We start from the raw sequence: 113,372 nt of genomic DNA on the forward strand, positions 1-113,372 counted from the left end.
GGCGGAATGGATAGAAGCCTGAGCCGATGGACCACCGCGTCAACCACGAACTCAGCCCGATGGCCTGCCCGCACACGCTGGCCGACGTCGACCTGTTCGGCCCCGGGGCGGCCGAGCACTGGTACGAGGCCTATCCGATCCTGCACGACGCCGCGCCGGTCGCGCGCCTGCCGGGCCAAGGTCTCACACCCGATCGCGACGCCTTCATCCTGACCAAATACGCCGACATCGCGCGAGTGGTGCGCGATTGGGAGCGGTTCCCGCCGACGCTGTCGCTGCTCGTCGCCCAAATCCAGCAGTCCGGAAAGATGGCGCGCGAGATGCCCGATATCGACGCGATGGTGCAGTCGATCGTCGCGCTGCGGCCCACTCCCGAGCTGTGGCGCGCGCACCGCCAGCAACTGACCGATCCGTGGGTCGGCCCCGGTGCGAAGCGGCACGAGGCGATGATCCGCGGCCACGTCGATGATTTGATCGCGGGCTTCGCGGACCGCGCAACGATCGATTTCGTCGCCGATTTCGCGCGCCCCCTGCCCCAGCGGACGATGGCCAGCGTGCTCGGCTTCCCGCTGGAGGACGTCACCCAGCTTGCCATCTGGGGCAACGCGCAGGTCATGTCCTACGTCCACGGCTGCGGGCACAACAACGTCCTGACCGCCGAACAGACCGCCGAGAAATTCCGCCTGCTCGCGGGTTTTTCGGACTACGTCCGCGACAAGGTGCGGGAAAAGCGCGCCGCGCCGCGCGACGACATGATCAGCTTTTTGACGCAGGTCCGCTACGAGGCGCTGGACCGCAAGCTGAGCGACGACGAGATCAACGGAATCGTCTACGCGATGGTGATCGGCGGGCTGGAGACCACGCAGTACGCATTGGCCGAGCAGGCGCAGATCGTTTGCGAGACGCCTGGCCTGTTCGACCGCCTCAAGGCCGACCGCGCATCGATCCGCCCGTTCATCGAAGAGGGGATGCGGCTGCGTTCGCCGACGCAGGGCCTCTCGACCCGGATCACCTCGCGCGACGAGGTGTTCCAGGGTGTGGAAGTGCCTGCTGGATCGACGCTTCACTTGCGCTGGGCCGCAGCGAACATCGATCCCGAGGAATTCGAGGACCCGCTGACGCTCAAGCTCGATCGCAAGGCGGTGACCCGGCACCTGGCCTTCTCCGCGGGGCCGCGGGTCTGCCCCGGGGCCGGGCTTTCGCGGCTAGAGCAGACGATCGCCTGGAACCGGCTGTGCGACGGCCTGGACGGGATCGCCTACGCGCCGGGCAACACTTTCCTTCACCAGCCCGGGATCATGCTCGGCACGATGGAACTGAAACTCGAACTGGAGCCGGCCGCATGACCACCTTGCTCGCGCACATCAAGATCAAGCCCGGCAAGGAAGCCAAGTGGGAGGCGATCATGCACGACATGGTCGCGCAGACGTTCGCCAACGAGGACGGCGTCGTCCGCTACGAATACTGGAAGGGCCAGGCGGTGAACGCCTATTATTGCCTGCTATCGTTCACCGACAAATGGGCGTTCTATGCGCACCAGATGTCCGATCACCACGAAGGCCACGACTTCGCCGACGTGCTTGCGGGGATCGAGCTCGAATACGTCGGTCCGGTGCAGGGAGCGGGCGGCGATCTTGCGCCGACGCTCGATCCGCCGCTGCCCGCCGACGCCAGCGAGGCGATGCGCACCGCGCAGGCCCGCTTCCCGCTGGCGATCCCGGCCTGGTGGAGCGGACGGCAATGACCCGCGATCCCGCGCTGCAGGAACTGCTCGACAAGCAGGCCATCGCCGAAGTGATCCAGCGCTATTCGCGCACGCTCGACTGGCTCGACGACGAAGGCCAGGCGAGCTGCTATTGGCCGGAGGCGGCGATCGACTATGCCTTCTTCACCGGCACGGCGGCGGAGTTCGTGCCGGTGGTGATGAAGATCGAGCGCTCAAGCCAGCGCCGCTGGCACATGCTCTCGAGTCTGGCGATCCGGCTGCATTCCCCAACGCGCGCCAGCACCGAATGCTATGGCCAGGCGACCGGGGTGCGCGAGAACGACGGGGTGTGGACCGGCAACCTCTTCGGCGGCCGCTATCTCGACGAATTCGAGAAGCGCGGCGATGAATGGCGGATCATCAAGCGCGACTACGTGATGGACTGGTCGATGCCGCTGGGCGTTCAGAACGACGGGACGCCCGACCCGGTGTTTCCGCTGCCGGTGCTGCGAATCGTGGAATCGGGGCATCCGAAGTACCGGGCGATGTAACTACCGCTTCGTGAACCCTGCGATGCGTTTCTCCATGTCCGGCCCGCGACCCTCGCCGTCCATCCATTCGGCGATCAGGGCGGCGTCTGCAGGCACGCCGTCGGCGCGTTCGAGCAGGCGCTTGTTGGCGGCATGACTGAAGTGCGATTGCGCGGCGACCTGCGCCGCCAGCCGTTCGATCTCGGTAGCGAACCCGTCATCCGGGATCGCATATTCGGCCAACCCGATCCGCACCGCTTCGGCCGCATCGATCATCTGCGCGGTGAACATCAGCCGCTTGGCGGTGGCGATGCCGACGCGGCGCGGCAGCCGCACGCTCATCCCCCACACCGGTGTCAGCGCAAACTTGGCATGGGTATCGCCGAACCGTGCGCCCTCGGCGGCGACGATGAAGTCCGCCGCCAATGCGACTTCGAGCGCGCCGGTGTAGCAATGTCCGTGAACCGCCGCGATCACCGGGATCGGCAGTTTTTCGAGCATCCGCAGCGTTTCCGAATGCCATCCGCGAGAAGGCGGACGCTCGCCCGCCGCGATATCGGCCAAGTCATGCCCCGCGGAGAAGCACTTGCCCGCGCCGCGCAGCACGATGCAACCTATGCCCTCGGCCGTCGCCAGATCGGCGATGTGGGCGCGCAATTCGCCAAATATGGCGACGGTCAGCGCGTTGAGCTTGTCGGGCCGGTTGAGGGTGAGTTGCACCCAGCCGTCGTGGTCTTCGCGCAAAACCTCGTCAGGCACCCGGTTCCTCCGGTTCGCTCGGGTCGCTATAGTCGCGGTAATACGTGAGCTTGCCGTCCGCCACCTTGTAAATCCCGCAGCCACCGCGCGTTCCCGCGGGCGAGTGCATCGTCCAGCGAGACCAACAGGAATGATCGTCGCCGCAGATCTCGTCGATGGTGAAGTGGATCTTCCGCTCGCCCATTTCCTTCACCATCGTGGTCATGAACGCCATGATCTCGTCGCGCCCGCGTCGCGTCCCCCAGACCACGTCCTCGACCACCGCATCTTCGGCGAACAGATCGACCAGTTTTGTGTAATCGCCGCCATCCTGGATTTGCCAGAACCGCTCGATCACGTCCTGCGCCTGTCCCGGCATCGTCCGTCTCCCGCTGATGTCCTGAGCGGTGCCACAGGGGGTGGGCCGCGTCCCCTGCGAAATCTGACAAGCCCGCGAGCGGCGCCGATGTGGTAAGAGCGGGTTCGAGGAGTTGCCAACGATGTCGACCGTGCCCCGTGTTTCATCGGCCATCCCGGGCGCGCCCGCCCATTTCGGATCGGTCCTCGCCCACCAACCGGCGCTCGCCGACCGCTTCGCCGATTTGTACGGCGCATTCTGGGCCAGCGACGTCCTTTCGGCGCGGGTCAAGGAGATCTGCCGGATGCGCAACGCGCGGATCACCGCCTGCGCGTTCTGCCGGCAGGTTCGCTTTGCCAAGCCGATCGCCGCCGGGCTCGACGAAACGGTGATAGACGACGTCACCGACGACTACCCCAACTCAGGCTCGTTGACCGAGGCCGAAAAGGCCGCGCTGCGCTTCACCGACGCGCTGATCTTCGATCCCGCGCTGTTCGACGAAGCGGCGTCGCGCGCCATCGACCGCCACTTCACGCGCGCGCAGTTCGCCGAGCTGACGCTGGGCGTAATGCTGTTCCTGGCGCTCGCCAAGGTGCTGATCACGCTCGGCTTGGAACCCGAACACCTCGACCGGACCGAACTGCCGACGCCGGCCCGGCGCACCTGGGGCGCATCCGCCACCGATGGGCCGCACGTCGCCATCGATCCCGCGGTCGAGCGCGTGCTCGGGGCCAGTCCGGAGCTGCTCGCCCGGTTCCGGCGGTTCTATGGAGAACTGTGGCGTGACGGCACCCTCGGCGCGGACCTGCTCGCCGCGGTCCAACAGCGGATCGCGCGAGTTCACGCGAACGGCGCGCCCGAGGCGCAGGCGCCACGGGACCCAAGCCGCGAAGCCTTGCTCGCCTATGCCGCGCAGATCCCGTTCGAGCACCACGCGATCACCGATGCCGCGGCGGCGCAGGTTCGCGAAACGCTGGGCGAGGACGGGTTCGTCGCGTTCACGGTCGCCGCCGCGCTATCCGATGCGCTGTGCCGGGCGCGCATGGTGCTCGAAAGCGCCACGGTCGACGCCGGCACGGCCTAGCCGAGTTCGCGTAACAGATTTCCGCCGGTCCAGCCGCGCGCGGCATCGGCGACCATCGCATAGAACCCGGTCAGCCCCGGCGTAGGTTCGTAGAGTTCGATCATGTGGCCGTGCGTGGCGGCGGCATCGACGAAGGCATAGCGCGTGCCGCCCGCGGTCTCGCTGAGCTGGGCCAGCGGCATTCCGGCGTCCTCGAAATGGCTCAGCGCCTCGTCCAGCCGATCGACCCAGACCGCGAGGTGGTGCAGCCCGAGGCGCCCCGAATCGACGGGATAGAGATCATGGAACGCGCTCGGGTCGGTGCCGTGCTGCTGGACGAATTCGACCATCACCTCGCCCCACTGGCCATAGGCGCTCGAGTGATCGTGCTGCACACGCACGCCGCGATGCTCGCTCCACGACAGCGGGACGTGGCGGCCGAGAAAGAACGGCCCCGAACCGAACGAGGCACTGTGCGCCCGCGCGGAGGCTTCGATGTCGGCGCAGAAATAGGCGATCTGGCGGACGGGCAGCGCCATCTCAATTGATCGCCCGTTCCCGCCCTTCCCAATACGGCACGCGCAGCTCTCGCCGGAGGATCTTGCCCGATGGATTGCGCGGCAGGGCGGCGATGAAATCGACCGACTTGGGGCACTTGTAGCCCGCGATGTGCTGGCGGGCGTGCGCGATCACCTCGGCCTCGCTCAACGTCTCGCCCGGCTTGACCACCACGCAGGCCTTGACCGCCTCGCCCCACTTGGCGTCTGGCACGCCGATGACGGCGACATCGGCCACTTTGGGGTGCGAATAGACGGCGTTTTCGACCTCGGCGGGATAGACGTTCTCGCCCCCGCTGATGATCATGTCCTTCACCCGGTCGTGGATGTAGAGATACCCGTCATCGTCGAAGTACCCCGCGTCGCCGGTGCGCAGCCAGCCTTCGGTGTCGATCGTCGCGGCGGTGGCATCGGGCAGGTTCCAGTAGCCGCGCATGTTCTTGGGGCTGCGCGTCGCGATCTCTCCGACCGTGTTGGCGGGAACCTCGTTGCCCTCGCCGTCGATGATCTTGACCTCGACGCCAGGCAACGGCTTGCCCACCGAGCGCATCCGCGGGCTGCCCTCGGGCACGTGATCCTCGGGATCGAGCGTGACGATGGTCCCGCTGGTCTCGGTCATCCCGTACATCTGGACGAAGCCGCAGCCGAACCGCTCCATCGCCGCGCGCATCAGCTCGAGCGGGATCGGCGAGGCGCCATAGGTGATGAACTTCAGCCGGCTGAAATCGACCTCGCCCACGCGCGGGTGGTTGAGCATGATCTGGATCGCGGCGGGGACGAGGAAGATTTTCGAGATGTTGTAGCGCGCGATCAGGTCGAGCGCCTGGGTGGGATCGTATTCGGGCAGCACGATCGAGCAGGTTCCCGCGGCGATCGTTCCGATCCCGGTGCCCGTGCCGCTGATGTGGAAGCACGGCATGGCCAGCAGCGTGACCTCGCCGGGGATCGGCTTCTGCCAGTCCTTGAGATCGGCCTCGTCGCGATGCCGCGAGGAGATGATCGAGCCGTGGGTCATCACCGCGCCCTTGGGCCGTCCGGTCGTTCCCGAGGTGTAGAGCTGGAGCGCGTCGTCCTCGGGCGCCACGGGAACTAGGGGGTCGGTGGCCGGAAACCCATCGCGCCACCGGCGATAATCGGTGAAGGCCGCGTCTCCCGCGTCGATCCCGATCACCGAGGCGACGTGCGCGAAATCGCCGCGCACCTTGTCCAGCATCTCGGCGAAGCCTTCGCCGACGAACAGCACTTTCGCCTGGCAATCGTTGACGATGTAGGCGACCTCGGGCGGGGCCAGCCGCCAGTTGACCGGGGTCATCACCGCGCCGAGCTTGGCCGCGGCGATCAGGACCTCGAAATAGAGCGGATGGTTCTTGCCCAGGTAGGCGATGCGGTCGCCCTTGCCGACACCGAGCGCGGCCAGGCCCTGCGCCGCGCGGTTGCTACCGGCGTCGAGCTCGCCGAAAGTAAGATTCTCGTCGCCAAAGCTGAAGGCCGCGGTATCCGGCTGGGTTCGCGCGTGCTCGCGCACCAGATCGCCCAAGGCCTGAGGCAACGCGGTCGCCGCTTCGGTCATCACCTCATCCTGTCCCATGGTCACCGGTTTACCCGCGCCCGGTCGCGCGGCCATTGGCACAATTCATAGCACCGGTTCGCCGCTCGCCGGGCTACAACGCTGGCGTGAGCGAGCAAGATCCACCGGCAGGGTTCGAGCCCGCCAATTTCTCGCCGGGCTTTCTGGACCGCGGTGGGCCATACTGGCTGGGCAAAGCGGATGGCCGGACGATCGTCGGCCTGCGCATCGGCGAAGGCCACCTCAACTATCAGGATGCCGCGCATGGCGGAGTGCTGACGACGTTTGCCGACGTCGCGCTGTCCTTCGCATTGTTCGCCAGCGAGCAACCACCGCTGCCCGTCGCCACCGCGACGCTGACGGTCAACTTCCTCGGCGCCGCCAGGCTCGGCGACTGGCTCGAGGCCGAGGCGCGGATCGACCGGATCGGCAAGCGGATCGGCTATGCCAGCGGCGCAATCCGCTGCGGGCATGAGACGATCGCCACGATGTCCGGGGTGTTCAGCATTCTGCGCCGCTAGAGCCAGTCCGTGACCACCGCGGTCGAGGGATCGCGCCCATCATGATAGCCGCAGGCGCCCTCGGGCATACCCGCCAAGTCCGCCTCGCCGATCACGCGGTATTCCCGCCAGTCGTAAAGCCCCTGACGGCTGGCGATCCGCCATAGGCGGCCCCGCCGCTCGAACCGGTCGACATAGCGCCCGGCGATGATCGCAGCGTAGGTTTCGCCGCGATCGGGAAATACCTCGGGGCGTGGGTAACCGGCTGGGACAATGTGCATCGCGGTCAGATAGGTTTCGCAGTGTGCAGTATCGGCGTCCGCGAACCCGATCAGCGTCTGGCCGAGCTGGTGCTGGGTGGCGGTGCAGGGATCGATGATCGCGCGCGCCTGTTCGACAAAACCGCGCCAGTCGCCGACCACCGGACCGAAGCCGAAAGTCGCGTCGGGGTGGAACAATCGCTCCATCATGCCCCACCGCCGCCGGTCGATGGCGTGGGCGTAGAGAGCGACGATCTCGCGGATCGCCTCGCGGTCTTCCAGGCGCATGGTCATGTCACAAGCTCCACGATGGCTTTGCCCAGGCTCGCCCCCGTCAGCATCCGGCGATAGCCGACGAGGACGTTTTCCAGGCCGGAGACGCTGTCGTATGGCAGGCGCAGCCGTCCCGCATCGTACCATGTCCGCAACCGCGCGGTGAGCTCCGGGCCCTTGTCCATGAAATCGGGCGAGAAGAACCCTTCGATCCGCAGCCGCCGCATCAGAACCTGGTCGTACTCGCGCGGGGCGGTGCGCTGGCCGGTCGTGTAGTCGGAAACCAGCCCGCACACGGCGACACGCCCGTAATGGTTCATCTTGGGCAGGACCTCGTCGAGCAGCGGCCCGCCGACATTATCGAAATAGACGTCGATCCCGCCGGTTTCGGCCAGCCTGGCCGCGACGTCGCCGGCCTTGTAGTCGATCGCCCCCGCCAGCCCGAATTCTTCGACCAATGCGCGGCGCTTGGCCGCCCCGCCCGCGATGCCCCAGACGGTGCAGCCCAGCGCGGCGGCGACCTGGCAGGCGAGCAGTCCGGTCGCGCCCGCCGCCGCAGAGACCAGCACGGTCTCGCCGGGCTTGGCGGCGCCGGTGCGCTCGATCCCCCACAGCGCGGTCCACCCGTTCATCCCCAGCTCGCCGACCCAGGCACGCTTGTCGGCGACACTCTCGTCGAGCTCGACCGCGCCGGCCAAGACTGGATCGATCGTGCTGTAGTCCGCCCACTGGCCGAACGCCCGCACCAGCGTGCCTTCGGCGAAGTCCTTGTGCCGGGTCGCGACCACTCGTCCGATGACCAGCCCGACCATCGTCGAGCCCAGCGGCAGCGGCGGCTGATAGCCGTCGGTGCGGTCGCTCATCCACATCCGCGTGCCCGCATCCATCGAGAGCAGTTCGTTGCGCAACACGATCTGCCCGTCGCCGGGCGCGGCGAGCGGTGATTCGGCGAGCGTCAGCGCGTCTTCGAACGCATCGCCTTGCGGGCGCGCGTCGAGCCGCCAGTGGCGGTTCACTATGGTCATCTTTGGGGATGTCCTCCCGCGAACCGCCATCGCCAACCAGCGAAATGGCTAGGCCGCTATCAAATTCGCCCGGTGCGGCTGGCGGGGTGCGACCATAGGCTGGCGGCAAGAACCAAACTCATCGGGAGAATTCGCACATGGCCCTCATCACCGTCGTCGGCGCATCGGGTCGCCAGGGCATGGCGCAAGTCCGCCAGGCGCTCGCCGCCGGGTACGATGTCCGTGCCCTGTCGCGCCATGAGGACCCGTTCGCCGGGGCGCGGATCGACGGGGTCGAGCGCGTCGAAGTCCGACCGATCGATCTTTACGAGCCCGAGACCTATACCGCCGCGTTCGAGGGCAGCGACTACATCTTCTACACCCACCCCCTCCAGGCCCGCGCCGACCGGGCGGTGCTGGTCGGCGAGGTCGGCAAGGCCGGTGCCGCCGCCGGGGTCAAGCGGGTGGTGTGGAACACGTCTAGCTGGATTCCCGACAAGCCCGGCGATGCGCATACTTACGCCGGCAACACCGCCGGGATCAACGCGCTGTGGCGCTCGGGCGCGCCGGGCACGGTGTTCGGATCGGTGCTGTTCATGGACAATTTGCTGACCAACTGGGCGCGTCCGTTCATCGTCAACGAGGATCGCTACGTCTATCCGCACAACCCCAGTCTGGAGGCCAACTGGATCAGCCTGGACGACGTCGCGAAATTCATGCTCGCCTCGATCGAGCGGCCCGACATGGAGGGCGCGTGGCTCAACATAGGCGGACCGGAGCGGCTCGTGGGCAAGCAGGTGACCGAGGTACTCTCGAAGACCTTCAAGAAGCCGATCAAGTACGATCCGTGCACCCCACAGGAATTCGGCGACTATCTGGTCCGGGCGGCCGGCGACGAAATGCCGCCGGAGAACCGCAAGGACTTCGCCGCCGGGATCGCCGCGTTCTACGAATACAACAACACCGCCCCGACCAAGCCGTTCAGCGTCGACATGGACCACGTCTACGAGCGGTTCCCGGAGCTCGAAGGCAAGCTTGAACCGCTGCAGGAGTGGGCCGACCGCCAGGACTGGAGCGAAAGCAACCACCGCCCCGCGTTCGGGTGAGGCGGTTGGGGTTCAGGGTGCCAGCCAGCCGCCATCGACGGGCAGCGTTGCGCCACTGATGTAGGAAGCGGCATCGGAAGCCAGCCACAGCGCCGCCGCCGCCACTTCCTCGACCTCGCCCACCCGGCCGAGCGGCACCTGCGCGACGATCGGCGGAGGCCATTCGCCGCCCGTGCCGCGCAGCATTGGAGTGTCGATCGGACCGGGCGCGATAGCCACCGCGCGGATGCCAAACTGGCCATTCTCGAGCGCGGCCGAACGGGTTAGCGAGACCACCGCCGCCTTGCTCGCCGCATAGAACGCCGCGCCGGGGTAGGCGACGCGGAAGCTCTGCACCGAGGCGAGGTTGACGATCACGCCGCTGCGCGCGGGGATCATGTGGCGCAACGCCTGCTTGATGCCGAGCACCGTGCCCTTCAGGTTGACGTCGATCACCAGATCGAGCGTGGCGCGCTCCTGCTCCGCGATCGGGACCCACGCGCCCAGCACCGCGGCATTGTTGACCATCACGTCGAGCCGTCCGGCACGCGCCACCGCGGCATCGACCAGCGCCGCCATCGCCGCCTCGTCGCGCACATCCACGCGCATCGTTTCCAGCGTTCCAGCGGCCCCGCCGAACAGGCCGCGGGTATCGGCCAGCCCCGCTTCATCGACGTCGCCCGCGACCACGTGCGCCCCGGCGTGCGCGAAAGCGAGCGCGATGGCGCGGCCCATACCGCCACCGGCTCCGGTGACGACGACACCCTTGCCGTGATGCGCGTCGCTCAGCGGACTTCTCCCGTGAAGAACGGATCGCCCGCGGCGTGACACCCGGCGAGGAAGCCGAACACCATCCCCGGCGCGATCGTGCCGCCCGGTCCGCCGTAGGTCATCCCCATCGCGCTCGCCATGACGTTGCCCGCAGCGTAAAGGCCGGCAATCGCCGCTCCATCGACGTCGAGCACGCGCGCGTTGCAATCGGTCTTGGGACCACCCTTGGTGCCGAGCGCGCCGCTCTTGATCTCGATCGCGTAGTACGGGCCATGCTCGAGCGGCCCGAGCGTCGCCGCCACGCTGCCACGCTGCGCGGGATCGCCCCACCAGATGTCATGTGCCGCCTCGCCGCGCGAGAAGTCTTCGTCGCGGCCCTTCGCGACCATCGAGTTCCAGCGCTCGACTGTCGCCTCCAGCGCACCTTGGGGCAACCCGAGCCGCCGCGCGAGTTCGGCCAGGCCGTCCGCGCGCATGACCCATTGCGGCGGCGGCTCGCCCGGCACCCCGCCCATCATCCCGAAGCCGTAATCGTCGATATAGCCTTGGTCGAACACCAGCCAGCACGGCAGGTTGGCATAGTCGAACGCGCTCACGTCGTGCTCATGAAAAGCCGCGCCGAAGGCGTTGTAGTTGGCCGCCTCGTTGACGAAGCGGCGGCCCTTGCGGTTGACCATGATCGAGCGTGGCAGCGCGCGCGACCCGGCGACGAGGACCACCCCGGTCGAAACGTCCTCGCGCGGGACCTCGTGAACCGGCATCCACCACGCTTCGCGCATGTTGCCGAGCTGGGCGCCGATCCGCATCGCCATGCGCAGGCCATCGCCGGTGTTGGTGGGGATCGATACCGGATGGGTCATCGGCCCACGCAGAAACGCGCGCTTGAGGTCCTCGTCCCATTCGAACCCGCCGGTGGCGAGAATGACCGCGTCGGCCTCGACCGTGATTTCCTGTCCGGCAATCTCTATAACCACGCCGCGGACCGCACCGTCCCTTAGGACCAGTTGCAAAGCGCGCGCGCCGGTCACCGGCTCGATCCCGCGATCGAGGCAGGCGCGCAGCAGCCGTCCGATCAACGCCTGACCGCTCCCGCGTTCGTCGTGTTGCGCCCGGCGCTCAAGTTCCGCTGCAGCGACCGGCTCGGGCCGCGCCTGACCCAGGGGTGAATCAAAGATCGAATAGCGAGGGTCCGGATAATAGGGCGAGCGGGTCACCCGGTCGCGCCACTCGCCGAGTTCCTCGAACGGATACAGCGGGCAATCGAGCGAGCGTCCACCGCGCGGCATCCCGCCGGCATGCTCGGCGTGATAATCGGGGAATTCCGGGATCGGGCGGAACTGCACCGGGCCGTTGGCTTCGAGATGGCCGACCATCGCCGGGCCCGCATCGAGGAACGCCTCGGCCAGATCTTGCGGAATCATGTCGTGCGAGAGCGCCATCAGATAGGTCAGCGCCTTCTCGCGGCTGTCCTCGACATCGAGCTTTGCTTCGTGCGGGTTGCCGGGAATCCAGATCATCCCGCCCGACCACGCGGTGGTGCCACCGACCAGGTCGTGCTTTTCGTAAACCGTAACCTGCGCGCCCGCGTCGTGAGCGGCGATGGCGGCTGTCAGCCCCGACCCGCCCGAGCCGAGGACGACGACGCGCTTGGCTACGTCAGTCACTCCGCCGCTTCAGCCACCCGCTCGGCGGCGAATATCCGCTTCAGCTCGTCATCGCTTGCCGCGACCAAGCGCTCCGCCCAGCCGTGGAAGGCCTGGCCACCGCCCTCGTTTCGCCCGAACAGCACGTGATCGGTCAACCCCGACATCAGCGCTTCGTGCTGGCGCTTGCCGGTGGCGTAGTCCTCGCCCTCGACGACGGTTTTGAGGAAATCGAACTGCTGGTGGGCACCTTCGATTGTCGCGGCGTCGGTCGGCTCGCGCTCCATCAGGTAATACTGGTTGGTCACGCTTTCGCCCACGCTGTCGCCTGGGAACAGTTGCGAGATCAGCACCGCGCGCGCGTTGCCGCCATAGAAGCTGGCGATCGAGATGTGCGGGAAGATCGTCCACACCCCCGCCATGAGCGCATCGATCGGCCAGTCCTTTTCGTCCATCGCCGCGAGATCGATCGATTGGTCGGTCCCCAGCTTGGTGTAGGTTCCGGTCGGATTGGTCAGCCGCTGGTGCGGACCCCACGCAAAGAAGTTGGCGCGGTTGAAGAAATCGGAGCCGAAGGTGCTCGCGTGGAGCACCGGCAGGTGGTAGAAATCGAGATAGCCGTCGTACGCGGTCTTCCAGTTCGGACCGCTGATCGTCCGCTTGGCGAAGACGTGCCAGCCATCGAAGCCGAAGTTGGCCAGCATGTCGTCATACCCGCACAGGTAGTCCTCGATGCTCAGCGTCGAGGCCGGATCGAGGATCGCCCAGACCAGCCCCGCGCGCTCGAGCACCGGAAAGCGCTTCAGGCAGTGAGCGGCCTTGTCGATCGCGCCGAAGTCGTCGGACGAGGCGACGCCGAGCAGCGTGCCGTCGTTCTTAAACGTCCAGCCGTGATAGCCGCAGACGAACCGGCTGGCCTTGCCCTCGCCCTGCGCCACCGGATTGCCGCGATGGGTGCACATGTTGAGGAACGCAGCCACGCTGCCGTCCTTCTGGCGGGTGAGCAACACGGGGACGCCGACGACGGTCATCGCCTTGTAGCTGCCGGGTTCCGGCAATTCGCTCGACGGCGCCAGCATCAGCGGCAAGCGTCGGAAAATGCGCTTCTTTTCCAGCTCGAAAAGCGCCGGATCGGTATAAGCGGAAACGGGAATACGGGCCACCGCAGGGGCCTGATCGATGGTGCCGGCCTTGGCATGCGCGATCAGCGACCGGGTCATTTCAACGAGTTGAGCGCGTGACACTGTGCAATCCCGAATCGTTTCTATGCGACGATCTCGCGCCGGGCGGGGGAAACGACAATTGGTATTTTAGGTGGGAAGGTCTTTCACGACAGCGAGAGCGCCATCTGCCCCGGCGCGCCGATCCAGCTGCCCTCGATGCCCCAAGTTTGCGCTAGGCGCTCTGCCGAGAGTGCAATTTGCGGTAGCCCATCGGCGACGATCCGGCCGCCTTCGAGCACGATCGCGCGATCCGCGCCGTTTATCGCGCGGGCGAGGTCGTGGAGGACGAGGACCACACCAACGCCCTCGTTCGCCAGCGCGCGAAACGTCCGCAGCAGCGCTGCCTGGTGCGCCAGATCGAGCGCGGCGAGCGGCTCGTCGGCGAGGATCCAACGCGGCTCGCCTGCCAGCACCCGCGCCAGCAGGGCGCGGGCACGCTCACCGCCGGAGAGTTGAGAAACGGAGCGATGGGCGAGCGCGACGAGATCGGTGGCGGCCAGTGCCGCATCGATCGCCGCGTGGTCTTCGGCTTGGGAGGCGCGCCATGGCAGCCGGCCCAGCCCGGCGAGCGTCTTGACATCGACGTCCCAGGCGACTTCGGCGTTCTGGGGAAGATACCCGATCGCCTGCGCGCGCGACCGGGCGGGCAGCGTGGCGAGCGGCGAACCGTCGCAGGTGGCGGTGCCTGGTTCGGGCCTAAGCAAGCCGGCCATGACCGAAAGCAGCGTCGATTTGCCCGCGCCGTTGGGGCCGCAGATCGCGGTGATCTCGCCTGCTTTCAGATCGAGCGAGGCCTCGTCGAGCCGCCCGGGCACAGTCGCCTTGTGCAGCGCCAGGGTCATGCCAGCCCCCGGCGCATCCGCAGCAGGAGACCGAGGAAGAACGGCGCGCCGAGTAGCGAAAGGCCGATACCCAGGCGCAACTCACCCCCGGCCAGCGGCATGATCCGGCACAATATGTCGGCAACCAGCACCAGCAGCGCGCCCGCCAGCGCACTCGGCAGGATCAGCCGCGATGGCCGCCGGTCGGTGAAGCGGCGGACGAGGTGCGGCACCATCAGCCCAACGAAACCGATGATCCCCGCGACCGCGACCCCGGCACCTACGGTCAACCCGACGCCGACGATCATCAGCCCCTGCAAACGGCGCGGATCGACGCCGAGCGAGCGAGCGGCTGGTTCGCCCAGAGTCAGCGCATCGAGGTCGCGTCCGGCGCGCGCGAGCACCAGCAATCCCAGGACCGTGGGAGGCGCGGCGATCCATACGTCGGGCCAGCCGCGATCGGTCAGTGCGCCCATCAGCCAGGTCACGATCTCGCTCAGCGCAAAGGGATTGGGGGCGAGGCTGATCGCCAGACTGGTCAGAGCCCCCGCCAGGCTGGCGATCATCATCCCCGCGAGCGTGAACAGCGTGACTCCCGCGGTCCGCCCGGCGATCAGCGCGAGCAAGGCCATTGCAGACCCCGCGCCAATCAGCGCCGCCACGGGCAGCGCAAAGGCTGCGCTCGCCCCCGCCAGCAACGCGAGCACCGCGCCAAGCGCCGCGCCTGGCGCGATCCCGAACAGACCGGGGTCGGCGAGCGGATTGCGCAGATAGCCTTGCATCGCCGCGCCCGCACCGCCCAGCCCGGCGCCGAGTACCAGCGCCAGCATTCCGCGCGGCAGGCGCAATTCCAGCAGGATCGCGGGCGCGGCGGCGAAAGGTGGATGAAACGGGTCGATCCACACCCGCCCGGCGAGCAGCGACAGCGGCAGGGCTAGCGTGATTGCGGCCAGAAGGACGAGGACCGGGCGACTCATTACCGGTGCGCCAGATCGCGACGAATCGCCGCCAGTCGCGCCATGGCCCGGGGTATGCTCGGCCCGCCGCAATAGAACAGCCTGGGGGCGAGCCGGGCGCTGGCGGTTCGGTGCAATCGCGCCAGCACCGGGTGGCGCAGCAAGCGATCCTGCTCGGCGCGGGGGTCGCCCGCGGCCAGGATCACCCGTGGCGGATCGGCAAGCATCGCTTCGAGCGGCAGGATCGCCCCCTGCCCCAGCCCGCGCGTCGCCGCGGCGGAGCGGAATCCCGCGCGCGCCATCAGTTCGGCGATCAAAGTCTCATCGCCCGCGACCAGCCCGCCGCCCTGCCAGACGATCGTCCGTGGCGGGGTCCAGTCCGGCGGCGGAGCGGCATCGGCCAGGCTCTGCTCGATACGGGCGATCAGCGGGTCGCCAGCCGCAGGCCGCCCAGTCAGGCGCGCGACGAAGCGAATTTGCGCCTCGCTCGCGGCGACGGTGGGGGCGATCGGCAGTTCAGCGAAGCCCACCCCCAACCGGCGCAGCGCGGCGCGCGTGGCGGGAGCGGTGAAGCTGTCGCCGACGACAATATCGGGCGCGAGCGCGGCGATCTCCTCGACCGTGCCGCCGGTGGCCGGAAGGCGCCGCGCCTGCGCCAGCGGCATCGAGCTGCCGCGCGGATCATGGCTGTAGTGCGAGATTGCCAGCACCTGCCCCGGCGCCGCGACTTGGGCGAGGATCGCGTCGGCGCAGGGGTTGAGGCTGACGATGGTGGGATGCGCCGCGGGTGCGGGTGGCGCATCGCGCCCGCACCCGCCGATGGCCAGGACGAAACCCGCGAGGAACGCCCGCCCGATCAAAACCGCGCGCGCGCGCCAACGTAAGTGCTGCGACCGTAGGTGCCGTAGCCGGCGACGGTCTGGTACTGCGCGTCGGTCAGGTTCTCGACCCGCGCGAACAGCTCGAGTTGCTCGCCAAGGGGCAGGCTCGCGCGCACGGTCGCCAGCGCGTACCCATCGAGGCGGGAAAAATTGCCCGCGTCGTCGAAGCTGTCGCCCACCAGCCGCAAGTCGCCGCCCAGTGCCAGACCGCCCAACGGCGTCGCCCAATCGGCCGACACCATGACCGCATGGCGTGGGCGGCGCGCGAGATCGAGGCCCGTCGCACGGTTGCGGCTGCGAGTATAGCTGTAGGCGGCCTGCGCGGTGAAGCGGCCTGACAGCTTAGCGCCCAGTTCCAGTTCGATCCCTTCGGCGCGCGCGCGCTTGACGTTGTCGTAAGTCCCGAATGGGCGGTTGGTGCAGATTCCCCCACTGATCCCAAAGCACGAAACGAAGTCGATCAGGTCGCGGCTGTCGCGGCGGAACGCGGTCAGCGCCAGATGCAGGGCTGCGTTGCGGTCGCCGCGCTCGATGCCGATGTCGTAGGCGCGGCTGCGCTCGGGGCTGAGCGCGGCGTTGCCGAAGTCGGAGAGGAGCTGGAACAGCGTCGGTGCCTTGAACCCCTCGCCGTAGCTCGCCCGTACCCGCCAGCCGCCGCCCATATCGGCACTTCCGTTGGCGCCCAGCGTCACTTCGCTGCCGAAGCGGCTGTGATCGTCAATCCGCGCGCCTGCGGCGAGGTTGATCCGGTTGGCATGGTATCCGAGCAGGGCATGTCCGCTGGAAAGGCGCGCCGTGTGCTTGGCGTCGAACGTGGTCGAATAGCGCGTCCATTCGCTGTCCGCGCCGAAGTCTAGCGAGAGGCTGGCCGGTAGATCGAGGTGTCCGGTCAGGTCGGCACGCTCACTGCGGCCCTTCGATGCGAAATTGGGCGAAGCGCCGAATGTCGGGTCGAAATTCGCGCGACGAATGTCGGAGATGGCATAGCCAGCCGCGAGGCGAAGCGACCCGGCCTCGTAGTTCAGCCCGGCGCGGCCGGAGGCTTCCGTGGTGGTCTGGTATTCGGGGGTGTCGATGAAACCGAACGGAAAGACGAACTGGAAGCCATCGAGGTCAAGCTTACCATCCACGTAGCGCCCGGTCAGCGTCGCGCTAAGACCGCTGGCGATCTCCACCCGTCCGCGTCCACCCACGCGCCATTGGCGAAAGCCGTCTGGCTCAGTGCCGGTCGCGGCGGCGGAGACGCCATCGGTGCGATTGTAGCCGCCGTTCAGCGTGATCGCGTAGCTGTCGCCGGCAAGGCCAGCGGCGACTGAGCCATCGAAACTGTCGTGCGCGCCGTATTCGGCGGAAGCGTCCGCCCCATCGAGTTCGCGGCTGGTGATTGCCAGCACCCCCCCGACCGCCTGGCTGCCCCAGACCACCGAGTTCGAGCCACGCAGCAGTTCCAACTTGTCGATGCCACCCGCCAGTAGGTTGCCGAAATCGAACCCACCCCCGGGTGATGCCACGTCTGCCACGCGGACCCCATCGATCAGCACCAGCAATTGTTCGGCATCGGCACCGCGCACACGCACTCCGGTGAACCCGCCGACCCCGCCATTGCGGGTGATCGTCACCCCCGGCGCGCGTTCGAGAACACGGATGAGATCGGCGCCCTGGATGCGGTCGATCTCGTCGCGCGCGATCACGCTGACCGGCTGTCCGGCCCGATCGACCGCGATCGGATCACCGGTTGCGACGACCGTGATCGACTCGTCGCGCACGCTGTCGGCGGCGGCGATCGCATCTTCGGCGTACGCGGGAGCTGCCCCGGCAAGAGCGGCAACAGGGAGAATCAGATACTTCATGGGCAAACCTCCGGCCTTGAACGAACGCCGTTCATGGCGGAGGTCCGGGCGGGATTGCCTGGGCCTCGCTGCATTCCGGTACACCCCGCCCGGCTGCGGAACGACCGTCGCTGGCAGGTCTCCTGGCTCCCGGATCGTCATGCCGCCCCGCCTTCCCGGCGTTGTCCGAAGACGCGGCCAGTGGCATTCGGGAGCGGCACTCCCCGGTCACAGTTGCGGGGGCAGCGGGGGCATCGAACCCCCTTCCCTCTTCGGCCCTTGCTCCACCCGAAGGTGATACGCGGACAACCGGTGACGTCGCCGCGGCGCTTACGCCGCGCGCATCGAAACGGCAAGCCGCGCCATGCGAGCTTAACCCTTTCACGTTACGACTGGTCGGTGTGCCGCCGTGGCACGCGGGGCAATCGGCTGCTGTGGGAAGCGGCGCGGTCGGTTAGTCGAGCCTGCCAGGAATTTCTCGAACCGATGCCGCTCGTTATCGAATACCGCCCGTTCGCTTTACCCGAGGCGCCACCTCCAGGTGCGCGCGCGGTGACGCCTGGCGAACTGGCGAAGATCGCGGGGGCGCACCAGTCCCGCGCAGTCGTCCGGCCTACCGGTCCTCGGGTCGCGCGCCCGGCGGCGCTGGCCGCGATCGCCGCGCTGGCCGTTCTCAGCCCGTTCGGCTGGGACGGCTCGGCGCTGCAGCCCTCCGCGGCGCAAGCGAACGCGCCGCGGCTCCAGCCGTTCGAGGCCGCGGGCGAGAACTTTCCCGGATCGGCGTTCTATTACCTCGACAGCGACAGCGGCGTGGTTGCGCCCGAACGCGCGGCGCGCTCCAGCGAACGCCCCGCCCCGCTCGACGCTCGTTTAGGTGACGCCATTGCCCGTCCGACCTTCCTGGCAGGAACGGCGCGGGACCGCTCTCGTGCACTCAGTTGCCTGACCACCGCCATCTACCATGAAGCCGCGGCCGAGCCCGACGCTGGCCAGCGTGCGGTGGCGCAAGTCGTGCTAAACCGCATCGCGCATCCGCAGTGGCCGAACAGCGTCTGCGGCGTCGTCTTTCAAGGGTCCGAGCGGCCCGGCTGCCAGTTCAGTTTTGCTTGCGATGGTTCGCTGGCACGCGCGCCCGTGCGGATGTGGTGGGATCGTGCGCGCCGGGTGGCCGAACGTGCGCTGGCGGGCGAGGTCTATGCCCCGGTGGGACTCGCAACGTACTACCATACCGCCGCGGTTCATCCCGCTTGGGCGGAGCGGCAGACATTCATCGGCGCGATCGGCGCGCACCTATTCTATCGCCTGCCTGGCGGCGCGGGGACGGCGGGGGCCTTTACCGACCGCTATCGGGGCGGCGAGCCCGTCGCGGCACCGAACCCGCGCCCGTTCTTGCCGCCGCCGCTGCTTCAGGCGGATCCGCTGGCGGTGGCTCAGACTTGGGCGGCTGCGTGGGACAGCACGGCCGGTTCGCTGGCAAGACCGGCTCTTCCTTTTGGCGATGCGCACCCCGCACTTGCCCATACCCCGGTGGCGGGCGACGCCCTGTCCGCTTCCGGCCAGATCCGCCCGGAATATCGCGACAGTGGGCGGTGGATTGCCTCGCCCAAGGGCTGAACCGAGCGCAAGCTAGACACGTTAACGCGACGAAACCATTCCCGCGCACCGAACGTTAGCGGGTCCCTGCGACAACGGTCGTCCCCCCGATCGATACCGGAGTCGCTCCCATGTCATCCCTCAACCGCGCCGCGCGGTTCCCCACAAACGCCGTTCGCTTCAGCCCTTTCAATCCCGTAGCCGGGCTTTGCGCAGCGGTGAACGACAATGGAAGCGATGCCCAAGGCGACGCCTTGCTGCGTGCAGCGCTGCGCCTGTTCGCCGACCATGGCCTGGGCGCCGGGCATCGTGCGCAGAGCGAGGCGGAAGCCGCATTCTTCCATGGTGATCGCGAACGCTATCGCTGGTGGATGGCAATCACCCGCACGCTCGACCGCAAGCTGGCGGTGGAGTTGGCCGGCCGGATGGGAAGCGAAGACTTCGGCACCCGGTCGGCTCCCGCACGCTGACCCGAATGCCGGCTCGGCCGGAACCGATCAGACGTTTTCCTGATTGCTGAGTGCGGCCTGCTGCCGCGCCGCGATTTCGCGCTCAGAGCGATAGATAGCGCCCGGCGAGGCGGGTTCGGCCTGCTCGGGAAGATGCTCGCCTACCGGCGGTGCGGCGCGCATCGCGCCGCGCTCAAGCGGGAGCGCCGTGACCTCGCCGTCGAAATCCATCCAGGCGTGCGCGTCGTAGTCGTAGAGGCGGCAGCGGGTGACGACGTCGCGCAGATTGGCTGCGGTGAAACGCATGAAGATCACCGGTGGCGAGGCGATCCCCGCCAGCACGGCCTGCGCCTCTTTCAGCCGGTAGTGTGGAATGATCGCCGATACGTGGTGCACCGGATGTTCGAGCCCATAGTGCGACATGTGGTTGATCCAGTGGGGAATGCCGACATGGACCGACAGCGCTTCGGGCGGAGAGCTTGCTGCGTCCCGGTACCAGCGCACCTGCGGATTCGTGTGCTGAAGGAACACGGTCATCGAAAACGTCGCGAACCAGATCGTGTAAGGCAGGACGAAACCGCACAGCACCGAAGCGGCGACGCTGGCGCCGGTCGCCAACGGGACGCTTATCAGCACGCCGATCAGAGCCGCCGCGAACCCGGCCTGCAGCGCGGCATATCCAAGCGCCGAGCGGCGAAACCGCTGCGGCAGCCACGAACCCGGGTAAAAATGCACGGTCGGCCAGCGCTCGATCAGGAAGTAGAGCAGGATGCCTGCGCCCGACGGCGAGTGATAGGCGCGATAGAGCGCACGGCGCAGGCTGGACATCGCGCGATACTCGGGAAAGGTGATCGGCGATAGAAAGTTGTTGCCCTTCACGTTCGTGCGGGCGTGATGCAACACGTGGTGATCGTAAATCCACAGCCGGTAGTTGAACAGGCACAAGGTCATGCTGATGACCGCGATCACCTTGTTGCCCCGCCGCGACTTTACCACCGCACGGTGCGCAGCCTCGTGCAGGAGCGCGCCCAGATTCACCAGAGCGGCGCCGGCGACGAGCCCTCCGGCGATTTTCCCAGCTAGGTTGTCGAAGAATAGCACAGCGACGATACCGAACGCGTATAGCGCCAGATCGACCGCAAACGACTTGTAACCCTGAACCGAGTTGGCCTTCGCAAACGGCGCGATCAGCGCGTGGATTTGCGCACGCGACTGCCCTTCTCCATCGCCTGTCCGCGTTGCGGCAGGCGGCGCGGCCAAAGCTACGGCCATTTGCTGTCGGCCCCCGCAAAGCGAATGAATTACGCAGTTTACGGGCCTCTTTAACGAAAGTTTGGCGATGCCGCAAGCGCGGCTGGCGTTCCAATGGTGCTTCGCGAAGTACTCATCATTCCCTGAGTCGCCGCACATGAGCCCTGCGGCGGGGGTCAGGCGAGGGAAAACTCGGGATCAAGGTGCGCTTCCGCGACGAGCAAGGGCGCGCCGCCGATCGTACCCGTTGCCCCGCAAAATGGAGACGCTTTCACTCCCCGCTCCCGGTTCAGAGTCTGCGGGCTTGGCTATCGACCCAGATCGAGCTGCCCTGCGTTCGTTAACGATTGCTTGATGATAAATCTCTAGGCGACAAGCAACCTAGGAGCCGAAAGATCGCGCGTTTCCGCCCCAGTTTGCAGTGGCTGTTTCCGACCAGCGCGACGGACGAACACGTCCGGAGGCTTCTGATCGAGAGACTGTACCAGCAACCGAGCAACATGCTCATCGGTGCGCTGTGTGGCATTGTCATGGCATGGTGCGCGGCCGTCGAGGTGGGCGACCCGAGGCTGAGGAACAGTGCGGTACTCCTGACTGCCATCGCAACCGTGCGCATGGTCATGGCCTATCTGCTGCCCCGGCTCCAGTCGCTCAAGAAATCGCTGCTGGAATTGTTGTTCGAAGTCGGGGCGTTCGCTTACGCCGGTGTATGCGGCCTGATCGCCGCGCAGTGTATGGTGCTCAACGCGCCGTCGAGCGTCCAAACACTGACGGTCGCGAACGCGATGAGCTATGGCGCCGCGATGGCGTCGCGCAATGCCGGGCGCCCAGCCATTGCGATCGGCCAACTGGTCCTCGCGGCCGGACCCGTGATCATTGCCGGCGCGATCTCGCCCGATCTCGCGCATCGCGTCCTCGCGGGGATCACAGCGCTATTCCTGCCCGCGATGATCTCCATCTCGGTATCGATCTTCGAAGTGATGCGTACCTCGATCGCCGCCGCCGAGACGAGCACCCGCCTCGCAGAAAAGATGCAGCTCCTTGCCCGGACCGACGTGGTCACCGGGCTGTACAACCGCGCGGGTCTCAACCACCACCTAGTCGAGCGGCTGATGCGGCTTCAGGGCAACCGCAAATTTGCGCTGTTCTGGCTCGATCTCGACCGCTTCAAGGAGGTCAACGACACGCTCGGCCACCCGGTAGGCGACCGGGTGCTGTCTGAAATCGCGACCCGGCTGCGCAAGCAGTGCCCGCCCGACGCCACGATCGCGCGGTTCGGCGGCGACGAGTTCATTATCGCCTGCGAGACCGACAGCCGCGGCGAGCTAGAGACGCTCGCGGCCAGCCTGCTCGAGGCGATCACCCAGCCGATCAGGATCGATGGAGATCGGCTACAGATCCATTCGTCGATGGGCATTGCCATGATGCCCGACGACGGCAACGACATTGACAGCCTGATGCAGGGCGCGGACCTCGCGCTATATCATTCCAAGGTCAACGGGCGGAACCAGTTCAGCTTCTTCGACCCGTCGATGACCCGCGACCTGGTCCGTCGCCGCGAGATCGAATCCGAACTGCGGCTTGCGATCCAGCGCGAAGAGCTCTCGATCTATTTCCAGCCGATCGTCGATCTCGGCACGGGCCGCATTCGCAGTTTCGAAGCCTTGGTCCGCTGGTTCCACCCGGAAAAGGGCGAGCTCAAACCCGACGAATTCATCCCCGTCGCCGAAGAGACCGGGGTCATCATCACGCTGGGCAACTGGATCACTGCGCAGGCCGCCAAGACCGCGGCGCAGTGGCCCGAGGACGTGACCCTATGCGTCAACCTCTCGCCGCTGCAACTGCGCGCGCCGGGTGCGGCGCTGGGCATTCTTGGCGCGATCCGCGAGGCCGGACTGAAGCCTTCTCGGCTAGAACTCGAAATCACCGAGAGCGTGTTCCTCGAGGCCGACGAGACAACGGACAACTTTATCCGCCAGCTCGCCGCCGAAGGGGTCCGCTTCGCGCTCGACGACTTCGGCACCGGCTATTCGTCACTCGGCTATCTCGACAAATATCCCTTCAGCAAGATCAAGATCGACCGCAGCTTCGTTTCGGGGCTCGACGTTGGCCGCAAGAGCGACGCGATCATCCGCGCCGTGGCCGAGATGGCCAATACCCTGGAGATGGAGATCGTCGCCGAAGGGCTCGAGACGGTCGAGCAAGTCCGCGCGGTGCGAGCGGCGGGCTGTACCCTTGGCCAGGGCTATTATTTCAGTCGCGCGGTGCCCGATTATCTCGCCGCGCTGCTGCTGGTGCAAGAACACGAAGGTGCGCGACGGTTGACCGCTTGAGCCGCAAATAGACCTTTCTGCTACTGCGAACCGTTATCAGAAATAAATCCAGTGGTCGGGGTTTTCCCGGTTGCCTTGTCTTTCCCCTACGTCTAGGCCGCTCGTGTTTCGCCGGGTGCCGATCCTCTTGCGGGTAGGAATGGCTGTCCCATAGCGCGTCTGACCCGCGGGATTCCGGGAAGGGGCATGGCATGGCACGCAAGAAGATCGCGCTGATCGGCGCAGGCAATATCGGCGGGACACTGGCGCATCTCGCGGCACAGAAGGAGCTGGGCGACATCGTCCTGTTCGACGTCGTTGAGGGCGTGCCCCAAGGCAAGGCGCTCGATCTGTCGCAGTGCGGCCCGGTCGAAGGCTTCGACGCCAAGATCACCGGCACCAACGATTACGCCGACATCGCCGGGGCCGACGCCATCATCGTCACCGCAGGCGTCCCGCGCAAACCGGGGATGAGCCGCGACGACCTGCTCGGGATCAATCTCAAGGTGATGAAGGCGGTCGGCGAGGGCATCAAGAACCACGCCCCCGGCGCGTTCGTAATCTGCATCACCAACCCGCTCGATGCGATGGTCTGGGCGCTGCGTGAATTCTCCGGCCTGCCGCACAACATGGTGGTCGGGATGGCTGGCGTGCTCGACAGTGCACGATTCAGTCACTTCATCGCCGACGAGTTCAAGGTCTCGGTGCGCGACGTGAACACCTTCGTGCTCGGCGGCCACGGCGACACGATGGTCCCGGTCCCCGCCTATTCGACCGTCAACGGCATCCCCGTGCCAGACCTGATCAAGATGGGCTTGTCGACCAAGGAGCGGATCGACGCGATCGTCCAGCGCACTCGTAGCGGCGGCGGCGAAATCGTCGCGCTGCTCAAGACCGGCTCGGCGTTCTATGCGCCCGCCGCCAGCGGTATCGCCATGGCCGAAGCCTTCCTCAACGACCAGAAGCGCATCCTCCCCAGCGCCGCCTGGGTCCAAGGCGAATACGGCCTCAAGGACCTGTATGTCGGCGTGCCAGTGATGATCGGCGCCGGCGGGGTCGAGAAGGTCATCGAAATCGACCTCGACGACGAAGCCAAGGGCTATCTTCAGGTCAGCGTCGATGCGGTCAATGAGTTGCTGGTGGCGTGCAAGGCAATCGATTCGAGCTTGAACTAGTCCATCCGTGAGGGCCCGCGCACGCGCGGGCCTCAGGCGAGGTCGCGCCGGTCCGACCGAGGTCCCCACCTACTCGGGGACTCACAGCGAGTGTCTTCTCCCCATGAGTATCCTCGTCGACAAGAACACCAAGGTCATCACCCAGGGAATGACCGGGGCGACCGGCACGTTCCACACCGAGCAGGCGCTCGCCTATGGCACGCAGATGGTCGCCGGGGTCACTCCCGGCAAGGGCGGCTCCACCCATATCGGACTGCCGATCTACGACACCGTCCACGACGCCAAGGCCGCCACTGGCGCCACCGCTTCGTGCGTTTATGTGCCGCCGCCGTTCGCCGCCGATTCGATCATGGAGGCGATTGACGCCGGGATCGAGCTGATCGTGTGCATCACCGAAGGCATCCCGGTGCTCGACATGGTCCGGGTCAAGCGCGCGCTGTCGGGGAGCAAATCGCGGCTGATCGGGCCGAATTGCCCCGGCGTGCTGACACCCAACGAGTGCAAGATCGGGATCATGCCCGGATCGATCTTCCACAAGGGCTCGGTCGGCGTGGTCAGCCGCTCGGGTACGCTGACCTATGAGGCGGTCCACCAGACGACGATGGCGGGCCTTGGCCAGACCACCGCGGTGGGCATCGGCGGCGATCCGGTCAACGGCACCAACTTCATCGACGTGCTCGAGCTGTTCATGGCCGACGAGGCGACCAAGTCGATCATCATGATCGGCGAAATCGGCGGCGATGCCGAGGAACAGGCCGCGCAGTTCATCAAGGACGAGGCGAGAGCCGGGCGCAAGAAGCCGATGGTCGGCTTCATCGCCGGGCTCACCGCGCCTCCCGGCCGCCGCATGGGCCACGCCGGGGCGATCGTCTCGGGCGGCAAGGGCGGCGCGGGCGACAAGATCGCGGCAATGGAAGAAGCGGGCATCCGCGTCTCCCCCTCGCCCGCCGAACTTGGAACCACTCTGGCGGCGATGCTTAAGGAAACGGTTTAAGCCGCCGTCCTTCGCGCTGACGCGCGCAACCGGACAACGACAATGGGTCAAGAACTTCACGATTTCCTCCCCGCGATGGAGCCGGGCGAGGCGCAGCCCGGCCCCAGCTGGGCGCGCGGCAACTGGCGGGACGGCACGACCGAGGACGACCTGACCGCGGCGCTCGATCCGCTGGCGATGCAGGTCGCGATCAAGAAGGCAGCGGAGAAGGCGGGAACGGCAACCGACGCCGCCTCGGTCGAGCAGGCCGCGGGCGACAGCATCCGCGCAATGATGCTGATCCGCACCTATCGTGTGCGCGGCCACCTTGCCGCGCAGCTCGATCCGCTCGGCCTTACCAAGCAGGACTTGCCGCCCGACCTGACCCCCGAGTACCACGGCTTCAGCGGTGCGGCGCTCGACCGTCCCGTCTATCTCGGCGGCGCGCTCAACCTCGAATGGTGCAGTGTGCGCCAGCTCGTCGACATCCTGCGCGCCAACTATTGCGGCAAGGTCGGCCTCGAATACATGCACATCGCGGATGTCGAAGAGCGGCGGTTCCTGCAAGAGCGGTTCGAGGGCGCGGACAAGTCGATCGACTTCACGCCGGAGGGCAAGAAGGCAATCCTGGGCGCGGTAATCCGCGGCGAGCAGTACGAGAAGTTCCTCGGCAAGAAATACGTCGGGACCAAGCGCTTCGGGCTCGACGGCGGCGAATCGATGATTCCCGCGCTCGAAGCGGTGATCAAGCAGGGCGGCCAGCTCGGCATCAAGGAAATAGTCTACGGCATGGCCCACCGGGGCCGCCTCAACGTGCTCGCCAACGTGATGGCCAAGCCCTACCGCGTGATCTTCCACGAATTCTCTGGCGGCTCCTCCAACCCCGACGACGTCGGTGGGTCGGGCGACGTCAAATACCACCTCGGCACCTCGACCGACCGCGAGTTCGACGGGATCAAGGTCCACATGAGCCTCGTCCCCAACCCCAGCCACCTCGAGGCGGTCGATCCGGTCGTGCTCGGCAAGGTCCGCGCGACGCAGGTGCTGCGCGACGATGCGATCAAGCACGACCAGGTTCTGCCCGTATTGATCCACGGCGACGCGGCGTTCGCCGGACAGGGGATCGTATGGGAGTGCTTCGGATTTTCGGGCATTCGCGGCTACAACACCGGCGGCGCGATCCACTTCGTCATCAACAACCAGATCGGCTTCACCACCAGCCCGCAGTTCGCGCGCTCCTCGCCCTACCCCTCGGACGTCGCCAAGGGCGTGCAGGCGCCGATCCTCCACGTCAACGGCGATGATCCCGAGGCGGTCACCTTCGCCTGCAAGCTGGCGATGGAGTTCCGCCAGAAATTCAAACGCGACGTGGTGATCGACATGTGGTGCTATCGCCGCTTCGGCCACAACGAGGGCGACGAACCGAGCTTCACCCAGCCGCTGATGTATGCGCAGATCCGCCAGCATCCACCCGTCAGCGCGCTCTACGCCGCGCGGCTGGTCGAGCAGAAGGTGATCGGCGAGGGCTTTGCGGACGAGACCGCGGCGGCGTTCGTCGCGCATCTCGAGGAAGAGTTTGCCGGGTCGAAAAGCTACAAGCCAAACGAGGCCGACTGGTTTGCGGGGCGCTGGAGCGGCCTGAATAAGCCCGCCGACCCGGTCGGCGCGCGGCGCAACGTGCCCACCGGTATCGATCGCAAACTGTTCGATAGCCTCGGCCGCACCCTGACCACCGTCCCTGCCAGCCTGACGATCCACAAGACGCTCGCCCGGGTCATCGACGCCAAGCGCGAGATGTTCGCCAACGGCAGCGGCTTCGATTGGGCAACCGCCGAGGCGCTGGCGTTCGGCTCGCTGATCTCCGAAGGTTTCGGGGTGCGCCTGTCGGGTCAGGATTCGGGCCGCGGCACGTTTAGCCAGCGCCACGCGGTGTGGGTCGATCAAACCGACGAGCACCGCTTTGTCCCGCTGTGGTCGGTTCCGCACGGGCGTTTCGAGGTGCTCGACAGCACGTTGTCCGAATTCGGCGTGCTCGGCTTTGAATACGGCTATGCGCTCGCCGATCCCAAGACGCTGGTGCTGTGGGAGGCGCAGTTCGGCGATTTCGCCAACGGGGCGCAGACGATCATCGACCAGTTCATCGCCGCTGGCGAGGCCAAGTGGCTGCGCGCCAACGGCTTGGTGATGCTGCTGCCGCACGGCTACGAAGGCCAGGGGCCGGAGCACTCCTCCGCGCGGCTCGAGCGGTTTCTCCAGCTCTGCGCGCAGGACAACATCCAGGTCTGCAACATCACCTCGCCGGCCAACTATTTCCACGTCCTGCGCCGCCAGATGCACCGCGGCTTCCGCAAGCCGCTGGTGATCATGGCGCCCAAGTCGCTGCTACGGCATCCATTGGCCAAATCGGCGACGGAGGACTTCGTCGGCGAAGGCCACTTCCGCCGGATCCTGTCCGATCCCAATGGAGCCGACGACGCGAAGACCAAACGCTTGGTCCTGTGCTCGGGCAAGGTCGCCTACGACCTGATGGAAGCGCGCGACGCGGCGGCACGCGACGATATCCAGATCGTGCGGATCGAGCAGCTCTATCCCTTCCCCGAGGAGGCGCTGGAGATCCGCCTGGCCAGGATGACCGCGCTGGAAGACGTGGTCTGGTGCCAGGAAGAGCCGCGCAACAACGGCGGCTGGTTCTTCGTCGAAGGCTGCATCGAACAGGCGCTCAAGGGTGCGGGGGTCAAACCGCAGCGCCCGCGCTATGCCGGGCGCTCCGCCAGCGCCTCACCCGCCACCGGACTCGCCAGCCGCCACACGATGGAACAGGGCGCGCTCGTCGCCGATGCGCTCGGGCTGTCGGTCCGCACCGAAATTCGCCGCCGCAAGAAGGCCTGAGGGAATACCATGTCCAGCCAAGTCAAAGTCCCCACGCTCGGCGAGAGCGTTGCCGAGGCGACCATCGGCCAGTGGCTCAAGCAACCCGGCGACGCGGTCAATCTCGACGAGCCGATCGCCAGCCTTGAAACCGACAAGGTCGCGGTCGAGGTTCCTGCGCCTGCTTCGGGTGTGATGGGCGCGCTCCAGGCCAAGGAAGGTGACACCGTGCTGGTCGGTGCGATCATCGCGACCATCGAGGATTCGGCCCCCGCCGCGGGTGCCGAGCCGGTCGCCGCGCGCGAGGAGAAGGCCCAGCCCCCCGCGTCCGACACGATGCCGCCCAAGGCCGATCCGGCGTCGACTCCGCCTCCGGCCGCCGCGCTCGATGCTGCCACGCTCTCGCCCGCGGTGCGCCGCGCGGTGCTTGAGCACGGGATCGACCCCAGCCGGGTCAAGGGTTCGGGCCGAGACGGCCGGTTGACGAAGGAGGACGTGCTGGCGGCGGCGCAGGCCAAGTCGGCTCCGTCCGCCCCAAGTGCCCCTGCCCAGCCTGCCCCAGTCGAAGGCCTCGCGCCCTCAACCGCGCCGTCCGGCGAGCGCAAGACCGAACGGGTCAAGATGACCCGGATGCGCCAGACGATCGCCAAGCGGCTGAAGAGCGCGCAAGACACCGCCGCGCTGCTCACGACCTTCAACGATTGCGACATGTCCGCAGTGATGGCCGCGCGCGACAAGTACAAAGACAGCTTCGAGAAGAAGCACGGGGTCAAGCTCGGCTTCATGAGCTTCTTCGCCAAAGCGGCGTGCCTGGCGATCCGCGATATCCCATCGGTCAATGCTCAGATCGAAGGCGATGAGATCGTCTACTTCGACTACGTCGATCTGTCGGTGGCGGTCTCGGCACCCAATGGGCTGGTCGTCCCAGTGGTGCGCAATGCCGATGCGTTGTCGTTCGCCGGAATTGAAAAGGCCATCGGCGACCTTGGGCGCCGCGCCAAGGACGGCAGCCTGACGATGGAGGACATGGCCGGGGGCACCTTCACCATCTCCAACGGCGGGATTTTCGGCGGGCTGATGAGCACACCGATCATCAACCCTCCGCAGTCGGCGGTGCTCGGCCTCCACCGCATCGAAGACCGCCCGGTGGTCCGCGACGGCGAGATCGTGATCCGTCCGATGATGTATCTGGCGCTTAGCTACGACCATCGTCTGATCGACGGCCGCGAGGCGGTGACGGCCTTGAAGACGATCAAGGAAGCGATCGAGGATCCCACGCGCCTGCTGATCGATTTGTGAGACCCCGGATGGCTGACCAAACCTACGACTACGACGTTCTCGTCATCGGCGCCGGTCCGGGCGGTTACGTCGCCGCGATCCGCGCGGCGCAATTGGGGCTGAAGACCGCCTGCGCCGAGAGCCGCGCGACATTGGGCGGGACCTGCCTCAACGTCGGCTGCATTCCGTCCAAGGCGCTGCTCCACGGCAGCGAGTTCTTCGAGGAAGCGCACGACGGGACGCTGGCGAAATTCGGGGTCAAGATGTCGGGTGTCGAACTCGACCTGCCTGCGCTCCAGGCCGAGAAGGACAAGGCGGTCAAGGAGCTGACCGGGGGAATCGCGTTCCTGTTCAAAAAGAACAAGGTCGATTGGCTCAACGGGCGCGCGACGTTCGTCGACGCGCGTACGGTGAGCATCGACGGCAAGGCGGTAACGGCGAAGAATATCGTCATCGCGACCGGCTCATCGGTCACCCCGCTGCCTGGCGTGGAAGTCGACAATGTCCAAGGACTGATTGTCGATTCCACCGGCGGGCTCGCGCTCGACCGGGTGCCCAAACACATGGTGGTCATCGGCGGCGGGGTGATCGGGCTCGAGCTGGGCAGCGTTTGGCGGCGGCTCGGAGCCAAGGTCACGGTGGTCGAATTCCTCGACCAGCTTCTCCCCGGCATGGACGGCGAGGTCCGCAAGGAATCAGCCAAGTTGTTCAAGAAGCAGGGCATGGAGTTGCGCCTTTCGACCAAGGTTACCGGCGCGACGGTGAAGGGCAAGACCGTGACGCTAACCCTCGAGCCTTCGTCGGGCGGCGCTTCCGAATCGCTTGAGGCCGATTGCGTTCTCGTCTCGATCGGACGGCGACCCAACACCGAAGGGCTAGGCCTGGAAGCGCTCGGGCTGGAACTCAACAAGCGCGGGCAGATCGAGACCGACGACGATTTCCGTACCAAGATCGATGGCGTGTGGGCGATCGGCGACGTCATCCCTGGCCCCATGCTTGCGCACAAGGCCGAGGACGAGGGCATTGCCGTCGCCGAAAACATTGCGGGGCAGACCGGGATCGTCAATCACGCGGTGATCCCAAGCGTGGTCTACACGATGCCCGAGATCGCCGGGGTCGGACTAACCGAAGAGGACGCCAAGGCGAACGGCCCGATCAAGGTCGGAAAATTCCCGATGACGGCCAACAGCCGCGCCAAGACCAACCGCGAGCCCGACGGCTTCGTCAAGGTCATCGCCGATGCCCAAACCGACCGCGTTGTCGGAGTATGGATCGTCGCTAGCCTTGCGGGCACGATGATCGCCGAGGCCGCACTAGCGATGGAGTTCGGCGCCACGTCAGAGGACATCGCGTACACCTGCCACGCCCACCCGACCCACGCCGAGGCGCTCAAGGAAGCGGCAATGGCGGTTACCGGCAAGCCGATTCACATCTGACCGCGCGGGCTTCGCCATGAACCCTCGGCGCTGGCGGCGAACACTGCTTCGCTACCACCTTTGGCTCGGCTGGCTGATCGCAGTGCCACTGCTGTTGTGGACCATTTCGGGGCTGGTGATGGTCGCCAGGCCCATCGAGACAGTGCGCGGGAGCGACTTGCGCGCCGAACTGCCGCCGCTCCCGGCGACGACGGTTTATCCGCCGACAATTCACAGCACGGCGGATTCGCTGACGCTCAAGCAGACCGCGCTGGGTCCACGCTGGATCGTTGCGCTGGGCGAAGACCGCTACGCCGCCGACCCACGCGACGGGCGCAAGCTACCCGCCCTCGACCGGGCGCAGGCGATCGCGGCGGCACTCGGCTATCGCAAGCCAGCCACGCGCGTGACCTCGGCCCGCTGGACCGATGCCCAACATGCGCCACTCGACCTGCGTCAGCCGCGCCCTGCGTGGGCGGTGCGCTTCACGGACGGAGCACGGTTTTACATCGATGCGGATACCGGCGAGTTGCTCGCCGTTCGCACAGATTTCTGGCGGTTCTACGACGTCATGTGGGGTTTGCACATCATGGACCTGCAAGCACGCGAGGACGCCCATCACCCGGTGCTGATCGCGTTTGCGGCGCTGGCGGCGGCGGCAACCTTGCTGGCGATACTCTTGATGATCGTGCGCTATGTTCCGCGCCGGCTCGCTAGGCCCGTCGATTGATCGACGCCGCGCTGCCCGCTTTGCCCCCGGCGCTCGATCTGGCGGGCACCGCCGTGTTCGCGCTGACCGGCGCATTGCTTGCCGCCCGACTGCGCCAGACGTTCGTGACGATGGCGTTTTTCGCGCTAATCACCGGCGTCGGGGGCGGTACTGTGCGTGATCTGCTGATCGGCGCGCCGGTGTTCTGGGTCCGCGATCCCTGGGTTGCGCCGATCTGCCTGGGCGTGGCGCTTGTCGCCTGGTTCGCGCCGCAAGTCTGGTGGCAGAACCGGCTCCTCGAATGGCTAGATGCTGCAGGACTCGCCGCCTACGCGACGCTAGGCGCGGCCAAGGCGCTGGTGTTCGGCATCGCACCGGTTCCGGCGGTGGTGATGGGGGTAGTCACCGGCTGCGTCGGCGGGATCGTCCGCGATGTGCTGGCCGGACGCCCCTCGATCCTCATGCGGCCCGAACTGTACGTCACCGCCGCCGCGCTTTCCGCCAGCCTGTGCGTGCTCGGCCGGCTCGCGAACCTGCCCAATGCCATGACCTGGGCACTCGCCGTGCTCGGCGGCTTCGCCTTGCGCGGTGCCGCGCTTACCTGGGGGTTGGCCCTACCCGGCCATCGCGGCTGAGTTCAGCGGCCGCGCGGGTCGGGGAAATCGGGGGTGCGGCCGGTGGCGTAGCGATCGTCGTCGCCGCTCGGCGGCACCGGGGCGTCGGCGGCAGCATGATCGCCCAGCCCAACATAGACCTTGCCATTGCCATCGACCGAGCAGGTGAATTCGCGGCCGTTGCGGTAGTCGCCCTTGACCCGCCATTCGCCGTCGACCTTATCGACATCGAAAATTTCGTCGATTTCGCCCGAACGCGCCGCCTCTGCCGAGCAGGCATTCACCGCCCGGTCGGTTTCGCGGCTGTCGAGCCCTCCGGAATCACGCCCTTCAACGCGGCTGTCGTTGTAGTCGTATGGTCGATCCGGACCATCTGTGTCGGCAGGACGGCCGTAGGCTTGCTCGGGCGCGCGCGTGCCATCGCTGCGGTAGCCATACGATTGGTCCGAATATTCGCCCCCAGTATAGTCGCGCCCGGCGGTGCGATCGTCGCTGCGTTCTTCCTTGTCCTTGTCGATTGCGGCGGCGACCGCGGCGATGCCGCCGCCGATCAAAAGCACGCCCAGCAGGTCGCCACCATCAAACCCGTCATGGTGACGGCGATAGCGGCCCCAGCGATGGTCATTGAACGTCTCGTCGGCGCTGCTCCAGGCAGGAGCCTCAGCCGGGCGAGCGCTGAGCGGCACGGTAATCGGGACGGTCCGCGTGGCGGCCACAACCGGCGAGACGATCATCGTGAGGCTGGCCAGCACAGCGGCGGCTCGAAGAATGGTCATGGCTCGCGACTCCCCCTAAACGCGCCGACCAAAGTCGTTGCGTGCAAAAAGCTAGGCGGCCCAGGCTTACCAAAGCCTGAACCGCCCAGCTCGTTTCATCGCGTTTTGCGGGACTTAGCGGAGTCCGCGGATCCCGTCGAAGTCGAGATCGACCACCCGACCGTATTCGACCCGGCACTTGAAGCTGCCCGCGTCATAGCCGCGCAGGTTGTCGTTCCAGCCGCGATAGTCGTTGTTCCAGCCGTTGCCGTAATAGCTGTCCCCACGGCGCCAGCCACGGTTCTGGCTGTTCACTGCGATCCGGCCGCGTACGGTGTAGCCGCGGCTATTGCGGTCGACCGCGCGGATATCGGTAACGTCGGCGCGGCCGTAGCTGTAGCGGCTCGCCTGGTTCTCGGCAGTGGCGACGCACTGTTCGATCGCCTGACGCGGGTTGCCGTTGCGATAGCCGTAACGATCGTAGCGGTTGTTGTAGCCATAGCGGTCGTCGTAACGATAGCTGTCGTTATAGCCGCCGGTCGGATAGCCGTAGCTGTAGCCACGATCGCGATCGTTGCCAATCGCACCTGCAACCGCGGCGATCCCGCCGAGCACCACCGCACCGGCGATCACGTCGCCGACATCGATGCCGTCATGGCGGTCACGCGCCAGTGCGGGACTGGCGGTGGAGACCAGAGCCGCAGCCGCGGCACCGGTTCCGAGGAGAGCTTTGGTCATGATATTCATGGCTCGAAATCCTTCTTCGTCCCGGACCTTTTCCGGGGTCGAGTGGGGATTTAGCGATTAGCCAATGAGGCAAGGCTGAATTGGCACGACAGCCATCGTTAATATTATTTCGGAGAACTATGAACGAGTGATGCGGGAGTGGACTGGGACCCGGCACGCGTCAACCCGGTCCAGTAAGCCATAAACGCCAAGACATCCGCCCCGCTTTCAATCACCTTGTCGGTCGGCTTGCCCGACCCATGGCCCGCTCGCGTTTCGACCCGGATCAGCCGGGGTTTGTTCCCAAGCTCAGCAGCCTGGAGCGCGGCCACGTATTTGAAGCTGTGCGCGGGAACGACCCGGTCGTCGGTATCGGCCGTGGTCACCAGCACCGCCGGATAGTCCGCCTTTCGAATATTGTGATAGGGAGAATAGGCGCGCAGCACGCGCCAGTCCGCCTCGCGTGCGGGGCTGCCGTAGTCTTCGGTCCAATACCGTCCGGCGGTGAAGCGGTCGAACCGGAGCATGTCCATCACCCCGACGTCGGGATTAGCCGCGGCGAAGAGGCCGGGCCGCTGGTTGATCACCGCGCCGACCAGCAAGCCGCCGTTCGACCCGCCCTGAATCGCCAGGCCATCGCGGGGCGTGATCCCCTGCGCGATAAGGTACTCGCCCGCGGCGATGAAATCGTCGAAAGTGTTCTGCTTGTTCGCCCCGCTTCCCGCCGCGTGCCATTCGCGCCCGTATTCGCCGCCGCCGCGCACGTTGGCGATGGCGAAGGCGCCGCCGGCCTCGAGCCACGCCATCCGTACCGCTGAAAAGCCGGGCACGAGCGAAACGTCGAACCCGCCGTAGCCATAGAGGATCGTCGGCAACGGCTGTTTCGCCGCCGCAGCTCGCCGGTTGCGGATCACGAACAGCGGTACGCGGGTACCGTCCTTCGACTCGTAGAAGCGCTGCTCGATCGCGTAATCGACGGGATCGAAGCCCAGCCGGGGCACTGCGAACGGGGTGGTGCGCCCGCTCGCCATGTCCAGCCGGTAGACCGACGCGGGCCGGTTGAAGCTGGAGAACGAATAGAACGATTCCGGATCTCCCGGGCGCCCGTCGAAGCCCGCAGCGGTGCCGATGCCGTTGAGCACGATCGCCCGCGCTGGTCGTCCGTGGAGGTCGAGGATCACCGCTCGGGTCGCGGCGTCCTTGAGGTAGGACAGGATCAGCCGGTCGCCCACGACGTTGGCCGCCTCCAGCTTGTCGAGGGTTTGCGGCACGACTTCACGCCACTGCGGCGAGGGCTGCGCCAGATCGATCGACACCAGGCGATAGCGCGGGGCCGCTGCGTCGGTGACGAACCAAAGCCGCGTGCCCAGCCCGTCGACCAGTCGCCAATCATGCGTGAAATCCCCGACCAGCTCGCGCGATTGCCATCCGCGATCCGCGCGCCGACGCAAGTCGATGACGTGGATGTCGCGGCGCAGGGCGGTGCCTTCCGACGTGGAGATCACCGCCCAGCGTCCGTCGGCGGTGACTTGGGCAAAGTGGTTGCGTTCGGGATGATCGGCGCTGGCGTAGACTAGCTGATCGGCCGATTGAGGCGTACCGAGGCGATGAAACCACACCGCATGACCGCTGTTGGGCGAGAGATAGTCCGGGTCGGTCTCGCCCTGGGGAAAGCGCGAGTAAAGCAGGCCTTCGTCGCCAAGCCACGCCAGTCCTGAATACTTCACCCCGCGCAACTCGTCCGGCAGGGTCAGCCCGCCGGCAACATCGGCAAAGCGCACCGTGCGCCAGTCGCTGCCGCCGTCCTGCACCGAGAACGCCAGGTAGGTCCCCTTGCGCGACGGTTCCCACTGATCGAGCGCCGCCGTCCCATCCTGCGACCACAGATTGGGATCGAGCAACAGCTTCGAGACGCCGTCGAAGCCCTTGCGCCAATAGAGCACGAACTGATTCTGCAAGCCCGAATTGCGGGTGAAAAAATAGCGCCCCCCGGCCTTCTTGGGGATACCGAAACGCTCGTAGTCGAGCAGTCGGCGAATGCTGGCGGCGAATCCGTCGCGACCGGGCAGGCGGTCGAGATAGTCACGGGAAACCGCGTTCTGGCGCCGCACCCAGTCCGCTACGGCGGGATCGCGGCGGACGTCGTTCTCGAGCCAGCGATACGGATCGGCGACCCGTTCACCGAATGCGGTTTCGATCACATTGTCGCGGCGCGTCGAAGGGTAGTTCGGCCGGGGCACCGCCACACCCTGCGGCAAGGTGTCCGCGCTCAGCGGCACAGCGACCAGCGTCGCGGCCGCAACCGCGCCGGCGAGCCACCGCACAAGCTGAAACATCGATCTCTCCGCGGCCTCGACGGCCCGCGGGCAATCTAGCACCGGCTGCGGGAGCTGCCTATCGCGGCAGCAGCGCCGAAGCAGAAATCACGCCTCGGCGAAATCTTCGTCGGTCTGCACCGGGCCCGAATCCTGGCCCTTGGCCGAAACGTCGCGATCGACCAGCTCGATGATCGCGATGGGAGCGGCGTCCGAGGCGCGGATGCCAGCCTTAATCACCCGCGTGTAGCCGCCGCTGCGGCCTTCGTAGCGCGCGGCCAGCACGTCGAACAGCTTGGTCAGTTGGGTCTCGTCGAGCAACCGGGCGTGGGCCAGGCGGCGGTTGGAGAGACCACCGTGCTTGCCCAGCGTGATCAGCTTTTCGACATAGGGACGCAGCTCGCGCGCCTTGGGCAGCGTGGTGGTGATCTGCTCGTGCTTGATCAGCGAGGCGGCCATGTTGCGCAGCATCGCGATGCGGTGGGCGCCGGTACGCTGCAGCTTACGCTGCCCCATCTTGTGACGCATGTTCGTTACTCCGTTCGTAGCGGGGCCGTATCAGGTACCCCGGTCCTGGTCGGTAAGGCCGACCGCCTGCTCTCTCTCTTGAGGGGAGAGAGCTAAGTCATCAGCCCAGCAGTTCCTGCTCGAGCTTCTTGGCCATTTCCTCGATGTTCTCGGGCGGCCAGCCGGGGATGTCCATGCCCAGGCGCAGGCCCATCGAGCTGAGGACTTCCTTGATCTCGTTGAGCGACTTGCGGCCGAAGTTCGGGGTGCGCAGCATCTCGGCCTCGGTCTTCTGAACCAGATCGCCGATGTAGATGATGTTGTCGTTCTTGAGGCAGTTGGCCGAACGCACCGACAGCTCCAGCTCGTCGACCTTCTTGAGCAGGTAACGGTTGAGCTGGTTGGTGTCGCTCTCGTCCGCGGTGTGCGCGGGAAGGCCGGCCATCGACGGGACGTGGGTGCCCGAAGGCATGCTGTCGTCGAAGTGGACGAAGAGCGCGAGCTGGTCCTGAAGAATCCGCGCGGCGTAGGCCACGGCATCTTCCGGAGTCACGGTGCCATCGGTCTCGATCGTCAGGCTCAGCTTGTCGAAATCGAGTTCCTGCCCGACGCGAGCGTTATCGACCTTGTAGCTCACCTGGCGCACCGGAGAGTACAGCGAATCGACCGGAATCAGCCCGATCGGGGCATCGACCGGGCGGTTGCCCACGGCGGGAACGTAGCCCTTGCCGGTATCGGCGGTCAGCTCCATGTTGAGCGTCGCGCCTTCATCGAGGTGGCAGATCACAAGATCCTTGTTCATGATCTCGATGTCGCCCGACACGGCGATGTCGCCGGCCTTGACCTCGGCGGGGCCGGTCACCGCAAGCTGGAGCCGCTTGGGCCCCTCGCCCTGCATCCGGATCGCGATCTGCTTGACGTTGAGGACGATGTCGGTGACGTCCTCGCGCACGCCGGCCAGCGACGAGAACTCGTGGAGCACGTTCTCGATCTTGATCGAGGTGATCGAGGCGCCCTGCAGGCTCGAGAGCAGCACGCGGCGCAGCGCGTTGCCCAGGGTCAGGCCAAACCCGCGCTCGAGCGGCTCGGCGACGAAGGTCGCGCGGCGCTTGTCCGAACCGGTCTTGACCTCGAGGTTGTTGGGCTTCTTGAGTTCCTGCCAGTTCTTGATGTTGACAGTCATGGACTTCCCCTAGGGTGGTTCAGGGCGCTCTGCCGCGGGCCCGCGGCGAAGCAGAATAACGGCCGGGGCGCCTAAGCGCTCCGGCGGGCAGATTCAGACGCGGCGGCGCTTCGACGGGCGGACGCCGTTGTGCGGGATCGCGGTCACATCTCTGATCGAGGTGATCGTGAAGCCCACCGCCTGCAACGCCCGCAGCGCGCTCTCGCGGCCCGAGCCGGGGCCCTTGACCTCGACCTCGAGCGTGCGGACGCCGTGTTCGGCGGCCTTCTTGCCGGCGTCGTCGGCCGCGACCTGCGCGGCATACGGCGTCGACTTGCGGCTACCCTTGAACCCCATCGCCCCCGCGCTCGACCACGAAATGGCGTTGCCCTGGGCGTCGGTGATGGTGATCATGGTGTTGTTGAAGCTGGCGTTGACGTGCGCCACGCCGCTGGAGATGTTCTTGCGCTCGCGCTTTTTGATGCGCTGGGGTTCGCGTGCCATTGGTTCGGTCCTCGTAGCTGGAAAAAGGGAAAAGCGTCTGGGGTCACCCCCCGCGGCTTACTTCTTCTTCCCGGCGATCGGCTTGGCCTTGCCCTTGCGGGTGCGGGCGTTGGTGTGAGTGCGCTGGCCGCGGACCGGCAGGCCCTTGCGATGACGCAACCCGCGATAGCAGGCCAGATCCATCAGCCGCTTGATGTTCATCGCGGTTTCGCGCCGCAGATCGCCCTCGACGGTGTGATCGCTGTCGATCGCCTCGCGGATGTGGAGGACTTCCTGGTCGGTCAGGTCCTGGACCCGGCGGCCTTCGTCGATCCCTACCTTGGCGGCGATCGCCTTGGCCTTGGCGGGACCGATCCCGTGAATGTAGGTGAGCGCGATGATCACGCGCTTGTTCGAGGGGATGTTCACCCCGGCAATACGAGCCAATTAACTTCTCCATGCTCCACGAAGGCGGCTGACGCGGCCTCCATCTCATCGCGATAAATCACTGGTCCCGAACGGCAAAAAGCCCGGTCGGCGCACAACCGTGCCGCCTGCCGGACATCCCGTCGGTTTCAAGTGAAGGGCGCGCTTAAGACGATTCGAGCGGGCTGTCAATCGCACGCAAAAGCGGGCGGCGCGAAATTCCCGAGCCGTCCACTTGTGTGGCAACAGCCATACCCCATCGTCCGGCGCTGGTCAAAGTCATCGCCGCCAAGCCTCCCCGCCGGCAGATGACAGCCGCGCGATTCTTGCCTAGACGCCCGCTCCGTGAAGGCGCTGCGAAGGACCCTGCACGGCCACGCCCGCCTGACCGCGGCGCTGATCGCGCTCGCCCTGATCCTGCGGGCGATCGTCCCGGCCGGATACATGGTCTCGGCCGACGCGTTGACGCTGACCATCGAGATCTGCGCCGATACTTCGGGGCAGCACCTGACCCGCCAGATTGTCGTCCCGCGGAACGACGCGCCGGATCAGCCCAAGCACGATTCCGCGAAAGGCACCGCCGGTTGCCCCTTCGCATCCCTGTGGGCGGCGGGACTCGACAGCACGACGCCGCCAGCACTCGCCGTACTGGCGCTGGCGTGCATCCTGATTCTCGGACTGGCGCCGCGGCGCCCGCCCGTTGCGCGAAGGCAGCCGTTCCTGCGGCCACCGCTGCGCGCGCCTCCCGTTCTCGCCTGAACCCCTGATTCGACCGACCGGTCCAGCGACGGCGATTCGCCGCGCGACCCGGCGACCACTCCCGATCGGCGCGGCGCTTGCCTCGGCGGCCCGGCCCCACCTGCGAGATCGACCATGAATATCCGAACCATGACCGCCACAGCCTGTGGCGGTGCTGCCTTGCTCTTTGCCTCAGCTGCCTCCGCCGATCACGGCGCCACAGGAGCCGGGCCCGCGACCTCGGGTCCGATCGTCGGATCGTCGGCGCGAACCCTGGCCAAGGGCCGGCTTGCACTGAGCCTCGAAGCCGTGGTCGCCGAGCCCGACAACCGCAGCGACGCCACGCTTGCCGCCCTCGCGGGACGGCACATCCATGCGCACGACCTGGCCAGCAGCGAAATCTATACCCTGGGAGTATCGGCCGGAATCGGCGACGACCTGACGCTGTCTTTGGTGCTGCCGTTCGTGAGACGCGTGGCCATTCGCGAGGGCGAACATGCCCATACTCCCGGTGGAACGATCAACAGCGTGGTTGCGCGCGGCGGCTCTACCGGCTTTGGCGATGCCACCGTCGTAGGCAAATGGCGCTTCACCGGAGAAAACCACCACGGCTGGGAGGCGGCGGCGATCGCCGGCCTGTCGATGCCGACGGGCGCAACCCACGAGATCGACGACGCGGGCGAACGCTTCGAAACCGAGCATCAACCCGGTAACGGCAGCTGGAACCCCTTGATCGGCCTGGCCCTGACGCGGCCCCCTGCCGCGCGGCGGGCTGAACGCCAGCGTGGTCTATCAACGCTCGACCCGCGGCAGCCAGCAAACCCGCCTCGGCGACCGCGCCCAGGCGTCGGTCGGGCTGGTCCGCCGCCTGATCGGGCAGAAGATCGATTACCACCCCGGCGAGCACGATCACGGCCTCCAGGCCGACGCAGAACGCCACGACGCAACGCTCGACGGTGTGCTCGAGCTGAGCGGAGAGTGGGAAGGCCGCGAGCGTGAAAGCGGCAGAACCGACCGCTTCAGCGGGGGCCGGGCGCTGTACCTGTCGCCGGGGCTACGCTTCAACGCCGCGAACTGGTCGCTGACCCTCGGCGTAAGCGTGCCGCTGGCGCAAGACATCCGCCTGTCGCACTCAAGCACCAGCCATCGCCTGCGCTTGGGAGTAGTCCGGGGATTTTAAAGCAGGGTGCAGATCAACTGATCCGCTCGTGTCGCGCGAACTGGCGGGGGCGTCGATATCGACGCCCCCGGATTCGGCATCAACCCGCGATCACACCACCCCGAACGCCAGCATCGCATCGGCCACCTTCTTGAAGCCGGCGATGTTCGCGCCCTTGACGTAATCGATGTAGCCGCCGCCTTGGTCGCCATAGGTCAGGCAAGACTGGTGGATGCCCAGCATGATGTCCTTGAGCATCTGCTGGAGCTCGTCTTCCTTCCACGAGCGGCGCTCGGAATTCTGGCTCATCTCCAGACCCGAGACCGCGACGCCACCGGCGTTGGACGCCTTGCCCGGGGCGTAGAGGATCTTGTGGTGCTTGAAGACGTGCACGCCGTCGAGGTCGGTCGGCATGTTGGCGCCTTCGGACACCGCGGTGCAGCCGTTGGCAACCAGCGTCTTGGCGTCTTCGCCCAACAGCTCGTTCTGCGTCGCGCATGGCAGCGCGACGTCGCACGGTACGCCCCACGGGGTCTTGCCCTTGGTGAAGCTGGCGCTCTTGAACTCGTCGCAGTATTCCTCGATCCGGCCGCGGCGGTGGGTCTTGTGTTCCTTGACCCAGTCGATCTTCTCCTGGGTGATCCCGTCGGGATCGTGGATGAAGCCGCCCGAATCCGATAGCGTCAGCACTTTACCTCCCAGCTGGACGATCTTTTCCGCGGCGTGGGTGGCGACGTTGCCCGATCCCGAAATGACCGCGGTCTTGCCGACCAGATCCTGGTTCTTCACCGCCAGCATGTTCTGGAGGAAGTAGACCGCACCATAGCCGGTCGCCTCGGTGCGGATCAGCGAGCCGCCCCATTCGAGACCCTTGCCGGTCAGCACCCCGGTGAACTCGTTGGTGATCCGCTTGTACTGGCCGAACATGAAGCCGATTTCGCGGCCGCCCACACCGATGTCGCCCGCGGGCACGTCGATGTCGGCGCCGATGTGACGGTACAGCTCGGTCATGAACGATTGGCAGAAGCGCATGATCTCGCGCACGCTCTTGCCCTTGGGATTGAAGTTCGAGCCGCCCTTGCCCCCGCCCATCGGCAGGCCGGTGAGCGCGTTCTTGAAGGTCTGCTCGAAAGCGAGGAACTTCAGCACGCTTTCGGTGACGCTGGGGTGAAAGCGGATGCCGCCCTTGTAGGGTCCGATCGCGTTGTTGTTCTGCACCCGCCAGCCGCGCTGGACGCGGACGTTGCCATTGTCGTCTTCCCAGCAGACGCGGAAACTGACCACGCGATCCGGCTCTGCGATGCGGCGCAGGATCTGTTGCGAGTGGTACTGTTCCTTGTCCTGCATGAAGTCGAAGATGTCTTCGGCGACTTCCTGGACCGCCTGGCAGAATTCGGGTTGCCCCTGGTTGCGCTTCTTCACGCCCTCCATGAAGGTCGGCAGGTCGACATGATCGGATACGGCCACTGGTAACTCCCCCGTTGGCAAGGCGGGGCCGCTATCGGTCCCCGCAAATCTCGACGAAGCGACCCGTCCGGACGCGGCGACTTCTGTTGCGAGTCGTCTGCATCAGTCGTGGCGGACTGTAGCCGCTTTTGCGCCATGCAAAAGCGCGGATTGCAAGGACGATTCCGGGTCTTGGTTAGGGTTTCGGCTTCGCCTTCGGCTTGGGTTTCGGCTTCGCTTCGGGACCGGCGGCGTCGGGGACCGATCCCAGCGCGGCGGCAAGCGATGCGAGTTGCTCGGCGAGCACGTTGTCCACCGCGGGGGCGATCTCGGCGGTCTTGTAGCGCATGTAACCGCCGACGATGTATTCCATGACGATCCGGGTGCCCGTCCCGCCCGGCTTCAGCGTGATCGTGAGCGTTCCGGTGAGCGCCTCTGACTGCAGCGGGCCAAGCGAGCCGACCATCCGCAGCGCCTTGCCCGGTTCGGCATAGACCACCCGCATGTGGGCGACGCTGCCTGCCCGGGCGCCGGGAGCGCCGTCCTTGAGCGGCAGCTTTTCGCAGAAGCAACCGCCCCCCTGGGCATCGAGATAGAGGTTGGCCGAATCGCCCGAAAAGGTGTGCGCCCTATTCCACCAGGTCTGCGGCGCGATCAGCTTCTGCCAGGTTGCGCCCGGGTCGGCGGGGACTTCGGCGGTGGCGCGGGTGACGAACCCGGCTTCGCTGGAGGCGACGACTTCGGCGGCGGCGGGCTGGGCGGCGAGCGCGAGTGCAATACCGGCAGCAACTTTGAAATACACCGAACCCTCCCCCAAGGACCGCTCATCCCGAGCGAAGTCGAGGGATCGTGCGCCAAGCTCGGTGGTTGCGCAACGTGTCTCGACTTGGCTCGACACGAGCGGGGTTGGATTCAGGAGCCCAGAACCGCCTCGATCGCCGCTGTCACATCGTCCATGTCGCCCATGCCATCGACCCGGCTGACGATCCCGCGGGCCTCGTAGATCGGCAGGATCGGCGCGGTCTTGGCGCGGTATTCGGCCATGCGGGTGCGCACGGTCGCCTCGTTGTCGTCGGGCCGGCGCTTGAAGTCGTGGCCGCCGCATTTGTCGCAGGTTTGCGCGACCTTGGGTTGCTCGAACTTGTCGTGGTAGCCCTTGCCGCACGTGGCGCAGGTGAAGCGCCCGGTGATCCGCTCGACCAGCGCATCCTCGTCGACGTCGAGTTCGATCACGTGTTCGAGGGTTTGGCCTCGCTCCTCGAGGATCGCGTCGAGCGAGGCGGCCTGCGCGGCGGTGCGGGGATACCCGTCGAAGATCGCACCCTGGCCCGGCGCCAGCGCGTCGAGCTCGTCGCCGATCAGCGCCGAGACGATCTCATCCGAGACCAGCTCGCCCGCGTCCATCACCGCCTTGGCCTGGAGGCCGACCGGGGTTCCCGCCTTCACCGCGGCGCGGAGCATGTCTCCGGTCGATAGCTGCTTCATGCCGTGGGCTTCGACCAGGCGTTGCGCCTGGGTGCCCTTGCCCGCACCCGGCGGTCCCAACAGGATGATGTTCACTGGTGTCCCCTAACCCGTCGGCGTGCGCCTAGCGCAAGCGACCCTTCAGCTTGGCCTTCTTGATCAAGTCGCCGTACTGGTGCGCCAGCAGGTGCGACTGGATCTGGGTGATCGTATCGACCGTGACGTTGACCACGATCAGCAGGCTGGTGCCGCCGGCGAAGAACAGCCGCATCCCGGTCTGCGCGATCACGTATTCGGGGATCACGCAGACGATGGTGATATACGCCGCGCCGATCACGGTGATCCGGGTCAGCACGTAATCGAGATAGGTCGCGGTGTTCTTGCCCGGGCGGATGCCGGGGATGAAGCCGCCGTTGCGCTTGAGGTTGTCGGCGGTCTCTTCCGGGTTGAACACCACCGCGGTGTAGAAGAAGCAGAAGAAGATGATCCCGATCGCATAAAGCGCCATGTACAGCGGCGCGCCGTGACGCAGATACTGGTTGAGCGCGACCAGCACCGTCCCCGCGGTCGATTCCGGCGCCACCGACTTGCCCGCGAATTGGGTCACGGTCAGCGGCAGCAGCAACAGCGAGCTGGCGAAGATCGGCGGGATCACGCCGGCGGTGTTGATCTTGAGCGGCAGGTGGCTGCGATCCGCCTGCATCATGCCTTTCTGGCTGGCGCGCTTGGGATACTGGATCAGCAGGCGCCGCTGGGCGCGCTCCATGAAGCAGATGAACAGCACCAGCACGACGACGGCGCCGACCATCGCGAACACGGTGAATGCACCGATCGATCCGGTGCTGTACTGCGTGCCGAGATTGCCGATGAACGATGGCATCGACGCGACGATCCCGGCCATGATGATCAGCGAAGTGCCGTTGCCGATCCCGCGCGCGGTGATCTGCTCGCCGATCCACAGCAGGAACATGGTTCCCCCGACCAAGCTGATGACCGCACCGATGCGGAACAGCATACCGGGCATGACCACGGCCTGCAGCGCGCTCTGCGCGGCGTAGCTTTCGAGGCCGACGGCGAGGAAATAGCCCTGCAGCGCGGTAAGGAAGACCGTGCCGTATCGGGTGTACTGGTTGAGCTTCTTGCGCCCGCTCTCGCCTTCCTTCTTCAGCGCCATCAGCGCGGGATGGAGCGAGGCGGCGAGTTGGACCACGATCGAGGCGGTGATGTAGGGCATGATCCCCAGCGCAATCAGGCTCATCCGCTGAAGCGAACCGCCCGAAAACGTGTTGAACATGTCGAGGATGCCGCCACGCGTCTGGTCGTACAGCGTTTCCAGGATCAGCGGATTGACGCCGGGCAGCGGCACGAAGCTGAGGAAACGGAACACGATCAGCGCGCCGATCGTGAACCAGATGCGCTGCTTGAGGTCGCTCGCCTTGGAAAAGTTGGCGAGCGTGAAGTTGCTGACGATGTTGTCGGCGCGTGATGCCATGGGGACGGATGCCTCGATCGGGGCCGGTCGCGACCGGCGTGCCAGCCCCATATAGTGCGGGTTCGCGAATGTCGAACCCCCGCCATCCCGGCACCGGCCGGGACGGCGGATGGCGCGTTACTTCTTGGTGAGCGCGGCCTTGGCGGTCTTGTTGACCTCGCGCCGCGCGGTCTTCTTGTCGTGCTCGCTGGGTTGGGCCTCGGGCAGTTCGATCTTGCCACCGGCCTTCTCGACCGCTTCGCGCGCGCCCTTGCTTACCCCCGCCACCGCGAAGGTGGCCTTGGCGGAGAACGCGCCCTTGCCGAGCAGGCGAACGCCGTCCTTGCCGCCGCGGGCGAGACCGGCAGCCTTGAGCGCGGCGTGATCGATCGGCTTGGCCGCGTCGAGCTTGCCGTTGTCGATCGCCTTCTGGATCAGCCCGAGGTTCACCTCGGCGAAGTCCTTGGCGAAGATGTTGTTGAAGCCGCGCTTCGGGATTCGCATGTGGAGCGGCATCTGGCCGCCCTCGAACCCGGCGACGCTGACGCCCGAACGCGCCTTGGCGCCCTTCTGGCCGCGGCCCGCGGTCTTGCCCTTGCCCGAGCCGATGCCGCGTCCGACGCGCATCCGGCCCTTGCGGGCACCATCGTTGTCACGAAGATCGTTGAGTTTCATGTCGTTGCACTCGCTTTCGCTTTAGTCGCGCTTTGGACTCTCGCCCCTTCAGGGGAGAGATAAGAAGGCTTGGCGCGGAGCGCCTAGCCGAAGTTGAGAGGGGTTTGCGCCATGACGCTACCCCTCTCCCAACCCTCTCCCCTGACGGAGGGAGGGTTATGTTCTCAGTCGACCACCGCCACCATGTGGGGCAGCTTGGCGATCGCGCCGCGGACCTCGGGGGTATCCTCGAGTTCGACCACGCGATGCATCTTGCCGAGGCCGAGGCCGACGAGCATCTGCTTCTGCTTTTCCGGGCGGCGGATCGGCGAACCGATCTGCTTGAGCTTGATGGTCTTCTTGTCAGTCTTGGGGGCCATCGGGTTTACTCCACCACCGCCAAGGCGTCGGCTTCCGCCTCGGCCTGGGTGCCACCGCCGCGGCCGAGCAGATCGGCGACCTTCTTGCCGCGCCGCTGAGCGACCGACTTCGGCGAAGTCTGGTCGGTCAGCGCGTCGAACGTGGCGCGGATCATGTTGTAGGGGTTGGACGAGCCGACCGACTTGGTCACCACGTCGGCCACGCCCAGGCTTTCGAAAACGGCGCGCATAGGGCCGCCGGCGATGATGCCGGTTCCCGCCGGAGCGGTCCGCACGTTGACTTTGCCCGCGCCGAACCGGCCCTTGCCGTCGTGATGCAAGGTGCGGCCCTCCTTGAGCGGAACGCGGACCATCGCCTTCTTGGCGGCCGACGTCGCCTTGGTGATCGCCTCGGGCACTTCGCGGGCCTTGCCCTTGCCGAAGCCCGCGCGGCCCTTGCCGTCGCCGACCACGACCAGCGCGGCGAACCCGAAGCGCTTGCCGCCCTTCACCGTCTTGGAGACCCGGTTGATGTGGACCAGCTTCTCGATCAGTTCCTCGCCGCCATCGTCGTCGCCGCCGCGGCCGCGGTTGCGGTCGTTGCCGCCGCGCCCGCCACGGTTGCGATCGTTTCCGCCGCGGTTGCCGCCGCCGGGGCCGCGGTTGCCGCCACGGTTGCCGCCGCCGGGGCCACGACCCTCGCGCGCAGGAGCCGCGACTTCGACGGCTTCGCCGGGCGTCGCGGAATCAGGGATGGTGTTTTCGTCAGCCATATCAGAACTCCAGCCCGCCTTCGCGGGCGGCATCGGCCAGCGCCTTGACGCGACCGTGGAACAGGAAACCGCCGCGATCGAACACGACGCTGGTCACGCCCGCCTTGGTCGCAGCCTCGGCCAGCGCCTTGCCGACGTCCGCAGCCGCCGCGATGTTCGCGCCGGACTTGTCCGACCCGGCCTTGCCGACCGTCGATGCTGCGGCCAGGGTGTGGCCTTTCGCGTCGTCGATGATCTGGGCGTAGATGTGACGGCCCGAACGGTGCACGGACAGCCGCGGACGGCCCCCGGCGCGCGCCTTGAGCGTGGTGCGGACCCGCCGCCGGCGGCGGTCGAAAACGGTGAGCTTGCCCATTACTTCTTCTTCCCTTCCTTGCGGAAGATGTACTCGCCGCGATAGCGGATACCCTTGCCCTTATAGGGTTCGGGCTTGCGCCAGCGGCGGATCTCGGCGGCAACCTGGCCGACCTTCTGCTTGTCGATCCCGCTGATCTCGACCGTGGTGTTGTCCGGGGTCTTGATCTCGATGCCCTCGGGCACGGCGTAGTTCACGTCGTGGCTGTAGCCGAGCTGGAGCTTCAGGGTCTTGCCCTGCGACTGCGCGCGATAGCCGACGCCGGTGATGTCGAGCGTCTTGGTGAACCCGTTGGTCACGCCTTCGATCAGGTTCGAGACGAGCGTGCGCTGCATCCCCCAGAACGCGCGAGCGGTCTTGCCGTCGTTGGCGGGCTTGACCGAGATCTGGCCGTCCTCGACGGCATAGGCGATCTCGTCGCGCAGACCGAGGGTCAGCGTGCCCTTGGGGCCCTTCACCGAAAGCGTCTTGCCTTCGATCGAAGCGGTGACGCCGCTGGGGATCGCCACCGGCTTTTTACCGATGCGGCTCATCAGAATACCTCCGCGAGCACTTCGCCGCCGACGTTCTGGGCGCGCGCTTCGGCATCCGAAAGCACGCCGCGCGGGGTCGAGACGATGGTGATGCCCAGGCCGTTGCGGACCACCGGAAGTTCCTTGGAACCCGAGTAGACGCGGCGCCCGGGCTTGGAGACGCGAGCCACGTGCTTGATCGCGGGCTGGCCCTCGAAATACTTCAGCTCGATGCGCAGCGCCGGGTGGGTGCCGGTCGCGTCTTCGCTGAAGCCACGGATATAACCCTCGCGCTGGAGCACTTCGAGCACGCGGGCGCGCAGCTTCGAAGCCGGCGAAAGGACGCTGTCCTTCTTCGCCTGCTGGCCGTTGCGGATACGGGTGAGCATATCGCCCAGGGGATCGGTCAAAGCCATCTTGTGATCCTCACCAGCTCGACTTGGTCAGACCGGGGATCATGCCCTTGTTGCCAAGGTTCCTGATCTCGATCCGGTTGAGGCCGAACTTGCGGTAGACGCCGCGGGGGCGGCCGGTGGTGGCGCAGCGGTTGCGCACGCGGGTGGGATTCCCGTTGCGGGGAATTTCCGCCAGCTTCAGGCGCGCCATCAGCCGCTCGGTCTCGTCGAGCGACTTGTCGTCGGCCTTGGCCTTCAGCGAAGCATACCGCGCTGCGTACTTCTTCACGAGCTTCTTGCGCCGCTCGTTCTTGTTGATGGAACTCAGTTTCGCCATGGACTTAAGCTCTCTTCTTCGATTCTATCAGGCGGCCTGCTTCTCTTCAGAAGCCTCCGGCGGGAATGGGAAACCAAACAGGCGGAGCAGTTCGCGCGCCTCGTCGTCGGTCTTGGCGGTGGTGGTCACGATGATGTCCATGCCCCGCACCTTCTCGATCTGGTCATAGCTGATCTCGGGGAACACGATCTGTTCCTTGAGACCCATCGCATAGTTGCCGCGGCCGTCGAACGACTTGGGGTTGAGCCCGCGGAAATCGCGGATGCGGGGCATCGCGACGGTGATCAGGCGGTCGAGAAACTCGTACATCCGCTCGCGCCGCAGGGTCACCTTGCAACCGATCGCCATGCCTTCGCGCAGCTTGAACTGGGCGACCGACTTCTTGGCGATGGTCACGACCGGCTTCTGCCCGGCGATCAAACCCATCTCGGTGGCCGCGGTGGTCACCTTCTTCTTGTCCTGGGTGCCTTCGCCCACGCCCATGTTGAGCGTGACCTTCTCGATCCGGGGCACTTCCATCGCGTTCTTGTAGCCGAAGCGCTCGGTCATCGCCTTGACGATTTCCTGGTCGTACTTCGTCCGCATCCGCGGCGTGTATTTATCAGCCATCGATCGTCTCCCCGCTCTTGACCGCGACGCGCAGCTTCTTGCCGTCCTTGGTCTCGAAACGGACTCGCGTGGGCTTGCCGTCCTTGGGATCGGCGAGCGCAACCTTGGAAATGTGCAGCGGCGCGGGCAGCCGGTCGATCCCGCCCTGTGGGTTCGCCTGGCTCGGCTTGCGGTGGCGGGCGGCGACATTGACGCCTTCGACCAGCACCTTGCCGTCCTTGGGCATCACTTGCAGGACGGTGCCGGTGCGGCCCTTGTCCTTGCCCGAGCGGACGACGATGCTGTCGCCCTTCTTGATCTTGGCGGCACCCATCACAGCACCTCCGGCGCAAGACTGATGATCTTCATGAACCCGCGGCCGCGCAGTTCGCGCACCACCGGGCCAAAGATACGGGTGCCGATCGGCTCCTCGTTCTTGTTGATCAGCACCGCGGCGTTGGTGTCGAAGCGGATCACGCTGCCATCGGCGCGGCGCACGTCCTTGCGGGTCCGCACGATCACCGCGCGGTGAACGTCGCCCTTCTTGACGCGGGCGCGCGGCTGCGCCTCCTTGACGGAGACGACGATCACGTCGCCGACGCCGGCCACCCGCCGCTTGGATCCGCCCAGCACTTTGATGCACTGGACGCGCTTGGCGCCGCTGTTATCCGCGACGTCGAGCTGGGACTGCATCTGGATCATCGATCCGCTTCCTTCTCAACGGCTTGCCGGGACAAGTCCCGGTAGTTCCAAAAACTTGTTGCTAACTGCTCAGACGTCGGCTTCGACGGCGGCGGCCTTGCCGGCCTGCACGCGGTCGACGACCTTCCACGTCTTCAGCTTGGAAATCGGCGCGGTCTCTTCGATCCGCACGGTCTCACCCGCCTTGAACGCGTTGTCTTCGTCGTGCGCATGGTACTTCTTCGAGCGGCGGATGATCTTCGCATAGAGCGGGTGCTTCACCTTGCGCTCGACCTTGACCACCACGGTTTTGTCGGGCTTGTCGGAAACCACGGTCCCGACCAGAATTCGCTTGGGCATCGTGCTGTCCTTACTTCGCCGCCGAGGCGCGAGCGCGCTCGGTCTGCAGCGTCTTGATCCGGGCGATGTCGCGACGGACTTCCTTGATCCGCGCCGGACGCTCGAGCTGGTTGGTCGCGGCCTGGAAGCGCAGGTTGAACGCCTCGCGCTTCAGCTCGTGGAGCGACTCCGAGAGCTGGTCCTCGGTCTTGGTCCGCATGTCTTCGAACTTTCCGGAATTCTTGCCCGGCATCATTCCGCTCCCAGGTGCGAAGTGTCGCCAAGGCGGGCGACCACCTTGACCTTGATTGGCAGCTTCATCGCCGCGCGGCTGAACGCCTCGGCCGCGAGCGGGCCGGCAACGCCGTCGAGCTCGAACAGGATGCGGCCCGGCTTGACCCGCGCCGCCCAGTATTCGACCGCGCCCTTGCCCTTGCCCTGGCGGACTTCGGCGGGCTTCTTCGACACCGGCACATCGGGGAAGATGCGGATCCACAACCGCCCCTGGCGCTTGATGTGACGCGTGATGGCGCGGCGGGCCGCTTCGATCTGACGCGCGGTGATCCGCTCCGGCTCCAGCGCCTTGAGGCCGTACGAGCCGAAGTTCAGATCGGTGCCGCCCTTGGCGTCGCCCTTGATCCGACCCTTGAAAGCCTTGCGGAACTTATGTTTTTTCGGTTGCAGCATGTTCTTGTTACCTTAACCGCGGCGGTCGGCGGCAGGCCGCACGCCAGAGGTCTGGGCTTCCATCATCAGGCGGTCCTGCGACATCGGATCGTGGCCGAGGATCTCGCCCTTGAAGATCCACACCTTGATCCCGATGATGCCGTAGGCGGTCAGCGCCTCGGCCTCGGCATAATCGATGTGCGCGCGCAGGGTGTGCGCTGGAACCCGGCCTTCGCGATACGATTCGACGCGCGCGATCTCCGCGCCGCCCAAACGCCCGCCGCAGGTGATCTTGATCCCCTCTGCGCCCAGCCGCATCGCCGACTGCATCGCGCGCTTCATCGCGCGGCGGAAGGCGATCCGGCGGATCAGCTGATCGGCGATGCCCTGCGCGACGAGCTTGCTGTCGATCTCGGGCTTGCGGATTTCGACGATGTTGAGCTTGACGTCGCTCGGCGTCATCTTGGCGAGCTGCGAGCGCAGCTTTTCGATGTCCGCGCCCTTCTTGCCGATGATCACCCCGGGACGGGCTGCGTAGATCGAGACCCGGCAGTTCTTGGCCGGCCGTTCGATCACCACCTTGGAGATCGCCGCCTGGGGCAGCGATTCGACGATGAACTTGCGGATCGCCAGGTCTTCCTTGAGCATCTGCTGGTAGTTGCGCCCTTCGGCGTACCAGCGGCTGTCCCAGGTGCGGTTAATCTGCAGGCGCAGGCCGATTGGATTGCTCTTGTGACCCATGGCTCAGGCCTCCCCGGCTTCGGTGTGTTCGCGCACGACGATTCTCAGGCGGCTAAACGGCTTGAGAATCCGCGTCGACTTGCCACGACCGCGGGTGTGGAAACGCTTCATCGTGATCGACTTGCCGACGCTGGCCTCGGCGACAATCAGCGCGTCGACATCGAGGTTGTGGTTGTTCTCGGCGTTGGCGATCGCCGAGGCGAGCACCTTGCGCGCATCCACGGCCATCCCTTTGGTCGAGAATGACAGGATGTTCATCGCGTCCTCGGCCTTGCGGCCACGGATCAGCGCCGCAACCAGGCCGAGCTTCTGCGCCGACCCACGGATCGTGGTACCGACCGCCAGGGCCTCGTTGTCCGCGACGCGGCGGGGGGATTTGGGCTTGCTCATCAGCGCTTGCCCTTCTTGTCCGCCGCGTGGCCGGGGAAAGTGCGCGTCGGGGCGAACTCGCCCAGCTTGTGCCCGACCATGTCCTCGCTCACCGACACCGGGATGAACTTGCGCCCGTTGTGGACGTTGAAGCTCAGCCCGACGAACTGCGGGAGGATGGTCGACCGGCGCGACCAGGTCTTGATCGGCGTACGCTGATTGGCGTCCTGCGCGGTCTCGGCCTTTTTCAGGAGGTGGAGGTCCACGAACGGACCTTTCCAGACGGAACGAGCCATGTCTCGCTTACCTCTTCTTCTTGGCGTGACGCGAACGGATAATCATCTTGTCCGTCTGCTTGTTGTTGCGGGTGCGGGCGCCCTTGGTCGGCTTACCCCACGGGGTGACCGGATGACGGCCGCCCGAGGTACGGCCTTCGCCGCCGCCATGGGGGTGATCGACCGGGTTCTTGGCGACGCCTCGGGTCAGCGGGCGACGGCCTTGCCAGCGCGTGCGCCCGGCCTTGCCGAAGTTCTGGTTCTGGTTGTCGGGGTTCGAGACCGCGCCGACCGTGCCCATGCAATCACCGCGCAAGTAGCGCTGTTCGCCCGAGTTGAGACGGACGATTACAAGACCGCGGTCGCGCCCGACGACTTGGACATAAGTCCCCGCCGAGCGCGCGATCTGACCGCCCTTTTCGGGCTTCATCTCGACATTGTGACAGATTGTGCCGACGGGCATCTGACTGAGCAGCATCGCGTTGCCTGGCTTCACGTCGGTCTTCTCGGCCGCAACGACGGTATCACCTTCGGCCAGACGCTGCGGCGCAAGGATGTAGGCCAGCTCGCCATCGGCATACTTGATCAGCGCGATGAACGCGGTGCGGTTGGGATCGTACTCGAGCCGCTCGACCGTGGCCGGGGCATCCCACTTGCGCCGCTTGAAATCGATCGTGCGATACTTCTGCTTGTGGCCGCCGGCGATTCCGCGCGAGGTCACGTGGCCCTTGTTGTTGCGGCCGCCGGTCTTGCGCTTGCCTTCGGTCAGCGCCTTGACGGGCTTGCCCTTCCACAGCGCCGACTTGTCGACGAGGATCAGCGCGCGCCGGGCGGGGCTGGTCGGGTTGTAGTTTTTCAGTGCCATCGGATCAGCCCCGTACGCCTTCGGTGACGTCGATCGACTGGCCCTCGGCCAGACGGACCACCGCCTTCTTGATGTCCGAGCGCGTGTAGGGCTTACCCTTCCAACGCTTGGTCTTGCCCTTCTGGACGAGCGTGTTGACGCCCACCACGCTGACCGAGAACAGCGCCTCGACCGCGGCCTTGATCTCCGGCTTGGTCGCCTTGGGGGCGACCTTGAAGACTACGGCGTTGTTTTCGGACATCATTGTCGATTTTTCGGTGATGTGCGGGCCGACGATCACGTCGTAGTGACGCGTGTCGATGGCGCCGCCCGTCTTGGTTGGCTTCTTAGCCATTGAACCGCGCCTCCAGCTTTTCGACAGCGGCGCGGGTCAGCACCAGCGTGTCATGCTTCAGGATGTCGTAAACGTTGGCGCCAGCGGCCGACATCGCGTTGACCCCGACGATGTTGCGCGAAGCCAGCGCGAAAGTCTCGTTGACCGCATCACCGTCCATAACCAACACCTTGCGGCCCCAGTTGGCCTTGGCCAGCTGTTCGGACAGCGCCTTGGTCTTGGCGCCCTTCACGTCGAGACTGTCAACGATGACGAGACCGTCCTTGGCCTTCGACGACAGCGCCATCTTCAGGCCGAGCGCGCGGATCTTCTTGTTCAACGAAGGGTCGAAGTCACGGACGCGAGGCCCGTGCGCCTTGCCGCCGCCAATGAAGATCGGGGCCGCGCGATCGCCGTGACGGGCGGTGCCGCCACCCTTCTGGTTGCCGAACTTCTTGCCGGTGCGGGCCACGTCGCTGCGCTCGCGCGCGCCGCGGGCGGTGCCGCGACGGTTTTCGAGCTGCCAGGTGACGACCCGGTGCAGGATGTCGGCGCGCGGTTCGATGCCGAACACCGCATCCGACAGTTCGACGTCGCCCTTCGCGGCGGAGCCGTCGAGGTTGAGGACCTTGACCTTCATGTTCAGCCCTCCTTACCGTCAGTGTCGGTGGCAGCATCGCCGTCAGGTGCCTGTTCGGCTTCGATCTCGGTGTCGGTCGGCGCACCGGCAGATTGCTCGGCGAGCAGCGCGGCGGCTTCCTCAGTGGTCGGGCCGGTATCGACCTCGTGCTCGGCGGCAGCTTCGACCATCCCGGCCGGCGCTTCCTCGTGCTCGGGGTGCGAAGATTTCTTCTCGAGTATCGCGCCGGGAAACGGCAGCCCCTCGGGAGCGGGCAGCTTGACCGCGTCACGGACCAGCAGCCAGCCGTTCTTCGCGCCCGGGACCGAACCCTTCACGAAGAGAAGTCCCCGCGGCACGTCTGTGCGGACGATCTCGAGGTTCTGCTGGGTGCGCTGCTTGTCGCCCATGTGACCGGCCATCTTCTTGTTCTTGAAGACCTTGCCCGGATCTTGGCGCTGCCCGGTCGAGCCGAGCGCGCGGTGGCTGATCGAAACGCCGTGGGTGGCGCGCATGCCGCCAAAGCCCCAACGCTTCATGCCGCCCTGGAAGCCCTTGCCCTGGGTGTGGCCGCTGACGTCGACGAACTGGCCGGCGAGGAAGTGATCGGCGGTGATCGTCGCGCCGACCGGGAGCAGCGCCGCCTCATCGTCGAGGCGGAACTCGGCGACGCGCGCCTTGAGCTCGACTTCGGCCTTAGCGAAATGCTCGCGCTGCGGCTTGGCGACGTTCTTCTGCTTGGCGGAACCCGCACCGAGTTGGACCGCGACGTATCCGTCACGCGTCGTGGTGCGGTGCGAAACCACCTGGCAATCTTCCAGCGAAAGCACGGTAACCGGCACGTGCCGCCCGTCTTCCTGGAACAGGCGGGTCATCCCCACCTTCTTCGCGATCACGCCAGTGCGCATGATCAATCTCCTACAGAGGCCTGGCGGACCATCCGCCAGGCGTGTTCAACCCATTTGTGAGCGAGCCCCGTCCGGGCTGAGTGCTTCTCCCGCCCTGTTCGGGTTGGGAGAGGCGAGACGGGGGACGCTTGCCCGGCAAACCGTTCCGAAGAACCGCCGGAGGTATCCCTATGTCCGCGCGATCTGCATCGCGAAGCCCCGGCCGAAGCCGGGAGGTATTGGTCTAATCGGCTTACGCCAACTTGATCTCGACGTTCACGCCAGCGGCCAGATCGAGCTTCATCAGCGCGTCTACGGTCTGGGCGTTGGGCTGCACGATATCGAGCAGCCGCTTGTAGGTGCGGACCTCGAACTGCTCACGCGACTTCTTGTCGATGTGCGGTCCGCGGTTCACGGTGAATTTCTCGATCCTCGTCGGCAGCGGAATGGGGCCCCGGATCATTGCGCCGGTGCGGCGCGCGGTGTCCGCGATTTCGCCAGTCGCCTGGTCGAGCACGCGGTGATCGAACGCCTTGAGGCGAATGCGGATATTCTGGGCTTCCATGTCCAACTACCGATGAGAAAGAGCAAACTAACGTCCCCATATCTCTTTCGAGAATTGGGCACTCCACAAAAAACGACCGCCGGGGGCCAGAACGAATCTGGTTATCCCCCGGCGGAGCGCGGCCTATATTACTTCGAGATCGAGCTGACAACCCCCGAACCGACGGTCCGGCCACCTTCGCGGATGGCGAAGCGCAAGCCAGGGTCCATCGCGATCGGCGCGATCAGCTTGACGCCGATCGTGACGTTGTCGCCCGGCATCACCATCTCGGTGCCCTCGGGGAGGATGACCTCGCCGGTGACGTCCGTGGTGCGGAAGTAGAACTGCGGCCGATAGTTGGCGAAGAACGGCGTGTGACGGCCGCCTTCGTCCTTCGACAGGACGTAGACCTCGGCGTTGAATTCGGTGTGCGGAGTGACCGAGCCGGGCTTGCAGAGAACCTGCCCGCGCTCGACCTCTTCACGGCCCACGCCGCGAACCAGCGCACCGATGTTGTCGCCGGCCATGCCCTGGTCGAGCAGCTTGCGGAACATTTCGACGCCGGTGACGACGGTCTTGCGCGTGTCCTTGAGGCCGACGATCTCGACTTCCTCGCCCACCTTGACGATCCCGGTCTCGACACGGCCGGTCACGACGGTGCCGCGGCCGGAGATCGAGAACACGTCTTCCACCGGCATCAGGAACGGCTTGTCGGTCGGACGCGGCGGCTGCGGGATGAACTCGTCGACGGCCTTCATCAGCGCGTAGATCGATTCCTTGCCGATGTTGTCGTCGCGGCCTTCGAGCGCGGCGAGAGCCGAACCCGGGATGACGGGGATGTTGTCACCATCGAAGCCGTACGAGCTGAGCAGCTCGCGGATTTCCAGCTCGACCAGCTCGAGGATCTCGGCGTCGTCGACCTGGTCGACCTTGTTCATGTACACGACCAGCTGCGGCACGCCGACCTGACGCGCGAGCAGGATGTGCTCACGGGTCTGCGGCATCGGGCCGTCGGCGGCGTTCACGACCAGGATCGCGCCATCCATCTGGGCGGCACCGGTGATCATGTTCTTCACGTAGTCGGCGTGACCCGGGCAGTCGACGTGTGCGTAGTGGCGGTTGGCGGTCTCGTACTCGACGTGAGCGGTCGAGATGGTGATGCCGCGCTCGCGCTCTTCGGGCGCCTTGTCGATGTCGGCATAGCCGGTGAAGGTTGCGCCGCCGGTTTCGGCGAGGACCTTGGTGATCGCCGCGGTCAACGTGGTCTTGCCATGATCGACGTGACCAATCGTGCCGATGTTGCAGTGCGGCTTCGTCCGCTCGAATTTAGCCTTAGCCATTGTCCAAACCTTCTTTTCGCTTGATGTGATTTTTCGGAAGGAGACGGCGCCCCACCTGAATCAGGCGCCGCCCCTAGAACGATGCCTGCGCTTAGGCAAGCTTCTCCTTGAACCCTGCTCTCCGTCAGGCGAGCTTTTCCTTGACCTCGGCGGCCACATTCGCGGGCACCTCGTCGTAGTGGGAGAAGAACATCGAGTAGTTCGCCCGGCCTTGCGTGAACGAGCGCAATTGGTTGACGTAACCAAACATATTGGCCAGCGGCACCAGCGCTTCGACCACCTGGGCGTTGCCGCGGGTATCGGTGCCCTGGATCTGGCCGCGACGGCTGTTCATGTCGCCGATGACGTCGCCCAGGTACTCCTCGGGACTGACGACTTCCACCTTCATGATCGGCTCGAGCAGCTTGATGCCAGACTTCTGCGCAGCCTCGCGCATGCCTGCCCGGCCCGCGATCTCGAACGCCAAGGCGGATGAGTCGACGTCATGGTAGGCGCCATCGTACAGCTCGATCCCGAAATCGATGATCGGAAAACCGATCAGCGATCCGGATTCGGCGGTCTCGCGCATCCCCTTCTCGACCGAGGGGATATACTCCTTGGGAATATTGCCGCCCTTGATGTTGTCGGTGAAGACGATGCCAGAGCCGCGCTCGCCCGGGGTCAGCTTGAACTTGATCCGCGCGAACTGGCCCGAACCACCCGACTGTTTCTTGTGGGTGTAGTCGACGTCCACCGGCTTCGCGAGATACTCGCGATAGGCCACCTGCGGCGCGCCGACGTTGGCCTCGACCTTGAACTCGCGACGCATGCGATCCACGATGATGTCGAGGTGGAGCTCGCCCATCCCCTTGATGATCGTCTGACCGGATTCGTGGTCAGTCGAGACGCGGAAGCTGGGATCTTCGGCCGACAGGCGATTGAGCGCGACGCCCATCTTCTCCTGGTCGGCCTTGGTCTTGGGCTCCACCGACAGCTCGATCACCGGATCGGGGAATTCCATCCGCTCCAGCACGATCGGCTGGCGCTCGGCGCACAGCGTGTCTCCGGTGGTGGTTTCCTTCATGCCGGCCAGCGCGATGATGTCGCCGGCGAACGCCTCGTCGACATCTTTGCGCTCGTTCGCATGCATTTCAAGCATGCGACCGACCTTCTCCTTCTTGTCCTTCACCGAGTTCAGGTAGGTGCCCTTGGTGAGCGTGCCCGAATAGATGCGGATGAAGGTCAGGCTGCCAACGAACGGATCGTTCATCACCTTGAACGCGAGCGCGCTGAACGGCGCGTCGTCGGTCGGTGGGCGGCTGTCCTTCTCGTCGCTGTCCATCTTGACGCCCTGGACGTCGGGGATGTCGAGCGGCGACGGCAAGTAATCGACGACCGCGTCGAGCAGCGGCTGGACGCCCTTGTTCTTGAACGCCGAGCCGCAGCACACCGGCACGAAGGACTGGTTGAGCGTGCCCTTGCGGATCATCGCCTTGAGCGTCGCCACATCGGGCTCGTTGCCATCGAGGTACTGCTCCATGACGTCGTCGTCCTGTTCGACGACGAGCTCGATCAGCGCGTTGCGGTACTCGGCAGCTTCATCAGCCATGTCCGCGGGGATGTCTTCGTAAAAGAACTCGGCACCCAGCGCTTCATCCTTCCAGATGATCGCGCGGTTCTCGACCAGGTCGACCAAGCCCTTGAGATCGGCTTCGAGACCGATCGGGAGATAGAGCACCGCGGGCTTGGCGCCGAGACGGTCGATGATCGACTGAACGCAGTACTTGAAGTTGGCGCCGGTGCGGTCAAGCTTGTTGATGAAGCACATCCGCGGCACGCCGTACTTGTCGGCCTGGCGCCAGACGGTTTCCGACTGGGGCTCGACCCCGGCGACGCCGTCAAAGCAGGCCACCGCGCCATCGAGCACGCGCAGCGAGCGTTCGACTTCGATGGTGAAGTCGACGTGGCCGGGAGTGTCGATGATGTTGATCCGGTGATCTTTCCAGAAGCAAGTGGTTGCCGCGCTGGTGATCGTGATCCCGCGCTCCTGCTCCTGCTCCATCCAGTCCATCGTCGCGGCGCCGTCGTGGACCTCGCCGATCTTGTAGGACTTGCCGGTGTAATAGAGGATGCGCTCGGTGGTCGTGGTCTTGCCGGCGTCGATGTGCGCCATGATCCCGATATTGCGATACATGCTGAGCGGGTGGCCGCGTGCCATGTCGAATTCCTTGATGTGCGGAGAGGCCGGGATCGCGCCGGCCCTCCCCTAGATAGTTGCAGGCGTAACGATTACCAGCGGTAGTGGCTGAACGCCCGGTTGGCGTCGGCCATGCGGTGGGTATCTTCGCGCTTCTTGACCGCGTTGCCGCGGTTGTTGGCGGCGTCCATCAGCTCGCCCGAGAGGCGCGCCGCCATCGTCGTTTCCGAACGGTTGCGCGCCGCGGTGATCAGCCAACGGATCGCCAGCGCCTGCGCGCGCTCGGGCCGCACTTCGACCGGAACCTGATAGGTCGCCCCGCCGACGCGGCGCGAACGGACCTCGATCTGCGGCTTCACGTTGTTTAAGGCATCGTGGAACAACTGGATCGGATCGGCCTTGGCGCGGGTCTCCATGGTGCTCATCGCGCCATAGACGATCCCCTCGGCGACCGACTTCTTGCCGTCCATCATGAGGTTGTTCATGAACTTGGACAGGATCTGATCCTTGAACTTGGGATCGGGCAGGATTTCCCGCTTCTCGGGACGACGACGACGTGACATGGCACGAACTTCCTTTGCTTGAATTTGCCCCGTCACCCTGAACTTGTTTCAGGGTCCATCGGGCGGCAAACTCCGATTACTCCGGCGAAACCTGGGCTTGCGGCGCCATGGATCCTGAAACGATTTCAGGATGACCCAGCACCTTCGGCTGCCAGGTCACTTCGGCCGTTTGGCCCCGTACTTCGAGCGCGACTGCTTGCGGTCCTTGACCCCCTGCGTGTCGAGCACCCCGCGCAGCACGTGATAGCGCACGCCGGGAAGATCGCGGACGCGGCCGCCGCGGATCAGCACGACGCTGTGCTCCTGCAGGTTGTGGCCCTCGCCGGGGATGTAGGAGATGACCTCGCGCTGGTTGGTCAGGCGGATCTTCGCGACCTTGCGCAGCGCCGAGTTCGGCTTCTTCGGGGTCGTGGTATAGACGCGGGTGCAGACGCCGCGCTTCTGCGGGTTCTGCTCCATGGCCGGAACCTTGGACTTGACCTTCTGGGGCACGCGGCCCTTACGGACCAGCTGGTTAATCGTCGGCATGAAAGCCCTTCACCTTGTTCGAGGCGCGTGGCGCAAGGTGAAGAAGTTCGCGGTTCGCAACCGACGTCCCGGCCCGGAGGCGAGACGGACGGCCGCCGGGCAGAGCGCCGGGAGGCCAGGGCAGCGAACTGAAACGCTCCACCCCGCGCCGCGGCGCCGGGTTACTCTGACGGATTATGCAAAGGGTGGACCCGGCACCGGTTAGGGTGAGGTCCGTCCAATAGAAAAAGACCCTATGGAATGCAGCAACCGCCGCCCCCAGGGCCCTCCACACGCACCGGCAATGTTCAGCTCTATCTATCCGATTCGAGGCGAACCCCGGTTCGGATAAGCGGGCCGTTAGGCGCATTTGCCGGTGAGGTCAAGTAGTGCAGCAGCGCTTGCCCCGTCAGCGAAACGTCCGGCCGCGCCAACTCGAGCCATTCGGCCCCTAGGCCCTTAGGCCCTTAGGCCCTTAGGCTATCAGTCGCCGCGCGCAGTTCAGAACATCAAGCGGGCGCGGTTGGTTTTGTGGAGGTGCTCGACCACCGCGGGATAGAGTGGGCGTGCGAATTCTAGCCCCGCTTTGTGGTCTCCAACCCAGCAAACCCGGGCCTGCAGCCCTTCGAGCGTATCGGGTTGGATTATTATGTTCTGGCCTACCTCGACATAGTGACTGGCAATCGCGATGCAGCAGCCGGCGGCAGAAATGTCGGACAGCGCGACATCCCGGATCTTCATGCCACGGGTGCGGACGCGCGACTTCAGGTCGACCGGCAGGCGGACTTCCTGGCGTGGCACGGGCGGCGTATCGCGCATGATCCGCCCATAACATTTGTTTGCTTAACGAAACGTTCGCGCCAGACCGGGCCTCCCCCTCGCGCGTTACCCTGTCTGAGCGCCCGGGATCGTGAGCTCAGAACTCCGCTTTGATCGTCAGCCCGTACGTGCGCGGATCGCCCGGGTTGCCGGCGATCAGGCCGGTGCTGCCCGGCGCGACCTGGAGCAGTTCGAAGTAGTGCGTGTCGAACGCGTTGCGGACCCAGCCGAACACGTTGAATCCGCTGTCGTCGCGGAAGCCGAGACGCAAGTTGGTCAGCGCATAGCCCTTGATGTTCGTATAGGCCGAAGGGCTCGGGTTCGACGAGAACCGCGTCCGGTAGTTGCCGTCGAGACCGAGATAGACCTGGCCGTCCTTGCCGAACAGCGTGGCCGGTACGTTGCCCTCCGCGCCGTAGGACAGGCTGAGCTTCGACACGCCGGGCAGGCGCTGGCCCGAGATGTCGCAACTGGCGGGGCTGATGCCGCCGGGGGTGCCCGGCGCGCTGGGGGTCTGCCCCGCGGCAATCCGCGCTGCCGCCAGACAGCTCGGGCGGGCACGGGGCGCCGGTGAACTTGACGTACTTGGCGTCGGTGTAGGCGGCGCTGAGGTAGGTGTTGAAGCGTTCGCTCGGGCGCAGCGATCCCTCGAGTTCGATCCCCTGGGTGCGGACCTCCTGCGCGTTGGCGAGATAGCCGCGGGTGGTGCTGACCGCGCCGCTGTTCACCAGCGCCTGGAAGTTGCGGATGTCGGTGCGGAACGCGGCGAGGTTGAGGATCGCGCGGCGATCCCAGAACGACGACTTGATCCCGACTTCGTAGTGATTGACCGATTCGGGCTTGATCGCGGCGACCTGGACCTGCGGGTTCCCGGCGGCGTCGTTGGGTACGCCGTTGAGGTTGATCCCGCCCGGCTTGAAGCTTTTCGCATAGGTCGCGTAGGCGAGCACATCCGGCGCGATCTTGTAGCTGAGGTTGAGGTCGTAGCTGAAGTTCCAGTCGCTGAACTTCGGCTCGATCCGCTGCGGCGTGAGGTTGTCGCGCCGCGCGGCGGTGCGGATGTCGGTGATCGGCAGGCCAGTGGCGGGGTTGACGAACAACACCGGGTTGCCCTGCCCATCGAACACTTTGCGTTCGTAGAGGCCGTCCTTCTTGTCGTAGTTGAGGCGGACGCCCGGCTGGACCGTCAGCTTGTCGGTCAGCTTGATCCCGACCTGGCCGAACAGCGCGGCGCTGGTGTTGTCGAGGTTGATCGTGTTGAACGCGGTCGTCCCGGCGAGCACGGTGGGATCGCAGGCAAGCTGGTTCGAGGCGCTCGGCCCGCATCCGCTCGACCCCGCAGCGACGTTGCCGGGGTTGAGCAGCCAGCGGCTCGCCGCGCTGCCCAATTGCTCGGTGCCCTGGGTGCGCACGGTCTGGTGATAGGCGAATGCACCGAGCACGAAATCGAGCTTGCGGCTGGTGTAGTTGTAGCGGAACTCTTGGGTATACTGGTTCTGCTGCGAGGGGTTCTGCGACAGCGTGGTGATCGGCAGCCCGGTGAAGTCGCGGTCGTTGGCCGGCTGCCAGTCCCAAAAGCGCCACGCGGTGACCGAGGTCAGCGTGCCCGGGCCGACGTTCCATTTGATCCTGAGGCCGACGCCGCCGATTTTGTTGCCGGCGTTGAGATCGGCGTCGACGTCGGTCAGGCGGTCGAACGGATCGGTGCTGGGCGGGGCATAGCCCTGTGCCGCGGAGAGCGCGGCGTACTGGCGGTTGAGCGGGCGCTGGGTGGCGCGCGCGCGGACGAACACGGTGGCGCAGCATTCGGGGTTCTGGCGGCTGAAGTCGCCTGAGAGCAGGACCTGGAGGTCGCTGCTCGGCTTCCACAGCAACTGGCCGCGGAAGCCGATGTTGTCCTGTTCGTTGACGTGGTTGCCGCTGGAGACGTTGAACAGAGTGCCCTGGCGGCTGGTCCCCGACAGCGCGAAGCGCGCCGCCACGGTCTCGCTCAACGGACCGGAGATCGCGGCCTTGACCTGCTTGAACCCGAGGTTGCCGATCGACGCCTCGGCGCGGCCTTCGAAATCGAAGGTCGGCTGGCGGCTGGTGATGTTGATCGTGCCGGCGGTGGTGTTCTTGCCATAGAGCGTGCCCTGCGGCCCGCGCAGCACCTCGATCTGGGCGACGTCGAGGAAGTCGAAGGTCGAGGACGCGACCCGCGAGTAGTAGACGTCGTCGACGTAGATTCCCACGCCCTGGTCGAAGCCGTCGTTGGTGAGCCCGAACGGCGCGCCGATACCGCGGATCGACAGCGTCGTGTTGCGCGGGTTGGACGAGTAGTACTGGAGCGTGGGGGTCAGCTGCTGGAGGCGGCCGACGTTGAAACTGCCGGTGTTGTCGATGTGCTCGCCGCCGACCACCGAGATCGCGAGCGGCACTTCCTGCGAGGTTTCGTTGCGGCGCCGGGCGGTGACGACGATGTCCTCGCCCTGATCTTTGGCACCGGTGCCGACCGAACTGGACTGGGTCGCGGCAGGGGCATCGCCTTCATCGGCGGCGACTTCCGCAGACACGGCGGCGACCGGCGCTGCATCCGTCTCGGCGGCAAGGGCGGTCAGCGGAAACAGCGAAGCGGTGGCGAAGAGACTGGCGCGGACGAACGAAGGCATGAATTCCAGGTCCTTGTGCAGGGATGGGCTGCATCCGGCGGTCCGGTCTGCGGCATTTGGCGGGAAGTTCGGTTCAGGTCGGGACCGGCGAATGCGCGCGCCGGCCCCAGGGAACATCGGTTCGGAAAGCGCGGCTCAGCGGAAGCGGATGCGATCGGTGACGTCGAGCTGGACGACCTTGCCTTCGTGCACCACCAGCTGAACCGTGCCGAAGCGCAGCCGCCCAATCGCCTCGGTCACCGCGTCGAGCACAGGCTGGGCAAACGCCTGGGTGCCCTCGGTCTTCAAGCTGTCGGGTAGGGGGAATCGCTGCCATCGAAGCCTCCATTGCGGCTTCGGACTTATATCTACCTATATCATAGACAATGTGCGATTTGCTTGTTCGCGATAAACCGGTGCTTTCGCGCGCCGGTTAACCTCAGAGCCCTTCCCGGTTGGGTAGGCCCGCCGTCACGGAGCCGATTTTGGCCCAGTGCAAGGCGCGCGGAGGGAGCGATGCCGACGCATCGTGACCCGAAGTGCTTTTGGCTCGCAAAGAAGCAATGGGCCAAAAGCGGCCCGCCCCGAAGGGTTGCCCTGTGAAGGCGCGCAGGAGCGTCGCGACGCTTACACCGGCAACCAGCCCGCGCCGCACGCCGCGCCTCCGCGCGAACCTTCACAGGGCAATCACGGCGAGTCTACCCAACCGGGAAGGGCTCTAGCTGTGAGCTTTCAGGAGGTTGTTCATCCGGTGTGATCCGGTCAGACTGATGTTGCAACACGTCAGCACTGAAGGAATGACCGGATGAACATCCACAAGAATGCCCGAACCACGCCTTTCAGTCGAGCCGAGATCGTGCGGCGCATAATGGTGCTGCGCGAGACCCCCAGGGCGGTTGCAACCGCCCTGGGGGTCTCGGAGCGAACCGTCGCCAAGTGGCTGGCGCGCTACAGGGCTGAAGGCGAGGCCGGTCTAGCCGATCGCAGCTCGCGTCCGCGCCGGTTTCCCGGCGCCACGCCGGCCAATATCATCGACGAGATCATCGCGCAGCGCCGGCTGCGCATCACCGGCAAGCAGATTGCCAGAATGCTTGCGGTCTCGCCTGCTACCGTCAGCCGGGTGTTACGCAAAGTCCGTCTCAGCCGCATGCGCGACCTCGATCCGCCAGTACCGGTACACCGCTATGAGCGGGCCCATCCCGGTGAGCTGATCCACATCGATATCAAGAAGCTCGGCCGCTTCGAGAGCATCGGACACCGTATCACCGGCGACCGGACCCGACAGAGCAACACCCGTGGCTATCGCGCTGGCGAGAGATATGGTGCCGGTTGGGAGTTCGTCCACGTCTGTATCGACGATGCCTCACGCATCGCCTTCAGCCAGATCCACCGCGACGAGAAGAAGCAAAGCGCCGTCGCCTTCCTCTACGCGGCAATCGAATACTATCGCAGCCTCGGAGTCACCGTCACCCGCGTCATGACCGACAACGGTGGGTGCTACCGAAGTTACGCATTCCGCGATGCCTGCAAGGCACTTGGCCTCAAGCACATCCGAACCAGACCCTACACCCCCAAGACCAATGGCAAGGCCGAACGCTTCATCCAAACCAGCTTGCGCGAATGGGCCTACGCCAGAGCCTATCCTACCTCGGAACACCGAAAACAGGCGCTTGAACCCTGGCTCCACAACTACAACTGGCATCGACCTCACGGTAGTCTACAATCCAACCCGCCCATCAGCCGACTGGGTCAGCCGGTGAACAACCTGTTGAGGCTCCACATCTAGCGCTCGGTCATCGCCTCGCCGAAGGCCTTGAGCACAGGCTTCATCAGGTAGGTCAGCACGCTCTTGCGCCCGGTGATGATCTCGACGTCGCAGATCATCCCCGGCACGATCGGCAGACGCTTGCCGCGGCTGAGGATATAGCTGCGGTCGGTCTCGACGATCACGGTGTAATAGGCCTGCTTTTCGGCCTCGTCGTAAATGCTGTCGGCGCTGATCTGGCGGACCGCGCCGGGCAGGCCGCCGTAGATCGAGAAATCGTAGGCGGTGACTTTCACGTTGGCGCGGTCGCCGGTCTTGATGAAGGCAATGTCCTTGGGCGCAACGCGGGCCTCGATCAGCAGCTTCTCGCCGATCGGCACCACCTGCATTATCTTCTGCCCGGCGTTGACGAACCCGCCGACGGTGGTGACCTGGACGTCGTTGACGATTCCCGCCACCGGTGCGCGCAGTTCGTTGCGGTTGAGCCGGGCGGCGGCGCCGCGGATCGTCTGCTCGTTGACCGCGATCTTGGTGGTGACCTCGCTGCGCTCGTTAAGTGCCTGCTGGCGGAAATCGAAGCGCGCCTCGCTGAGCTGCGACTGCGCCTCCTGGATCGCGGCGGCGGCGCGCGCGGTGCCCTGGCGCGCCGCCGCCAGACGCCCGCGCACATCGACCAGTTCGCGCTGCGCGCTTAGCAGCTCGGTCTGCGGAACAATGCCCTTGGCCGCGAGCGGCGCGAGCATGTTGACCTGGTCCTGGGCGAGCCGCGCGCTGTTCTCGAGCGCGGCGGCGGTCGCCTCGCCCTCGCTCAGATCGCGGCGGCGCTGCTCGACCGCGGCGGCGAGTGCCGACTGTTTGGAACGCGCCGTTGCCTGACGGACTGCGGACAGTGCCGCCTCGTCGGCGTTGAGCGAACCGGAGCCGCCGCCGGTCCCCTCGTTCTGCAGCCGCGCTGCGCGTTCGGCGAGGCGCTGGTTCTCGGTTTCGAGCTGGCCGAGTGCGGAGGACGACTGCGAATCGTCGAGCCGCACGAGCAACTGGCCGCGCTTCACCGTCTGCCCGGCGCGGACGAGGATCGAGGCAACCGTGGCGGGCTCGGCGGCCTGGACGAGCTGGACCTTGCTCGATGGGATGACCTTGCCCATCCCGCGGGTGACCTCATCGACCCGCGCGATTGCAGCCCACAGGATCAAGACGAGAATGCCGATCGCCGAAATCGCAATCAGCTTGCGGTTGGCATCCCAGTCTTCCCAGGTGTCGCGGATACTGGTCATGTCAGAATCGTGCTCGCCAATAGGCCTGAGCGAAAACCTTCCCGCTCATCAGCGGGCCGGGGGCTCGAGCTTGCGGTTTCAGAGGTTCATTCACTCGCGCTGGCGGCGGAGTTGCTGATCGGCAGTGGGCCGTCGGTCACGTCCTGATCGTCGAGCGCCGCCTGGTAATGGCTGTCGGACTCGCCCGGCGCGGGAATGTTTAGCCGCCATTGCTTGAGCGGATTGATCCGCCCGCCGACGTCGGTCGCGGTACGGCGGTCGGTCGGATCAGGCGGGATGATGATGTCCGCGGGCAGCCCGGCCCCGCCCAGCGCGGCCTCCGAATTCAGCCGCGCCTGGAGCAGCGCATAGTTGACATCGGGGATCCGCTCGACCCCGCTATAGCCGCCGTTGAACGTGCTGGTATTGCCCCACGCGCCGGGGAAGCGATAGAAGATGTGCGCGCCGATCTGCTGGATCTTGTTGAGCGTGAACGCCCACTTGGGCAGCACGTAATCGGCGTGATAGAAAGTCGCGGTACCCACGCTCGGCTCGACGTAGCCCGACAGCGCGGCGCGTGCGACGTCTTGCGCCTCGGCCCATGAACGCGCCGCGGGATGACGCAGCAAGGAACCGTCGCAGGTGAAGCTGAACTGGCACCCGGTAGTGCGCTCCCAGCCCTGGTAGACCACCCCGCAGACCGACTTGGGATATGCCGGATGACGCATCCGGTTGAGCACGACCTGCGCCACCGCACGGCGGCCGGTCATCGGCTCGTTGGCGGCTTCGTAATAGACCGCCTGGGTCAGGCAGGTCAGCGCGTTGCCCATCGGCCCCGCGCCGGATCCTGCCACCGCCTTGGAGATCAGGAACGAGCGTGCCTGCTGGAGCGGCGCCGACGACAAGGGGATCAGCGCGTTGCGTTCTTTGGCGGCCTCGCCCTGCACCACGATCGTAGCCTGGGCGCCCTCGGTCAGCTTGGCCACCGCGCGCTGGGCTTCGAGATTGACCCGCACCGTCGCCGAAGTCTGGCCCGGCGCAAACAGCCCCAGCGCTTTCCTAAGCCCCGCGAAACCACTTCCGCTAAGCATCTCGGCGGTCGCCAACGCGACCAGCGCGAGCACAGCCACCATCGCGATCAACCGGATGCGCCGCTGGGCCGGAGCCCGGGTATCGGCGAATGGCGTCTCCCCGCCGAATTCGAGAACGGTTGCATCGTGCATTGGGCCTACGGCTTTCCGCCGCCTCCGAGTCCTAGTCCGGCAGTTGCGATTATCTGGTCTCGCGGCCCGTCCGCCACAATGCGCCCCTTGTCGAGCACGATCAAGCGGTTGCACAGCGAGAAAAGCGCCGGTCGATGGGTCGAAATAACCAGCGTCTGGGCTGGTGTCAGTGATCGGGACAACTGCTCGACGAAAAGTTTCTCGGTCTGCGAATCCATCGCGCCGGTGGGTTCGTCGAGGAAGATCAGCTTGGCGGGCGAGACGAAGGCGCGGGCGAGCGTGAGGAAGCTGCGCTGCCCGCCCGACAGGCGGCTGCCGTGCTCGCCCACCGCGCGGTCGAACCCGCCGGCATCGCGCGCGAGGAACTGATCGGCCCCGACGGTGCGCAGCGCATCGAGCAGTTCGTCGTCGCTGGCCTGCCCGGCGCCGAGCGAGAGGTTGTCCTTCACGCTGCCCGAGAACAGGTCGCTGTCCTGCGCAACGAAGCGGAACGCGCCGCGCACATCCTGCGGGCGGAACTGGCGACTGTCGATCCCGTCGAGCAGCATCTGCCCCCCGGTTGGCTGATAGAGCCCGCACAGCACCCGCCCCAGCGTCGATTTGCCGGAGGCGACCCGGCCAATGACCGCGATCCGGTCGCCCGGCTCGATCGTCACGTCGATGCCCGAGAGCGAGGCGGCGGAGGCTTCGGGATAGGTGAAGTCGACCGCCTCCAGGCGGATGCGGGCCGAGCGTACTTCCGGCGTGATCGCCGAACTGCCCATTCGCCGTTCGTCGCCGCCGTCCCACAGCCGCTGGATCGAATCGAGCGTCTGGCGGGCCTGCTGGCCGCGGGTCAGAAGGAACGCGAACTGGCCGACCGGCGCGAGGCTGCGCGACGAGAGCATGACGATCGCGATGATCGCGCCCATCGTGATGCTGCCGTTGGCGAAGAGGTAATACCCGCCGACGATCAGCGCGATGTTGGAGACTTGCTGGAAGCTCGAGGCGAGACTCACAGCGGTGCTCGAAATGTCCTTGAGCTTTTGCTGCGAGCCGCTGCCGATCTCGGCCAGCCGCCGCCAGCGGCCCAGCATCATGCCCTCGCCCGCGACGCTCTTGAGCGTTTCGATCCCGGCAATCGATTCGACCAGCAGGGTCTGCTGCAAGCCGTAGTCGGCCTGGGCATCACGCGCGGCTGCGATCACTTTGCGCTGGAGCCGCCAGCCGGCGAGGCCCATGACGATGATCGCCAATATCGGGACCATCGCCAGCCACCCGGCGATGTAGGCAATCATCGCTACGAATAGCGCGAGGAACCCCATGTCGATGATCAGCACGATCGTGGTCGAGGCGAAGAAATCCCGGACAATCGCGTATTCGCTGACCCGCGCCACCAGGTTGCCGGTGTGGCCCTTGCGCTCGGCCAGCGGGGCGGAGAGGATCTTCGAATAGATCTTCTGGCTGAGCCGCAGGTCGAGGTCGCGGCCGATCTGGTCCAGCACTTCGGTGCGCGCGCGGCGCAGCGCATACTCGAGCGCGAAGGCCACGCCGACGCCGAGCGCCAGCACCCACAGCGTCGATTCGGCGCGGTTGGGGATGACCCGGTCGTAGACGTTCATTGAGAACAGCGGCAGCGCCAGCGCGAGGAGGTTGACGATGAAGGTGGCGACCAGCACCGGCGCGAACTTGCGGCGGTCGCGGGCGATCTCGCTCCAGAACCAGTGCTCGCGGGCGCGGCGATGCCACGGCTGGCTGGCATCGCGCAGTGCCTGGGGATCGCCGGTGACGGCCAGCGCCTGGCCGGTGAACGCAGCGGCGAGATCGGCGAACGGCTCCCAGGCCGCGGCACCGGTGCCTGGCCGCCAGACCAGCGCCTGACCGTCGCGCACCTCGTGGACCACCACCGGGCCTTCGCCCAGCGCGACCATCGCGGGATAGGGCTCGGGCCGCCGCGAGAGCTTGGCGCGGTCCTCGGTGATCGTGTTGAGCCCGAGGAGCTCGAGTGCGGGCGCGGCCTGGTGCCACGGCAACCGCCCATCGCGGCTTAGCGCCAAGCCGCCGAGCAGTCCCGGCGCGAACGCCACCCCGAACCGCGCCGCCAGTTCGCCGATGCAGGCGACCAGCGGGTCGGCGGTACGGGCCTTGGGCAGAGTCGTCTCGATGTTCACGCGTTCGTCCAAGTTTCGACCGGTCCCGCGCCTTGCTTAGCCGATAAGCCCTTCGGTTCCCACGGGATTAACCGTGAAAATGGAGGCCCTCCCCGGTACGGCGAAGTGACAGTGCGAAGCGCATACGAAGGGATGTCCACGCCGGCGTAGTCACCCCTCCGCCTCCCTTGCTTGGGAGGATCTCCACGCCTTCAGAACGGCGAGGTCTTAGGATATTCTCGATATTGCCGCTCGCTGACCTTGGGCGGGCCGTAGTTGAAGCGCTCGCGCTCCTTCTCGCCCGCGCCCTCGCCCGGCGCGACTTCGAGCGCGGTGAGGAACCGGTTGGTCGCCGCCAGCGTCTGGTACTGCGCGAACAATTGGCTGAAACGCGCCGTCTCCAGCCGGGTCTGCACGCTATAGCGCGAGTTCTGTGCGTCGAGCACGTCGAGCAGCGAGCGCCGCCCGACATTGAACTGGCTGCGGTAGCTGAGCAGCAGGTCGTCGCTGACCTTGCTCTGGGTTTCAAGCTCCGAGGAAATCCGCGTCTGCGCGTTAAGCGCGTTCCACGCGGTGCGCACGTCCTCCTCGGCCTCGCGGCTGGTCTCGTCGAGGCGGAAGCGGGCCTCGCTGGCGCGGCGGACGTGCTCCTCGTACTTGGCTTGCTGGATGCCGCCCGAATAGAGGTTCCACTTGATGAAGGCGCGCGCGGTGACGTCCTTCGTTACGCCCCGGAAGCCGTCGATGTCATCGCCATAACGCCCGGTCATGTCTACGCCGATAGTCGGGTAGAGCTCGCCCTTGACGCTCTTGGCGAGCGAATTGGCGGCATCGACGTCGGCTTCGGCCTCCTTGACCAGCGGGTTGTTGGTGCGGGCTAAGCCGACCGCCTCGTCGACCGAAGCGGGCATTTGCGCGGCTAGGCCCGGGGGCATCTGGTACTGCTCGATGTCCAGCCCGGTCAGGCGGCGCAGCGTGATCTTGGCGTCATCGAGGCTCTGCTGGGCCTCGGTCTCGCGCACGATCGCGGCCTGGAGGCGTTCCTGCGCCTGCTGCTGGTCGGCGATCGAGATCGAGCCTTCCTTCACCCCGGTGCCCAGGTCGGCCACCAGCGTCCGGTGGAACGCGGTGTTGTCCTGGCTGGCGGCGTAGATTCGCTGCTGGAGCAGGACGTTGAGATACTGGCGCGAAACCTGGAGCGCAATGAATTCGGACCGTTCGAGCACCCGCAGCGAGGCTCCGTCGACCCGGCTCGCCTGGCGCAGCAGTTCGCCGCGGCGCTTGCCGAAGTCGATCAGGTCCCACGTCGCCGAAGCCTGCCCTTCGAGCGGATAGAGCTTCTGGTCGGCAATCCCCAGCGTGCGACGGGTGCGGTTCTCCAGCCGCCGAACGCCATAGGAACCCTCGACGTTGACTTGCGGCAGATAGCGCCCCTGGGCCTGCTTGCGCTCGAACTGGATAGCCTCCTTGTTCATCTGCGCCTGCGCGATCTCGGGATTGGACTCCATCGCGACGGCGATCGCGTCCTTCATCGAAATCGCCGCATCCCCTTGCGCCATCGCGCCGGTTGCGGTTCCGGCCAGCAGCAGCGCCGCCAGCCCGGTCTTCAGAAAAGTCTTGGTCGTAATCATGGTATCTCGCCCCCGGCGCGATTGAATGGAAAGCTCAGCGTGCGGTGATTTCGACGCGGCGGTTTTGTGCTTCGCGAATGCCGTCTGCAGTGGGCACCCGCGGTTCGCTTTCGCCCTTGCCGCTGGTTGCTACGACGCCGGGCGAAACCCCGGCGCTTGCCAGCGCTGCGGCCACCGCCGCTGCTCGGCGTAGCGACAATGCCTCGTTGTAGGCATCGCTGCCCGACCGGTCGGCATGGCCGGTCAGGTTCAGACCCGTCCAGCCGCACGGTCCCATGTTGGTTGCGACGAACTGGAGCGTCTGGATCGAGCTGTCGGGCACAGCGACGCTGTCCCAATCGAAGAACACCGTCCCCAGGATCGGCTGACGGCAGATCTCCGGCGTTACCGTGCTGGGCGGCGCCATCGGCACCGGCGCCATCGGCACCTGCTGCATCCGGGCATAGGCATCGGCGCATTTGCGGATGCTGCCGGGATCCTTGGTCCCGCTCTTCAGAAAGCCGAGCGCGATGCCGCACTGGACCTTGGCCTGCATCGCCCAGATATAGCGCGGATCATTGACCCCGACGGTGGCCGCCATCGCTGTGACGGCGGCGTCGTGCCGGCTCAGCAGTTCGGTGCGGAGCTGGTCTTTGCCAAGCGCAATCAGATCGTCGGATTGCGCAGCGGCGAGCGCGGGCCAAGCCGCCCCCGCCAGCGCCAGGGCCACCGTCGCCCGTTTGATCGTGGTCTTCATCACTTCCCCCTTGTTGCCCGAATGCCCCGGATCACACTTGCGCCGCAGCGTGCGCGCTCATGTCGGAAAGCATCTGGTTGAGATCGAATGCCGGGCCGAACGTCTCGCCTCCGGCGACGTTCGCGGCGAACAGTGCGGCGAGCGCATCGGCGCCGCCACCCGCAGGCGCATCCTGTGCCCCGACGAAGTGATCGACCATTGCATCGACCAGCGCCGCGCCATGGCTGTCGCCGAATGCTTCCTGCACGGCGGCGAGGTCTTGCGTGTGCTGATCCGCTTCCGCAACCCCCGCCTTCGCCGCCTGAGCGGCAACGAGCAGCGCGTCCATCAATTGGCCCGCGTCGCCGGAGAACGAAGCCGCTGCCGGCGTAGCGGCCGCTTCGCCGGTATCCCCGCCAGCGTCCGCCGGCCCGGGCACCGCCGGGTGATCGGCAGGTGCCGCAAGGTTCGACGCCGACGCCGGGGCATCGTCGCCATGGCTCGCGGTCTCGGCCGGGGCGGCCTTGGGTGCCTCGTGCGTGGTCAACGCGTCGCTTGCCGGACGCAACGTCTCGTGCGTTTCGGGCAGCGTCTGGAGCGCCGCCGGAGCAGGCGCCTGGCTGTCGGCCACCGTCGCTTGAGCAACCTCGGCTCCGGCCACCGGCAGTGCGGCAACCGCCGCCGCCGCCGCGAGCACGCCCGCCGCCGCCGCATTGGTCGCGGTCAGCTCGGCGGTCTTAGCCTCCATCTTGTCGATCGCGGCTGTGGCGAACGAGGCGTCGGCAACCGTTCCGGTGGTGCCGTCGGCACGAGTGTAGGTCGAACTTCCCGCCACGGTCACCTCGCCGCCCGCCGCGGTGTAGGCCACGCCGTCGGAAACCAGACCGATCGCGGTAATCCCCACCTCGCCCAACGTGTGGAACTCGCCCGCATCGCTCACCCCGTTGCCGTTGGCATCCTGCCAGACGCCGAACTTGGCGAAATCGGCGTCACCGGCGTCGAGCGAACCGTCGTGGTTGGTGTCGTAGGTGGCAGCAAGACCCTGAAGGTCGCTGAGGCCCGACCCGGCGAAGACGATCTCGCTCCCACCGTCGACCCGGCCGTTGCCGTTCGCGTCGAGCGCCAGGATTCCGTCGTCGTGGCCAGCCCAGGCGGTCTTCACCGCACCGTTGCCGTAATCGAACACAGCGCCCGCTGCGAGGGTCGAGAATTCGGCGCCGTCCCCGTCGAGGTCCAGCACGATCGGGGGAGCGACCGGATTGAGCACAACCGTGGTGGTCGTGCTGCCCGACTGATAGCGGATGGTCACGTCCGCGGCGGCGGTGTTGATGTGCGCGACGGTGACCCAGCTGTCGCCACCGCCAGTGGCATCGACCTGGATGTCGCCGCCGATCACGTATCGCAGGTAGCCGCCCGTCACCGCGTTGATGTTGCTTGCCAGGTCGAGAACCGCGGTCAGGTCGATCGTCTCGCCCGACGTATAGTCGGTGATGATGTCGACCATGCCGACTTCGGTCAGCGCGCCCGCCGCGATCACGAAGGTGTCCACGCCCGTGCCGCCGGTCATCGTATTGAGCCCGGTCCCGCCGACGAGGACATCGTTGCCGCCTTCGCCGTTGAGGACATCGTTGCCCGCGCCGCCGGAAAGGACGTTGACGCCGCTGTTGCCGAACAGCACGTCGTTGCCTGCGCCGCCGCGCAGGTTTTCGATGCCTATCAGCTTGTCGCCCGCCGCGTCGCCGCCGCCGATCGAACCGTCGCTGGGCGCGGAGAAGGTGGCGGGCGCGCCGAAAGCGCTGCCGCTGTCATCCAGGTTGATCGAGACCGCGGCGACGCTGTCGCCGTAGTCGGCGGTGTCGCTGCCCCCGCCGCCGGTGATCGTGTCGGCGGCGGTGCTTGAGGCGATGACGTCGGCCTCGCCCGCGACACGGTCGCCGCTGAGCACGAAGACATTGCTGCCGTTAGCGGCAGTGACCTGCACGTCGAGGTTCTGCACCGCCGTGGTGTCACCGTCGCCATCGGTCGCGGTGATCGCGAAGTCGAGGTTCTTGTCGCTGGGCAGGACCGTCCGCGAAATCGACAGTGCCGTAAACCGCACACCCTGCCCGCTGCCGCCGACGCCGACGATGTCGATGTGGTTGAACGAGATCGTCGGATCGATGACCGTCTGGGCACCCGAGACCGCGATCGTCCCGGTCTGAGTCTGTCCGGTAACCGAGTTGATCGCGGTCCACTGGATCGTCAGCGAACCGTTGATGCTGTCGTTGGTGAGCGTCACCGAATCGACGAGATCCGGGTTGGACGCGGTTGCTTCATCGCCGACCACGCCGGGCTTGTGGAACTCGATCGAGAATGATTCGCCATTGGCGACGAACTGGTTGTCGACTCCAAAGCCCTGAGTGGAGGAGTTGACGCCGTTGCCGCTGCCGGTGAACTCGATCGAGCCACCCGCGGTTTCGACGAACTGAGTCGGACCACCGGGCGACAGGTTGAGCAGCGACACCGTCTGGGTCGTCGCGGCATCCGGCTTCACCAGATTGAACTGGTAGGTCGCATCCGAATTGACCGCCAGCGTGAACACCGTGGTGGCGCCAGCGCTCGCGGTCAGCGTGGTGGTGACCAGGCCGCTTGCCGACGTGGTGGTCGCCGAGCTGTAGGTAATGCCGGTGATCGCCGGGCCAGTGATCGAGAAGTTCTGGACCCCGTCCGCGCCGGGGTTGAGGGCAAATGTGCCGAGCACCGTGCCGATCTGATTGGGCAGCGTGCCCGAGATGAACGCGCCGAGCGTCGCGGCGTCATCCTCGAAGCGGATGACGCTGCCAAGATCGACCGAATCGCCGGCCTTGTCGCCATCGCCGTCGGTGATGTCCACCGCCAGCGACAGCGCCCCCGCGGCCATCCCCGGCGAGGTTTCGTCGGTGCTGGCGGTGTTGGTGTGCTCGATCCCGCGGAACTGGGTCAGCGTGACCTGGCCGTTGCCGGCGTTGGCGGCGACGGTGAAAGCCACGGCGCCCGTGATCGTCCCGACCCGGCCCTCGACCACGCCCGCGCCGTTCTTGACGAGCACGATGCTCTGGTTGGTGGCCGCGTCGAGGTAACCACTGGCCACGCCGCTGCTGGCGAGGTTGAGCGTGTAGGCGGTAGCGGCAAGCCCATCGGCGCCGCCCAGCAGCGAACTGGTCAGCAGGCTCCCGGCGGCGATCGTCGCGCTGCCGAGATTGCCGCCCACCGGATCGGTCTCGCCCGCGTTGGCGGTGACGCCATCGGTTTCGTCGATGGTCAGCGTAACCCCTGCCATGAGATTGATGTCGGCGGTCGGAGTATCGTCGTCGAACTTGATGCTCAGCACGCCCGCGGTCGAGAGATCGAGATCGGCATCGCGCAACTGGTAGGGCACGGTGATGTCGACGTCGTTCTCGCCATTGGCGTTGGCATGGAGGACGTTGTCGACCAACGTCACGGTGTAGGCGCCGGTGGTCTGATCGGTGATCTTCACCGTAAACAGCGTGGTCGTCAGCCGGGTAGCATCAGGCGACGCGGTGATCGTCGCGGTCAGCATCGAGCCGTCGGCGGAGACCGAGTAGGTCACCGTCTCCTGGCCCATGGCTTGCGTGGTGGCGTTGAGCGTAGCTCCGAACAGGAAGGTGTTGACGCCGTCGCCCAGGGTTCCGCCGAGCGTACCCTTGAAGACCGCCTCGCTGGTCAAGTCGCCATCGCCCGCGTTGGCGTCGATGTCGCCGTTAGCAAGAATACCGGTGATCCCGCCGGACAGGCCTTCATCGTCGACCGCCGCGCTGGCGGTGGTCGCCACGGGCAGCAGGTCGCCGATCTGAATCGTCAGCGTCGCGGTGTCGAAATCGCCATCGTTGTCGGTCAGGGTATAGGTGAACACATCGTTCGACCCGCCACCCGCGCCGGGGGTGCGGGCATAGCTGTAAGTGCCATCGGCGGCGATGGTCAGGACGCCGAACGCGCCCTGGACCAGCGTCGAGCCGGCCGCGGCGATGGCGATCGCTCCAGCCGATCCGGTCACCGAAGTGAGAAACGAGCCGTCGGCGCCGCGATAATCGATATTTGCGACGCCTTCGTTGGTCCCCGCCCCGGTCAGGACGTTGCCCGCTGCGGAGCCTCCGACACCGGCCGCGATGCTGTCGCTGTCGTTCTTGGCATCCACCCCATCATCGAGGAAGGTCACGTTGCCGCCGATCGCCTGGCTGGCGAAGGCGGTGTCGCCGTCGAAGTCCTTGAGCGTGATCGTCGCGTTGACGAGGCCCGCAAGGCTCAGCGCGTCGTTGTAGTCGGCGGCAGTGTTGCCGTCCTGGTTGTGCTCGAGCGCGACGTTCTGGGTCAGCGTGACCTTGCCGTCGGCGCCGATGCTCAGCGTGAACGCCGTCTGCGCCGCACCGTACTGGCCGGTGATCGTGGTCGCGTTGGTCTGGACCAGCGAGATCGCCTGGTCGCCGATCGCGGTCTTGAGCGTGGTCACACCCCCGCCCGAGATCGTCAGGCCATACGTCGTCCCCGCCGCCGCGGTGCCGCCGAACGGACCGTCCGCGCCGAACGCCGAGGTCGCCGTGATCGCCGCGCCCGTCGAGGTCATGCTGATCGGACCACCAGCGAAGTTCACCCCCGCGTTGGTCTCGTCAACGCTCACCGCCGACCCCGCGGCCACGTTGCTCAGGCTCGGACCGTCGTCGGCGAAGCGGATGTTGCCCCCAAGGTCCACCGTCTCGCTGTCGCTCGCCGTGTCGCCGTCGTTGTCCGTGATCGTCGAACTCGCGGTCAGCGTGATCACGCCGGTCCCCAGGATCACGTCGTCGCTGGTGCCGTTATAGGGTGCCGCGGTGTCGCCGGGCAGCGAGTGATCGATCTGCTGGTACTGGACCAGCGTGACGATCCCACCCGCATCGACCTTGACGCTGAACACCACTTGGGCGTTGGTTTCCGCGGTCGGAACGCTGGCCCCGGTGTAACCGACAACGGTGCCACCGCTGAGCTTGACCAGCGTGATCGCGTTGCCGCCGCTGGCCAGGCCCGACGTCGCGCTGGCGACGTTCAGGGCATAGCCCAGCACCGGCGCCGCCGCCGCGCCATCGGCGCCGCCGCTGGACGTGAGCGAGAACACCCCGCCGAAGTTGCCGCTGGCGGTCGTCGCCGTATCGGAGGCCGCACCCGCGGTGTTGGCGTCCATCGTCCGCAGCGTGATCCCCGCCTCGTCGGTCTGGATCACGTTGATCGAGGGGCCATCATCGAGGAAGGTCACGTTGCCGCCGATCGCCTGGCTGGCGAAGGCGGTGTCGCCGTCGAAGTCCTTGAGCGTGATCGTCGCGTTGACGAGGCCCGCAAGGCTCAGCGCGTCGTTGTAGTCGGCGGCAGTGTTGCCGTCCTGGTTGTGCTCGAGCGCGACGTTCTGGGTCAGCGTGACCTTGCCGTCGGCGCCGATGCTCAGCGTGAACGCCGTCTGCGCCGCACCGTACTGGCCGGTGATCGTGGTCGCGTTGGTCTGGACCAGCGAGATCGCCTGGTCGCCGATCGCGGTCTTGAGCGTGGTCACACCCCCGCCCGAGATCGTCAGGCCATACGTCGTCCCCGCCGCCGCGGTGCCGCCGAACGGACCGTCCGCGCCGAACGCCGAGGTCGCCGTGATCGCCGCGCCCGTCGAGGTCATGCTGATCGGACCACCAGCGAAGTTCACCCCCGCGTTGGTCTCGTCAACGCTCACCGCCGACCCCGCGGCCACGTTGCTCAGGCTCGGACCGTCGTCGGCGAAGCGGATGTTGCCCCCAAGGTCCACCGTCTCGCTGTCGCTCGCCGTGTCGCCGTCGTTGTCCGTGATCGTCGAACTCGCGGTCAGCGTGATCACGCCGGTCCCCAGGATCACGTCGTCGCTGGTGCCGTTATAGGGTGCCGCGGTGTCGCCGGGCAGCGAGTGATCGATCTGCTGGTACTGGACCAGCGTGACGATCCCACCCGCATCGACCTTGACGCTGAACACCACTTGGGCGTTGGTTTCCGCGGTCGGAACGCTGGCCCCGGTGTAACCGACAACGGTGCCACCGCTGAGCTTGACCAGCGTGATCGCGTTGCCGCCGCTGGCCAGGCCCGACGTCGCGCTGGCGACGTTCAGGGCATAGCCCAGCACCGGCGCCGCCGCCGCGCCATCGGCGCCGCCGCTGGACGTGAGCGAGAACACCCCGCCGAAGTTGCCGCTGGCGGTCGTCGCCGTATCGGAGGCCGCACCCGCGGTGTTGGCGTCCATCGTCCGCAGCGTGATCCCCGCCTCGTCGGTCTGGATCACGTTGATCGAGGGGCCATCATCGAGGAAGGTCACGTTGCCGCCGATCGCCTGGCTGGCGAAGGCGGTGTCGCCGTCGAAGTCCTTGAGCGTGATCGTCGCGTTGACGAGGCCCGCAAGGCTCAGCGCGTCGTTGTAGTCGGCGGCAGTGTTGCCGTCCTGGTTGTGCTCGAGCGCGACGTTCTGGGTCAGCGTGACCTTGCCGTCGGCGCCGATGCTCAGCGTGAACGCCGTCTGCGCCGCACCGTACTGGCCGGTGATCGTGGTCGCGTTGGTCTGGACCAGCGAGATCGCCTGGTCGCCGATCGCGGTCTTGAGCGTGGTCACACCCCCGCCCGAGATCGTCAGGCCATACGTCGTCCCCGCCGCCGCGGTGCCGCCGAACGGACCGTCCGCGCCGAACGCCGAGGTCGCCGTGATCGCCGCGCCCGTCGAGGTCATGCTGATCGGACCACCAGCGAAGTTCACCCCCGCGTTGGTCTCGTCAACGCTCACCGCCGACCCCGCGGCCACGTTGCTCAGGCTCGGACCGTCGTCGGCGAAGCGGATGTTGCCCCCAAGGTCCACCGTCTCGCTGTCGCTCGCCGTGTCGCCGTCGTTGTCCGTGATCGTCGAACTCGCGGTCAGCGTGATCACGCCGGTCCCCAGGATCACGTCGTCGCTGGTGCCGTTATAGGGTGCCGCGGTGTCGCCGGGCAGCGAGTGATCGATCTGCTGGTACTGGACCAGCGTGACGATCCCACCCGCATCGACCTTGACGCTGAACACCACTTGGGCGTTGGTTTCCGCGGTCGGAACGCTGGCCCCGGTGTAACCGACAACGGTGCCACCGCTGAGCTTGACCAGCGTGATCGCGTTGCCGCCGCTGGCCAGGCCCGACGTCGCGCTGGCGACGTTCAGGGCATAGCCCAGCACCGGCGCCGCCGCCGCGCCATCGGCGCCGCCGCTGGACGTGAGCGAGAACACCCCGCCGAAGTTGCCGCTGGCGGTCGTCGCCGTATCGGAGGCCGCACCCGCGGTGTTGGCGTCCATCGTCCGCAGCGTGATCCCCGCCTCGTCGGTCTGGATCACGTTGATCGAGGGGCCATCATCGAGGAAGGTCACGTTGCCGCCGATCGCCTGGCTGGCGAAGGCGGTGTCGCCGTCGAAGTCCTTGAGCGTGATCGTCGCGTTGACGAGGCCCGCAAGGCTCAGCGCGTCGTTGTAGTCGGCGGCAGTGTTGCCGTCCTGGTTGTGCTCGAGCGCGACGTTCTGGGTCAGCGTGACCTTGCCGTCGGCGCCGATGCTCAGCGTGAACGCCGTCTGCGCCGCACCGTACTGGCCGGTGATCGTGGTCGCGTTGGTCTGGACCAGCGAGATCGCCTGGTCGCCGATCGCGGTCTTGAGCGTGGTCACACCCCCGCCCGAGATCGTCAGGCCATACGTCGTCCCCGCCGCCGCGGTGCCGCCGAACGGACCGTCCGCGCCGAACGCCGAGGTCGCCGTGATCGCCGCGCCCGTCGAGGTCATGCTGATCGGACCACCAGCGAAGTTCACCCCCGCGTTGGTCTCGTCAACGCTCACCGCCGACCCCGCGGCCACGTTGCTCAGGCTCGGACCGTCGTCGGCGAAGCGGATGTTGCCCCCAAGGTCCACCGTCTCGCTGTCGCTCGCCGTGTCGCCGTCGTTGTCCGTGATCGTCGAACTCGCGGTCAGCGTGATCACGCCGGTCCCCAGGATCACGTCGTCGCTGGTGCCGTTATAGGGTGCCGCGGTGTCGCCGGGCAGCGAGTGATCGATCTGCTGGTACTGGACCAGCGTGACGATCCCACCCGCATCGACCTTGACGCTGAACACCACTTGGGCGTTGGTTTCCGCGGTCGGAACGCTGGCCCCGGTGTAACCGACAACGGTGCCACCGCTGAGCTTGACCAGCGTGATCGCGTTGCCGCCGCTGGCCAGGCCCGACGTCGCGCTGGCGACGTTCAGGGCATAGCCCAGCACCGGCGCCGCCGCCGCGCCATCGGCGCCGCCGCTGGACGTGAGCGAGAACACCCCGCCGAAGTTGCCGCTGGCGGTCGTCGCCGTATCGGAGGCCGCACCCGCGGTGTTGGCGTCCATCGTCCGCAGCGTGATCCCCGCCTCGTCGGTCTGGATCACGTTGATCGAGGGGCCATCATCGAGGAAGGTCACGTTGCCGCCGATCGCCTGGCTGGCGAAGGCGGTGTCGCCGTCGAAGTCCTTGAGCGTGATCGTCGCGTTGACGAGGCCCGCAAGGCTCAGCGCGTCGTTGTAGTCGGCGGCAGTGTTGCCGTCCTGGTTGTGCTCGAGCGCGACGTTCTGGGTCAGCGTGACCTTGCCGTCGGCGCCGATGCTCAGCGTGAACGCCGTCTGCGCCGCACCGTACTGGCCGGTGATCGTGGTCGCGTTGGTCTGGACCAGCGAGATCGCCTGGTCGCCGATCGCGGTCTTGAGCGTGGTCACACCCCCGCCCGAGATCGTCAGGCCATACGTCGTCCCCGCCGCCGCGGTGCCGCCGAACGGACCGTCCGCGCCGAACGCCGAGGTCGCCGTGATCGCCGCGCCCGTCGAGGTCATGCTGATCGGACCACCAGCGAAGTTCACCCCCGCGTTGGTCTCGTCAACGCTCACCGCCGACCCCGCGGCCACGTTGCTCAGGCTCGGACCGTCGTCGGCGAAGCGGATGTTGCCCCCAAGGTCCACCGTCTCGCTGTCGCTCGCCGTGTCGCCGTCGTTGTCCGTGATCGTCGAACTCGCGGTCAGCGTGATCACGCCGTCGGCGAGGATCGCGAACTGATCGTCAAACGGCGCGGCGGTCGCGCTCGGATCGTTGGCGATGGGGTGGTCTATCTGCTGGAACTGGCTAAGCGTCACAACGCCGTTGGCGTCCACAGCGACGCTGAACACCGGGGTGCCGCCAGCCGAGCCGACGATCGCGCCGGCCTGCATAGCCAGGGTAATCGCGACCCCGCCGCTGGTCAGACCCGAAGCAGAGTTGGTCACCGCGAGGCCCGTAGCTGAGCGTCGGCGCGCTGGCGGCGCCATCCGAGCCGGCGACCGAGGCGAGGGTGAAGACATTACCGAACTTCGCGGTCGAGACTGCGGTATCGGTCAGCAAGCCGATGGTCTCGGCATCCTGCGTGATCAGGGTAACTCCGCTTTCGGCGTTCTGGGTCACGTTGATCGCGGGGACATCGTCGAGGATCGCCACGTTGAAGCGGCCAGTCATCGTGTCGGTATCGCTGTCGGTGACCTGGAAGGTCACCCCCATCAGCATGGCTGTGTCCTCGCCCGTCGCAGTGTGCTGCACCGGCTGGGAGAGCGTGGTCGAATAAGTGTAGGTCACATCGCCCGCGAGCGGCCCAACGGTTGCCCCGGTGAGCGCGATGCGGATCACTTCGACGCCCATTGCGTTGGTTTCGCGGCCAACTAACGCCGTGCCCTCGATGGCGAACACCACCGGTTGGCCCGACAGCGTCTTGAGCTGGGTGTCGTAGGCCGGAAGATCGACCAGTACGATCGACCCGGCCAGATTGGCCGGGGTCGGCGTGTCGGCGCCGAAGTTGACGACCGCGCTGCCGGTGGTGTCGGTCAGGCTGTTGCTGCCTGCGGTTTCAGCCGGGTGAACCAGCGCACTGCCGTCCGGATTGTGCAGCGGGAAGCCGTCTTCGTCGACCATGAGGTTGGTCGTGGACTTCACCATCGGGACGGAGTCGGCGAGCAGGTTGAGCGTGACCGTCGCGGTGGAGCTGTCGCCGTCACGGTCGGTGATCGTATAAGTGAAGCTGTCCGCGCCCTCGGCCCCCGCGTTGGGGGTGTAGGTGAAGGTGCCGTTACCGTTGTAGGCGACCGTGCCCTTGGCGGCGCCCGTGGTCAGCGCGATGCCGGTCGACAGGATCACCCCGTCGGCGCCGGTGGTGTCGTTGGCGAACGCGTCGATGACCAGCGCGGTCTGCTCGGACACGGTGAACGGACCGTCGGCGACTGCCAGCGGCAGGTCGTCCACCACTTTAACGTCGAGGCTGTCGGTCGCGACCGAACCGTCGCTGTCGGTGACGGTCACCGCGAAGCTGTCGAAGATCGCATCGTTGCCCGCGGCGTTGTGCGCCAGAGTATTATCATTGAGGGTGTAGCTATAGGCCACCGTCGCCGAGACGGTGTCGCCCGCCGCGTCCTTGACCGGCGTCACCCCGGTGATCGTCAGCGTTCCCTGCGCGGTGACGATGGTCTGTCCGGAGACAAACGCGCCGCCGGTGAACACCGTCTTGGTGCCGACCACGATGGTCGCGATGCCGTCGATCCCGGCGGTGGTGAAGCTGCCGGCCTTGGTCAGCGCGCCCACGCTCGGGTTCGACCCATCGCTCAGGTTTGCCTCAAACACCGTCTGCTCGCCGCCTTCGGTGTTCAGCCCGGTGATCGTCACCGGGTCGTTGGCGCCGTTGATGGTCACTGTCAGCGTCGCGGTGGCGGTATCGCCGTCGCGGTCACGGATCGTATAGGTGAAGCTCTCGGTCAGCTTGTCGTCGCCGTCGAGGCCTTGGACCGCGGCCAGCGAATTGTTGAGCGTGTAGGTGTAGCTGCCGTTGGCGTTGAGCGTAATGCTGCCGTAAGTGCCCGCGAGCGCGCTGCCAATGGTGCCCCCGGCGATTGCGACCACCGCGCCGCCAGCCGCTGGCCCATCCGCGCCGATGCTGTCCGCGCCCGCGGCGTTGCCGTCAGAACCGACGCCGGTGAGCACATTGCCGCTGGCGGTGGTCGGGCCGTCCTCGGTCACCGCGTCGGTATCGTTGGCGGCGAGCGGGGAATCGTCCTCGATGGTCACGGTCAGCGTGGTCGGAACCGTGGCAGTGCCGTCCGAGACGCTCACCGGAACGACGAAAGTCTTGGTGTCCTCGACGTTCGCGGTCGCCTGATCGACCGGGCCGAGCAGGGTCACCGTGTAGGCGCCGGTGTTGTCGATGGCGATGCGGATCACGGCGGTCTCGCCGACCGAGCCGGTCAGCGTACCGGTGCCGATGCCGCTCCAGGTCACGGTCGCGCCGCCCGAAGTCAGCACCGCGCCGGGATTGCCGAGGGTGACCGTCGCCGGTTCACCGTCGGCGTCGGTGATCGAGATTGTCCCGCCCGAAGTCGCGCTGTCGGTGGTGTCGGTGTTCCCGACGGCATCCGCATTGGCCCCCGCAAGCCCCTCTTCCGAAACCGTCGCCGCGCCGGTGCCGACCACGGGTGCGTCGTTGGTGCCGTTGATCGTGATCGTCAGCGTGGTGGTGCTGGGATCGCCGTCGCCGTCGGTGAGGGTGTAGCGGAAGGTCTCGGTCAGCGTCTCGCCGTCGTCGAGCCCCTGGACCGCCGCGTTGGCGTTGTTGAGCGCATAGCTGTAGCTGCCGTCGGCGGCGAGGGTTAGCGTGCCATAAGCGCCGGCGAGGCCGGTTCCGACCGTCCCCGAAACGATCGTGTCGCCGCTGGCGACAAACGCAACCGCGGTGACGATGGCGCCGTCCGCGCCTTTGGTGTCGGCCACACCATCGGTGGTGTTGGCGTCGCCTTCGACCCGGTCGACCGCAGTTACGACGTTGCCGGTGGCGAGGGTCGGGCCGTCTTCCTTGACGCTGTCCACGTCCGCCCGAGCGCTCGGCACGTCATCGACGATCGCGATGGTCAGCGTGCCGGTCGAGGAATCGTTGTCCTTATCAGCGACGGTAACCGCGAACGCATCCGAGGTGTTGTCGCCGCTGGTGTTGGTCGTCAGTTGATAGGTGTAGCCGATCGAGCCGCTGGCGATGCTGGTAATCGTCAGGGTACCTAAGCTGCCTGGGATCGTCTGGCCGACCGTGGTCACCACCGTATTGCCGATGGTCACCGTCGCCGGACCATCGGGCGCGGTGAAGGTGAAAGTGCCGCTGGCGAACTCACCGTCTCCAGCCGCCGCCGAACCGGCGGGCAGTCCGGCCTCGAGCACTTGCGTCGAACCCGGCGTTCCAGCGACGGGAAGCGTCAGCGTGGTGCCGCTGTCGGTGATGGTGATGACGAGGTTGGCGGTGGCCAGATCGCCGTCGCCGTCGCGCACGGTGTAGGCGAAGCTGTCGCTGACCCCGCCCGGAGTCCCGGCGTTGCGGGTGTAGCTGTAGGTGCCGTTGGCGGCGATCGTCAGCGTGCCGTACTGGCCCTGAAGCGTCGCCCCGGCGAGCGCGGTGGATTCGCCGCGCGCATAGGGACAGCACGACGATGCCATCGGCGCCGGGGGTGTCGTTGGCGGTGACGCTGCCCGCGATCGGACCATAGGTTCCGGCGGCGACGTTCCCGGCGTCGTCCCGCGCAGTCGGGGTGTCGTCGGCGATGGCGACGACCAGCGAGGTGCTGGCGGTATCGCCGTCGCTGTCGGTCACAACGACGCTGAAGCTGTCGCTGTCGGGATCGGCCAGGGTGTTGTCGGTCAGGGTGTAGCTGTAGCTGTAGGCGCCATTGGCGAGGGTGACGGCGAGCACGCCCTTGGGGGTGGTCACGGTGCCGCCGGCGGTGACGTTGACGCCGTTTATGACCAGGCTGGCGAGCGTATCGCCGCCGGTGGTCACGCCGATAGTGCCGGTCGCGGTCTCGTCGGGGCTCGCCGCGTTCGATCCCGCGGGCTCATCGCCGCGCGCGGGCAGCGCTGCTTCGCTGACGGTGTTGTCGCCCGCGACCGAGACGGTCGGGGTCGAATCCGCGAGCAGCGTGATCGTCACGGTCGCGCGGCTGGTGTCGCCGTCGCCGTCGGTGATCGTGTAGTCGAACTTGACGGTGCCCTGCTCGCCCGCCCCGGGGGTGTAGGTGAAGGTACCGTTAGCGTTGTAGACCAGGGTGCCGGTGCCAGTGAGCGTGCCCGGAACCGCGGCGACCGCGGAGAACGCGACGCTATCCGCCCCCTGGATGTCGTTGCCGAGCGCGTTGACCGTTATCGGCGCGTTCTCGGTGGGTTGGGTAGCGCTGTCGTTGACCGCGAGCGGGACGTCATCGGTAATCGTGATGGTGAACGCGCCGGGCGCGCTGTCGCCGTCGAGGTCGGTCACGACCACATTGAAGGTGACGCTAGTCGTGTCGCCGGCAGTGTTGTCGGCAAGAGTGAAGGTATAGCCGATGACCCCGGCCGCCGGGTCGAAGCTGGTGACGGTCAGCGTTCCGCTCGGGGTCGACACGACCGCGCCTACCGCGACGGTGACGCCGTTGATCGTGGCGGTGACGGGGCCGTCGCCGCCGGCGAAGGTAACCGTGCCGCTGGTGGTCTCGGTCGGCGCCGGAGCGTTGGAGCCCGGCGCCTCGCCGGTGCGCGCGGGCAGGCCCGATTCAGCGACGATCGTCGCGGCGCTGCCCGGGGGCGGCACCGAAGTGATCACCGGGGTCGCATCGGCGATGGCGATGGTCAGCGTCGCGGTCGAAGCCGAACCGTCGGAGTCGGTCAGGGTATAGGTGAACGCATCGCTGACCCCGCCGGGGGGTGCCGGGGTTGCGGGTGAAGCTGTAGCTGCCGTCGGCCTTGATCGTCAGCACGCCGTATTGGCCCGAGACCTGGAGGTTGCCGGCCGAATCGAAGCTGGAGTCGGTGTTCGCCGCGACGTTGTTGCTGGCGATCCGGGTAATCGTCGCGTTGTCCGCGCCCAGCGTATCCGCGCCCGCGGCGCCGCTGGTGGTGGCGGCGCCGGTGATGACGTTGCCGGTCTGCGCGGTGTAGGTCCCGGCGGGGACCGTGTCGGTATCGTTGCGCGCGATCGGCGCGTCGTCGGCGGCGTTGATCGTCAGTCGCGAGGTGGCGACATCGCCGTCTGAATCGGTCAGCGTGACGGTGAACTGATCGGCGACCGTCCCGCCGACGATGTTGTCGGTCAGGGTGTAGGTGAAGTTGGCAGTGCCGGTCGCGGGATCGAAAGTCGTGATGGTCAGCGTGCCGCGGGGGCTGACGAAAGTCTGGCCGGGGCCAGTGAACACCGTGCCGTTGATCGTCAGCGAAGCGATCCCGTCCGGCGAATTGAACACGATCGTGCCGCTGGTGGTCTCGGAGTTGGCCGCCGCGTTCGAACCGGCGGGTTCGCCGTTGCGCGCGGGCAGGCCGCTTTCGGCGACGCTGGCGGTGGCGTCGGTGGTGGCGACCGGCTGGTTGACGGTGACGATCCCGATCGTGGGATTGCGATCGAGCGGCTGGGGAAGCACCTCCTCGCGCCGCTCGGCGACGAACCCGAACTCGGTCGGCGGCAAGAGGTCGCCGATCGGGTGGGCATTCTGGATCGGACCGGCGTCTTCGAAAAAGTTGTTGCCCGAACTGCGCGGCAGGCCGGCGGCGGGCTGGATCGGCTCATCCCCGATCAGCAGGGCGGCAAGGTTCAGGGGCGGCACCGCGACCCCGTCGATCACGATCTGCGGCACGTCGATCGCGCCCTCGGGAATGACGAAGACCTGGCCGTTGTCGAGCGTGATCACCAGATCGCGGCCGACCACCTTGATGTCGTCAAGCGTGGCCCCCGCGGGCAGCACGATCACCCCGTTTGCGTCGGCGATCAGCGGGGTTCCGCCGGTGCGCGCAGCGGCAGAGGCCGCAGCTGCGATCTCGGGAACCATCTGGCTGCGATCGCTACCTGCCTCGTTCGCGGTGTCGCGACCGTTGCCCGGGATGTTTTCGTAATCCATCAGCCTGCCTTCGCCCTGGTGCAGCGAACCGCGAGACGGTTCGCCTTATTTGCGTGTGGTCGCAGGACAGGCGCTGGCAGAAAGCGCGTGGACACAGTCCGCGCACCATCCAGAAACCAACCTGCGCCCTGTCGGCGGGTGGCTGCGTATCGCGGTTCAGCCTAACCCTGGCTAACCGACTCGCGAACCTTATTCCCGCCGCATGTCAAGCAAACCACCGCCCAAATGGCCTTGCAAGAGGATTAACCATGGTTAGGTTTGGCTAATATTCTGTGCAAAAAGTCACAGCCAAGGGAATCCAGCGAGTCGCGAAGGTTTTTCGCCGGTTTCGACGAGCCGTGGCTTGTCAGCGGTGAACGGCACGAAATTGGCGGGCCTGTGGCCGCCGGGCAACTATGGCGCGGTGCGTGGCTCCGTCGCCTCTGCCAAGGCCACGTAAAAGCGCTCTGCCGAATCGGTGTGCCAGGCTCGCGGGGTCCAACCGGCGGCGAGGAGCAGCATCGCAGCGCTCCGCAAGTCGTACTTGTGGCTGTTCTCGGTATGGATGGTTTCGCCCGAGGCCATCGCGAAAGTCTTTCCGGCGATCGTGAAGCTCAAATCGCGCTGCGCGGCGAGATGCATCTCGATCCGCCCCAATGCATCGTTCCAAAGCGCCAGATGACGGAAGGCCTCGCGCGGAACATCGCCGTCCAGCTCGCGGTTGATCCGGTCGAGCAGGTTGAGGTTGAACGCCGCCGTGACCCCCGCGGGATCGTCGTAGGCGGCGAGAAGCGTGGCTTCGTCCTTCAACCGGTCCATCCCGATCAGGAGCATCGTGCCGCCATGGTCCTTGGCCCCCAGCGTCCGCCGCATCGAGCGAAGCAGGTCGACCGCGCTCGGCGGAACAAGATTGCCGATGGTCGAGCCGGGGAAAAACCCCAGCTTGGGCATGTCCGCCACTTCGGACGGCAATGCGACCGGCTTGGTGAAGTCCGCCTCGACAGGGTAGACCGGCAGACCGGGGAAACCGGCGGCGAGCGTTGCGGCGGACTGACGCAGGAAATCGCCTGAGATGTCGATCGGCACATAGGCCGCGGGCTGGATGGCGCGCAGCACGAGCGGGGTCTTGGCGCTGCTGCCCGATCCGAACTCGACCACCGCGCGGCCCGGCCCGATCGCCGCCGCGAAGTCGGCCCCGTGGCGCTCGAGGATCTCAGTCTCGGCGCGGGTCGGGTAGTACACGGGCAGTCCGGTGATGTCTTCGAACAGCTGCGATCCGGTCTCGTCATAGAACCACCGCGCGGGGACTGCCTTATGGCGCTGGCTCAGGCCCGCTAGAACATCCTCGCGGAACGCGGTATCGATACCTTGCGCATCGTGTTCGACGATCCGCAGACCCGCCTCGACCGTCATCAGATGTCCCTCGCGAGCCGCAGGCCGGTGAACTGCCAGCGTTGATGCGGATAAAAGAAGTTGCGATAAGAAGCACGCGAAGACCCCCGCGGGGTCGCACAGCTTGCCCCGCGCAGCACGAACTGGCCCGACATGAACTTGCCGTTGTATTCGCCGACCGCCCCCACTGCAGGCCGGAAGCGGGGATAGGGGAGATAGGCCGAACGGGTCCACTGCCAGCAATCCCCGAACAGCGCGGTTCCGCCTACAGGTTCGACCGTACCGGAAGTATCTAGCTGGTTGCCCGCCGCCCGATCGCAACCGACGGCAGCGGCTTCCCACTCGAACTCGGTGGGCAGCCGAGCGCCCGCCCAATGGGTGAAAGCATCCGCCTCGTAGTAGGAGATATGGGTTACCGGGGCCTGCGGATCGCGCATGGCCCAACCCTCGTGGGTGAACCATCGGTCATCGCGCCAATAGAGCGGCGCCTCCACGCCCTCGCCCTGGACCCATGCCCAACCATCGGACAGCCATAACGCGGGGGTCCGGTAGCCGCCGTCGGCGACAAATTCGGCCCACTCGGCGTTGGTCACCAGCGTGTTGGCAAGCGCGAACGGCTGGAGCAGGACATCGTGAGCGGGGCCTTCGTTGTCGAAGGCGAAGTCCGGCCCGGCATGGCCGATGCGGACGATCCCGCCCGAATGCTCCCGCCAACCCCGCCCGTCCCGATGGCCTACACTTTGCTTGGGATGAGCAGGGCGAAGGGTTTGCGGATAAACCGCTTGGCCAAGCGGGTTTTGCGCGAACGCATGCTTGATGTCGGTCAGCAGCAGTTCTTGATGCTGCTGCTCGTGGGCGATGCCCAGTTCGATCAGCGGCGCCAGTTCGGGCCGGTCGAGTAGCGGCGCCATCGCCGCATCGACATGTCCGCGCCAGCCGCGGATCTCGTCAAGCGAAGGCCGCGCCAGCATACCGCGCGCGGCGCGGGCGAAGCGCGGACCCTCGGCCTCGTAGTACGAATTGAACAGGAACGCCCAGCGCTCGTCGAAGCGGTCGTATCCGCTGCGATGGTCGCGCAGCAGGAAGGTCTCCCAAAACCAGGTGGTATGTGCGAGATGCCACTTGGCCGGCGAGGCGTCGGCCATCGACTGGATCGTCGCGTCCGCATCGGACAACGGCTTGGCCAGCGCCTCGGACAGCGAACGCGTGGCATGAAACCGCTCGACCAGCGATGATGCGACGCTGTCGGCAGCTGCGCGAATTCGGTCCATTGCCCCCATCATCCCGCTTGAAACGCCAAGTTCAAGGTTTGTTCCAGTCCACGGCGAATTGCGCGCGTCCACATCACTCGCGCAGGGCCCGCAGTGCCGCACCTCCGGCAAACGGCGCCAGCGCGATGGCGACCAGGCTCGCCGCCGCGCACAGCGCCAATCCGCCCTCGCCGCCCGGCTGGAGCGAGCCTGCGCCGAAGATCAGCAACGGCACCGCCAGCGGCAGCACCAGCAGTCCGCCCAACGCCGCCCCGCCACGCAGCCCTGCGGTTAGCGCGGCGATCGTAACGCCGATCGCGGCAAGCCCCGGCGTGCCCGCAAGCAGCCCCAGTTCGACCCCGCGCAATTGCGCCGCGTCGAGCCCGAGCAGCGCCGCCGCGGGCAGCGTCGCCAGCATCAGCGGCGGACCGAAGCTTAGCCAATGCGCGAGGATCCGCGCTGCCAGGATCGTTTCTTCGGCGATCCCGCGCAACGCCCACTGATCGAACAACCCCGCCTCGAGATCGGGTTCGATCAGACGGTCGAGCGGCAAGATCGCCGCGAGAAGCGCGGCAATCCAGATGACCCCTGCCCCGGTGCGCGCCAGCAGCCTGGCGTCGGGCCCCACCGCGAACGGAAACAGCATCGCCACCGCGACAAAGAACAACACCGGCAACGTCGCCCCGCCGCGCCCCTGGGCACCACGCAGGAGGAGTGCCAAGTCGCGGCGCAGGAGCTGGACGAACCGGCTGCTCATGCGTCGATCGGTTCGAAGGCAGCGAGTTCGAGCCGCGCCATTCCGGCCAGCGCAAACGGCTGGTGCGAGGCGATCACCGCGATCCCGCCTCCGTCCACATGCCTCGCGACCAGGCCCTGCACCGTGGCGGCGGTAGCCGTGTCGAGGCCGTTGAGCGGCTCGTCGAGCAGCCAGATCGGCGCACCGGCGAGCAGCGTTCGGGCCAGCGCGGCGCGCTTGCGCTGGCCGGTCGAGAGATAACGGACGGGCACGTCGAGCAGGTTGCCAAGACCCAGCGTCTCGATCGCCGTATCGAGAGTCGCCTCGGAGGTACGGTCGAATGCCCGCCAAAACTCCAGCGCTCGGCCCAGCGGCAGGTGCCCGTCGAGCGCGAGGCGTTCGTCGGCCAACGCCAACGAGCCAACGCGCTCGACCGATCCGGCATAGGGCCGCAACAGCCCCACGAGGATGCGGATCAAGCTCGACTTGCCGATCCCGTTGGGTCCGGCAAGGTGAAGCGCCTCACCAGGATTCAGCGCGAAGCCGAGTCCCCGGAACAGCACCCGATCGCCGCGGCGGCAGGCAAGGTCATGCGCGGCGAGACGGCAGGCGGGCATCGCTGGCGGGCATAGGTGCTCGCCCCTCCGCTGCCAAGCGCGCCATTGCCACCAGCCCCGATGTGCCGCACACCCCAAGCGGATCGGGGGATCGGCATGTCACACGGCAATCATCTGATACGCGTGCTCGGGCTGACCTTCGGGATCGCCGCGGTCGTCGGCTCGGTGATCGGGCAAGGCATCCTGCGCTCGCCAGGGATCGTCGCGCAAGCCAGCGCATCACCAGCCGTGCTGATCGGGCTGTGGGTGCTGGGTGCGGTCCTGGCGTTGATCAGCGCCCTGCCCTTTGCCGAGCTGGCTGCAGCAATGCCGAACGCGGGAGGTCCGATCCCGTGGGTGCAGCACACTTTTGGCCGGGCGGCGGGGGTCGCCAGCGCCATGGCCATGCTCGTGCTGTATGTCTCGACAACCGCGCTGCTATGCTTTGTCGTCGGCGAGTTTCTGGTGCGATTGGGTGTCGGCGGCGGCAGGTTCCGGGGCGAGCGTGCTGGGGTTCGCGGTTCTCGTGGGGTTCTGCCTGATCAACGCCGCCGGAACCCGCGCGGGCGGTGCGACCCAAGTCGTCCTTTCGAGCGCCAAGGGAGTGGTCCTTACGGGGCTGGTGGTCGTGCTGTTCGCGCAGCCGGGCCACGTGCTGTCGAGCGCGCCGGCCAACGTCCCGATTGGTGGCTGGATGGCCTTCGCCACGGCGATTTTGGTGATCATCGGTACGTACAACGGATGGGCCGACCTGGTGATCTACGGCGAAGAGATCGCCAATCCAGGTCGAGCGATCCCGCGCGCAATGTTCGGCGGAATCATTGGGGTCGCCGTGCTCTATCTGCTAGTCAATCTGGCACTGCTCCACGTGCGCAGTCCCGCTGCGATGGCAGGATCGGACTTCGCCGCGGCCGATGCCACCGCCGGCGTGTTCGGATCGCGCGGCGGGGCGATCTTTACCGCGTTCGGGGTCCTCTCGGTCGGAGCGATCGCCAATCTGAGCGTCATGACCAATTCCCGGCTGGTGTTCGCCATGGCGCGCGGCGGAATGCTGCCCCGTGGGCTGACGCGAGTGAGCGCGCTGGGGACGCCGCTTCCGGCGATGCTGGCCTCGTCGGCATTCGCCGCAATGTTTCTCGTTTCCGGGACCTATCTCGCATTGTCTGCGACTTCCGTATCTTTATCCCAGGCGATGCTGGCGGTGACTGCCGCGGTGGCGCTGGCGTGGCGCGCGCGATTTCCGGATGCGCCGCGTCCCTACCGCGCACCATTCCAGCCGTGGTCGCTATGGCTTGCGCTGGGACTCAACGTTGCGCTGCTGGGAGTCTTCATCCTTCAGGATCCGGCCAATGCCCTGCTAGGCTTTGCTCTCGTCACCGTGCTTTCGGTTGGCGCGCTGGTGTTTGGCAAAGTTACCGATCCCGCTATCGAGCCGACCGAACCCCTTGCTGGAGCCGACTTATGGCAATCGCCCAATTGAGCCCTTCCGATCGAGATGCCGCGCTCACCGCGCTGCCCGAATGGACCTTGCGCGGCGACGGGCTGGCGATCGTGCGCGAGCTGGAATTCGCCGATTTCAGCGAAGCGTTCGGGTTCATGACCCGCGTCGCCATCGCCGCCGAGAAGGCCGACCATCATCCCGAATGGCGCAACGTCTACAACCGGGTCGATATCACCTTGACCACCCACGATGCGGGCGGGCTGAGCGCGCGCGACGTAGCGCTGGCAAGGGTGATCGATGCGCTGGCGGGTTAGGCCCCCGGCGGCTCCAGCACCAGCCGATCCCTAATCGCGTCGTACGTCACGCCGATCCGCATCGCGCGCAGCGCGTCCAGGCTGACGAAGTCCTCGCTCAGCCCCGGGGGCACCGCCTTCTCGCCCGATTTTGCCGCGATCAGTGCGGCCAGCTTCTTGCCCTGGGCATAGACCTTGGCGTTGCCGTCGATCCGGATAGGCACGCGCCCGACGTCGACCCCGTCAATGCTGACCGCCTTGTCGACCTCGATCGCGTCGCCCGCGTTGGCCCCGCCGGCCAAGCTGTAGCTGAGCGCCATCACTCCGGTTACTTTCGAACGCGGTGCGACGCGGGCCACGGTCGGGACCGGCAGCGTCGATGCCGCCGCAAGCGCAACCGGCGAAGCTTTCGCAAGCGGTTCGGCGGCGGTGCTGGGTACAGGCTCGGCCACCTCGGCGATCTCCGCCAATGGCGCTTCGCGTGGGCCTGGGCTGGCGGCAAGCGGACCGGACGGCCGGGTTTCGGGCAGCGCGAAGCGGATCGGATAGTCGTTGCGGACGATGCCCGAGAACGCTCGGAGGCCCAGCCCCGGCGCGGCCATCACGCTGCCCGCGGCAAGCACGGCTCCGCCGACCACTAGCACCAGCGGCGCGCGGCGCGCGGCCGCTTCGCTGCGTTTGACGGTGAAGCGCACGACTCGGACCATCCTTCTGCAAGCCGCGCTATTTTCTCCCAAAGGCGGACCGAACGCAAACTTATCCACAGGCAGGGTTAACGCTCGCGCCCCTCGCGCATGCGCTGGATGAAATGGCGGACGTCGTATTCCTCGTCGCCGGGGTAACGCGGAGCATACGTGGCGTAAGCGGCTTCAAGCGACCCGACCCGCTCGTTCATCCGTTCGACGTTGTGGGCATGGCTCACCACGAAGCGCTGGCGCGCGGCGACCTGGGGTAGGACGATCTCGGCGAATCGCGCGGCAGGCATCGCCTGGTTCCGGATCGCCTCGGGGTTGATCCCGGTCGCCACCCAGCCGGGGATGATCGTTCCGACGTGGACGTGCGGGGGCATATCCTCGCGCAAGTTCTCGGTAAGCCCGAGCACCGCATGCTTGCTGGCGATATACGCGGCCGAGCGCGGCATCGCGCAAAACAGCGCGTTTTCGCTCGCGACATTGTAGATCGCCGAGGGATGCTCCTGTTCCGCCATCCGCGGGGCGAACGCGGCGCAACCGTTCCACACTCCCCAGAAGTTGACCTCGAACACCCGTCGCGCCTGGTCGAGCGGGACTTGCGCCAGCCGTCCGCTCGCGCCGCCGATCCCGGCGTTGTTGATCAGCAGGTCGACTCGCCCGAAGCGCCGCCAGGCCTCGTCCGCGAGTGCCGCGCAATCCTGGGGCCGGGTGACGTCGCAGGCGAACACGCCCTGTCCGGCCAGATCGGCGAGCAGGACCTGCGCGCCTTGCGCTTCGAGGGCCTCTCCCAGCGCGCGGCCGATGCCGCCCGCGCCGCCGGTTATCACCGCGACCTGGCCTTCGAACGCGCTCATCGCTCTCCCAGTTGCGCTTCTCTTGCTGCCACACGGCGCAGTATGTTGGCGTAAGCCTCGGGATCCTGCGCGCCTGGGATGAGGTATTTGCCGTTCACCAGCATTGCCGGGACGCCGCTGATGTTCATGTCCCACGCCTGCGCCTCTTCGGCGCGGACCCGCTCGCCCAGCACCGGATCGGCGAAGGCGACCTCGGCCTCGTGGCGCGGCAGGCCGAGCGCGGCATAGATGTCCGCCAGCACCTCGACATCGCCGACATCGCGGCGCTGCTGAAAGTGTGCGTCGAACAACGCCAGCTTGAGCCGGGTCTGCGCCTGTGGCCCGTGCGCGGCGAGGGTGTGGGTGAGCAGCTTGTGCGCGAGGAAGGTGTTGCGCATCCGCTGCGGCGGCGGATCGCCTTCTCCGGTGTAGCGGAACGAATAGCCCGCGGCCTCCGCGATGCTGCTCATCCGCTCGCGCCCGGCTTCCGCCTCGGCGGGCGTGCGGCCATACTTGCGCGCGATGTGCGCGGCGCTGTCCTCGCCCTCGGGCGGCATGTCGGGGTTGAGTTCGAACGGATGCCAGCGGATTTCCGCCGCGATCTCGCCGTCCAGCGTCGCTAGCCCGGTCTGCAACTGCTTGTAGCCGATGATGCACCACGGGCACATCACGTCGGACCAGACGTCGATGGTCACGGCTTGGGGTGCGGTCGCGGTCATCGGTCCAGCCACCAGGTGACCAGATGGTGCGCGATGGCGAACGAGCGCGGGAACAGCAGGTCGGCGGTGCCCTCGATCCCGGCGGCGCGCGCCGCGTTCAGCTCGTCGCGCGTGAACCAGCGGGCTTCCTCGATCTCGTTGGCATCGATCGTCAGGGTCGGGTCGTCGGTCACGCATGTGCAGCCGATCATCAGCTGCGAGGGAAAGGGCCACGGCTGGCTGGCGATGTAGCGGACCTCGCGAACCCGAACCCCGGCTTCCTCGAACACCTCGCGCGCGACGGCCTCCTCGATGCTCTCGCCCGGCTCGACGAACCCGGCGAGCGCGGAGAACATGCGCGGCGGAAAGCGCGGCTGGCGGCCGAGCAGAACCCGGTCCTCATGTTCGACCAGCATGATCGTGACGGGATCGGTGCGTGGAAAGTGCTCCGCCCCGCAGCTCGCGCAGCGCCGCTGCCAGCCACCCTTGGTGAGCGCCGTCGGCTGCCCGCAGCGCGCGCAGAAGCGATGCCGGGCGTGCCAATCGACCAGGCTGCGCGCCGCGCCGTAGATCGCCAGATCTTCGTGCTCGAGCGAGGTCAGCGCGCGCCACAGCACGGGGTCGAGCGGGGCCGCGTTCCCGGCCAGCTTCGGATGGACCTCGGCGAAGCAACCCTTGCCACCCAAAAGTCCCAGGAAGATCAGCTCGCTCGCCGGATCGGCATCGGCCAGCGTGCCCCATTCGAGGGTATTGTCGGGCGTGATCGCGGGGCTGAGTCCGTCGAGCTTCAACAGCCGCGCGCGCCAGTCCATCAGGCCGGAGAGTTGCTCGGGATCGTTGCGGATCGCGTCGGCGCGGTCGAGTTGCGCGCCGGCGAAAGCTATCGTGCCGCTCACGCCGCCTTCCGCCGCGCCGGGGCCATCGCGGCGAGATCGGCCATCACCGCGACGGGGAAATCGGCATGGACCGGATAGGCCTCGGAAGGCATGTACTGGGTGTAGAGCCCGCCGCGCAGGCCGTACTTGAGGTGGACCAGCGCGACCGTCCCCGCCGCTCCGCCCCAGCCATACGTCCCCGCCGCGTCGCCCAGCCCGACCCGGCCGCCCGCGCCGAACCCGGCGCCGTTCGCGAACGTGCCCTTGGTCGAGGCGCCCGGCGGCAGCAGGTTGCTGGTGCCGGTGCGGATCGCGCGCTCGGTCATCACCCGCTTGCCGTCGATCGCGCCGTAGTTGGCGATCATCCTCAGGAAGCGGTCGTAATCGTGGGGCGAGGTCACCAATCCCGCCCCACCCATCGGGAACGGCGGCTTGTCGGCAAAGATCGAAGCTTCGCCGGGGTCGATCGGGATCGGGGTTCCGGCAAGTACCGCGTAGTTGGTCGAGAGGCGGTGGATGTCCTTCGGCGCGACCCGGAACCCGGTGCTGGACATCCCCAGCGGGCCGAACAAGCGTTCCTGAAGAAACACGTCGAACGGCTTGCCGCTGACGACCTCGATCACCCGCCCCATCAGGTCGAGCGCAACCGAATAGCTCCACTGGGTGCCGGGTTCGTAGACCAGCGGCAGCTCGGCCAGGCGATCGGCGAACAGCGCCAGGCTGCCCACCGGCTTGCCCCGGTCGAGCCCGGGTATCGCCACTTTGCTGACCTGGCCGGGAATCACCCCGGCGGCTTCGTAAGCGGCCTTGATCGGGCCCTTCTGGATGATCGAGTAGCCCAGCCCCGCGCTATGCGTGAGAAGGTGGCGGATCGTGATGGGGGTTTTGGCCGGACGCAGATCGGTGATCGAGCCGTCGGGGGTGACCTGGACCTGCATCTTCGCGAACTTGGGCAAAATGTCGCTGAGGGGCTGGTCGAGGCTCATCTTGCCCGCGTCGATCAGCATCATCGCCGCCATTCCGGTGACAGGCTTGGTCATCGAATAGACCCGGTAGAGCGTGTTGATCGTCTCGGGATCGGGATCGTTGAAGCCTTCGGTGCCGCGCGCGATCACCGTCGCGGGCCGCTGGCCGAAGCCCATCATCGCCAGCATCCCCGGCACCTTGCGCTTGGCAACGTAGCCGTCGACGAACGCGGTGACTGACGGAAATGCGGCGGAGGAGGCAGCTGCGGCGGCAGGCTTGGCGAGCGCGGCATGGGGCGCGAACGCAGTCCCCAGCCCCAGCAGGGCGGCGTTGCCGAACACCGCGCGGCGCGAAAGAGTCAACTGGTCGAAAGGCATTGGATCGGTCCTTGAATGCAATCGGACGCTGTGTGCGCGCGGTCCGTCTGGTCGTCAATCTCCGGCCTTGCACGGGCGAAGTGCCTTACTTAGATAACACACATGCTCAACGTGCTCTCGATTCTCCTCGGCCTGGTCGCGCTACTCATGGCGATCCCTTCGGCGATACCGTTTCTGGGCTGGGGCAACTGGATCGTGCTGCCCGTCGCGATCCTGGGCGCAGGCCTCGGCGCGCTTTCGTCCAAGAACGGCGGACGCAACTTCTGCCTGATCGTGCTGCTGATCGCGGTAGTCAGGCTGAGCCTGGGCGGCGGGATTTTCTGAGTTCCAGGGGTAAACCCCTCGCCAACAATCAACCCGTCGCCCCGTGCTTGACACGGGGCTGGGCTCTTCTTGAGGCGTGGCGTGACGCCACCAGGCAGCCGAACCCCGCGTCAAGCACGGGGTGACGAGGAAGGTTTATTGGCGGTCTCGATGCAAGCCGTCGCCACCGACGCAGCCTTCGCGAACAGCGTCGGCAGACCCGCCGAATCGAGATCGGAAGCCGGCCACCATTCCCCCTCGCCGGTCGTGCGTTCGCTGGCCACGACGACAAGTTCCAGATCGAAGTGCGTGAACCCGTGGCGGACCATGCCGAGCACCTCGCCCTCGCCCTCGCCGCCGCTGCCGTCGCCCCTCGCACTCCAGCCGTCGTCCGGCAACGCACGCATCCCGCCAAGCATGCCATTGGGCGGGCGGCGCACGAGCCAGACCTTGTCGTCGCGCAATGTCCAGAACGCCCGCCCCCGGCGTAGCGGCTTGGCCCGCTTCGGAGCCTTGAGCGGAAACGTTTCGGGCGATCCGGTGGCATGGCCCGCACACGCCGGGCGCAACGGACACAGCAGGCACCGCGGGGCGCGGGTGGTGCAGATCGTCGCGCCCAGGTCCATCATCGCCTGCGCGAAATCGCCTGCGCGCCCAGTCGGCGCGATTCGCTCCGCCGCCTCGCGAATGGCCGGTCTCGCTCCGGGCATGGGCTCGCCGATCGCGAACAGCCGCGCCGCGACGCGCTCGATGTTGGCATCGACCGGCACCGCCGCGCGCCCGAACCCGATCGCCGCCACCGCCGCCGCAGTATAGGCGCCGACCCCCGGCAATTCGCGCAAGCCCGCCTCGCTATCGGGAAACCCGCCCCGCGCCGCCACCGCGCGGGCGCAGGCGATGAGGTTGCGCGCGCGGCTATAGTATCCGAGCCCCGCCCAGGCGCTCATCACCTCGGCCTCGTCCGCCGCCGCCAAGGCCGCGACCGTGGGCCAGCGGTGGGTGAAACGGGCGAAATAAGGCCCCACCGCGGCTACCGTGGTCTGCTGCAGCATCACCTCGGACAGCCAAACCCGATACGGCCAGTCCGGGCCCAGCGTCGCCGCGTCGGTCCCCGGCGGCGCGCGCCACGGCAGCGTACGCGCGTGGTCACCGTACCAGGCGAGAAGCGTCTCCGCGATGGTCTGCCCGCTGGTCTGCATCGCCGCGCTATGGCATGGGCGCGGCGACGATGGAACGCGCCCCGCCCTCCCCCAAACCGAAGCCCGGCGCGAAGCCCGCCGCCAAACCCTATGAGCGCCCGCGCGGGGCGCGGCCAAGGCGATCGCCGACCTCATGCCCGAGATCGGGCGCACCGCGTTCCGCAAGTTCGGCTTCGTCCAGTCGAGCGTGGTCACCCGCTGGCCCGAGATTGTCGGGCCGCGCCACGCTCGCGCCTGCGCCCCCGAGATCGATCCGCTTCCCGATCGGCGAGAAGCGGGACGGGATTTTGCAGTTGGTGGTCAAGCCCGCCTTTGCGCCGCAAATCCAGCATTCGATCCCCGAGATCGTCGAGCGGGTTAACCGCTTTTTCGGCTATGCCGCGGTGGCCAAGGTCAAGCTTCGGCAAGGCGAGGTTCAGCCGCCGCCTGCTGTGGCGGGCGCCAGCCGCGCCGCGCCGCCGTCGCTCAAGCCGATCCCGTTCGAACTGGGCGAAAGCTTGCGCGACATCGGCGATCCAGAGCTGCGCACGGTTTTGGAATCGCTGGCCCGCAGTCTGGGCACCGCGGCGGGCAAGGATGGGGACGACGATGCGAATTGAAGTAAAGGTCATCGGCTTCGCGATGGCTCTCTTGGCCGGAGCGGCAGTGGCCCAGACCAAGCCGGCCACTCGGCAGGACTGGAACACGACCGTCGCGCTCACCCCGCAGGGCACCCACCTGCTCGGCAACCCCGCGGCCAAGGTCAAGCTGACCCAGTTCATCAGCTATACCTGCCCGCACTGCGCCCATTTCGAGGAGCAGGCCGACGCCCAGTTGCGGCTGCTGTTCGTCGCGGGCGGCAAGGGTTCGATTGAGGTCCGCAACTTCGTGCGCGATCCGGTCGATCTGACCGTGGCGTTGCTGACCAACTGCGGCCCGTCAGCCAAGTTCTTCGGCAACCACGCGCTGTTCCTGCGCCGGCAGGACAAGTGGATCCAGCCGATGGTCCACCCCAGCCCGACGCAGCAGGCGCGCTGGAGCAGCGGCTCGTTCGCCCAGCGCACCCGCGCCATCGCCAAGGATTTCGGGTTCTACGAGATGATGCAATCGCGCGGCTACACCGCCATCCAGGTCGACAAGTGCCTTGCCGACGAACCGCTCGCCCGCCGCCTCGCAGCCTCGACCGACGAAGCCCACGACAAACTGTTTATCACCGGCACCCCAATGTTCGCGATCGACGGGATAGTGTTGGCGGGAACGTATAGCTGGGACGTGTTGAGGCCGCAGCTCGATGCGCGGTTGCGAGCGGAGTGAAGTCGGACGCTCCTCTCCCCTCGCGGGAGAGGATACGCAGCCTTGGGAGCGAAGCGATCTAGGCGCAGTTGGCGAGGGGGCGGCTCAGCGCCAGACCTCGCCCCCCACCAAGCTGCGCCAGGACCTTGCGCAAGAAGGTGCGCTATCCTCTCCCGCAAGGGGAGAGGAAATTGCAAACTGTGGATGGGCCGCCCCGCGCGGACACGCCGCTCTTCAAGAATCCCGCGATTTGGCCTAGTCCCCAAGTCAACGCTTCCATCCGACAGGACAACCGCATGCACTTTCGCGCCGCCGTCGCCACGCTCGCCGCCCTCGCCCTCGGTGTGTCCGCTTGCGGCAAGTCCACCGACGGCGCGGCAGACGCCCCCGCCGCCAGCTCGACCCCGATCGCCAAGATCGCTCCGCCCGCAGGCAAAGCCTGGGCCGATACGGTCTCGGTAACTCCCGAAGGCGGCTATCTGATGGGCAACCCCAATGCCCCGATCAAGCTGATCGAGTTCGGCGCGCTGAGCTGCTCGCACTGCGCCGAGTTCGCCGAGAAAAGCTTCGCCAAGATGCGCGACGACTACGTCGCCAGCGGGCGCGTGAGCTTCGAGCTGCGCCTGTTCATGCTCAACGCGCTGGATATCCCGGCGGCGATGCTCGCGACCTGCGGCGCGCCTGAATCGGTCATCCCGCTGTCCGAGCAGTTCTGGGCGTGGCAGCCGAACATGTTCACCAACCTCCAGACCGCGGGTGACGCCAAGCTCCAGGCCGCGGGCAACCTGCCGCCCAACCAGCGCTTTGCGGCGATCGCCGGGCTGGCGGGGATGGACAAGTTCTTCGCCGAGCGCGGGATCGCCACCGACCAGGCCGCCGCCTGCCTCGCCGACGTGAAAAAGGCGACCACGCTGTCCAACCAGACGCAAGCCGCCAACGAGAAGTACCAGGTGAGCGGCACTCCGACGTTCTATCTCAACGGCAAGAACCTCAATACCGCGACCTGGGAAACGCTCGAGCCGATGCTCCAGACCGCCGGGGCCCGCTGAGGCCTCGCGGGAACGCGGGATAGCCCGATGCGCTTCGAGAAGCTCCGCCTGTCGGGCTTCAAGAGCTTCGTCGAGCCGTCAGAACTGCGCATCGAACCCGGGCTGACCGGGGTTGTCGGCCCCAACGGCTGCGGCAAGTCCAACCTGCTCGAGGCGATCCGCTGGGTGATGGGCGAAAGCTCGCCCAAGTCGATGCGCGGCGGCGGGATGGAGGACGTCATCTTCGCCGGGACCGCGCAACGCCCGGCGCGCGACTTCGCCGAAGTGGTGCTGACCGCGCGCGGGGTGCCCGAGGGCTTCGGCGCCGCGAACGACGAGGACGCCGAGATCGAGGTCTCGCGCCGGATCGAGCGCGGGGCGGGTTCGGCCTATCGCGTCAACGGCCGCGACGTGCGGCAAAAGGACGTCGCGCTGGTCTTCGCCGACGCGGCGACCGGGGCGCACTCGCCCGCGCTGGTCAGCCAGGGGCGAATCGCCGCGGTGATCGCGGCCAAGCCCGCCGAACGGCGGATGATGCTGGAGGAAGCGGCGGGGATCGCGGGCTTGCACGTCCGTCGCCGCGACGCCGAGCAGAAACTGCGCGCGACCGAGACCAATCTCGCCCGAATCGTCGATCTGCTTTCGGGACTCGAGGGCCAAATCGCGGGGCTCCGCCGCCAGGCGCGCGCGGCCGAGCGCTACACGGCGCTGTCGCAAAAGATCCGTCTGGCCGAGGCCCGGCTGGTCTACGCGCGCTGGCGCGATGCCGCCGCCGCCGCCGAGGCGGCGCTGGTCGAGGCGCGGGCCGCGGAGGCCGCGGTGAGTGAGGCCCAGCACGCCAGCAAGGAAGCACAAGACACCCAGCACGCCGCCGCCGCCGCGCTCGCCGAAGCCCGCGACGAGCTGTTCGACCGCCGCCAGGACGCCAGCGCCCACGGCGCGCGGATGGCGGCGCTCTCGACCCAGCTCGAAGCCGCCGAGCAGCGGCTGGCCGATCTCGACCGCCAGCTCGAACGGCTCGATGCTGATGCCGGGGATGCCGGGCGGCTGACCGGCGATGCCGCCGCCGCGCTGGGTCGACTGACGCGCGAGGCCGAGGAAGCCGAGGCCGCGGTGAATGCCGAGGAGGCCCGGCGCCCCGCCGCCACCGCCGCGCAAGACGAAGCCGAACGCGCCGCGCGCGCCGCCGAACTCGCGCTCGCCCAGGCGGTCGCCGAGCAGGCCGGCGTCGACGCCGACTGGCGCGTCGCCGAAGCCGCCATCGCCAGCGCGCGGGCCCGGCTGGCGCGGCTCGACGACGAAATCCGCCGGCGGGAGGCGCAGGCGGCGGAGCTCGATTCCGCAGGGGATCCCGAGGCCGGAGTGGTGCAAGCGCAGGCGGCTCACCTAGCCGCGCAATCGGCCTTGGCGGATGCACAGAGAGGCCGTGCGAACCTGGCCGAAGGCCGTACCGCACTGGTCGCCGCCCGCGATGCAGCTGGCGATGCGCTGGCCGAGGCGCGCGCGGAACTGGCAGGGATCGAACGCGAGGCGCAGGCGCTCGCCCGTGACCGTGACGCCCGCGCGCGCAAGGCCACCGGGCGCACTGCGATCGAGGCGGTCAAGGCCGCGCCCGGCTTCGAACGCGCGCTCGCCGCGGTGCTCGGGCGCGAGGCCAAGGCGGCGCTGGGCGCGGCACCCGGGGATGCGGACGGGCGGTTCTGGACGGGGGCCGAGGCGCCCGCTCCGCTGGCTGACAGCCTTGCCCATCACGTCACCGCTCCGCCCGAACTCGCCGCGCGCCTCGCGCTGGTTCGGTTCGCCGAGACCGACGATGGCCGCGTGCTTGCGCCAGGCGAATGGCTAGTCACCACCGCCGGCGCGCTGCGCCGCTGGGATGGTCTGGTGGCGCGCGGCGAAGGCGCCGCCGAAGCCGCCGAACTCGAAGCCGCCAACCGCCTCGCGACCCTGGAGGCCGCGCTGCCCGCCAGGATCGCCGCGCGCGACGCGGCCGAGCAAGCTTTTGCGGCAGCGGGGCAGGCGGTCACCGCGCACCAAGCGGACCTCGCCGCCGCCGAACAGGCGCTGTCCCGGTCCGCCGAGGCCGAGCGCCAGGCGCTGCGCGCGGTCGATCAGGCCGAGGCCGCGCGCGACCGGCTCGCCGCCCGCCGCCGCGAACTCGACGCCGCGCGCGCCGATCTCGACGAGCAGCAGGAGCAGGCGCGAAGCGAGCTGGCCGAGGCTGAAGCCCGGCGCGCGGCGCTGCCCGATCCCGCCGAGGGCCGCGGGGGGGTCGACCGCGCCCGGTCACGCCACGAGGCCAACCGCCAAGCATTGCAGGCCGCGCTCGCCGCGCTGGCCAGCCTCGACCAGGGTCTTTCGGCAGCGCGCGAGCGCCGCGCCACGCTGCGCGCCGACATCCGCGGCTGGGAAACCCGCGCCGGGGATGCCGAGCGGCGCATCGCCGAGATGGCCCGCCGCCGCGAGGATTTGGCCGAGGAACGTGCGGTGATCGCCGCCAAGCCCGCCGGCCTGCTGCGCGAGATCGAGGGCGGCGAGGAAACCCGCGAACGGCTCGGCTCCGAGCTCGCCGCCGCCGAAGCTGCGCTGGCCGAGCGCGAGGCGGTCGCCAAGTCGGCGGGCGCGGCGCTCGAAGCGCTCGCCGAAACGCTCGCCGGGGCGCGCGAGGCGCGCGCAGGCGCGGCGGCGCGGGCGGAAAATAGCCAGGCGCGGCGCGAGGAGATGGCCCGGATTTCGGGCGAGCGGTTCCAGTGCCCGCCGCCGTTGCTCGTCAAGCAGTTCGAATTCGACGCCGCCGCGATTGCGGACGCGGGCGAGGAATCCGCTGCAATGGACCGCCTCGTCGCCGACCGCGAGCGACTCGGCCCGGTCAACCTCGTCGCGGCCGACGAGCTTGCCGAGGCGGAGGCGCGCCACGGCCAAAGCGCCGCCGAGCAGGCCGAACTGGCCGAGGCGGTGAACCGGTTGCGCGGCTCGATCGGCAGTCTCAACCGCGAGGGTCGCGAGCGCCTGCGTGCCGCGTTCGAGGCGGTCGACGGTCACTTCCGCCGCCTGTTCACCCGGCTGTTCGACGGCGGCCAGGCGCACCTCGCGCTGGTCGATTCGGACGATCCGCTCGAAGCCGGGCTCGAGATCTTCGCCCAGCCGCCGGGCAAACGGTTGCAATCGCTGACGCTGCTCTCGGGCGGCGAGCAGGCGCTGACCGCGATCGCGCTGATCTTCGCGCTGTTCCTCACCAACCCCGCCCCGATCTGCGTGCTCGACGAGGTCGACGCGCCGCTCGACGACGCCAACATCGAACGCTTCTGCGACCTCCTCGACGCGATGGTCGGCGAAACCGACACCCGCTACCTGATCGTCACCCACAACGCCGTGACCATGAGCCGGATGCACCGCCTGTTCGGGGTGACGATGATCGAGCAGGGGGTGAGCCGGCTCGTCAGTGTGGACCTTGGCGGGGCGGTGGAACTGCTGGCGGCGGAGTGAAATGAGGGCCGCGTACCCGATCCCAGAATAGAGACACGGCCGGCTTACGCACAAGGCGTCAGCGATGGATCGAATGGCGCAGCCAGGATCTAATCCAGCACATACCTCGGCCCGGTCCCGCCCCCGGCGGCGCGGTCGTCCTTGTTGTAGAGCTGGCAGCGCTGCAAGCTCAGGCACCCACAGCCGATGCACTGGTCGAGCTTCTGCTTGGTCCGCGTCAACAACTGGATCTTGGCGTCGAGCTGGGCGCGCATCGAGCGGCTGATGCGTTGCCAGTCGGTCAGCGTCGGGGTGCGGCCCTGGGGGAGTGTGGCGAGTTCGGCCTCGATCTCGGCGAGGCCCAGCCCGAGCTTCTGGGCGATCAGGATAAAGCTGATCCGGCGGATGTCGGAGCGCAGGAAGCGCCGCTGGTTGCCGCCGGTGCGCAGCGAAGTGAGCAGCCGCCGCTCTTCATAGTAGCGGATGGCCGAGACCGCGACGCCGGTGCGCCTCGCCAAAGTGCCGATGCTGACCAGATCGTTCCTATCCACACCCAACCTCTTTTTTATTTGACCTCAAGTTAGCTTGAGGTTGCACAAGGGGCAAGCCGAATGATTCGCCTTTGACGTTCCGGCACCGTGAATCAACGACTTGGACAGGAAATCTCGCCATGCCCGCAGCCCGCCTCGAACACGCCAACATCACCGTATCCGATCCCGACCGCTCCGCCGCGCTGTTCGAAAAGCTGTGCGGCTGGCACGAGCGCTGGCGCGGGCCGTCGCAATTGGGGGGGTGGACGATCCACGTCGGGACGCCCGAAGCCTATCTCGCGATCTACACCAACGAAGGCCGCGGCGGGCCTTACGCCAAGGGCGCGCCGCTCAACCACATCGGGATCGAGGTCGACGATCTCGACGCCGCCGAGGCGGTGGTGGTTTCCCACGGTCTCGAGCCGTTCAGCCACGCCGACTACGAGCCCGGCCGCCGGTTCTACTTCTTCGACTGGGACGGGATCGAGTTCGAGGTGGTCAGCTATGCTTGAACCGACCCGGACCTGGGCGTGCTTTGCGGCTGCCCCCTCACCCACCGGTGTTGCCGACAACGAAGCATCCCGCCGCGAACAGCACCCCGGCAAACCGGTTGCTGCGGAACTTGGCGAGCGCATCCTCGCCCTGCTCCAGTTCCAGCGCCATCACCTGCCAACCGAGGTGCCCGGCCATGGGTAACAGCGCGAGCATGGCGATCGGGTCGCCGCGCAGCAACCAGATGGCCAGCGCCCACAGCGCGACCGCGGCGGCATAGAACGCGCCCACCCCGCCACGCACATGCGCGCCCATCCGCAGCGCGCTGCTGCGGATGCCGATCAGGGCATCGTCCTCGCGGTCCTGCAGCGCGTAGATCGTGTCGTAGCCGATGACCCAGGCGATGCACCCTGCGTAGAGCGCGGCGAGGACGGCGAGGTGATCGCCGCGAACCTCGACCCAGCCGACCAATGCCGCCCAGCTGAACACGATTCCCAGCCACGCCTGCGGCCACCAGGTGATGCGCTTCATGTAGGGGTAGGCGGCGACGGGCAACAGGCTGGCCAGCGCGACGAGTTGCGCCTGCCAGCGCAACTGGAGCAACACGATCAGCCCGGCCAGGCACAGCGCCAGCAGCCAGACCCACGCCGCCTTGAGGCCGATCGCCCCGCTCGCCACGGGGCGCACCGCGGTGCGCGCGACCTGCTTGTCGAGATCGCGGTCGACGATGTCGTTATAGACGCAGCCCGCCCCCCGCATTGCGATCGCGCCCACCAGCAGCCAGGCGATCAGGCCCCAGCGATCTCCCCCGCCCGCCAGCAGCACCGCCCACACGCCCGGCCAGAACAGCAGCCACCAGCCGATCGGACGATCGAAGCGGGCGAGCTGGGCATAGCCGCGCAGGCTCTCCGGCAACCGTGCGACGAGGCCGCGGTGCTGCGAATCGGGGACGATCGCGTCGTCGGTCACCGCATGCGGCCTCTGATCGGCCAGACCCATGGCCCACTTGGACCACTGTTCTGGGCTAAAAAAAGAGGGGGCGGACGGTCGCTGCGAAAAGGTGCGGCGATCGAACCGGGCGCGACTGCATGGCCCTTCCTTGGCACAAACCGACCCTGTAGGACAGCACGCGATCGTGCCCGCCACTCCCGCCTGGCCCCCGCGCAGCGCGCCGCGGTTATTTGTTGCCGAAACGCTGGCCGAGGGCGCGGCGGTGACGCTGGACGGCCCGCCTGCGCACTACCTCGGCAAGGTGATGCGCGTCGCGCCGGGCGATGCGGTGATGCTGTGCGACGACGCCACCGGCGAATGGGCGGCGCGGGTGATCGCCGCGGGCAAACGCGACGTCACCCTCACCGTCGAAACCCGCCTTCGCCCGCGCGAGCAAGTGCCAGACTTCTGGCTATGCCCGGCCCTGCTCAAGAAGGACCGGTTCGATCTGGTGCTGGAAAAGGCGACCGAACTGGGCGTTCGCGCGATCCGTCCGCTGGTGACCCGGCGTTGCGTCGCCGACAAGCTCAACCCCGAACGCGCCCGCGCGATCGTGGTCGAGGCGGCCGAGCAGTGTGCGCGCACCGCCTTGCCCGAGCTGGCCGCGCCGATGAAGCTCGACGGGTTTCTGCGCGAGTGGCCCGCCGAGCGCACGCTGTTCTTCGCCGATGAACTGGGCGGAACTCCCGCTGCCGCAGCCTTTGCCGCCAATAGCGGCCCTGCCGCGCTGCTAATCGGCCCCGAAGGCGGCTTCGACGACGCCGAGCGCGCGGCGATCCGCGCCGTGCCCCAGGCCGTCCCGATTTCGCTCGGCCCACGCATCCTGCGTGGCGAAACCGCCGCTATCGCGGGGGTCGCAGCGTGGATGACGTTGGCGGGCGATTGGGCGGCGAATTAATGCTGGCGCAACAATCGGTGCTCACTTAATCGCGGGCCATGAGCACGAGAACGGTTTCAAATCGCAACGATCCTGTGATCGAGAGCCGCGACCAGCTGATCGCGCCGATGATCAAGGGCGAGAAGCCTGCTTCCGCGTGGAAGATCGGCACCGAACATGAGAAGTTCGTGTTCGACGAAGCCGACCACCATGCCCCGAGCTACGACGAACCCGGTGGCATTCGCGACCTGTTGCTGGCGCTGACCGAATTCGGGTGGAAGCCCATCGAGGAAAACGGCAAAGTCATCGCGATGGCCGGTGCCGACGGCACGGTCAGCCTCGAACCCGCGGGTCAGCTCGAGCTGTCGGGCGATATCCTCGACAACCTCCACCAGACTTGCGCCGAGACCGGGCGGCACCTCCAGCAGGTGAAGGCGATCGGCGAGCGCACCGGCAAGAGCTTCCTCGGCCTCGGGCTGTGGCCCGACAAGACCCGCGCCGAGCTGCCAATCATGCCCAAGGGCCGCTATGAAATCATGCTGCGCCACATGCCGCGCGTCGGCACCATGGGGCTCGACATGATGCTGCGGACCTGCACGATCCAGGTCAATCTCGACTACGCGAGCGAGGCGGACATGGCGCAGAAGTTCCGCGTCGGCCTCGCGCTCCAGCCGCTGGCGACCGCGCTGTTCGCCAATTCGCCGTTCCTCGAAGGCAAGCCCAACGGCTACCTCAGCTATCGCAGCCACATCTGGTCGGACACCGACCCGCAGCGCACCGGGATGCTGCCGTTCGTGTTCGAGGACGGGTTCGGCTATGATCGCTACGTCGATTACATGCTCGACGTGCCGATGTACTTCGTGTTCCGCGACGGCAAATACATCGACGCCGCGGGGCAATCGTTCCGCGACTTCATGAAGGGCGAACTGCCCGCGCTGCCCGGCGAACTGCCGCTGGCGAGCGACTGGGTCGATCACCTTTCGACCGCGTTCCCCGAGGTCCGGCTCAAGAGCTTCCTCGAAATGCGCGGCGCCGACGGCGGCCCGTGGAACCGGATCTGCGCGCTGCCTGCGCTGTGGGTCGGACTGCTCTACGACCAGACCGCACTCGACGCGGCATGGGACCTGGTCAAGCACTGGTCGATGGAAGAACGCGAGGCGTTGCGCAATGCCGTGCCGAAGCTGGGGCTGAAGGCACCGGTACCGGGCGGACAAGTGCTGCTGGATGTCGCCAAGGAGGCGCTGGAGATCGCGCGCGGCGGGCTGGCGGCCCGGGGACGGCTCAACGAGAGCGGAGATAACGAGACCGGGTTCCTGTGGCCGCTCGATGAGATCGTCGCGCGCGGAGAGACCCCCGCCGAACGCCTGCTGCGGTTGTACGATACCGAATGGCGGGGCAATCTGTCGCGGATTTACGAGGAGAGCTTCTGATGGTCATCGTGATGGGCACGGTCAAACTGGACCCCGCCAAGCTCGAGGCCGCCAAGCCGGCGATGGCCAGGATGGTCGCCGCCAGCCGCGCCGAGCCGGGCTGCGTCGCCTATGCCTATGCCCAGGACTTGCTCGACCCCGCGACGATGCACGTCGCCGAGCAGTGGAAAGACCGCGCCGCCCTCACCGAACACTTCGCCACCCCGCACATGGCCGAATGGCGCGGCGTGATGGGCGGGTTGGGGCTGACCGGACGCGATTTGCGGGTGTTCGAGGCGGATGAGGGTTTGCCGATCTAAGTGTTACTCCGCGGGCTGAAGTGTCCGCGCGCGCCGTGTCGACAATACCCGCAACCGCTCGATGGCGCGCGTCACCACCGCATTGCGCGCCATCCACGCCCAGTATTCGCGATACTTCGCGTCCTCCGCCGCCAAGTGCCTTTCCTCGGTCTTGGCGCGCCACCAGTAGACGGCGCTGACGAGGGCGAGGATCGCGGTGTTGCGGATCGCGTCGGCGGTGGTTCCGGTGGTCAGGAAGGGCAGCGTCGAGAGCCACCAGAAGGCGTTCTTGCTGAGGTACGCAGGGTGGCGGGTGAACGCGTACGGCCCGTTGGTCAGCACGCCGCGGTAGGTCAGGTTGCTGAAGCGCAGGCCGAACGCGACGGTCGCCCAGGCGTAGATCGCGGTCAGTGTCACCAGCGCAGCCCCCCAGGTCCAAAGCAGTGTGGGGTGCGCGCCCAGCCAGACGGCCCAGTCGGCGCTGGCGGGGTGGTAGTCGAGGGGGCCGCCCTGCCCCATCAGGATGAACGGCGGGTAGCAGATCAGCGCCGCCAGCCAGCCGTCGAGATGCGGGTTGGCGGAGCGGATGTGGGCGTCGAGCGGCTTGCATGTCAGCAGATAGCCGACCATCGCGATCTGCACGTCGACGACGAACATCGCTTCCATCAACAGCGTCGCCAGTTGCACCGGATCGCCGAGGATCGCGGCGAAATCGGCTTGCACGACCAGCGCGAAGCCGGGCGGCAGGATCGAGATCATGAACGCGGTGAAGAAGCCTTTCACCGCCCAGCCGCGCAAGTGGTGGCGGACATGAGCGGGGTCGTAAGCCTCGCGCCCGATCAGCATCGCGCCGAAGTGCCACGCGCCGTCGCGCGGGTTAACCAGCACCCGGTCGAGCCACGGAACGTAGAGCAGCGAACCGGCCAGCAGCAGCGGCGCGGCGGCGCTCAGCACTTCCATCGCGAACAGGTATTGCCCCTGCCAGTACCACCGCGCGAGGAAGTAGAGCGCGGCGATCAGCCCCCAGGCGGCCCACAGCCCGGCCAGCTTGGTGATCGCGGTTTCCATCGCCGCGGAAAGGGCTCGCGGGCGACTCCAGTCGATCCCGGTCGATGCGCGGCGGTGGACCTTTTCGATCAGCAGCGACCACGCGACCATCGGCAGCGCTGAGAACAGCACCGCGGCGAGCGCGGCATAGGGCCCGGAGAGCGGCGTGCGCGGTCCCGGGATGTTCAGCAAATCGGCGACGCTCGCCCACTCGCGGCAGACGACGATCCACACGCAAAGCCCGGCCAACCCGGCGAGGCCGACGCCCGCCGAAACGTCGCTGGCGGGCCGGGGATCGGATGCGCTCATAGGCGCGCGGGTTTAGCGGGGGAGGGTTAAAGGCGCGGTAACACCGGGGGCGATCCTCCCCTGCAAGGGGAGGTGTCAGCCCTCTTGGGCTGACGGAGGGGTGCCGACGCTGGCGGGGACACCCCTCCGCCTCCGCTTCGCTCCGGCACCTCCCCCCACAGGGGGAGGATCATCTCACCGAAACGCCGTGATCCTGCCGCTGTCGTCGAGAATATACAGCATGTTGTTGGCCACCACCGGCGCCAGGCTGACCGGATCGCTCAGCTTGGTGAACGGGGTCATCGTGCCGTCGGCGGCGTTGATCGAGACGACGTCGCCGCGCATGTTGGCGACCCACAACCGGTCGCCGGCGAGGACCGGGCCGGTCCAGTAGAACTCGCCCTTCTTCTTGTCCGCGTTCTTGTACTGCTGGAGCTGGGCGATCCAGCGGACCTTGCCGCTGGCGCGCGCCAGGCACAGCAGCCGCGAATCGTCGGTCAGCACGAAGATCCATTCCCCCGCGATCGCCGGGGTCGAGATGCCCGCAAGGTTGAGCTCCCAGATGCGCTGGCCGGTGACCAGTTCGTAGGCGGCCATGCGCCCGCCCTGACCCAGCGCATAGACCCGGCCGCGGTCGATGATCGGATCGGCGTCGATATCGGTCAGCGTCGCGACCGAGGTCGCGATGCTGGTCCGCGCCAGCGCGTCGGTCCAAAGTTGGCGGCCGTTCTCATAACGATAGGCCGTCAACTCGCCCGAACTGTAGCCGGCGATCACCGTCCCTTGCCCGGCGGCGGGTGCCGCCACGCCGAAGACCCCGGCAGAGGCCTGCGCCCCGCCCTCGTTCCACAGCGGCTTGCCGTCGGCGGCATTGAGCGCGAAGATCTGGTTGTCCTGGGTCATCACATAGATCGCGTCGAACGCGATCGTGGGCGATCCCCGCAGCGGACCCGCGGGCTTGACCCGCCAGATCTGGCTGCCGTTGGTGGCATCGAGCGCGGCGACTTCGCCCAGCCCGGTGGTCACGTAGACGCGGTTGTCGGCAAAGCTGACCCCGCCGCCGAACACCGAGGAGTTGTTCTCCTCCATGCGCAGCTTGACGCTCCACTTCTCGGCGCCGGTGTTGGCGTCGAACGCATGGACCGCGCCGGCGGTGTCGAACGCGAACAGCTGCCCGCCGCCGATGACCGGCGCCGCGGCGAGCCGCTGGCTCGGCTTGGACCCGGCGATGCTCGCGCTCCAGGCCTTGGTCGGGCTCGCGGACAGGGCGAGATTGCCATAGCTCTTACCGGCGTTGCCGCCCGGCTGGCCCCATTCGGTGTTCGTCTCGGCAGGCGGCAGGACCACGGCGACGGCCGCCAGCGAAGGGTCGACCTTGGCCCCGCTCTCGATCCGGCTGAGCACCGGCATGCGGTTGCCCAGCGTGGGCGTGGTCTTGGGCTTCTTGTTGCCGCCCACTATCCCGCAGGACGCGACCGAAACCGCCAGCAGCACGACGAGGGGCGCGGCCAGCAAGCGGCGAGCGCCAGGACTGCTGCGAAAGGTACGATTCATCGGGAAATCCTCATCGGGCTCATTGTGCCGGCGCGGGCGCCGCACCCCCCACCGGGGAGTTGACCAGTGCCTTGTCGACATCGACGATCGCATCGACCCCAAGCAGGCCAGACATCTGGCGGGTGCGGGTGCGCAGCGTTTCGGGCACCGTGGGGTCCTTGGCGATCTGCGCGAACAGCGGCCCGGCGAGATCGTTCTTGCCTTGCTTGAGATAGGCCGCCGCGACCAGTTCGCCGGCACTGCCGAACCACGGGTTGCCGGGGACGGCGAGGGGCTTGAGCCGGGCGATCACGGTTTCGGGCGGCAGCCCGTCGAAGTTGATCGCGACGTCGCGGATCGTAGCGAGATCGCGGTACGGTTGCGGCATGTCGCTGCCGGTGGCGACCTGGGCGTAAATCTTGGCGGCCTCGGCCCTGCGCCCCTCTTCGGCGGCGATCCCCGCCTGCATCAGCAGCGCCGCGGCACGCGCCCCGGCGGGGCCTTCGCTGGTCAGCGGCTGGAGCGCGCTCTTAGCCGGACCGAGCCGCCCGGCCTCGACCTGATCGAGCGCGACAGTGTATTTCTCACCCAGCTCGCCCGCAACCGCCTGCTGGTGCTCGCGCCACCACAGCCAGCCGCCGAGCGCGGCCAGCAGCGCGACGACCGCGATCCCCGCGACCACGCCGTAGCGGGTCATCGCGGTCTTGAGCTGGTCCTCGCGCAGCGCCTCGTCGACCTCGCGCATGAACACGTCCTGCTGGGCGAGCGCCTTCTTGTCGGGGGCGGGCGAAGTGTTGTCGGCGGGGCGGAGGGCCAAATCGGAAGTTCCGTCAGTGGGTCGGGGGGTAAGGCTTGTCAGCGGCGCTGTTTAGCCAAAGGCGGCATCAATTCAATGTTCTTCGGCACAGTCGCGTGAACCATCGGTGAAGCGCGGTCCGGATCACGGAAACCGATCGCGCCCCATCACCCGCGCATAGAGCGCGGCGTGGCGCGAAACCATCCGGTCCTCGTCGAATTCGGCGCGGGCCCTGGCGCGGTTTTCCGTGCCGATCGCCGCGCGCAGGCGCGGTGCTTCGGCCAGTACGCGCAGCGCGGCGGCGAGCGCGGCTTCATCGCCGGGAGGGGTGATGTAGGGCCGGTTGCCCTCGCCGACCATCGCCGCGATGTCGCCCACCGCGGGGCTCGCAACCGGCAGCCCCGCGGCCATCGCCTCGATCACCGACATCGGCGCCTGCTCGCTGTCGGACGAGAGCGCGTAGAGATCGAACAGTCCGATCAGGCTGGCGGGATCGGCGATAAACCCGGTCAGGTGGACCCGGTCGGCGACCTGGCAGCGCTCCGCCTCGGCGAGGATCGCGGCGCTCTCCGGCCCCTCGCCCGCGATGACCAGGTGCCACGGCTCGGCCAGGCCGGCAAAGGCGCGGACCAGCCTCGGCAAATTCTTGACCGCGCGCAGGCCCGCGAAGGTTCCCAACCACCGCTCCCC

The 113,372-nt window shown here is 66.9% G+C and carries 106 protein-coding genes, 4 pseudogenes and 1 riboswitch (1 of these 111 only partly in view); of the genes and pseudogenes, 31 read left to right on the top strand and 79 right to left on the bottom strand.

Annotated features, from left to right (window positions below):
* The first annotated feature begins 26 nt into the window (after window positions 1-26).
* From GKE62_RS06700 to GKE62_RS06710, 3 genes are read left to right on the top strand one after another with little or no spacing between them, the layout of a single operon-like run.
* Window positions 27-1,346 (top strand): cytochrome P450, encoded by a 1,320-nt coding sequence (locus tag GKE62_RS06700; protein ID WP_154691568.1) that lies wholly within the window; start codon window positions 27-29, stop codon window positions 1,344-1,346.
* Window positions 1,343-1,744 carry a putative quinol monooxygenase gene (locus tag GKE62_RS06705; RefSeq protein WP_154691569.1) on the top strand — a complete coding sequence of 134 codons (402 nt, stop codon included), beginning with the start codon at window positions 1,343-1,345 and terminating at the stop codon, window positions 1,742-1,744. Before GKE62_RS06700 ends, GKE62_RS06705 begins: the two co-directional genes overlap by 4 nt.
* Window positions 1,741-2,256, top strand: a complete 516-nt coding sequence (locus GKE62_RS06710) for a nuclear transport factor 2 family protein (RefSeq protein WP_195908641.1) — start codon at window positions 1,741-1,743, stop codon at window positions 2,254-2,256. The genes GKE62_RS06705 and GKE62_RS06710 overlap by 4 nt, the downstream gene beginning before the upstream one ends.
* Here GKE62_RS06710 and GKE62_RS06715 read toward each other — a convergent pair whose 3' ends face one another.
* Window positions 2,257-2,994 carry an enoyl-CoA hydratase/isomerase family protein gene (locus tag GKE62_RS06715; protein WP_154691571.1) on the bottom strand — a complete coding sequence of 246 codons (738 nt, stop codon included), beginning with the start codon at window positions 2,992-2,994 and terminating at the stop codon, window positions 2,257-2,259.
* Window positions 2,987-3,352 carry a nuclear transport factor 2 family protein gene (locus GKE62_RS18430; RefSeq protein ID WP_195908642.1) on the bottom strand — a complete coding sequence of 122 codons (366 nt, stop codon included), beginning with the start codon at window positions 3,350-3,352 and terminating at the stop codon, window positions 2,987-2,989. The genes GKE62_RS06715 and GKE62_RS18430 overlap by 8 nt, the downstream gene beginning before the upstream one ends.
* A 121-nt stretch (window positions 3,353-3,473) precedes the next feature.
* Between GKE62_RS18430 and GKE62_RS06725 the strand changes: the two genes are divergently transcribed.
* Window positions 3,474-4,415, top strand: coding sequence for a carboxymuconolactone decarboxylase family protein (locus GKE62_RS06725; protein WP_195908643.1), 942 nt, complete (start codon window positions 3,474-3,476; stop codon window positions 4,413-4,415).
* On the opposite strand, the gene GKE62_RS06730 is transcribed toward GKE62_RS06725, so the two are convergent.
* Window positions 4,412-4,933 (bottom strand): VOC family protein, encoded by a 522-nt coding sequence (locus tag GKE62_RS06730; protein WP_154691574.1) that lies wholly within the window; start codon window positions 4,931-4,933, stop codon window positions 4,412-4,414. The two genes, GKE62_RS06725 and GKE62_RS06730, sit on opposite strands and share 4 nt — an antisense overlap.
* A gap of 1 nt (window position 4,934) precedes the next feature.
* Window positions 4,935-6,521, bottom strand: coding sequence for a fatty acid--CoA ligase (locus GKE62_RS06735; protein WP_154691575.1), 1,587 nt, complete (start codon window positions 6,519-6,521; stop codon window positions 4,935-4,937).
* Window positions 6,522-6,625: 104 nt separating this feature from the next.
* On the opposite strand from GKE62_RS06735, the gene GKE62_RS06740 reads away from it, so the two are divergent.
* Window positions 6,626-7,039, top strand: coding sequence for a PaaI family thioesterase (locus GKE62_RS06740; RefSeq protein ID WP_195908644.1), 414 nt, complete (start codon window positions 6,626-6,628; stop codon window positions 7,037-7,039).
* On the opposite strand, the gene GKE62_RS06745 is transcribed toward GKE62_RS06740, so the two are convergent.
* Window positions 7,036-7,572, bottom strand: coding sequence for a nuclear transport factor 2 family protein (locus GKE62_RS06745; RefSeq protein ID WP_195908645.1), 537 nt, complete (start codon window positions 7,570-7,572; stop codon window positions 7,036-7,038). The genes GKE62_RS06740 and GKE62_RS06745 overlap by 4 nt on opposite strands.
* A complete protein-coding gene (locus GKE62_RS06750; RefSeq protein ID WP_154691578.1) occupies window positions 7,569-8,576 on the bottom strand; it encodes an NADP-dependent oxidoreductase in 1,008 nt (335 codons plus the stop codon). Before GKE62_RS06750 ends, GKE62_RS06745 begins: the two co-directional genes overlap by 4 nt.
* Window positions 8,577-8,713: 137 nt before the next feature.
* Between GKE62_RS06750 and GKE62_RS06755 the strand changes: the two genes are divergently transcribed.
* On the top strand, window positions 8,714-9,661 hold the full coding sequence (locus GKE62_RS06755) for an SDR family oxidoreductase (RefSeq protein ID WP_154691579.1): 948 nt from the start codon (window positions 8,714-8,716) through the stop codon (window positions 9,659-9,661).
* Window positions 9,662-9,673: 12 nt separating this feature from the next.
* On the opposite strand, the gene GKE62_RS06760 is transcribed toward GKE62_RS06755, so the two are convergent.
* The 7 genes from GKE62_RS06760 to GKE62_RS06790 all read right to left on the bottom strand — a co-directional run bounded on the left by GKE62_RS06760 (window position 9,674) and on the right by GKE62_RS06790 (window position 17,785).
* Complete coding sequence (locus tag GKE62_RS06760; RefSeq protein WP_255453585.1) at window positions 9,674-10,471, bottom strand: SDR family NAD(P)-dependent oxidoreductase; 798 nt, start codon at window positions 10,469-10,471, stop codon at window positions 9,674-9,676.
* Window positions 10,426-12,075: an FAD-dependent oxidoreductase gene (locus tag GKE62_RS06765; protein ID WP_154691581.1), complete on the bottom strand. Its 1,650-nt coding sequence runs from the start codon at window positions 12,073-12,075 to the stop codon at window positions 10,426-10,428. Before GKE62_RS06765 ends, GKE62_RS06760 begins: the two co-directional genes overlap by 46 nt.
* Window positions 12,072-13,274 (bottom strand): aromatic ring-hydroxylating dioxygenase subunit alpha, encoded by a 1,203-nt coding sequence (locus tag GKE62_RS06770; RefSeq protein WP_154691582.1) that lies wholly within the window; start codon window positions 13,272-13,274, stop codon window positions 12,072-12,074. Before GKE62_RS06770 ends, GKE62_RS06765 begins: the two co-directional genes overlap by 4 nt.
* 107 nt (window positions 13,275-13,381) lie before the next feature.
* Window positions 13,382-14,119: an ABC transporter ATP-binding protein gene (locus tag GKE62_RS06775; protein WP_154691583.1), complete on the bottom strand. Its 738-nt coding sequence runs from the start codon at window positions 14,117-14,119 to the stop codon at window positions 13,382-13,384.
* Window positions 14,116-15,075, bottom strand: a complete 960-nt coding sequence (locus GKE62_RS06780) for an iron ABC transporter permease (protein WP_154691584.1) — start codon at window positions 15,073-15,075, stop codon at window positions 14,116-14,118. Before GKE62_RS06780 ends, GKE62_RS06775 begins: the two co-directional genes overlap by 4 nt.
* Entirely contained in the window at window positions 15,075-15,914 is an 840-nt protein-coding gene (locus GKE62_RS06785; protein WP_230206969.1) for an ABC transporter substrate-binding protein, read from the bottom strand. Before GKE62_RS06785 ends, GKE62_RS06780 begins: the two co-directional genes overlap by 1 nt.
* Window positions 15,911-17,785 carry a TonB-dependent siderophore receptor gene (locus tag GKE62_RS06790; protein ID WP_154691585.1) on the bottom strand — a complete coding sequence of 625 codons (1,875 nt, stop codon included), beginning with the start codon at window positions 17,783-17,785 and terminating at the stop codon, window positions 15,911-15,913. The genes GKE62_RS06785 and GKE62_RS06790 overlap by 4 nt, the downstream gene beginning before the upstream one ends.
* 94 nt (window positions 17,786-17,879) lie before the next feature.
* A riboswitch (cobalamin riboswitch) is annotated at window positions 17,880-18,068 on the bottom strand.
* Window positions 18,069-18,250: 182 nt separating this feature from the next.
* Here GKE62_RS06790 and GKE62_RS06795 point away from each other — a divergent pair.
* Both GKE62_RS06795 and GKE62_RS06800 read left to right on the top strand, forming a co-directional pair.
* Entirely contained in the window at window positions 18,251-19,378 is a 1,128-nt protein-coding gene (locus tag GKE62_RS06795) for a cell wall hydrolase (RefSeq protein WP_154691586.1), read from the top strand.
* A gap of 197 nt (window positions 19,379-19,575) precedes the next feature.
* Window positions 19,576-19,827, top strand: coding sequence for a hypothetical protein (locus GKE62_RS06800; protein WP_230206970.1), 252 nt, complete (start codon window positions 19,576-19,578; stop codon window positions 19,825-19,827).
* A 27-nt stretch (window positions 19,828-19,854) separates the two neighbouring features.
* Here the strand turns inward: GKE62_RS06800 and GKE62_RS06805 are convergent, their stop codons facing one another.
* A complete protein-coding gene (locus tag GKE62_RS06805; protein ID WP_195908646.1) occupies window positions 19,855-21,078 on the bottom strand; it encodes a fatty acid desaturase in 1,224 nt (407 codons plus the stop codon).
* A 593-nt stretch (window positions 21,079-21,671) separates the two neighbouring features.
* Between GKE62_RS06805 and GKE62_RS06810 the strand changes: the two genes are divergently transcribed.
* From GKE62_RS06810 to GKE62_RS06845, 8 genes are all read left to right on the top strand, one after another.
* On the top strand, window positions 21,672-23,390 hold the full coding sequence (locus tag GKE62_RS06810; RefSeq protein ID WP_230206971.1) for a bifunctional diguanylate cyclase/phosphodiesterase: 1,719 nt from the start codon (window positions 21,672-21,674) through the stop codon (window positions 23,388-23,390).
* 191 nt (window positions 23,391-23,581) lie between these two features.
* Window positions 23,582-24,544 carry a malate dehydrogenase gene (gene mdh, locus GKE62_RS06815; RefSeq protein WP_154691590.1) on the top strand — a complete coding sequence of 321 codons (963 nt, stop codon included), beginning with the start codon at window positions 23,582-23,584 and terminating at the stop codon, window positions 24,542-24,544.
* Between the two features lie 103 nt (window positions 24,545-24,647).
* The gene (sucD, locus tag GKE62_RS06820) at window positions 24,648-25,538 is read left to right on the top strand and encodes a succinate--CoA ligase subunit alpha (RefSeq protein ID WP_154691591.1); all 891 of its coding nucleotides are present in this window, start codon (window positions 24,648-24,650) and stop codon (window positions 25,536-25,538) included.
* Between the two features lie 42 nt (window positions 25,539-25,580).
* Window positions 25,581-28,406 carry a 2-oxoglutarate dehydrogenase E1 component gene (locus tag GKE62_RS06825; RefSeq protein WP_154691592.1) on the top strand — a complete coding sequence of 942 codons (2,826 nt, stop codon included), beginning with the start codon at window positions 25,581-25,583 and terminating at the stop codon, window positions 28,404-28,406.
* 9 nt (window positions 28,407-28,415) lie between these two features.
* Window positions 28,416-29,684 carry a 2-oxoglutarate dehydrogenase complex dihydrolipoyllysine-residue succinyltransferase gene (odhB, locus tag GKE62_RS06830; protein WP_154691593.1) on the top strand — a complete coding sequence of 423 codons (1,269 nt, stop codon included), beginning with the start codon at window positions 28,416-28,418 and terminating at the stop codon, window positions 29,682-29,684.
* 8 nt (window positions 29,685-29,692) lie between these two features.
* On the top strand, window positions 29,693-31,099 hold the full coding sequence (gene lpdA / locus GKE62_RS06835) for a dihydrolipoyl dehydrogenase (protein ID WP_154691594.1): 1,407 nt from the start codon (window positions 29,693-29,695) through the stop codon (window positions 31,097-31,099).
* A 16-nt stretch (window positions 31,100-31,115) separates the two neighbouring features.
* On the top strand, window positions 31,116-31,808 hold the full coding sequence (locus GKE62_RS06840; protein WP_154691595.1) for a PepSY domain-containing protein: 693 nt from the start codon (window positions 31,116-31,118) through the stop codon (window positions 31,806-31,808).
* Entirely contained in the window at window positions 31,805-32,422 is a 618-nt protein-coding gene (locus GKE62_RS06845) for a trimeric intracellular cation channel family protein (RefSeq protein WP_370516072.1), read from the top strand. The genes GKE62_RS06840 and GKE62_RS06845 overlap by 4 nt, the downstream gene beginning before the upstream one ends.
* 2 nt (window positions 32,423-32,424) lie before the next feature.
* Here GKE62_RS06845 and GKE62_RS06850 read toward each other — a convergent pair whose 3' ends face one another.
* From GKE62_RS06850 to rpsM, 7 genes are all read right to left on the bottom strand, one after another.
* On the bottom strand, window positions 32,425-33,177 hold the full coding sequence (locus GKE62_RS06850) for a hypothetical protein (protein WP_154691596.1): 753 nt from the start codon (window positions 33,175-33,177) through the stop codon (window positions 32,425-32,427).
* Window positions 33,178-33,291: 114 nt separating this feature from the next.
* Complete coding sequence (locus tag GKE62_RS06855) at window positions 33,292-33,894, bottom strand: hypothetical protein (protein WP_370516073.1); 603 nt, start codon at window positions 33,892-33,894, stop codon at window positions 33,292-33,294.
* A 113-nt stretch (window positions 33,895-34,007) separates the two neighbouring features.
* The gene (locus tag GKE62_RS06860; RefSeq protein WP_154691598.1) at window positions 34,008-36,218 is read right to left on the bottom strand and encodes a prolyl oligopeptidase family protein; all 2,211 of its coding nucleotides are present in this window, start codon (window positions 36,216-36,218) and stop codon (window positions 34,008-34,010) included.
* 87 nt (window positions 36,219-36,305) lie between these two features.
* A complete protein-coding gene (gene rplQ / locus GKE62_RS06865; RefSeq protein ID WP_154691599.1) occupies window positions 36,306-36,725 on the bottom strand; it encodes a 50S ribosomal protein L17 in 420 nt (139 codons plus the stop codon).
* 100 nt (window positions 36,726-36,825) lie between these two features.
* The gene (locus tag GKE62_RS06870; RefSeq protein ID WP_154691600.1) at window positions 36,826-37,887 is read right to left on the bottom strand and encodes a DNA-directed RNA polymerase subunit alpha; all 1,062 of its coding nucleotides are present in this window, start codon (window positions 37,885-37,887) and stop codon (window positions 36,826-36,828) included.
* Window positions 37,888-37,980: 93 nt separating this feature from the next.
* Window positions 37,981-38,370: a 30S ribosomal protein S11 gene (rpsK, locus tag GKE62_RS06875; RefSeq protein WP_154691601.1), complete on the bottom strand. Its 390-nt coding sequence runs from the start codon at window positions 38,368-38,370 to the stop codon at window positions 37,981-37,983.
* A gap of 57 nt (window positions 38,371-38,427) precedes the next feature.
* A complete protein-coding gene (gene rpsM, locus GKE62_RS06880) occupies window positions 38,428-38,796 on the bottom strand; it encodes a 30S ribosomal protein S13 (RefSeq protein ID WP_154691602.1) in 369 nt (122 codons plus the stop codon).
* 324 nt (window positions 38,797-39,120) lie between these two features.
* On the opposite strand from rpsM, the gene GKE62_RS06885 reads away from it, so the two are divergent.
* On the top strand, window positions 39,121-39,534 hold the full coding sequence (locus GKE62_RS06885; protein WP_154691603.1) for a DUF2946 family protein: 414 nt from the start codon (window positions 39,121-39,123) through the stop codon (window positions 39,532-39,534).
* A 171-nt stretch (window positions 39,535-39,705) separates the two neighbouring features.
* On the opposite strand, the gene GKE62_RS06890 is transcribed toward GKE62_RS06885, so the two are convergent.
* Window positions 39,706-40,215, bottom strand: a complete 510-nt coding sequence (locus tag GKE62_RS06890) for a hypothetical protein (protein WP_154691604.1) — start codon at window positions 40,213-40,215, stop codon at window positions 39,706-39,708.
* 82 nt (window positions 40,216-40,297) lie between these two features.
* On the opposite strand from GKE62_RS06890, the gene GKE62_RS06895 reads away from it, so the two are divergent.
* Complete coding sequence (locus GKE62_RS06895) at window positions 40,298-40,693, top strand: hypothetical protein (RefSeq protein WP_154691605.1); 396 nt, start codon at window positions 40,298-40,300, stop codon at window positions 40,691-40,693.
* 90 nt (window positions 40,694-40,783) lie between these two features.
* Here the strand turns inward: GKE62_RS06895 and gdhA are convergent, their stop codons facing one another.
* The 32 genes and pseudogenes from gdhA to GKE62_RS07055 form a co-directional block, all read right to left on the bottom strand.
* Window positions 40,784-42,139 (bottom strand): NADP-specific glutamate dehydrogenase, encoded by a 1,356-nt coding sequence (gdhA, locus tag GKE62_RS06900; protein WP_154691606.1) that lies wholly within the window; start codon window positions 42,137-42,139, stop codon window positions 40,784-40,786.
* A gap of 175 nt (window positions 42,140-42,314) precedes the next feature.
* Window positions 42,315-42,920 (bottom strand): hypothetical protein, encoded by a 606-nt coding sequence (locus tag GKE62_RS06905; protein WP_154691607.1) that lies wholly within the window; start codon window positions 42,918-42,920, stop codon window positions 42,315-42,317.
* Between the two features lie 110 nt (window positions 42,921-43,030).
* Window positions 43,031-43,678, bottom strand: a complete 648-nt coding sequence (locus tag GKE62_RS06910; protein ID WP_154691608.1) for an adenylate kinase — start codon at window positions 43,676-43,678, stop codon at window positions 43,031-43,033.
* Window positions 43,679-43,706: 28 nt separating this feature from the next.
* Window positions 43,707-45,074: a preprotein translocase subunit SecY gene (gene secY, locus GKE62_RS06915; protein WP_154691609.1), complete on the bottom strand. Its 1,368-nt coding sequence runs from the start codon at window positions 45,072-45,074 to the stop codon at window positions 43,707-43,709.
* Between the two features lie 117 nt (window positions 45,075-45,191).
* A complete protein-coding gene (gene rplO, locus GKE62_RS06920; RefSeq protein WP_154691610.1) occupies window positions 45,192-45,728 on the bottom strand; it encodes a 50S ribosomal protein L15 in 537 nt (178 codons plus the stop codon).
* A 164-nt stretch (window positions 45,729-45,892) separates the two neighbouring features.
* Window positions 45,893-46,087, bottom strand: a complete 195-nt coding sequence (rpmD, locus tag GKE62_RS06925; protein ID WP_154691611.1) for a 50S ribosomal protein L30 — start codon at window positions 46,085-46,087, stop codon at window positions 45,893-45,895.
* Between the two features lie 5 nt (window positions 46,088-46,092).
* On the bottom strand, window positions 46,093-46,839 hold the full coding sequence (gene rpsE / locus GKE62_RS06930; protein ID WP_154691612.1) for a 30S ribosomal protein S5: 747 nt from the start codon (window positions 46,837-46,839) through the stop codon (window positions 46,093-46,095).
* Between the two features lies 1 nt (window position 46,840).
* Complete coding sequence (gene rplR / locus GKE62_RS06935; RefSeq protein WP_154691613.1) at window positions 46,841-47,194, bottom strand: 50S ribosomal protein L18; 354 nt, start codon at window positions 47,192-47,194, stop codon at window positions 46,841-46,843.
* Window positions 47,194-47,727: a 50S ribosomal protein L6 gene (gene rplF, locus GKE62_RS06940; RefSeq protein WP_154691614.1), complete on the bottom strand. Its 534-nt coding sequence runs from the start codon at window positions 47,725-47,727 to the stop codon at window positions 47,194-47,196. Before rplF ends, rplR begins: the two co-directional genes overlap by 1 nt.
* The gene (gene rpsH / locus GKE62_RS06945; RefSeq protein WP_154691615.1) at window positions 47,727-48,122 is read right to left on the bottom strand and encodes a 30S ribosomal protein S8; all 396 of its coding nucleotides are present in this window, start codon (window positions 48,120-48,122) and stop codon (window positions 47,727-47,729) included. The genes rplF and rpsH overlap by 1 nt, the downstream gene beginning before the upstream one ends.
* Window positions 48,123-48,132: 10 nt before the next feature.
* Window positions 48,133-48,438, bottom strand: coding sequence for a 30S ribosomal protein S14 (rpsN, locus tag GKE62_RS06950; protein ID WP_154691616.1), 306 nt, complete (start codon window positions 48,436-48,438; stop codon window positions 48,133-48,135).
* A gap of 27 nt (window positions 48,439-48,465) precedes the next feature.
* Window positions 48,466-49,047: a 50S ribosomal protein L5 gene (rplE, locus tag GKE62_RS06955; RefSeq protein ID WP_154691617.1), complete on the bottom strand. Its 582-nt coding sequence runs from the start codon at window positions 49,045-49,047 to the stop codon at window positions 48,466-48,468.
* On the bottom strand, window positions 49,040-49,360 hold the full coding sequence (gene rplX, locus GKE62_RS06960; RefSeq protein ID WP_154691618.1) for a 50S ribosomal protein L24: 321 nt from the start codon (window positions 49,358-49,360) through the stop codon (window positions 49,040-49,042). Before rplX ends, rplE begins: the two co-directional genes overlap by 8 nt.
* Window positions 49,360-49,728, bottom strand: coding sequence for a 50S ribosomal protein L14 (gene rplN, locus GKE62_RS06965; protein WP_154691619.1), 369 nt, complete (start codon window positions 49,726-49,728; stop codon window positions 49,360-49,362). Before rplN ends, rplX begins: the two co-directional genes overlap by 1 nt.
* 69 nt (window positions 49,729-49,797) lie before the next feature.
* Window positions 49,798-50,067, bottom strand: a complete 270-nt coding sequence (rpsQ, locus tag GKE62_RS06970) for a 30S ribosomal protein S17 (RefSeq protein ID WP_154691620.1) — start codon at window positions 50,065-50,067, stop codon at window positions 49,798-49,800.
* Window positions 50,068-50,077: 10 nt separating this feature from the next.
* Window positions 50,078-50,299: a 50S ribosomal protein L29 gene (rpmC, locus tag GKE62_RS06975; RefSeq protein WP_154691621.1), complete on the bottom strand. Its 222-nt coding sequence runs from the start codon at window positions 50,297-50,299 to the stop codon at window positions 50,078-50,080.
* Entirely contained in the window at window positions 50,299-50,733 is a 435-nt protein-coding gene (gene rplP / locus GKE62_RS06980; protein ID WP_154691622.1) for a 50S ribosomal protein L16, read from the bottom strand. The genes rpmC and rplP overlap by 1 nt, the downstream gene beginning before the upstream one ends.
* A 12-nt stretch (window positions 50,734-50,745) precedes the next feature.
* Window positions 50,746-51,453 carry a 30S ribosomal protein S3 gene (rpsC, locus tag GKE62_RS06985; protein WP_154691623.1) on the bottom strand — a complete coding sequence of 236 codons (708 nt, stop codon included), beginning with the start codon at window positions 51,451-51,453 and terminating at the stop codon, window positions 50,746-50,748.
* Between the two features lie 3 nt (window positions 51,454-51,456).
* Window positions 51,457-51,843, bottom strand: coding sequence for a 50S ribosomal protein L22 (rplV, locus tag GKE62_RS06990; protein ID WP_154691624.1), 387 nt, complete (start codon window positions 51,841-51,843; stop codon window positions 51,457-51,459).
* A complete protein-coding gene (gene rpsS / locus GKE62_RS06995; protein WP_154691625.1) occupies window positions 51,843-52,118 on the bottom strand; it encodes a 30S ribosomal protein S19 in 276 nt (91 codons plus the stop codon). Before rpsS ends, rplV begins: the two co-directional genes overlap by 1 nt.
* A 7-nt stretch (window positions 52,119-52,125) precedes the next feature.
* Entirely contained in the window at window positions 52,126-52,962 is an 837-nt protein-coding gene (rplB, locus tag GKE62_RS07000) for a 50S ribosomal protein L2 (protein WP_154691626.1), read from the bottom strand.
* A gap of 4 nt (window positions 52,963-52,966) precedes the next feature.
* Window positions 52,967-53,296 (bottom strand): 50S ribosomal protein L23, encoded by a 330-nt coding sequence (locus GKE62_RS07005; protein WP_154691627.1) that lies wholly within the window; start codon window positions 53,294-53,296, stop codon window positions 52,967-52,969.
* Window positions 53,289-53,915 carry a 50S ribosomal protein L4 gene (rplD, locus tag GKE62_RS07010; protein ID WP_154691628.1) on the bottom strand — a complete coding sequence of 209 codons (627 nt, stop codon included), beginning with the start codon at window positions 53,913-53,915 and terminating at the stop codon, window positions 53,289-53,291. The genes GKE62_RS07005 and rplD overlap by 8 nt, the downstream gene beginning before the upstream one ends.
* A gap of 2 nt (window positions 53,916-53,917) precedes the next feature.
* Window positions 53,918-54,802: a 50S ribosomal protein L3 gene (gene rplC / locus GKE62_RS07015; RefSeq protein WP_154691629.1), complete on the bottom strand. Its 885-nt coding sequence runs from the start codon at window positions 54,800-54,802 to the stop codon at window positions 53,918-53,920.
* A gap of 232 nt (window positions 54,803-55,034) precedes the next feature.
* A complete protein-coding gene (rpsJ, locus tag GKE62_RS07020; protein ID WP_154691630.1) occupies window positions 55,035-55,346 on the bottom strand; it encodes a 30S ribosomal protein S10 in 312 nt (103 codons plus the stop codon).
* Window positions 55,347-55,474: 128 nt separating this feature from the next.
* Window positions 55,475-56,665 carry an elongation factor Tu gene (tuf, locus tag GKE62_RS07025; protein ID WP_154691631.1) on the bottom strand — a complete coding sequence of 397 codons (1,191 nt, stop codon included), beginning with the start codon at window positions 56,663-56,665 and terminating at the stop codon, window positions 55,475-55,477.
* Window positions 56,666-56,789: 124 nt separating this feature from the next.
* On the bottom strand, window positions 56,790-58,862 hold the full coding sequence (gene fusA / locus GKE62_RS07030; protein ID WP_154691632.1) for an elongation factor G: 2,073 nt from the start codon (window positions 58,860-58,862) through the stop codon (window positions 56,790-56,792).
* A gap of 71 nt (window positions 58,863-58,933) precedes the next feature.
* Window positions 58,934-59,404: a 30S ribosomal protein S7 gene (gene rpsG, locus GKE62_RS07035; protein WP_154691633.1), complete on the bottom strand. Its 471-nt coding sequence runs from the start codon at window positions 59,402-59,404 to the stop codon at window positions 58,934-58,936.
* Window positions 59,405-59,560: 156 nt separating this feature from the next.
* The gene (gene rpsL / locus GKE62_RS07040) at window positions 59,561-59,932 is read right to left on the bottom strand and encodes a 30S ribosomal protein S12 (protein ID WP_068072878.1); all 372 of its coding nucleotides are present in this window, start codon (window positions 59,930-59,932) and stop codon (window positions 59,561-59,563) included.
* Between the two features lie 480 nt (window positions 59,933-60,412).
* A complete protein-coding gene (locus GKE62_RS07045; RefSeq protein WP_154691634.1) occupies window positions 60,413-60,730 on the bottom strand; it encodes a PilZ domain-containing protein in 318 nt (105 codons plus the stop codon).
* A 97-nt stretch (window positions 60,731-60,827) separates the two neighbouring features.
* Window positions 60,828-63,381 (bottom strand): annotated as a pseudogene (locus GKE62_RS07050) (TonB-dependent receptor).
* Between the two features lie 135 nt (window positions 63,382-63,516).
* The gene (locus GKE62_RS07055) at window positions 63,517-63,669 is read right to left on the bottom strand and encodes a YezD family protein (protein ID WP_154691635.1); all 153 of its coding nucleotides are present in this window, start codon (window positions 63,667-63,669) and stop codon (window positions 63,517-63,519) included.
* A gap of 496 nt (window positions 63,670-64,165) precedes the next feature.
* Here GKE62_RS07055 and GKE62_RS07060 point away from each other — a divergent pair, with 496 nt between their 5' ends.
* On the top strand, window positions 64,166-65,146 hold the full coding sequence (locus GKE62_RS07060; protein ID WP_154691636.1) for an IS481 family transposase: 981 nt from the start codon (window positions 64,166-64,168) through the stop codon (window positions 65,144-65,146).
* Here GKE62_RS07060 and GKE62_RS07065 read toward each other — a convergent pair.
* From GKE62_RS07065 to ccmA, 13 genes and pseudogenes are all read right to left on the bottom strand, one after another.
* Window positions 65,143-66,399 carry an HlyD family type I secretion periplasmic adaptor subunit gene (locus GKE62_RS07065; RefSeq protein WP_154691637.1) on the bottom strand — a complete coding sequence of 419 codons (1,257 nt, stop codon included), beginning with the start codon at window positions 66,397-66,399 and terminating at the stop codon, window positions 65,143-65,145. The genes GKE62_RS07060 and GKE62_RS07065 overlap by 4 nt on opposite strands.
* Before the next feature lie 86 nt (window positions 66,400-66,485).
* A complete protein-coding gene (locus GKE62_RS07070; protein WP_230206972.1) occupies window positions 66,486-67,601 on the bottom strand; it encodes a cell wall hydrolase in 1,116 nt (371 codons plus the stop codon).
* Window positions 67,602-67,606: 5 nt separating this feature from the next.
* A complete protein-coding gene (locus GKE62_RS07075) occupies window positions 67,607-69,751 on the bottom strand; it encodes an ATP-binding cassette domain-containing protein (protein WP_230206973.1) in 2,145 nt (714 codons plus the stop codon).
* A 191-nt stretch (window positions 69,752-69,942) separates the two neighbouring features.
* Complete coding sequence (locus GKE62_RS07080) at window positions 69,943-71,361, bottom strand: TolC family protein (RefSeq protein ID WP_154691638.1); 1,419 nt, start codon at window positions 71,359-71,361, stop codon at window positions 69,943-69,945.
* Between the two features lie 34 nt (window positions 71,362-71,395).
* Window positions 71,396-72,097, bottom strand: a complete 702-nt coding sequence (locus GKE62_RS07085) for an OmpA family protein (RefSeq protein ID WP_154691639.1) — start codon at window positions 72,095-72,097, stop codon at window positions 71,396-71,398.
* A 31-nt stretch (window positions 72,098-72,128) separates the two neighbouring features.
* Window positions 72,129-81,353: a DUF5801 repeats-in-toxin domain-containing protein gene (locus tag GKE62_RS07090; protein ID WP_230207064.1), complete on the bottom strand. Its 9,225-nt coding sequence runs from the start codon at window positions 81,351-81,353 to the stop codon at window positions 72,129-72,131.
* Window positions 81,235-84,603, bottom strand: a complete 3,369-nt coding sequence (locus GKE62_RS18880; RefSeq protein ID WP_230206974.1) for a VCBS domain-containing protein — start codon at window positions 84,601-84,603, stop codon at window positions 81,235-81,237. Before GKE62_RS18880 ends, GKE62_RS07090 begins: the two co-directional genes overlap by 119 nt.
* 487 nt (window positions 84,604-85,090) lie before the next feature.
* Window positions 85,091-85,741: pseudogene (locus tag GKE62_RS19680) on the bottom strand (Ig-like domain-containing protein); the annotation flags it as partial.
* Window positions 85,692-87,026 (bottom strand): hypothetical protein, encoded by a 1,335-nt coding sequence (locus GKE62_RS07100; RefSeq protein WP_154691642.1) that lies wholly within the window; start codon window positions 87,024-87,026, stop codon window positions 85,692-85,694. The pseudogene GKE62_RS19680 and the gene GKE62_RS07100, both read right to left, overlap by 50 nt.
* Before the next feature lie 393 nt (window positions 87,027-87,419).
* A complete protein-coding gene (egtD, locus tag GKE62_RS07105; RefSeq protein WP_154691643.1) occupies window positions 87,420-88,418 on the bottom strand; it encodes an L-histidine N(alpha)-methyltransferase in 999 nt (332 codons plus the stop codon).
* A complete protein-coding gene (gene egtB / locus GKE62_RS07110) occupies window positions 88,418-89,668 on the bottom strand; it encodes an ergothioneine biosynthesis protein EgtB (RefSeq protein ID WP_154691644.1) in 1,251 nt (416 codons plus the stop codon). The genes egtD and egtB overlap by 1 nt, the downstream gene beginning before the upstream one ends.
* 73 nt (window positions 89,669-89,741) lie before the next feature.
* Entirely contained in the window at window positions 89,742-90,404 is a 663-nt protein-coding gene (gene ccmB / locus GKE62_RS07115; RefSeq protein WP_154691645.1) for a heme exporter protein CcmB, read from the bottom strand.
* Window positions 90,401-91,000, bottom strand: coding sequence for a heme ABC exporter ATP-binding protein CcmA (gene ccmA / locus GKE62_RS07120; protein WP_154691646.1), 600 nt, complete (start codon window positions 90,998-91,000; stop codon window positions 90,401-90,403). Before ccmA ends, ccmB begins: the two co-directional genes overlap by 4 nt.
* Before the next feature lie 96 nt (window positions 91,001-91,096).
* On the opposite strand from ccmA, the pseudogene GKE62_RS19685 reads away from it, so the two are divergent.
* The 3 genes and pseudogenes from GKE62_RS19685 to GKE62_RS07135 all read left to right on the top strand — a co-directional run.
* A pseudogene (locus GKE62_RS19685) lies at window positions 91,097-91,390 on the top strand (amino acid permease); the annotation flags it as partial.
* A gap of 64 nt (window positions 91,391-91,454) precedes the next feature.
* The gene (locus GKE62_RS07130) at window positions 91,455-92,459 is read left to right on the top strand and encodes an APC family permease (protein WP_195908649.1); all 1,005 of its coding nucleotides are present in this window, start codon (window positions 91,455-91,457) and stop codon (window positions 92,457-92,459) included.
* Entirely contained in the window at window positions 92,441-92,734 is a 294-nt protein-coding gene (locus GKE62_RS07135) for a 4a-hydroxytetrahydrobiopterin dehydratase (protein WP_154693598.1), read from the top strand. Before GKE62_RS07130 ends, GKE62_RS07135 begins: the two co-directional genes overlap by 19 nt.
* Here GKE62_RS07135 and GKE62_RS07140 read toward each other — a convergent pair.
* The 5 genes from GKE62_RS07140 to GKE62_RS07160 all read right to left on the bottom strand — a co-directional run bounded on the left by GKE62_RS07140 (window position 92,731) and on the right by GKE62_RS07160 (window position 97,154).
* Window positions 92,731-93,408: a hypothetical protein gene (locus GKE62_RS07140; protein WP_154691648.1), complete on the bottom strand. Its 678-nt coding sequence runs from the start codon at window positions 93,406-93,408 to the stop codon at window positions 92,731-92,733. The two genes, GKE62_RS07135 and GKE62_RS07140, sit on opposite strands and share 4 nt — an antisense overlap.
* Before the next feature lie 77 nt (window positions 93,409-93,485).
* On the bottom strand, window positions 93,486-94,259 hold the full coding sequence (locus tag GKE62_RS07145; protein ID WP_154691649.1) for an SDR family oxidoreductase: 774 nt from the start codon (window positions 94,257-94,259) through the stop codon (window positions 93,486-93,488).
* The gene (locus tag GKE62_RS07150) at window positions 94,256-94,957 is read right to left on the bottom strand and encodes a DsbA family oxidoreductase (protein WP_154691650.1); all 702 of its coding nucleotides are present in this window, start codon (window positions 94,955-94,957) and stop codon (window positions 94,256-94,258) included. Before GKE62_RS07150 ends, GKE62_RS07145 begins: the two co-directional genes overlap by 4 nt.
* Window positions 94,954-95,832, bottom strand: coding sequence for an NAD(+) diphosphatase (gene nudC / locus GKE62_RS07155; RefSeq protein ID WP_230206975.1), 879 nt, complete (start codon window positions 95,830-95,832; stop codon window positions 94,954-94,956). Before nudC ends, GKE62_RS07150 begins: the two co-directional genes overlap by 4 nt.
* The gene (locus tag GKE62_RS07160; protein WP_154691651.1) at window positions 95,829-97,154 is read right to left on the bottom strand and encodes a serine hydrolase; all 1,326 of its coding nucleotides are present in this window, start codon (window positions 97,152-97,154) and stop codon (window positions 95,829-95,831) included. Before GKE62_RS07160 ends, nudC begins: the two co-directional genes overlap by 4 nt.
* A gap of 102 nt (window positions 97,155-97,256) precedes the next feature.
* Between GKE62_RS07160 and GKE62_RS07165 the strand changes: the two genes are divergently transcribed.
* Window positions 97,257-97,478, top strand: coding sequence for a hypothetical protein (locus tag GKE62_RS07165; protein ID WP_154691652.1), 222 nt, complete (start codon window positions 97,257-97,259; stop codon window positions 97,476-97,478).
* Between the two features lie 110 nt (window positions 97,479-97,588).
* Here the strand turns inward: GKE62_RS07165 and GKE62_RS07170 are convergent, their stop codons facing one another.
* Window positions 97,589-98,656, bottom strand: a complete 1,068-nt coding sequence (locus tag GKE62_RS07170; RefSeq protein ID WP_154691653.1) for an A/G-specific adenine glycosylase — start codon at window positions 98,654-98,656, stop codon at window positions 97,589-97,591.
* A gap of 29 nt (window positions 98,657-98,685) precedes the next feature.
* Between GKE62_RS07170 and GKE62_RS07175 the strand changes: the two are divergent.
* From GKE62_RS07175 to GKE62_RS07190, 4 genes and pseudogenes are all read left to right on the top strand, one after another.
* A pseudogene (locus GKE62_RS07175) lies at window positions 98,686-99,255 on the top strand (DUF721 domain-containing protein).
* Window positions 99,245-99,949 carry a thioredoxin domain-containing protein gene (locus tag GKE62_RS07180; RefSeq protein ID WP_195908650.1) on the top strand — a complete coding sequence of 235 codons (705 nt, stop codon included), beginning with the start codon at window positions 99,245-99,247 and terminating at the stop codon, window positions 99,947-99,949. The pseudogene GKE62_RS07175 and the gene GKE62_RS07180 overlap by 11 nt, the downstream one beginning before the upstream one ends.
* 275 nt (window positions 99,950-100,224) lie before the next feature.
* Window positions 100,225-100,977 (top strand): thioredoxin domain-containing protein, encoded by a 753-nt coding sequence (locus GKE62_RS07185; RefSeq protein ID WP_154691655.1) that lies wholly within the window; start codon window positions 100,225-100,227, stop codon window positions 100,975-100,977.
* A 27-nt stretch (window positions 100,978-101,004) separates the two neighbouring features.
* On the top strand, window positions 101,005-104,442 hold the full coding sequence (locus GKE62_RS07190; protein WP_154691656.1) for a chromosome segregation SMC family protein: 3,438 nt from the start codon (window positions 101,005-101,007) through the stop codon (window positions 104,440-104,442).
* Between the two features lie 89 nt (window positions 104,443-104,531).
* Here the strand turns inward: GKE62_RS07190 and soxR are convergent, their stop codons facing one another.
* Entirely contained in the window at window positions 104,532-104,972 is a 441-nt protein-coding gene (gene soxR / locus GKE62_RS07195) for a redox-sensitive transcriptional activator SoxR (protein WP_154691657.1), read from the bottom strand.
* Between the two features lie 119 nt (window positions 104,973-105,091).
* On the opposite strand from soxR, the gene GKE62_RS07200 reads away from it, so the two are divergent.
* A complete protein-coding gene (locus GKE62_RS07200; protein WP_154691658.1) occupies window positions 105,092-105,463 on the top strand; it encodes a VOC family protein in 372 nt (123 codons plus the stop codon).
* Window positions 105,464-105,500: 37 nt separating this feature from the next.
* On the opposite strand, the gene ubiA is transcribed toward GKE62_RS07200, so the two are convergent.
* Window positions 105,501-106,442, bottom strand: coding sequence for a 4-hydroxybenzoate octaprenyltransferase (ubiA, locus tag GKE62_RS07205; protein ID WP_154691659.1), 942 nt, complete (start codon window positions 106,440-106,442; stop codon window positions 105,501-105,503).
* Window positions 106,443-106,578: 136 nt separating this feature from the next.
* Between ubiA and GKE62_RS07210 the strand changes: the two genes are divergently transcribed.
* From GKE62_RS07210 to GKE62_RS07220, 3 genes are read left to right on the top strand one after another with little or no spacing between them, the layout of a single operon-like run.
* Window positions 106,579-107,331, top strand: a complete 753-nt coding sequence (locus tag GKE62_RS07210) for a 16S rRNA (uracil(1498)-N(3))-methyltransferase (protein WP_154691660.1) — start codon at window positions 106,579-106,581, stop codon at window positions 107,329-107,331.
* Window positions 107,332-107,369: 38 nt separating this feature from the next.
* Window positions 107,370-108,740 carry a glutamate--cysteine ligase gene (locus GKE62_RS07215; RefSeq protein ID WP_154691661.1) on the top strand — a complete coding sequence of 457 codons (1,371 nt, stop codon included), beginning with the start codon at window positions 107,370-107,372 and terminating at the stop codon, window positions 108,738-108,740.
* Entirely contained in the window at window positions 108,740-109,039 is a 300-nt protein-coding gene (locus GKE62_RS07220) for a putative quinol monooxygenase (protein ID WP_154691662.1), read from the top strand. The genes GKE62_RS07215 and GKE62_RS07220 overlap by 1 nt, the downstream gene beginning before the upstream one ends.
* A 3-nt stretch (window positions 109,040-109,042) precedes the next feature.
* On the opposite strand, the gene GKE62_RS07225 is transcribed toward GKE62_RS07220, so the two are convergent.
* From GKE62_RS07225 to GKE62_RS07240, 4 genes are all read right to left on the bottom strand, one after another.
* Complete coding sequence (locus tag GKE62_RS07225; RefSeq protein ID WP_154691663.1) at window positions 109,043-110,374, bottom strand: isoprenylcysteine carboxylmethyltransferase family protein; 1,332 nt, start codon at window positions 110,372-110,374, stop codon at window positions 109,043-109,045.
* A gap of 174 nt (window positions 110,375-110,548) precedes the next feature.
* Complete coding sequence (locus GKE62_RS07230) at window positions 110,549-111,907, bottom strand: PQQ-binding-like beta-propeller repeat protein (protein WP_154691664.1); 1,359 nt, start codon at window positions 111,905-111,907, stop codon at window positions 110,549-110,551.
* A 19-nt stretch (window positions 111,908-111,926) separates the two neighbouring features.
* Complete coding sequence (locus tag GKE62_RS07235) at window positions 111,927-112,703, bottom strand: tetratricopeptide repeat protein (protein ID WP_230206977.1); 777 nt, start codon at window positions 112,701-112,703, stop codon at window positions 111,927-111,929.
* 123 nt (window positions 112,704-112,826) lie between these two features.
* Window positions 112,827-113,372: the final stretch of a glycosyltransferase family 4 protein gene (locus tag GKE62_RS07240; protein WP_230206978.1), read on the bottom strand. It continues 606 nt past the right edge of the window; the window shows 546 of its 1,152 coding nt (coding positions 607-1,152); the start codon falls outside the window, past its right edge; its stop codon occupies window positions 112,827-112,829.

The sequence above is a fragment of the Novosphingobium sp. Gsoil 351 genome (assembly GCF_009707465.1).
Classification (GTDB): domain Bacteria; phylum Pseudomonadota; class Alphaproteobacteria; order Sphingomonadales; family Sphingomonadaceae; genus Novosphingobium.

Excerpts from the sequence above, each read along its gene's own strand:
- egtB (WP_154691644.1), bottom strand. The coding sequence starts at position 89,668 with ATGGACCGAATTCGCGCAGCTGCCGACAGCGTCGCATCATCGCTGGTC.
- GKE62_RS07065 (WP_154691637.1), bottom strand. The coding sequence starts at position 66,399 with ATGACCAGTATCCGCGACACCTGGGAAGACTGGGATGCCAACCGCAAG.
- GKE62_RS06795 (WP_154691586.1), top strand. The coding sequence starts at position 18,251 with ATGCCGCTCGTTATCGAATACCGCCCGTTCGCTTTACCCGAGGCGCCA.
- GKE62_RS06855 (WP_370516073.1), bottom strand. The coding sequence starts at position 33,894 with ATGACCAAAGCTCTCCTCGGAACCGGTGCCGCGGCTGCGGCTCTGGTC.
- GKE62_RS06700 (WP_154691568.1), top strand. The coding sequence starts at position 27 with ATGGACCACCGCGTCAACCACGAACTCAGCCCGATGGCCTGCCCGCAC.
- GKE62_RS07185 (WP_154691655.1), top strand. The coding sequence starts at position 100,225 with ATGCACTTTCGCGCCGCCGTCGCCACGCTCGCCGCCCTCGCCCTCGGT.
- GKE62_RS07060 (WP_154691636.1), top strand. The coding sequence starts at position 64,166 with ATGAACATCCACAAGAATGCCCGAACCACGCCTTTCAGTCGAGCCGAG.
- GKE62_RS06805 (WP_195908646.1), bottom strand. The coding sequence starts at position 21,078 with ATGGCCGTAGCTTTGGCCGCGCCGCCTGCCGCAACGCGGACAGGCGAT.
- rplF (WP_154691614.1), bottom strand. The coding sequence starts at position 47,727 with ATGAGCCGCATCGGTAAAAAGCCGGTGGCGATCCCCAGCGGCGTCACC.
- rpsH (WP_154691615.1), bottom strand. The coding sequence starts at position 48,122 with ATGGCTTTGACCGATCCCCTGGGCGATATGCTCACCCGTATCCGCAAC.
- secY (WP_154691609.1), bottom strand. The coding sequence starts at position 45,074 with ATGGCATCACGCGCCGACAACATCGTCAGCAACTTCACGCTCGCCAAC.
- rplE (WP_154691617.1), bottom strand. The coding sequence starts at position 49,047 with ATGGCTGATAAATACACGCCGCGGATGCGGACGAAGTACGACCAGGAA.
- GKE62_RS06750 (WP_154691578.1), bottom strand. The coding sequence starts at position 8,576 with ATGACCATAGTGAACCGCCACTGGCGGCTCGACGCGCGCCCGCAAGGC.
- tuf (WP_154691631.1), bottom strand. The coding sequence starts at position 56,665 with ATGGCTAAGGCTAAATTCGAGCGGACGAAGCCGCACTGCAACATCGGC.
- GKE62_RS07225 (WP_154691663.1), bottom strand. The coding sequence starts at position 110,374 with ATGAGCGCATCCGATCCCCGGCCCGCCAGCGACGTTTCGGCGGGCGTC.
- GKE62_RS06780 (WP_154691584.1), bottom strand. The coding sequence starts at position 15,075 with ATGAGTCGCCCGGTCCTCGTCCTTCTGGCCGCAATCACGCTAGCCCTG.
- GKE62_RS06770 (WP_154691582.1), bottom strand. The coding sequence starts at position 13,274 with ATGACCCGGTCGCTGATCGCGCATGCCAAGGCCGGCACCATCGATCAG.
- GKE62_RS06840 (WP_154691595.1), top strand. The coding sequence starts at position 31,116 with ATGAACCCTCGGCGCTGGCGGCGAACACTGCTTCGCTACCACCTTTGG.
- GKE62_RS06890 (WP_154691604.1), bottom strand. The coding sequence starts at position 40,215 with ATGCTCGGTTTCGAAGCGTTCGCCCGCGTCGTCGATCTCGTGGGTTGC.
- rplD (WP_154691628.1), bottom strand. The coding sequence starts at position 53,915 with ATGAAGGTCAAGGTCCTCAACCTCGACGGCTCCGCCGCGAAGGGCGAC.
- GKE62_RS07190 (WP_154691656.1), top strand. The coding sequence starts at position 101,005 with ATGCGCTTCGAGAAGCTCCGCCTGTCGGGCTTCAAGAGCTTCGTCGAG.
- GKE62_RS06870 (WP_154691600.1), bottom strand. The coding sequence starts at position 37,887 with ATGACTGTCAACATCAAGAACTGGCAGGAACTCAAGAAGCCCAACAAC.
- GKE62_RS07100 (WP_154691642.1), bottom strand. The coding sequence starts at position 87,026 with ATGGATTACGAAAACATCCCGGGCAACGGTCGCGACACCGCGAACGAG.
- rplO (WP_154691610.1), bottom strand. The coding sequence starts at position 45,728 with ATGAAACTCAACGATCTTCGTGACAACGATGGTGCCCGCAAGGGCCGG.
- GKE62_RS07180 (WP_195908650.1), top strand. The coding sequence starts at position 99,245 with ATGCGAATTGAAGTAAAGGTCATCGGCTTCGCGATGGCTCTCTTGGCC.
- GKE62_RS06860 (WP_154691598.1), bottom strand. The coding sequence starts at position 36,218 with ATGTTTCAGCTTGTGCGGTGGCTCGCCGGCGCGGTTGCGGCCGCGACG.
- rplR (WP_154691613.1), bottom strand. The coding sequence starts at position 47,194 with ATGGGCAAGCTCACCGTTTTCGACCGCCGCCGGCGGCGGGTCCGCACC.
- GKE62_RS07135 (WP_154693598.1), top strand. The coding sequence starts at position 92,441 with ATGGCAATCGCCCAATTGAGCCCTTCCGATCGAGATGCCGCGCTCACC.
- GKE62_RS07160 (WP_154691651.1), bottom strand. The coding sequence starts at position 97,154 with ATGCCTTTCGACCAGTTGACTCTTTCGCGCCGCGCGGTGTTCGGCAAC.
- mdh (WP_154691590.1), top strand. The coding sequence starts at position 23,582 with ATGGCACGCAAGAAGATCGCGCTGATCGGCGCAGGCAATATCGGCGGG.
- GKE62_RS06730 (WP_154691574.1), bottom strand. The coding sequence starts at position 4,933 with ATGGCGCTGCCCGTCCGCCAGATCGCCTATTTCTGCGCCGACATCGAA.
- rpsQ (WP_154691620.1), bottom strand. The coding sequence starts at position 50,067 with ATGCCCAAGCGAATTCTGGTCGGGACCGTGGTTTCCGACAAGCCCGAC.
- fusA (WP_154691632.1), bottom strand. The coding sequence starts at position 58,862 with ATGGCACGCGGCCACCCGCTCAGCATGTATCGCAATATCGGGATCATG.
- rpsG (WP_154691633.1), bottom strand. The coding sequence starts at position 59,404 with ATGTCACGTCGTCGTCGTCCCGAGAAGCGGGAAATCCTGCCCGATCCC.
- rpsN (WP_154691616.1), bottom strand. The coding sequence starts at position 48,438 with ATGGCGAAACTGAGTTCCATCAACAAGAACGAGCGGCGCAAGAAGCTC.
- GKE62_RS18430 (WP_195908642.1), bottom strand. The coding sequence starts at position 3,352 with ATGCCGGGACAGGCGCAGGACGTGATCGAGCGGTTCTGGCAAATCCAG.
- egtD (WP_154691643.1), bottom strand. The coding sequence starts at position 88,418 with ATGACGGTCGAGGCGGGTCTGCGGATCGTCGAACACGATGCGCAAGGT.
- ubiA (WP_154691659.1), bottom strand. The coding sequence starts at position 106,442 with ATGGGTCTGGCCGATCAGAGGCCGCATGCGGTGACCGACGACGCGATC.
- GKE62_RS07045 (WP_154691634.1), bottom strand. The coding sequence starts at position 60,730 with ATGCGCGATACGCCGCCCGTGCCACGCCAGGAAGTCCGCCTGCCGGTC.
- GKE62_RS06710 (WP_195908641.1), top strand. The coding sequence starts at position 1,741 with ATGACCCGCGATCCCGCGCTGCAGGAACTGCTCGACAAGCAGGCCATC.
- rplP (WP_154691622.1), bottom strand. The coding sequence starts at position 50,733 with ATGCTGCAACCGAAAAAACATAAGTTCCGCAAGGCTTTCAAGGGTCGG.
- rplX (WP_154691618.1), bottom strand. The coding sequence starts at position 49,360 with ATGGGTGCCGCCAAGATCAAGAAGGGCGACAGCATCGTCGTCCGCTCG.
- rpmC (WP_154691621.1), bottom strand. The coding sequence starts at position 50,299 with ATGCCGGGCAAGAATTCCGGAAAGTTCGAAGACATGCGGACCAAGACC.
- GKE62_RS07145 (WP_154691649.1), bottom strand. The coding sequence starts at position 94,259 with ATGAGCGCGTTCGAAGGCCAGGTCGCGGTGATAACCGGCGGCGCGGGC.
- GKE62_RS07150 (WP_154691650.1), bottom strand. The coding sequence starts at position 94,957 with ATGACCGCGACCGCACCCCAAGCCGTGACCATCGACGTCTGGTCCGAC.
- rpsC (WP_154691623.1), bottom strand. The coding sequence starts at position 51,453 with ATGGGTCACAAGAGCAATCCAATCGGCCTGCGCCTGCAGATTAACCGC.
- GKE62_RS07165 (WP_154691652.1), top strand. The coding sequence starts at position 97,257 with ATGCTCAACGTGCTCTCGATTCTCCTCGGCCTGGTCGCGCTACTCATG.
- ccmB (WP_154691645.1), bottom strand. The coding sequence starts at position 90,404 with ATGAGCAGCCGGTTCGTCCAGCTCCTGCGCCGCGACTTGGCACTCCTC.
- GKE62_RS18880 (WP_230206974.1), bottom strand. The coding sequence starts at position 84,603 with ATGGCATCGTCGTGCTGTCCCTATGCGCGCGGCGAATCCACCGCGCTC.
- sucD (WP_154691591.1), top strand. The coding sequence starts at position 24,648 with ATGAGTATCCTCGTCGACAAGAACACCAAGGTCATCACCCAGGGAATG.
- GKE62_RS06850 (WP_154691596.1), bottom strand. The coding sequence starts at position 33,177 with ATGACCATTCTTCGAGCCGCCGCTGTGCTGGCCAGCCTCACGATGATC.
- lpdA (WP_154691594.1), top strand. The coding sequence starts at position 29,693 with ATGGCTGACCAAACCTACGACTACGACGTTCTCGTCATCGGCGCCGGT.
- rpsS (WP_154691625.1), bottom strand. The coding sequence starts at position 52,118 with ATGGCTCGTTCCGTCTGGAAAGGTCCGTTCGTGGACCTCCACCTCCTG.
- odhB (WP_154691593.1), top strand. The coding sequence starts at position 28,416 with ATGTCCAGCCAAGTCAAAGTCCCCACGCTCGGCGAGAGCGTTGCCGAG.
- GKE62_RS06810 (WP_230206971.1), top strand. The coding sequence starts at position 21,672 with ATGGTCATGGCCTATCTGCTGCCCCGGCTCCAGTCGCTCAAGAAATCG.
- GKE62_RS06705 (WP_154691569.1), top strand. The coding sequence starts at position 1,343 with ATGACCACCTTGCTCGCGCACATCAAGATCAAGCCCGGCAAGGAAGCC.
- rplV (WP_154691624.1), bottom strand. The coding sequence starts at position 51,843 with ATGAGCAAGCCCAAATCCCCCCGCCGCGTCGCGGACAACGAGGCCCTG.
- GKE62_RS07200 (WP_154691658.1), top strand. The coding sequence starts at position 105,092 with ATGCCCGCAGCCCGCCTCGAACACGCCAACATCACCGTATCCGATCCC.
- GKE62_RS07005 (WP_154691627.1), bottom strand. The coding sequence starts at position 53,296 with ATGGCTAAGAAGCCAACCAAGACGGGCGGCGCCATCGACACGCGTCAC.
- rpmD (WP_154691611.1), bottom strand. The coding sequence starts at position 46,087 with ATGGCCCCCAAGACTGACAAGAAGACCATCAAGCTCAAGCAGATCGGT.
- GKE62_RS06790 (WP_154691585.1), bottom strand. The coding sequence starts at position 17,785 with ATGAAGTATCTGATTCTCCCTGTTGCCGCTCTTGCCGGGGCAGCTCCC.
- rplB (WP_154691626.1), bottom strand. The coding sequence starts at position 52,962 with ATGGCACTGAAAAACTACAACCCGACCAGCCCCGCCCGGCGCGCGCTG.
- GKE62_RS07085 (WP_154691639.1), bottom strand. The coding sequence starts at position 72,097 with ATGAAGACCACGATCAAACGGGCGACGGTGGCCCTGGCGCTGGCGGGG.
- GKE62_RS07215 (WP_154691661.1), top strand. The coding sequence starts at position 107,370 with ATGAGCACGAGAACGGTTTCAAATCGCAACGATCCTGTGATCGAGAGC.
- GKE62_RS06725 (WP_195908643.1), top strand. The coding sequence starts at position 3,474 with ATGTCGACCGTGCCCCGTGTTTCATCGGCCATCCCGGGCGCGCCCGCC.
- ccmA (WP_154691646.1), bottom strand. The coding sequence starts at position 91,000 with ATGCCCGCCTGCCGTCTCGCCGCGCATGACCTTGCCTGCCGCCGCGGC.
- GKE62_RS06775 (WP_154691583.1), bottom strand. The coding sequence starts at position 14,119 with ATGACCCTGGCGCTGCACAAGGCGACTGTGCCCGGGCGGCTCGACGAG.
- rpsE (WP_154691612.1), bottom strand. The coding sequence starts at position 46,839 with ATGGCTGACGAAAACACCATCCCTGATTCCGCGACGCCCGGCGAAGCC.
- GKE62_RS07170 (WP_154691653.1), bottom strand. The coding sequence starts at position 98,656 with ATGCAGACCAGCGGGCAGACCATCGCGGAGACGCTTCTCGCCTGGTAC.
- GKE62_RS07070 (WP_230206972.1), bottom strand. The coding sequence starts at position 67,601 with ATGCACGATGCAACCGTTCTCGAATTCGGCGGGGAGACGCCATTCGCC.
- rpsJ (WP_154691630.1), bottom strand. The coding sequence starts at position 55,346 with ATGGAAGCCCAGAATATCCGCATTCGCCTCAAGGCGTTCGATCACCGC.
- rpsK (WP_154691601.1), bottom strand. The coding sequence starts at position 38,370 with ATGGCACGCGAACCCCAGCGCATCAAAAAGCGCGAGCGCAAGAACATC.
- GKE62_RS06755 (WP_154691579.1), top strand. The coding sequence starts at position 8,714 with ATGGCCCTCATCACCGTCGTCGGCGCATCGGGTCGCCAGGGCATGGCG.
- rplN (WP_154691619.1), bottom strand. The coding sequence starts at position 49,728 with ATGATCCAGATGCAGTCCCAGCTCGACGTCGCGGATAACAGCGGCGCC.
- GKE62_RS06745 (WP_195908645.1), bottom strand. The coding sequence starts at position 7,572 with ATGACCATGCGCCTGGAAGACCGCGAGGCGATCCGCGAGATCGTCGCT.
- rpsL (WP_068072878.1), bottom strand. The coding sequence starts at position 59,932 with ATGCCGACGATTAACCAGCTGGTCCGTAAGGGCCGCGTGCCCCAGAAG.
- GKE62_RS07080 (WP_154691638.1), bottom strand. The coding sequence starts at position 71,361 with ATGATTACGACCAAGACTTTTCTGAAGACCGGGCTGGCGGCGCTGCTG.
- GKE62_RS07230 (WP_154691664.1), bottom strand. The coding sequence starts at position 111,907 with ATGAATCGTACCTTTCGCAGCAGTCCTGGCGCTCGCCGCTTGCTGGCC.
- rplC (WP_154691629.1), bottom strand. The coding sequence starts at position 54,802 with ATGCGCACTGGCGTGATCGCGAAGAAGGTGGGGATGACCCGCCTGTTC.
- GKE62_RS07220 (WP_154691662.1), top strand. The coding sequence starts at position 108,740 with ATGGTCATCGTGATGGGCACGGTCAAACTGGACCCCGCCAAGCTCGAG.
- GKE62_RS06825 (WP_154691592.1), top strand. The coding sequence starts at position 25,581 with ATGGGTCAAGAACTTCACGATTTCCTCCCCGCGATGGAGCCGGGCGAG.
- rplQ (WP_154691599.1), bottom strand. The coding sequence starts at position 36,725 with ATGCGTCACAAGATGGGGCAGCGTAAGCTGCAGCGTACCGGCGCCCAC.
- GKE62_RS06735 (WP_154691575.1), bottom strand. The coding sequence starts at position 6,521 with ATGACCGAAGCGGCGACCGCGTTGCCTCAGGCCTTGGGCGATCTGGTG.